The sequence below is a fragment of the Flavobacterium sp. AG291 genome (assembly GCF_003350375.1).
In the GTDB taxonomy this organism is placed as follows: Bacteria; Bacteroidota; Bacteroidia; order Flavobacteriales; family Flavobacteriaceae; genus Flavobacterium; species Flavobacterium suzhouense.
Genome location: NZ_QQAR01000016.1, coordinates 1 through 112,837 on the forward strand (window position 1 = coordinate 1; position 112,837 = coordinate 112,837).

Annotated in this window: 79 protein-coding genes; 41 read left to right on the forward strand and 38 right to left on the reverse strand. The window is 39.2% G+C overall.

Features of this window, described 5'->3' with window-relative positions:
- Together DEU42_RS17690 and DEU42_RS15205 are read left to right on the forward strand one after the other, a co-directional pair.
- Positions 1-314: hypothetical protein (locus DEU42_RS17690; protein ID WP_233506710.1), on the forward strand; the 314-nt coding region annotated here is incomplete at its 5' end.
- Between the two features lie 827 nt (positions 315-1,141).
- Positions 1,142-4,402, forward strand: a complete 3,261-nt coding sequence (locus DEU42_RS15205; RefSeq protein ID WP_158537891.1) for a T9SS type B sorting domain-containing protein — start codon at positions 1,142-1,144, stop codon at positions 4,400-4,402.
- Between the two features lie 43 nt (positions 4,403-4,445).
- Here the strand turns inward: DEU42_RS15205 and DEU42_RS15210 are convergent, their stop codons facing one another.
- Entirely contained in the window at positions 4,446-4,895 is a 450-nt protein-coding gene (locus tag DEU42_RS15210) for a DUF4268 domain-containing protein (protein WP_114759186.1), read from the reverse strand.
- Between the two features lie 39 nt (positions 4,896-4,934).
- Here DEU42_RS15210 and DEU42_RS15215 point away from each other — a divergent pair, with 39 nt between their 5' ends.
- Together DEU42_RS15215 and DEU42_RS15220 are read left to right on the forward strand one after the other, a co-directional pair.
- Positions 4,935-5,597, forward strand: coding sequence for an NUDIX hydrolase (locus tag DEU42_RS15215; RefSeq protein WP_317047654.1), 663 nt, complete (start codon positions 4,935-4,937; stop codon positions 5,595-5,597).
- A 43-nt stretch (positions 5,598-5,640) separates the two neighbouring features.
- Complete coding sequence (locus DEU42_RS15220) at positions 5,641-6,444, forward strand: lysophospholipid acyltransferase family protein (protein WP_114759187.1); 804 nt, start codon at positions 5,641-5,643, stop codon at positions 6,442-6,444.
- 41 nt (positions 6,445-6,485) lie between these two features.
- On the opposite strand, the gene DEU42_RS15225 is transcribed toward DEU42_RS15220, so the two are convergent.
- The 5 genes from DEU42_RS15225 to DEU42_RS15245 all read right to left on the reverse strand — a co-directional run bounded on the left by DEU42_RS15225 (position 6,486) and on the right by DEU42_RS15245 (position 11,871).
- Entirely contained in the window at positions 6,486-8,588 is a 2,103-nt protein-coding gene (locus tag DEU42_RS15225) for a TonB-dependent receptor domain-containing protein (protein ID WP_114759188.1), read from the reverse strand.
- 109 nt (positions 8,589-8,697) lie between these two features.
- Positions 8,698-9,549 carry a TraB/GumN family protein gene (locus tag DEU42_RS15230; protein WP_114759189.1) on the reverse strand — a complete coding sequence of 284 codons (852 nt, stop codon included), beginning with the start codon at positions 9,547-9,549 and terminating at the stop codon, positions 8,698-8,700.
- A 3-nt stretch (positions 9,550-9,552) separates the two neighbouring features.
- Positions 9,553-10,191, reverse strand: a complete 639-nt coding sequence (locus DEU42_RS15235; RefSeq protein WP_114759190.1) for a hypothetical protein — start codon at positions 10,189-10,191, stop codon at positions 9,553-9,555.
- Positions 10,192-10,199: 8 nt separating this feature from the next.
- Positions 10,200-10,694: an RNA polymerase sigma factor gene (locus DEU42_RS15240; protein WP_114759191.1), complete on the reverse strand. Its 495-nt coding sequence runs from the start codon at positions 10,692-10,694 to the stop codon at positions 10,200-10,202.
- Between the two features lie 40 nt (positions 10,695-10,734).
- Complete coding sequence (locus tag DEU42_RS15245) at positions 10,735-11,871, reverse strand: DUF3810 domain-containing protein (RefSeq protein WP_317047655.1); 1,137 nt, start codon at positions 11,869-11,871, stop codon at positions 10,735-10,737.
- Here DEU42_RS15245 and DEU42_RS15250 point away from each other — a divergent pair.
- The 4 genes from DEU42_RS15250 to DEU42_RS15265 all read left to right on the forward strand — a co-directional run bounded on the left by DEU42_RS15250 (position 11,870) and on the right by DEU42_RS15265 (position 17,044).
- Entirely contained in the window at positions 11,870-12,130 is a 261-nt protein-coding gene (locus tag DEU42_RS15250; protein WP_114759192.1) for a (2Fe-2S) ferredoxin domain-containing protein, read from the forward strand. The two genes, DEU42_RS15245 and DEU42_RS15250, sit on opposite strands and share 2 nt — an antisense overlap.
- A gap of 30 nt (positions 12,131-12,160) precedes the next feature.
- On the forward strand, positions 12,161-13,624 hold the full coding sequence (locus DEU42_RS15255; RefSeq protein WP_114759193.1) for an aminoacyl-histidine dipeptidase: 1,464 nt from the start codon (positions 12,161-12,163) through the stop codon (positions 13,622-13,624).
- 125 nt (positions 13,625-13,749) lie between these two features.
- Entirely contained in the window at positions 13,750-14,781 is a 1,032-nt protein-coding gene (locus DEU42_RS15260) for a hypothetical protein (protein WP_114759194.1), read from the forward strand.
- Positions 14,741-17,044, forward strand: a complete 2,304-nt coding sequence (locus DEU42_RS15265; protein WP_114759195.1) for a hypothetical protein — start codon at positions 14,741-14,743, stop codon at positions 17,042-17,044. Before DEU42_RS15260 ends, DEU42_RS15265 begins: the two co-directional genes overlap by 41 nt.
- Positions 17,045-17,081: 37 nt before the next feature.
- Here the strand turns inward: DEU42_RS15265 and DEU42_RS15270 are convergent, their stop codons facing one another.
- From DEU42_RS15270 to DEU42_RS15290, 5 genes are all read right to left on the reverse strand, one after another.
- Positions 17,082-18,110, reverse strand: coding sequence for a M28 family metallopeptidase (locus DEU42_RS15270; protein ID WP_114759196.1), 1,029 nt, complete (start codon positions 18,108-18,110; stop codon positions 17,082-17,084).
- A gap of 39 nt (positions 18,111-18,149) precedes the next feature.
- The gene (locus tag DEU42_RS15275; protein ID WP_114759197.1) at positions 18,150-19,148 is read right to left on the reverse strand and encodes a DUF3667 domain-containing protein; all 999 of its coding nucleotides are present in this window, start codon (positions 19,146-19,148) and stop codon (positions 18,150-18,152) included.
- A gap of 140 nt (positions 19,149-19,288) precedes the next feature.
- Positions 19,289-20,059 (reverse strand): dienelactone hydrolase family protein, encoded by a 771-nt coding sequence (locus tag DEU42_RS15280; protein WP_114759198.1) that lies wholly within the window; start codon positions 20,057-20,059, stop codon positions 19,289-19,291.
- 93 nt (positions 20,060-20,152) lie between these two features.
- Positions 20,153-20,701, reverse strand: coding sequence for a type 1 glutamine amidotransferase domain-containing protein (locus tag DEU42_RS15285; RefSeq protein WP_114759199.1), 549 nt, complete (start codon positions 20,699-20,701; stop codon positions 20,153-20,155).
- 170 nt (positions 20,702-20,871) lie between these two features.
- A complete protein-coding gene (locus DEU42_RS15290; protein ID WP_114759200.1) occupies positions 20,872-22,074 on the reverse strand; it encodes a hypothetical protein in 1,203 nt (400 codons plus the stop codon).
- A 137-nt stretch (positions 22,075-22,211) separates the two neighbouring features.
- Between DEU42_RS15290 and DEU42_RS15295 the strand changes: the two genes are divergently transcribed.
- Entirely contained in the window at positions 22,212-22,706 is a 495-nt protein-coding gene (locus DEU42_RS15295) for a GNAT family N-acetyltransferase (protein WP_114759201.1), read from the forward strand.
- Between the two features lie 95 nt (positions 22,707-22,801).
- Positions 22,802-23,173, forward strand: coding sequence for an STAS/SEC14 domain-containing protein (locus tag DEU42_RS15300; RefSeq protein ID WP_114759260.1), 372 nt, complete (start codon positions 22,802-22,804; stop codon positions 23,171-23,173).
- A gap of 59 nt (positions 23,174-23,232) precedes the next feature.
- Here the strand turns inward: DEU42_RS15300 and DEU42_RS15305 are convergent, their stop codons facing one another.
- Positions 23,233-24,183: a YihY/virulence factor BrkB family protein gene (locus DEU42_RS15305; RefSeq protein ID WP_114759202.1), complete on the reverse strand. Its 951-nt coding sequence runs from the start codon at positions 24,181-24,183 to the stop codon at positions 23,233-23,235.
- 248 nt (positions 24,184-24,431) lie between these two features.
- Here DEU42_RS15305 and DEU42_RS15310 point away from each other — a divergent pair, with 248 nt between their 5' ends.
- Positions 24,432-25,718: an NAD(P)/FAD-dependent oxidoreductase gene (locus tag DEU42_RS15310; RefSeq protein WP_114759203.1), complete on the forward strand. Its 1,287-nt coding sequence runs from the start codon at positions 24,432-24,434 to the stop codon at positions 25,716-25,718.
- 44 nt (positions 25,719-25,762) lie between these two features.
- Here DEU42_RS15310 and DEU42_RS15315 read toward each other — a convergent pair whose 3' ends face one another.
- Positions 25,763-28,078, reverse strand: a complete 2,316-nt coding sequence (locus DEU42_RS15315) for a BamA/TamA family outer membrane protein (RefSeq protein ID WP_114759204.1) — start codon at positions 28,076-28,078, stop codon at positions 25,763-25,765.
- A 2-nt stretch (positions 28,079-28,080) separates the two neighbouring features.
- A complete protein-coding gene (locus tag DEU42_RS15320; protein WP_114759205.1) occupies positions 28,081-33,171 on the reverse strand; it encodes a translocation/assembly module TamB in 5,091 nt (1,696 codons plus the stop codon).
- A gap of 183 nt (positions 33,172-33,354) precedes the next feature.
- Between DEU42_RS15320 and ppk1 the strand changes: the two genes are divergently transcribed.
- The gene (gene ppk1, locus DEU42_RS15325) at positions 33,355-35,367 is read left to right on the forward strand and encodes a polyphosphate kinase 1 (protein WP_199509104.1); all 2,013 of its coding nucleotides are present in this window, start codon (positions 33,355-33,357) and stop codon (positions 35,365-35,367) included.
- Here the strand turns inward: ppk1 and DEU42_RS15330 are convergent.
- Positions 35,364-35,708, reverse strand: coding sequence for a hypothetical protein (locus DEU42_RS15330; RefSeq protein WP_114759206.1), 345 nt, complete (start codon positions 35,706-35,708; stop codon positions 35,364-35,366). The two genes, ppk1 and DEU42_RS15330, sit on opposite strands and share 4 nt — an antisense overlap.
- Positions 35,709-35,730: 22 nt before the next feature.
- On the reverse strand, positions 35,731-36,297 hold the full coding sequence (locus DEU42_RS15335; RefSeq protein WP_114759207.1) for a pseudouridine synthase: 567 nt from the start codon (positions 36,295-36,297) through the stop codon (positions 35,731-35,733).
- Positions 36,298-36,374: 77 nt separating this feature from the next.
- Here DEU42_RS15335 and DEU42_RS15340 point away from each other — a divergent pair, with 77 nt between their 5' ends.
- Entirely contained in the window at positions 36,375-36,830 is a 456-nt protein-coding gene (locus DEU42_RS15340; protein WP_114759208.1) for an SRPBCC domain-containing protein, read from the forward strand.
- Positions 36,831-36,874: 44 nt separating this feature from the next.
- Here DEU42_RS15340 and DEU42_RS15345 read toward each other — a convergent pair whose 3' ends face one another.
- The gene (locus tag DEU42_RS15345; protein WP_114759209.1) at positions 36,875-38,152 is read right to left on the reverse strand and encodes an acetyl-CoA C-acetyltransferase; all 1,278 of its coding nucleotides are present in this window, start codon (positions 38,150-38,152) and stop codon (positions 36,875-36,877) included.
- Between the two features lie 129 nt (positions 38,153-38,281).
- Here DEU42_RS15345 and DEU42_RS15350 point away from each other — a divergent pair, with 129 nt between their 5' ends.
- Positions 38,282-38,611, forward strand: a complete 330-nt coding sequence (locus tag DEU42_RS15350) for a hypothetical protein (protein ID WP_114759210.1) — start codon at positions 38,282-38,284, stop codon at positions 38,609-38,611.
- Positions 38,612-38,666: 55 nt separating this feature from the next.
- Here the strand turns inward: DEU42_RS15350 and DEU42_RS15355 are convergent, their stop codons facing one another.
- From DEU42_RS15355 to DEU42_RS15365, 3 genes are all read right to left on the reverse strand, one after another.
- On the reverse strand, positions 38,667-46,460 hold the full coding sequence (locus tag DEU42_RS15355; protein WP_114759211.1) for a fibronectin type III domain-containing protein: 7,794 nt from the start codon (positions 46,458-46,460) through the stop codon (positions 38,667-38,669).
- Between the two features lie 401 nt (positions 46,461-46,861).
- On the reverse strand, positions 46,862-54,679 hold the full coding sequence (locus tag DEU42_RS15360) for a choice-of-anchor L domain-containing protein (protein ID WP_114759212.1): 7,818 nt from the start codon (positions 54,677-54,679) through the stop codon (positions 46,862-46,864).
- 271 nt (positions 54,680-54,950) lie between these two features.
- Positions 54,951-62,732 carry a choice-of-anchor L domain-containing protein gene (locus DEU42_RS15365; RefSeq protein WP_114759213.1) on the reverse strand — a complete coding sequence of 2,594 codons (7,782 nt, stop codon included), beginning with the start codon at positions 62,730-62,732 and terminating at the stop codon, positions 54,951-54,953.
- A 483-nt stretch (positions 62,733-63,215) separates the two neighbouring features.
- On the opposite strand from DEU42_RS15365, the gene DEU42_RS15370 reads away from it, so the two are divergent.
- The 4 genes from DEU42_RS15370 to DEU42_RS15390 all read left to right on the forward strand — a co-directional run bounded on the left by DEU42_RS15370 (position 63,216) and on the right by DEU42_RS15390 (position 69,429).
- A complete protein-coding gene (locus DEU42_RS15370; protein WP_114759214.1) occupies positions 63,216-65,048 on the forward strand; it encodes a cytochrome-c peroxidase in 1,833 nt (610 codons plus the stop codon).
- Between the two features lie 179 nt (positions 65,049-65,227).
- Positions 65,228-67,633: an alkaline phosphatase PhoX gene (locus tag DEU42_RS15375; protein WP_114759215.1), complete on the forward strand. Its 2,406-nt coding sequence runs from the start codon at positions 65,228-65,230 to the stop codon at positions 67,631-67,633.
- A gap of 64 nt (positions 67,634-67,697) precedes the next feature.
- Complete coding sequence (locus tag DEU42_RS15380; RefSeq protein ID WP_233506711.1) at positions 67,698-68,615, forward strand: leucine-rich repeat domain-containing protein; 918 nt, start codon at positions 67,698-67,700, stop codon at positions 68,613-68,615.
- Positions 68,616-68,868: 253 nt separating this feature from the next.
- A complete protein-coding gene (locus tag DEU42_RS15390) occupies positions 68,869-69,429 on the forward strand; it encodes a Smr/MutS family protein (protein WP_114759218.1) in 561 nt (186 codons plus the stop codon).
- Between the two features lie 24 nt (positions 69,430-69,453).
- Here the strand turns inward: DEU42_RS15390 and DEU42_RS15395 are convergent, their stop codons facing one another.
- The 4 genes from DEU42_RS15395 to DEU42_RS15410 all read right to left on the reverse strand — a co-directional run bounded on the left by DEU42_RS15395 (position 69,454) and on the right by DEU42_RS15410 (position 72,132).
- The gene (locus DEU42_RS15395; RefSeq protein WP_114759219.1) at positions 69,454-70,020 is read right to left on the reverse strand and encodes a pentapeptide repeat-containing protein; all 567 of its coding nucleotides are present in this window, start codon (positions 70,018-70,020) and stop codon (positions 69,454-69,456) included.
- A 75-nt stretch (positions 70,021-70,095) separates the two neighbouring features.
- Positions 70,096-70,614: a DUF6265 family protein gene (locus DEU42_RS15400; protein ID WP_114759220.1), complete on the reverse strand. Its 519-nt coding sequence runs from the start codon at positions 70,612-70,614 to the stop codon at positions 70,096-70,098.
- Between the two features lie 119 nt (positions 70,615-70,733).
- Positions 70,734-71,153, reverse strand: coding sequence for a hypothetical protein (locus tag DEU42_RS15405; protein ID WP_114759221.1), 420 nt, complete (start codon positions 71,151-71,153; stop codon positions 70,734-70,736).
- Between the two features lie 76 nt (positions 71,154-71,229).
- Positions 71,230-72,132 carry an NAD(P)/FAD-dependent oxidoreductase gene (locus tag DEU42_RS15410; RefSeq protein WP_114759222.1) on the reverse strand — a complete coding sequence of 301 codons (903 nt, stop codon included), beginning with the start codon at positions 72,130-72,132 and terminating at the stop codon, positions 71,230-71,232.
- A gap of 96 nt (positions 72,133-72,228) precedes the next feature.
- Between DEU42_RS15410 and DEU42_RS15415 the strand changes: the two genes are divergently transcribed.
- The 6 genes from DEU42_RS15415 (at position 72,229) to DEU42_RS15440 (ending at position 76,699) form a co-directional block, all read left to right on the forward strand.
- A complete protein-coding gene (locus tag DEU42_RS15415) occupies positions 72,229-72,603 on the forward strand; it encodes a Fur family transcriptional regulator (protein ID WP_114759223.1) in 375 nt (124 codons plus the stop codon).
- Between the two features lie 85 nt (positions 72,604-72,688).
- Entirely contained in the window at positions 72,689-73,759 is a 1,071-nt protein-coding gene (prfA, locus tag DEU42_RS15420; RefSeq protein ID WP_114759224.1) for a peptide chain release factor 1, read from the forward strand.
- Positions 73,760-73,808: 49 nt separating this feature from the next.
- Entirely contained in the window at positions 73,809-74,168 is a 360-nt protein-coding gene (locus DEU42_RS15425) for a four helix bundle protein (RefSeq protein ID WP_114759225.1), read from the forward strand.
- A gap of 4 nt (positions 74,169-74,172) precedes the next feature.
- Entirely contained in the window at positions 74,173-75,009 is an 837-nt protein-coding gene (pyrF, locus tag DEU42_RS15430) for an orotidine-5'-phosphate decarboxylase (protein WP_114759226.1), read from the forward strand.
- Between the two features lie 70 nt (positions 75,010-75,079).
- Positions 75,080-75,916: an ABC transporter substrate-binding protein gene (locus tag DEU42_RS15435; RefSeq protein WP_114759227.1), complete on the forward strand. Its 837-nt coding sequence runs from the start codon at positions 75,080-75,082 to the stop codon at positions 75,914-75,916.
- Between the two features lie 54 nt (positions 75,917-75,970).
- Entirely contained in the window at positions 75,971-76,699 is a 729-nt protein-coding gene (locus DEU42_RS15440; RefSeq protein WP_114759228.1) for a hypothetical protein, read from the forward strand.
- 5 nt (positions 76,700-76,704) lie between these two features.
- Here DEU42_RS15440 and DEU42_RS15445 read toward each other — a convergent pair whose 3' ends face one another.
- The 5 genes from DEU42_RS15445 to DEU42_RS15465 all read right to left on the reverse strand — a co-directional run bounded on the left by DEU42_RS15445 (position 76,705) and on the right by DEU42_RS15465 (position 80,575).
- A complete protein-coding gene (locus DEU42_RS15445) occupies positions 76,705-77,145 on the reverse strand; it encodes a thioredoxin family protein (RefSeq protein ID WP_233506712.1) in 441 nt (146 codons plus the stop codon).
- 114 nt (positions 77,146-77,259) lie between these two features.
- Positions 77,260-77,688, reverse strand: coding sequence for a hypothetical protein (locus tag DEU42_RS15450; RefSeq protein ID WP_147278138.1), 429 nt, complete (start codon positions 77,686-77,688; stop codon positions 77,260-77,262).
- Between the two features lie 264 nt (positions 77,689-77,952).
- Positions 77,953-78,669: a DUF4197 domain-containing protein gene (locus DEU42_RS15455; RefSeq protein ID WP_114759231.1), complete on the reverse strand. Its 717-nt coding sequence runs from the start codon at positions 78,667-78,669 to the stop codon at positions 77,953-77,955.
- 16 nt (positions 78,670-78,685) lie between these two features.
- Complete coding sequence (locus tag DEU42_RS15460) at positions 78,686-79,423, reverse strand: DUF4197 domain-containing protein (protein ID WP_114759232.1); 738 nt, start codon at positions 79,421-79,423, stop codon at positions 78,686-78,688.
- A gap of 252 nt (positions 79,424-79,675) precedes the next feature.
- Positions 79,676-80,575 carry an EamA family transporter gene (locus DEU42_RS15465; protein WP_114759233.1) on the reverse strand — a complete coding sequence of 300 codons (900 nt, stop codon included), beginning with the start codon at positions 80,573-80,575 and terminating at the stop codon, positions 79,676-79,678.
- A gap of 396 nt (positions 80,576-80,971) precedes the next feature.
- Here DEU42_RS15465 and DEU42_RS15470 point away from each other — a divergent pair, with 396 nt between their 5' ends.
- From DEU42_RS15470 to DEU42_RS15500, 7 genes are all read left to right on the forward strand, one after another.
- A complete protein-coding gene (locus DEU42_RS15470) occupies positions 80,972-81,619 on the forward strand; it encodes a VOC family protein (RefSeq protein WP_114759234.1) in 648 nt (215 codons plus the stop codon).
- A gap of 311 nt (positions 81,620-81,930) precedes the next feature.
- Positions 81,931-85,359 (forward strand): methylmalonyl-CoA mutase family protein, encoded by a 3,429-nt coding sequence (locus DEU42_RS15475; RefSeq protein ID WP_114759235.1) that lies wholly within the window; start codon positions 81,931-81,933, stop codon positions 85,357-85,359.
- Between the two features lie 151 nt (positions 85,360-85,510).
- On the forward strand, positions 85,511-85,996 hold the full coding sequence (locus DEU42_RS15480) for a hypothetical protein (protein ID WP_114759236.1): 486 nt from the start codon (positions 85,511-85,513) through the stop codon (positions 85,994-85,996).
- Positions 85,997-86,259: 263 nt separating this feature from the next.
- On the forward strand, positions 86,260-87,156 hold the full coding sequence (locus DEU42_RS15485; RefSeq protein ID WP_114759237.1) for a hypothetical protein: 897 nt from the start codon (positions 86,260-86,262) through the stop codon (positions 87,154-87,156).
- A gap of 81 nt (positions 87,157-87,237) precedes the next feature.
- Positions 87,238-88,098 (forward strand): hypothetical protein, encoded by an 861-nt coding sequence (locus DEU42_RS15490; protein WP_114759238.1) that lies wholly within the window; start codon positions 87,238-87,240, stop codon positions 88,096-88,098.
- A 275-nt stretch (positions 88,099-88,373) separates the two neighbouring features.
- Positions 88,374-89,612: a T9SS type A sorting domain-containing protein gene (locus tag DEU42_RS15495; RefSeq protein WP_233506713.1), complete on the forward strand. Its 1,239-nt coding sequence runs from the start codon at positions 88,374-88,376 to the stop codon at positions 89,610-89,612.
- Between the two features lie 319 nt (positions 89,613-89,931).
- Positions 89,932-91,689, forward strand: a complete 1,758-nt coding sequence (locus DEU42_RS15500) for a tetratricopeptide repeat protein (protein ID WP_114759240.1) — start codon at positions 89,932-89,934, stop codon at positions 91,687-91,689.
- Here the strand turns inward: DEU42_RS15500 and DEU42_RS15505 are convergent.
- Entirely contained in the window at positions 91,686-92,243 is a 558-nt protein-coding gene (locus tag DEU42_RS15505; protein ID WP_317047657.1) for a DUF1543 domain-containing protein, read from the reverse strand. The two genes, DEU42_RS15500 and DEU42_RS15505, sit on opposite strands and share 4 nt — an antisense overlap.
- Before the next feature lie 120 nt (positions 92,244-92,363).
- Here DEU42_RS15505 and DEU42_RS15510 point away from each other — a divergent pair, with 120 nt between their 5' ends.
- A complete protein-coding gene (locus DEU42_RS15510; protein ID WP_114759241.1) occupies positions 92,364-92,867 on the forward strand; it encodes a hypothetical protein in 504 nt (167 codons plus the stop codon).
- A 98-nt stretch (positions 92,868-92,965) separates the two neighbouring features.
- Here the strand turns inward: DEU42_RS15510 and DEU42_RS15515 are convergent, their stop codons facing one another.
- Together DEU42_RS15515 and DEU42_RS15520 are read right to left on the reverse strand one after the other, a co-directional pair.
- Positions 92,966-95,329 (reverse strand): glycosyltransferase, encoded by a 2,364-nt coding sequence (locus tag DEU42_RS15515; protein ID WP_114759242.1) that lies wholly within the window; start codon positions 95,327-95,329, stop codon positions 92,966-92,968.
- A gap of 146 nt (positions 95,330-95,475) precedes the next feature.
- Positions 95,476-95,736, reverse strand: a complete 261-nt coding sequence (locus tag DEU42_RS15520) for a hypothetical protein (protein ID WP_114759243.1) — start codon at positions 95,734-95,736, stop codon at positions 95,476-95,478.
- Between the two features lie 349 nt (positions 95,737-96,085).
- Here DEU42_RS15520 and DEU42_RS15525 point away from each other — a divergent pair, with 349 nt between their 5' ends.
- The 3 genes from DEU42_RS15525 to DEU42_RS15535 all read left to right on the forward strand — a co-directional run bounded on the left by DEU42_RS15525 (position 96,086) and on the right by DEU42_RS15535 (position 100,338).
- A complete protein-coding gene (locus DEU42_RS15525; protein WP_114759244.1) occupies positions 96,086-98,278 on the forward strand; it encodes a glutamine synthetase III in 2,193 nt (730 codons plus the stop codon).
- Positions 98,279-98,550: 272 nt separating this feature from the next.
- Positions 98,551-99,324: an OmpA family protein gene (locus DEU42_RS15530; protein WP_158537893.1), complete on the forward strand. Its 774-nt coding sequence runs from the start codon at positions 98,551-98,553 to the stop codon at positions 99,322-99,324.
- 117 nt (positions 99,325-99,441) lie between these two features.
- Positions 99,442-100,338 (forward strand): OmpA family protein, encoded by an 897-nt coding sequence (locus DEU42_RS15535; RefSeq protein WP_114759246.1) that lies wholly within the window; start codon positions 99,442-99,444, stop codon positions 100,336-100,338.
- Between the two features lie 485 nt (positions 100,339-100,823).
- On the opposite strand, the gene DEU42_RS15540 is transcribed toward DEU42_RS15535, so the two are convergent.
- The gene (locus DEU42_RS15540; protein ID WP_114759247.1) at positions 100,824-101,912 is read right to left on the reverse strand and encodes a DUF695 domain-containing protein; all 1,089 of its coding nucleotides are present in this window, start codon (positions 101,910-101,912) and stop codon (positions 100,824-100,826) included.
- A 142-nt stretch (positions 101,913-102,054) separates the two neighbouring features.
- On the opposite strand from DEU42_RS15540, the gene DEU42_RS15545 reads away from it, so the two are divergent.
- Both DEU42_RS15545 and DEU42_RS15550 read left to right on the forward strand, forming a co-directional pair.
- Positions 102,055-103,233, forward strand: a complete 1,179-nt coding sequence (locus DEU42_RS15545) for an AIR synthase related protein (RefSeq protein ID WP_114759248.1) — start codon at positions 102,055-102,057, stop codon at positions 103,231-103,233.
- A gap of 324 nt (positions 103,234-103,557) precedes the next feature.
- Entirely contained in the window at positions 103,558-104,313 is a 756-nt protein-coding gene (locus tag DEU42_RS15550) for a YqjF family protein (protein ID WP_114759249.1), read from the forward strand.
- 291 nt (positions 104,314-104,604) lie between these two features.
- On the opposite strand, the gene DEU42_RS15555 is transcribed toward DEU42_RS15550, so the two are convergent.
- Complete coding sequence (locus DEU42_RS15555) at positions 104,605-105,222, reverse strand: HAD family hydrolase (RefSeq protein ID WP_114759250.1); 618 nt, start codon at positions 105,220-105,222, stop codon at positions 104,605-104,607.
- The gene (ribD, locus tag DEU42_RS15560) at positions 105,200-106,318 is read right to left on the reverse strand and encodes a bifunctional diaminohydroxyphosphoribosylaminopyrimidine deaminase/5-amino-6-(5-phosphoribosylamino)uracil reductase RibD (RefSeq protein ID WP_233506715.1); all 1,119 of its coding nucleotides are present in this window, start codon (positions 106,316-106,318) and stop codon (positions 105,200-105,202) included. The genes DEU42_RS15555 and ribD overlap by 23 nt, the downstream gene beginning before the upstream one ends.
- Positions 106,319-106,790: 472 nt before the next feature.
- On the opposite strand from ribD, the gene DEU42_RS15565 reads away from it, so the two are divergent.
- Positions 106,791-107,273: a GNAT family N-acetyltransferase gene (locus tag DEU42_RS15565; RefSeq protein WP_114759252.1), complete on the forward strand. Its 483-nt coding sequence runs from the start codon at positions 106,791-106,793 to the stop codon at positions 107,271-107,273.
- A 66-nt stretch (positions 107,274-107,339) separates the two neighbouring features.
- Positions 107,340-108,185 (forward strand): peptide chain release factor N(5)-glutamine methyltransferase, encoded by an 846-nt coding sequence (gene prmC / locus DEU42_RS15570; RefSeq protein ID WP_114759253.1) that lies wholly within the window; start codon positions 107,340-107,342, stop codon positions 108,183-108,185.
- A gap of 307 nt (positions 108,186-108,492) precedes the next feature.
- Here the strand turns inward: prmC and DEU42_RS15575 are convergent, their stop codons facing one another.
- Together DEU42_RS15575 and DEU42_RS15580 are read right to left on the reverse strand one after the other, a co-directional pair.
- On the reverse strand, positions 108,493-108,771 hold the full coding sequence (locus tag DEU42_RS15575) for a GIY-YIG nuclease family protein (protein WP_114759254.1): 279 nt from the start codon (positions 108,769-108,771) through the stop codon (positions 108,493-108,495).
- A gap of 241 nt (positions 108,772-109,012) precedes the next feature.
- The gene (locus DEU42_RS15580) at positions 109,013-110,260 is read right to left on the reverse strand and encodes an ABC transporter permease (RefSeq protein ID WP_114759255.1); all 1,248 of its coding nucleotides are present in this window, start codon (positions 110,258-110,260) and stop codon (positions 109,013-109,015) included.
- Positions 110,261-110,422: 162 nt separating this feature from the next.
- On the opposite strand from DEU42_RS15580, the gene DEU42_RS15585 reads away from it, so the two are divergent.
- A complete protein-coding gene (locus tag DEU42_RS15585) occupies positions 110,423-111,196 on the forward strand; it encodes a hypothetical protein (protein ID WP_114759256.1) in 774 nt (257 codons plus the stop codon).
- A gap of 933 nt (positions 111,197-112,129) precedes the next feature.
- Positions 112,130-112,630 carry a hypothetical protein gene (locus DEU42_RS15590; protein ID WP_114759257.1) on the forward strand — a complete coding sequence of 167 codons (501 nt, stop codon included), beginning with the start codon at positions 112,130-112,132 and terminating at the stop codon, positions 112,628-112,630.
- Between the two features lie 9 nt (positions 112,631-112,639).
- Here the strand turns inward: DEU42_RS15590 and DEU42_RS17695 are convergent.
- The coding region (locus DEU42_RS17695) for a hypothetical protein (protein ID WP_233506717.1) at positions 112,640-112,837 on the reverse strand (198 nt) is incomplete at its 5' end.

Consider the following 112,837-nt stretch of genomic DNA (forward strand, 5'->3'; position numbering starts at 1 on the left):
AGCCCGACTGCGCAGATGGTACTGCAATTTGTGGGAGAGTATGTCGTCGCCTTTCTTTTGAAAACCCTTCATCATTTACGATGAAGGGTTTTTTGTTTTATAGCACTATTGGTACTGCAATTTGTGGTAGCCCGATAGCTATCGGGGGTAGTCGCCTTTGTTGCGCCAATTCGGCTGAAGGCCTCGTGCCTTTTGAAGATCGTCCATCATATACGATGAAGGTTTTTTTGCTTTATAGCACTATTGGTACTGCAATTTGTGGTAGCCCCGATAGCTATCGAGGGTCGTCGCCTTTGCTGCACCAATTCGGCTGAAGGCCTCGTGCCTTTTGAAAACCCTTCATCATTTACGATGAAGGTTTTTTTGTTTTATAGCACTATTGATGCTGCAATTTGTGGTAGCCCCGATAGCTATCGGGGGTAGTCGCCTTTGCTGCGCCAATTCGGCTGAAGGCCTCGTGCCTTTTGAAGACCGTTCATTATTTACGATGAGATCAGATCTTTTGAAATGCTATCCGGTGCGATAGGGTTTTATGTATGTTAACATCATGTTAAACAGGATTTATACCACATCCAGAATAGCATTATATACGTATTTATAGTTGTAATTTAAAATGAGGTTATATGTTGTTTTTGGATCGTTCATGCATTATATTTTTATTTACAAAAGGATTTTAGATAGAATAAGAATAAAAAAATTGTGCTTATAAATTTAATTTAAATAGTAAATAATATGCTTTATGATTTTTTTAATGTATAAAGAAAGAAAATTCCTTATTTAATGATTTTTTTATAATTATTTTAATTTTAATATCACTATTTTTTTAAGTTAATTTGTTTTTATATTTCAAAAAAAGATGTAAATTTAAACATGTACAATTAACATTTAAGATTATTTAATGTTAGTTGTTTTTTAAATGTTCAAAAATCCCCCCATTTTAATTTATTGGTAGTCAGTGTTTTAAATTCTAAATAGTTATTTAAAATACGAATATTGCAGTTTTTATCGATGAACTACATTGTTTATTTTTCTGTAAATCAATAAGTTATAGTTTTAATGATTATTATTGCCTAGGTAATGAAGGCGAAACCAAACTCATAATTAATTGAGTACTGGTTAAATGTTTTAAATGGGGGTTAGTATGAAAAGATTTTACTTGCTTGTTACATTGCTGATGTTCTCATCATCAGTATTTTCTCAATTGTCTGATTTTACATTTAGTGTTGTTAAAACCAACGAAACGTGTTTAGGAAACGGGTCACTTACGTTTATGGTTACTAATACTACACCAAATGCTTCGATATTATATAAGGTGTTTATTATGCCTGATGATGTAAACCCGTTTACTGTTACTACATCGGATTACTTAGGCAGCCTTTCTGCAGCAACCTACAAAATAGAAGCTATACAGTCTTTAGGTAATCAATCTAACAGGAAAGATATAACGATTACAATTGAAAATAAGATTGTACCCTTTGCTTTTGAAGTTACGACATCTTCACACCATTGTGAGGACGTTGGAAGTATAATTGTAAATGCCACATCCGGGGTTGGAGAATCATATGAAATTATTTATGGACCCGTTACCAGACCATTGCAGTCATCAAATGTTTTTGAAGGTCTTCCTCAGGGAACTTATAATATCAGAGCTTTTGATAACTGTGGTGTAGGTAAAGTAAAGACCTATACATTGGTTGTGGTTTCAGGGGCAATTAACATATCAGCGACTAGCTATCCCGAAACGGTAAGCACTGTTTGTGATTCGATAAAAGTAATGAATACACTTAATGCTACAACTGGTACATTAGGTTATCCTTTAACTGTAGAGAGTACACTTTCACCTTTAGATATAGGAGGTAATCCAATAGTAGTTAATCAAACATTTACTACCGGTGATCCGTATGTTTTAGATGTAGTAATGACAGTTCCCCGTTATCAAACGGAATCGTATACTTATAATATGAAAGTTACTGATGTATGTCAGTATGTTTATGAAAAGAATGATAATGTTGTAGACCCTAATATCTCACTTACATTGGGTACCGGTAAAGTACCTTGTGCTGAGAAGTACATTAAGCTTGATGCTTCAAAATATACAACTTCTTATACTGTAAATTTTTTGAGTGCTCCTGCAGAATTTGTTGTTGCTGATTATAATAGTACACCCAATGGTCCTTTTACACAGAATAATATAAACTATGGTAGTGAAACGAATTCTGTGCCTTTTGGTGATTACATTATTGAAATAACTGATGTCTGCGGTAGAAAAGCAATTGATACTCTTAAAATAGAGTTTATTAAACCAATACCTACCCAATATGGAGTGAATAACGGCTGTTTTTCTCTGTTTGGATACATCAGGGCAAGTGTGCCAGATTCTAAACTTGTATCGGCTATAATTACTGATGCTCCGTCATCATATCAGGCTACTTTACCTCAAAATGTATCATCAAGCATTACGCTTGACGGCATCCTGGCTCTGGACGATCTTCCTTTAGGTATTTATACTATCACTATAACCGACGATTGTGGCTTTGTTTATGAAATTATAGTTGAAGTACCGCCATATATAGAAAGGGCTTTTGCTAATGCTATGCTGCCTTCTTGTGATGTTGGGTATGGAACGCTCAGTGCCAGTAGCGGCAACGGGATTTTAACTGCTGCATCTGTAATTAGTGCTCCTTCGGCATTTAATCATGCGTTACCTTATAATGTTACTTCTAAAATAGCTGTAGATGGTATTCTTTATATGAATGCACTTCCGGCAGGAACTTATATTGTTAGGGCTACAGATATATGTGGTTTGGTTAGGGATCAGGAAATTGTTGTTGAGGGTTATGTTGCTCCTGTTGATCCATTTTTGTTTACACCTAACTGCGGGACTTTTATGGTAGAGCTAAATGATACCAGCAATGGAGAATCAGGTAGTGGGTATTGGTTACAGCTTTTTGATCCGGTTACACATACATGGATGCATCCTTTAACATTTGCTGCTTATGCAGAAGGAAGTGTACCTGATAATACGACTGGTTTATCACTTGAAAATAAAGCGGTACGCAATAACCTGAACTTTAGTGGTAAAATGAGAATTATTAAAAAGTTTGAGTGTTATGGTGATGGTACAAATGAAAAAACTAAATGTGTTAGCATTTTAGGCGAGTTTACTTATACAGAGCAATTGCAAATTATGGCAGCTTATACACTTGCCTGTGCCGGTCAGCCTAATGATGTTATTCTGGATATAATGGGTTATCCTGTTACTTATAAAATTAAGTCCAAAAATGGTCAACCGTTTTATGTTGATAATGGACCAAATAATATTTTTACAGATCTTGAACCTGCAGAATATCTTTTCCAGATTGAAGATGCGTGCGGTAATGTAGACGTGAAAGGTTTCAATGTGCAAAGTCTTCCTTCTATAACTGATGCCACAAAACCTGATGATATGATTGTTTGTGTGGAACAGGGAGAAACAGATAATTTTGAATTCCACCTTACAGATCAGAACGCACAGGTATTAGGCTCTTATTATCCGTCTATGTATACGATTACGTATCATGCTTCTCAGGCAGATGCCGATAATAATGTTAATCCGCTTCCTGAATTTTATCACAACATCGATAACGGGCAGATTATTTATGTTCGTCTGATACATAATGAAATCGGTGTTTGCTATGGCACAACTTCCTTTAGATTGTTTGTTGGCGAAAAACCGGTACCGGAAATTAACACCAAAGGAACTATATGTAATGAAGGAGTAGTTTCAATAACAGCTGAGGGTGGTTATAAAAGCTACCTTTGGTCTACAGGAGAGACTACCAGAACTATTGTTGTAAGTGAGCCTGGCACATATACCGTTACCGTCGAGAAAGCTTATGGTAATGAAAGAACTTGTTTTGGTGAAAATAGTGTTGAAATCAAAACGTCTGTTACTCCTAAAATTGTTAAGATCGACACATCGGACTGGACCAGAGAGCAAAACAGTATTACTGTTCAGGCAGAAGGTTCGGGTTATTATGAATATTCGTTAGATGGAATAAACTATCAGGAAGATAGTACCTTTACCAGTCTTGAGACAGGAGTTTATCAGGTATACGTTAAAGATGCTTTGGGTTGTGGTGAAGATGTTCAGGAAATAGTATTAATGACATATCAAAATTTCTTTACGCCTAATGGGGATGGAAGCAATGACTACTGGAAAATAGAGTATTCTGTAAAAGAACCACATTTAAAAGTGGATATCTTTGATCGCTATGGTAAACATGTAAGTTCGTTTGGTGCAATGAGCCAGGGATGGGATGGTAAGTTTAACGGGGTTGATTTGCCTTCGTCGGACTACTGGTTTGTTGTAACCAGAGAAGATGGCAAGATATTTAAAGGACACTTCTCAATGGTACGTTAAATTGATAATACATAAAAAAGTCCCTCTTTAAAGAGGGACTTTTTTATGTATTAATCTCAAGGTCTCTGATGTAATCTTCATATTCGTAAAAGAAGCGCTCAAAAGCATCCATACTTTCGTAAAAGAAATCAAAAATCTCATTCCATGTAGCTTTATTGTAAAGGCTGATACCTCCTGTCTTTTCTACCCAAATACGGCTAATTACTTTTCCGGTATCCGGCAGATGATAATTTCTTTCTAAAATAGCTTCGGATAAAAACTCTTCGTGCAGTATGTTTTTAAGCGATTCAATCTTTTCATAATAAATGATTCTTTTATCGTCTTCTTTGGGTTCTATGTCCAAAAGCACCTGGGCTTTTTTATTATCTACATAGAATTTGAATGATACATCCTTGATCTTGGTATCATACAACAACCATTTACGGGGATAGGCTTCGGCGAATGCCGTCCAGAATTCTTTTTTTATGATTTGGGCTTCTGCTTTGCTAAACATACACTGTGCTTTTGTGAGTACTTATAATTGAGTATCTTTATGGTAATTAAGATTGATGCCAAAATGCTCTTTACCGAATTCCTAAAATACATCCCAAAGATAGTAAATCAACAGCTACCTGCCTTAACCGCTCATGCAAAAATGGCTCCTGTATCAAGGCTCCCAACTTTAGATCCTGACTATTATAAAGATAATAATCCACGTCGTTCGGCTGTCATGATGCTTTTTTATCCAAAAGATGAAATGGCAAACCTCGTACTGATAAAACGTAATGCTTATGAAGGCGTGCACTCATCGCAGATTTCCTTTCCGGGAGGTAAGGCTGAGCCTGAGGACAAAGATCTTGCAGCTACAGCAGTTCGTGAAACTTTTGAAGAGGTAGGGGTAGTGCCTTCTGACATTGATGTGATAATGCCTTTTAGTGATATTTATATTCCGCCAAGTAACTTTCTTGTATCTCCTTACTTGGGTATATCACTCGCTGAGCCCAGTTTTATTCCTAACCCTGATGAAGTGGTGGAGATTATTGAACTTCCGCTCGATGTATTTTTGGATGACTCTATAGTTATTGAAACCGAATTACAAACATCTTATGCCCAAAGAATGAGTGTGCCAGCCTTTAAAGTAGGTCAGCATATTGTTTGGGGAGCTACTGCCATGATACTCAGTGAGCTTAAAGAAACAATAAAAAGCGTACTATAATGGCTTAGTTTTTGTAAGTTTGCAGGATATTTTAGTATAAATCATGGGTTTATTTAAAAGAAATCCCTTCGGACATATATTATTCCTTAAAAAATGGCTAATACGCGTTTTTGGGATACTTACACACAGACGATACAGAGGATTTAACGAATTGCAGATAGACGGCTCTGAAATAATCAGGGCGTTGCCGGATAGAAATGTCCTTTTCATATCAAATCACCAGACATACTTTGCCGATGTTGTGGCAATGTTCCATGTGTTTAATGCGGGTCTTAAAGGCCGTGAGGACAACATTAAGAACGTAGGGTATATATGGCATCCAAAACTTAATATTTATTACGTAGCGGCCAAGGAAACGATGAAAGAGGGGTTATTGCCGCGAATACTCTCTTATGCAGGTGCTATTACAGTAGAGCGAACATGGAGGGCTAAAGGGCAGGATGTGCAACGTGAAGTTAATCCTAATGACACTGAGAATATAAAAATTGCTTTAGAGGATGGCTGGGTAATAACATTCCCTCAGGGAACTACAAAGCCTTTTAAGCCTATCCGTAAAGGAACAGCTCATATTATTAAACAGCATAAGCCACTTGTGGTACCAATTGTGATAGATGGTTTCCGAAGGTCTTTTGATAAAAAAGGATTGAGGCTTAAAAAGAAAGGTATACTTCAATCATTCATCATTAAGGAACCACTTGATATTGATTACGACAACGAAACCGTTGATGAGATAGTTGAAAAAATTGAGTATGCCATAGAACAGCATCCGTCTTTCCTGAAAGTTATTCCGACAGAAGTTATGGAAGCCCAGGAGGAACTGAACAAGCAAAGACAATGGAATTATTAAAAAAACAAAAGAGCAACCCATCGGGTTGCTCTTTTGTTTTTCTAGTTGCCTAAAATATTTTGTTGTTCCTGTTTTTTGTCATTATTCAGAATGTCTGTTTCCTGAGAGTTTTTATTCTTAGAAGGTATTTTATACGTCAGGGAAAAACCTATTCTTCGGGTGTCATATTTGGTTTTGTAGTTCAGGTTAGTTCCTGCCATCGCAAACTCTTGCCTATTGGTATTCAGGGCATCATTCAAATATAATGACACAGATAAATTATCAGAAAAAAACTTTTTGGCAAAGGTCAGGTCGAGCTGATGATTCAGGGGCTTTTCTATGGAGTAATAGTAATAATTTCCTCCCGTATTAGATGTCATGTAATTAGCAGTAAACTTTACTTTTTTAGGAAGCAGTAGTTGTACCATGGCGTTCATGTTCCATATTCCTTTAGTGTCCAGCCCGTCGATAATTTGTTTCGAGTTTCCTGCATAGATATACATAAAGTTTATCTCATCAGGATTAAAATCCATTTTCAAAGTCTCTGTTAGTCCTTTCGTAATAAGCATAAAAGGAAGCGGGATTCCGAAGTTGAAATTACGGTAAGTTACTTTGGGTACATTCTGGGTTATACTCGCAGCCCCGTTAGGAGTTGATATTATACGATTAATGATTTGATTATCGGCATGGGTAAACGAATAACCTATAGTAAAATATTCAAAGGCGCTTAGTTCAACCTCATAATTGTTATAGATTGTTGGATCTAGATAAGGGTTACCATAAAAGCCAATGTTCGGATTTTGATAGCTGGTATTGTTTGGATTGAGTGCTGAAGTATTAGGCAGGCTGATTTTTTTATTATAATTGGCTTTAAAATATACCTGAGGTATTAAAGTATACTGAATGGTAGCATTTGGGAAAAATCTTGTTTGCCTGAATGGTATAAGATCATCGGTATCAGTAGTACCTTTTACATCATATGATTCCAGGCGGGCTCCTAATATAAAATCGAATTTTTTATAAGTAGCCTGACCTTCAGAATAGGCAGCAAGTATCGTTCTGCTATAATCCAGATTCTCGATGCCAAAATTTTTAGCTTCAAAGTCCAGTTGTTCAGCTAGTATGCCTGCACTGAATTTGGTTTTATCCAATAAATCAATTTCCTGAGAATAGTCCGTTTTGAACTGATAATATTTTTGGTGACTATTATTGTCTAATACAGGGTTGTTATCAGCTCTTGAATTAAGATCAAAGTTACTATTCCCATCATTATAGTTAAAACGGAAGTCGAGTTTAGTTTCCGGATTTTCAAAACGTTTTTGATATATAGCCATTACATCATTGTAATAGCGTTTAGATTTGCTTTTGTCGTCAGATGTAAAACCATTACCGTTAGCCTGTACAAAAGAGTTATTGTTATTTCCGTTAATATCATAATTAAGAAGTAACCTGTCCTTCTTAAAATCGAATTTCACACCTGTTTTTAAGTAGTAAAAACGGCTAATATTGTCGGAGTAATTTTGGGTTACAACAATGTCATTATCGGTAAGTCTGGTTTTGGTATAACTTTCACTATAGTTTTGCCCACCCTGTATCTGCCAGCTAAAAACTTTATTGGCAGCACTCAACATAAGGCTGTTATTAAAGCGGTTTCTTGATCTAGTATATTTTGTGTAGCTATAACCGTTAGAGTAGGTAGCGGTCAGATATCTTTTGGCATTTTTAGCGGTTACAATATTTATAATAGCTCCGCCCGATGTTGCCGGAAATTCCGCTCCTGGATTGGTTATGATTTCCACTTTTTCAATGGCGTTAGCCGGCATTCCCTCGAGATAGGCATTCAGCTCATTAGAATAGATGTTTAACGGACGTCCATCCATATATACCTGAAGCTGTTTTCCCTGATACATCATTCCTGCAACTTCTGAAATGATAAGTCCCGGAAGTTTTTTTAGGCCTTCCATTAATGAGCCTGAATTTAATTGCGACTGATCTGAAAAGTTATAAATAGTTCTGTCTGCCTTTCTCTCAACTGCTTTTTTCTTTTTCTCGATAACCACTTCATCAAGTTCCTTATCCATTTTTTTAATGGTATCAGTAGTATTTTCCTGAGAGAAAATACTAAATGATGTCGCTAATAAGATGATCGTAAAAAGATGTTTCATTGTCGGCTGATTGATGATTTTAATTACAATATCCTGTTGTTAAATTATATAACAAGGTTATAGAATACAATTGTAAGAAAATTAAATCAGAATAACTATGGAAATACAATTATTTTACAGCTTCAACTTTATAACCTTTTTTACGTAACAACATAATTACACCGTTCTCACCGCCTAAGTGACCGGCACCTACACCAAATAAAGTAGGTTTCTCTTTGGCAATTTTTTCAATACGCGGAATCCAGTTTTTGTTGCGGTTTATTAGTAGCACATCGTCGTGTGAAGCGGTTTTGTTTTTAGAAGACTTCATAAATGCCATAAGCTCATTAAGCTTTTGAGCATTATATAGTTCCATCATTTTGTTGTATTCTGCTCTGTCATTAGCCATATCGTCTTTTGCCGAAGCTAACAGGTCTTCCATTTGTTCTTTGTATGGAATCGCATCAAAGACATCCAGTTGTTCCTGTACCGTCTCTAAACCAAAAATTTCTTCGTTTTGTTTTTTGCTTGCATCTATAAGCGACTGCTCTATAGATTGCGCCTTGCAGTCCAACATTGCCGGCATAAGCATAGCACTTACCAAAAAAGGTTTATAACTGTCCAGCATTTTGAGCGGCATACCCGTTTTAGATTTAATAAAATCTTCTACCAGCTTATAATCTTCAGTGCTAAGCAGTGATGTCATGGTAGCACCATCTTTCATTGCCATGCCACCCATCATTTCTTTCATCATATTTGGGTCATCCATATCAAGCTCAAGGTATAGCTGCTTGGTAGCATCCAGGGCAGTATTAACTTTGGTACTCAAGGTAGCGTCGCAGGTAATGTGAACTGTGCCAAAAAGATATGAGGGCTGACTAAGTCCATTACCAGAAATCTTCCATAAAAGGCTATTTTCAAGATTTTGAGCATTAGTATAAAGAGAAATAAATCCAAAAGCGACAAGCAGTAATCTTTTCATTTTTTAGAAGTCTATTTTTTTAAGTTCGTCGTAATTTTTCTTGAGACGTTTAAGTAACAGTCCGTAAATAAGCTTGTAAAATAACAATACAACTCCGGCAAAGACAGCTACACTTATGGCTACAGCTGCAAAATAAACCAGGCATACTATAAATAGTTTTCCTTTTTCTTCAGCGATATGCAGCGTGTTAATCATCTCAGGCTCATTATAGAAGAATAAAACAAACATAATTATAAGCAGTATAACCATAAAGAATATCTTAACAAAGATATAGTTAGATACGGTTTTGCGTGTTTTTAAGATGTTTGACATAAGGTTCTTAACCTTGTCGGTAGTAGTGATTTTTTTATAATTGATATAAAACAGGCAGAAGAAGTAAACCATGATTGCATAATCAAGTATCGTAACAACAGTGGAAAAGCCATTCAGATAGCTCTCCATTTTTGTGGTGCCTGCATTATCATTGAATAATAGAGTAAGAGCAAGAAAGAAAGCAAATTCCAGTATACTTATCACAAAAATCCATTTTACTACCGAAGTAGAGTTCTTATGCAACATCGCATAGATTTCCTGTTCCGAAAGTTTCGGGAATTTATTTTCGTTCTTTTTCCAGTCCTTCTTTAATAGATCTAACTCTTCCATATGTCCACTTACGGATTTAATATCGTTTTTAGTTTGCCTTTTATCCTGTTCATTTTTACGCGGGCATTTACCTCGCTAATACCCAGGGTTTCGGCTATCTCACTGTAGTCTTTGTCTTCCAGGTACATAAATACCAATGCCTTTTCAATGTCGTTAAGCTGTTGTACAGCCTGATAAAGCAATTTTATATGCTCTTCTTCTTCATAGTTGTATTCATCCTGGTCAATTTTGTGCAATTTGCTGTCAAATTCAATAGTACTGACAGACTTTGTCTTTTTTCGGTAAAGTGTAATGGCGGTGTTCAGTCCCACGCGGTATGCCCAGGTGGTAAATTTAGAATCGCCTCTGAATTGAGGATACGCTTTCCAGAGCTGTATGGTAATTTCCTGAAACAGGTCTTTGTGAGCATCTTCACTATCGGTGTAGAGCCTGCATATTTTGTGTATCAGGTTTTGGTTTTCCTGAAGTTGTTGTACAAAAGACTTTTCAAGTTCTGAACTCATATTGCATAAGTAGCTAAAAGCTGTAATTTGTTACAACTAATTACAATTCTTTGTCTTTATAATAATTAACCAATAGGCCTACAAACTTGCTGTATGCTTCCAGTCCGTCTTTTTGTTTGTTAATCTTCAGGTAATTATCATAAAAATATTCAAATATAGTTTCTACAAACGATTCATATTTTTTATTGAATGCTTCGCTTTCTTTAAAATTGGCAAGCACACCGGGTAAAACAAGTTTAGCCATGCTTTTAGCTTTCTTTTCATCAATTTTATTAATGTTGCGGAGGCAGTATTTTAGCGCAAGTGTATAGCCTGAATACTGGAAATAAAGGTCCTTATTGTGTATCGAAGCCATATAGCCAATAAAATTGGCTTCGCTTTCGCTGGCATAGCCTATTTGGTGCGACATTTCATGACAGGTTGTAGCCGGATAACCATACAATGGAAGATTATAGTTTACCTGGGCTTCATTCGTAAACGGGTTTAAATAGCCTCCAAATCCCATATAAGATAAAGGTGTACTGATAAGCGAGGACTTTATACTTTCATGCTCAAAAGCAAAATAAGGGAACTGTTTTTCTATTTCTTTATAGCCATCCGTCGATTTGTTGTAAATCTCATCAATAGTATAAGGGATCACAATTTTTACGCTGTCATTTTTTTCTATTTGGCGATGTATTGCATTGGTTCTGTCAATCATCCTTTTGGTAAATGCAATCAGCTCGTCGGGAGTGTATTCCTTTTCGATGCCCATTTTCTCATTAAGAGGAACACGATGATAATTCATTGCCCAAAGTAAATGGAATAGGAAGTAAAATACCGAGAATGCTCCAAGCATCCTTAAGATGTTGTCTTTATAATTTTTACGCCATGTCTTTCTTGTTTTCCAAAACCAGCGCAGTGCTAAGATTATAACAACTCCATAAATCAGGTCGCCAATAGAAAAATTAAACAGGCCAAAGAAGATGCGTTCTGCTTTAGAAAGATAAGGAAAGAGTCCGTTGCTGTAATAACGTTCTACAAATTCAGGAAAGAACGAGAGTATGTTTATGATAATTATTTGCAGTAACAGTAGCAGCGGGAGTATATATTTTTTCTTCATCAGGAAGTAGTAATTCGATAGCGGATTGTAAATATAAGTAGTATTTTTGTATGGATAAATTAAAATTAACCCCATGAAAAAGTTAGATGCTCCGGAAAAGGTTATTTTTATTTGCGATGGCAAAAAATGCGGTCATTATTGTAAAGAACTCCGCAAAGGTTTCAGGATCGAGCTGAAAGAAAGCGGACTGAAAAAAGAAGTTGACGTAGTTCGTATGACCTGTACCGATAATTGCAAACATGCTCCTGTAATCTCAATACAGCCTAAAAATATATGGATAGGAGAGGTAGAGGAAAAGGAAATCCCTAGGATTGTAAAAGAATATTTTAAATAAGAATAAAACAACAAACACACATAAATATAAATGAGCCAGGAAATAAGAAATCTTGAGCCTAAAGCGCTCTGGAATAAATTTGCCGACCTGAATGCAGTACCACGTCCTTCTAAAAAAGAGGAGAGGGTAATTGCTTTCATGAAGGATTTCGGAAAACAATTAGGCCTTGAAACTATTGAGGACGAAGTTGGTAACGTTATCATTAAAAAGCCTGCTACCAAAGGAATGGAAAGCCGCAAAACAATTGTTATGCAGTCGCATCTTGATATGGTGCACCAGAAAAATGCGGGTACAGACTTTGATTTTGATACTCAGGGAATTGAAATGTATGTAGACGGTGACTGGGTTCGTGCTAAAGGAACGACTCTTGGAGCGGATAACGGACTTGGTGTTGCAACTATAATGGCAATACTTGAAAGTACTGATATTCAGCACCCAGCTATTGAGGCGTTATTCACAATAGATGAAGAAACCGGAATGACTGGTGCTATGGGGCTTAAAGGCGGACTGCTTCAGGGTGAGATACTTCTTAATCTTGACACTGAAGAGGATGATGAGATTGATATCGGTTGTGCCGGTGGGGTAGATGTTACCGCCACGCGTGAATACCATGAAGAGGAGGTTCCTGAAAACTCTGTTGGTTATACAATTACGGTTAATGGCCTTAGCGGAGGTCACTCAGGAATGGATATCGATAAAGGACTTGGTAATGCCAACAAGATAATGAATCGTCTTTTATTTGATGGTTTTGAGAATTTCGGGCTTCAAATTGCTGAGATCAATGGAGGTAGCCTTCGTAATGCCATCCCTAGGGAAAGCGTTGCTACGGTAATTATCTCTGAAATTTTTGATGAAGCTTTCGTTTTCGATATGCAGGAGGTAATTAATGATATCAAAACAGAATATAAAACTACTGAACCTAACTTAAAGATAACTATCGAGAAAGGTGAACTGCCTGCTAAGATTATGGAGCTTGGCGTTCAGGAAGGGCTTATACGCGCATTATATGCTGCCCACAATGGTGTGTACCGCATGAGTGCCGATATGGAAAACCTTGTAGAAACGTCTAACAATATTGCAAGGGTTATCGTAAAAGATGGTAACATTCACGTTGGCTGTTTAACACGTTCATCGGTAGAGAGCTCTAAGTTTGATCTTGCCAATGCGCTTCGTTCTACGTTTGAGCTTATAGGCTGCGAAGTTACCTTTGCAGGTTCATACCCAGGCTGGACACCAAATGTCAGCTCTCCGATACTTGAGGTATTAAAAGATATTTATGAAAAACAAAACGGAAACCAGCCACATGTGGTAGCATGTCATGCAGGATTAGAGTGTGGTATCCTTGGAACCAACTATCCTGATATGGATATGATCTCATTTGGTCCTACCATCAAAGGAGCGCATAGCCCGGACGAAAGAGCAAGTATTAAATCGGCTCAGAAGTACTGGAAATTTGTATTGGAAATTCTTCAGAACATTCCGGCTAAGAACTAAGTTTAGTCTTTAAAATACAGTAAATTAAATCCCACGATAAACGTGGGATTTTTTTATGAAAAATATGAAGGAAAACATATAATTTTAATACGATTTTACGTTACTGCTAAAAACCACCAAACACCATGAAACATATCTTTTTGCTGCTGGCACTTTCGGCAGTAGTTGCTTCCTGTTCCCACAAAGCTGAACATGTGGAGAAGGCTTTTTATTTTTGGAAAAATAATGAATACAGCTTCAGCGAATCCGAAAGGAACCTACTGGAAAGTACGGGGGTAAAAAAAATGTACGTCAAATTTTTTGAAGTTGAAAAGAATGAGGTCATGGGGAATATCCCGGTAGCAAAAACGGAACTCCATATGTATAATAATTTCGGGGATTTTAATCTCGTTCCTACGGTGTATATACGTAACGAAGTTTTTAAAGATTGTACTAAGCAAAGTCTTGATCTATTAGCAGACAATGTAAACTTTCTGATAAACAAATACCGAACGGACTATAAATTCAAGAATATTCAAAAAGTCGATGAATATCAGATGGATTGCGACTGGACAATAAGTACGAAAGACAATTATTTCTATTTCCTGAAAAGATTAAAAGAGTTATCTCAAAAGAAAATAAGCTGTACACTAAGATTGTATCCGTATAAATATCCCGATAAAATGGGAGTTCCCCCGGTAGATAGTGTAATGCTTATGTGTTATAATCTTATAAAGCCATTAGAAGATCACGAACGAAATTCTATTCTGGACAACAAAGAGTTTTCGGCTTATTTGGATACTGATGAAAAATATCCTTTACATATTGATATTGCACTACCGGTCTACTCATGGGTTCAGGTATATCAAAACAATCATTTTCAAAAGCTGCTATATACCGATACCAAAAGTATTAAAGCAATTTTAAAGCCTGAAAAGGATTTTTGGTATCAGGTGCAAAACGATACTGTCATTAACGATTTTTACCTAAGGGAAGGCGACAAGATTAAAATTGAAGCAATAGGAAGTGAACAATTGAAAGAAGCAATTGATATAATTAAAAAGAGAGTAAAATTGGATAAGTCCATTACAGTTAGTCTTTTCCATTTAGATGCAGAACAATTAAAAAGCTACAGCAATGAAGAAATTACAGGTTTTTATAGCCGTTTTACTGAGTAGCAGTATTACAGCCAATGCCTGCGGATATTATCCGTATGGTGAAGACATACGCTTTTGCTTTTTCAAACCGGAGTTTTATGGCTATAATGAGTTCTCTGAATTTGATTACACATCGGATTCTTTTGATGATAAAAATATTTTTGAAGGTAAGGCAAATCCTAATGAAAAGAACTGGTACAGCTACTGTAAAGGAAAAGTATCCATTGATGCTATAAGTGATGCTGTATATAATCTGCGCCCGGCTGATTTTACTGCTGCATCTAAAAATGAAATGGTAAAGTACTTGTTTAAATGCAAAGACAACGAAGCTATTGAATACCTTAAATATGCAAAGACCTGTGAGATCGCAAACGAATTTTACAGTGATCCCTGGGAAAGGACGGAATACGTTAAGTTGCCTCAACGCCAAAAACTTATTGATAATGCATTAAAAGCATCTGAAAAAGTAAATAATAAAACAATACAGTTAAGGTATATTTTCCTGGCAATACGCATGGCTTTCTATGACGGCAATTTTGATAAGATCAGTCAGCTATACAATACTTATTTTGCTAATTCAGAAGATAAGGATATAGTGTATTACTGGAGCTTGTATTTTCAGTCTTATGCAGAGAAAAATCAGTCATTGGTTAATTTTTACGCGGCTCAGGTTTTTGCAAAAGCACCCGATAAACGATTTGCCGTAATTGGCAATTTCAAAGATTCAATACCTGTTACCGAAACTCTTAAATATGCAACTAATAACAAAGAGAAAGCTAATGTTTATCTCCTTAAAGGAGTGAGAAAATCAGACAGGGCGCTTGACGAAATCAGAAAGATATATTCATACAGTAAAAGTAGTGATGGATTATCTTTTTTACTGTTGCGTGAAGTAAACAAGATAGAAGACTGGATTTATACACCGTACTATTCTTATTTTGAGCCCGCTCTTGGATTTGAATCGTATGGTGATGAAGAAGAGACAAGTGTAAAGTTAATTCTAAGAAGAGTAGAAAAAGACAGGCAATATGCCGGTCAGGTTTTGAATTTTGTCAACTCTGTAGATTTAAGAGAGGTTAATAATCCTATGTTTTGGCAAATGGCCAAAGCACAATTGCAATTTGCTGTAAAAGACTTTAACGGAAGTCTGGCGACCATTGAGCTACTTGAATCTAAGATCAATAAAAATGAAAAGACGTACAACGAGCTCCAACTTATTAAGGCACTTGCGCTAACCGCATCTCAGGAATATGGAAAGGCTGAGATTCCTGAAGAGGTAAAAGCAATATTGCTTAAAAATAGTGGGAATCAAAAATTTGTTTTCGCTATTGGCAGGGAGCTGGAATATAAAGGAAACACTACCGATGCGGCTTTGCTTTATTCATGCCTTAGCGATGGCTATTCAGAGGATTATTATGCTAACACGGCTTACTGGAAGAATAAAAAAAATGTAGGGTATGGCTATGAAGATTATTATACTGATTATTTCGGTTACATAAATTCTACATATAGTCCTGAGCAGGTTAAGGATTTGATTACCCATATAGAGCAAAACAGATCAAAAGATAAATTTTCAAGGTGGAAATATGATAAACTTGCGTCTCAATTACCGGTATTATATGATTTGTTAGGAACAAAGTATATAAGGAAAAATAAGCTCCAGCTGGCATTGGTAAACTTTAACAAAGTTGATAAAACATATCTGGATGGTAATCAGGCTGCATGGGAGCGTGTTGAAAATTACGGAGATGTGTTTGATAAAAATCCATTTTACCAAATAAAGTATACTCCTGATTTTATTCCGATAAAAGATAATATTAAACTCAATAAATATACAGTTACAAAACAGCTTATTAAGTATATTAAAAGAGCGGAGAATGTAAAGGAAAAAGACAGGGACTATTATTATTTTCTGGTTGCCAATTGTTACTATAACATGACGCAATATGGTAACTCATGGATGATGCGACGCTACTCCTGGAGCAGTAGCTATGCTACAAGTGTGGTTGAGGATGAAAAAGAGTTTAGAGAATGTAATTATGCACGACATTATTATGAACTGGCACTGAAGAATGCCAAAACTGATAAGTTTAAAGCTTTATGCATTAGGATGATAGCGTTATGCGATACTAACAGGGCAGAATATAGTGCAAGGGATGTATATCCTCAACCGGACTATTTAAGTCCGTATTATAATACCCTTAAGGTTAAGTATCCTCTGTATTATAATGACCTTACATCTAACTGTACCGCTTTTGCGGATTACTTTAAAGGCCGTAGATAAAAAAGAAACCCTTCGCAATCACGAAGGGTTTATATTTTTATTTCTTGTCTACAACAGGGCGGTTTTCTCTGTTTGCCAGTTCCCATGCAGTTACAAAAGCAAGCTGGGCTCTTTTTGCTAATAGATCGTACTCAATTTTTTCAGGTTTGTCACCAGGCTGGTGATAATCATCGTGCACCCCGTTAAAATAGAAAATGATCGGAATTCCCTTTTTCGCAAAGTTGTAATGGTCAGATCTGTAATAGAACTGATTTGGGTCGTTTACGTCATTAAACGTGTAGTCCAGATCCAGCTTGGTATATTTTTTATTAGCATCTTCATTGATGTTATGAAGATCAGTGCTTAATCGGTCAGAACCGATTACATATACATAATTACCGTTGTCTTTATGTGCATCATCACGACGACCAATCATATCGATATTAAGGTCGGCTATGGTATTGCTTATTGGGAACAAAGGATTCTCGGAATAATAGCGTGAGCCATGAAGTCCGTGTTCTTCACCGGTAACATGAAGGAAAAGTATAGAGCGTTTGGGTCCGTAACCGTCCTTTTTAGCCTGTGTAAATGCCTGTGCAATTTCAAGCAGGGCAACAGTACCCGAACCATCATCATCTGCACCATTGTAAACTTCACCGTTTTTCATGCCCACGTGGTCATAGTGTGCCGAAATAACAAGAACCTCATCGGGTTTTTCAGTACCTTCAATATAGGCCCATATATTTTCGGAATCACCAAGTTTTGGACTAAATGGGCGCATCATAAAAGATGATGGTACCGGCTGATAAAAACTTGTAGCACCTTTAGGGTAGGAGATGCCGTCTTTTTTATATTGTTCAATTAGATATTTACCGGCTTTCTTTTGGCCTTCTTCACCGGTATTACGTCCCTGCATTTCATCACCAGCAACAATATACAGGTGCTTTTTTAGGTCGCCCGGAGTAATGGACTTCATGTATTTTTCAACATCGGCCTTAGCATAGTCTTTTTGCTTAGGAGCCTGAGCAGTACTTGAGCACGATACTATAAAGCACGATACGGCAGCAAGCAATAGTGTGTTTTTCATTTAAATCAGGTTAGTGTAAAAGTAAATATAGCAATTATATTAATGAAGATTGTTAAATATATAAACAAAGGTTATTAGTATCATAACTATGATGCTCAACGAATTTATAATAAACAAGCAAAAACTTTTTAGTCTTGATATTGCTTTGCGTTCACAATAAAATCTACTGTGAGCCCTAAAGAAATAGAAGAAGGCATATATCAGAACAGCAAAAGTTAGTAACTGGGAAATAGTATCGGCAATATTTCGAGGTAGAATATGACTGTCAATCCATCTTACTATATAAAGGATTGTAATACTTAGTAATAAGAAGGAGAAATAATGAAGTGTAAAAATACCATGATCAAAGAAAAACCATCTTTTTTTACCATGGAAAAGCCATAACCAAAAAGCAAACAAAGGCATATATATAAACAATATTTTAGGAATTGTATGCGCTGCTGCGATTATTATGTCTCTGGTTGTAAAGTTACCTTCATAAGATTTTACAATTGATCTGAACAGGTAGTATTCAGCCTTACTCATTTTTTTATTTTCGGGTAACCGATGTTGTATAGAATCAAATTGATGAACCGATGTGTAGACATTTCCATAATCGTCTTTGATACCTTCTTTTTTCTTTTTATTTTCTACAGAAAGCAAATTACTTTCATAAAGTACTTGCTCTTGCTTTTTTTCCTGTTCTATATTTATTTCTTTCAGACTTTTTCCTTGCTCACCCTCCGGTGCCATGATAGCCATAAGGAAAAAGCACACAAAGCTTATAAAAATATAAAGCTTTACAGGAGGTACATAACGCATCCTGTGGCCTAAAAGGTATTCTGTTGTAAGTTTACCAGGCCTGAACAACAGGTACTTTATAGTTTTCCAAAAGTTACTGTCATAATGGGTTATATCTTCAATGGTATGCGTTATAAGGTGATGGAATGGCTGCCTGGTTTCAATGTTGTGTTGTCCGCATTTGGAGCAATAAGAAACCTCAACGGTATGTCCGCAGTTTTGGCATTCCCTGTCATGGCGAAGGTCGTGATGTCCCATTGTTTAGATAGTTTGATTGGAGGGTTAAAACTATTAAAAAAATGTGTAAATAGCAGTATATGTTTAAAACTTGATTTAAAAATAAAGAGTCTTAACAAAAAAGCCTCCCATAAGGAGGCTTTATAGAATAATTTGTTTAATTATTTTGAACCAAACAATTCGTTTAAGAACACCATAAAATCACTCCATGAACGTTTATCGGCTTTTTCGTTGTAGGCGGCACCTTTAGAGTTATCGTTTCCTGATTCTTTTTCAGTAAATGCATGTACGGCATTGCCATAATATACCATTTGCCAGTCGGCTTTTCCGTCTTTCATTTCCTTCTGGAAAGCATCAATATCTTTTTGAGGAACATAAGGGTCATCTGCACCATGAAGCACAAGTACTTTTGTTTTTACAGGTTCATTTGGTCTTGAAGCATCTTTACCAAGTCCACCGTGAAATGAAACCACTCCCTGAACCGGTAAACCGCCACGGGCAGCTTCAAGAGCGCCAGTACCACCAAAGCAATAACCAATGATAACTATATTGTCGGCATTTGCACCGCTTTTTACCAATTGCTCTAAAGCTAATGAGATGCGTTTTTGATAGAGTTTATAATCATTCTTATATTTTCCCGATTGTTTTCCGGCTTCTTCAACATTTGATGGGTAGTTACCTTCACCATATATATCGGCAATAAAAGCGTGGTAGCCAAGTCCTGCCAGTTTCTCAGCAGTTTCTTTAGAGTGGTTGCTTATGCCTTTCCAGGCAGGTAATATAAGTATCCCCGGTTTTTTACTTAAAGATTTTGAAGGTTGGGAAGCAAAGCCATTAAGCTTTTGATTTCCGTCATGGTAACTTACGGGTTTAAGTTGTGCATTAGCCTGTAAAGCTACAAGTGTAAGCACAATTAATAGTTTTGTTTTCATCAGTATAAATGTTTTTAGTAAATATAAAAAAGAAAGCTTTTATACACAATTGGTATAAAAGCTTTCGGGGAGAATCAAAGTTTCAACCTTGAATTAGCTTCTTTGCAATTCATGTTTACCTTCTTTAATTTCTTCTACCATCTTTTTATTAAAAGCAGGCAAATCATCGGGTGTACGGCTGGTTACAAGTCCGTTGTCAACCACAACTTCTTTGTCTGTCCAGTTAGCGCCGGCATTTTCCAGATCTTTTCGTACTGACATGAATGATGTAAGTTCCCTGCCATCAACTACTTCTGCATTGATAAGTATCTGCGGACCATGGCAAATGGCTGCTACAGGTTTTTTCTCGTCAAAAAAAGCTTTAACAAATGCAATAGCATTATCGTGTCTTCTCAGCAGATCGGGATTAATAACTCCACCCGGTAATACCAATGCGTCATAATCTGATGAGGTTACTTCGTCAAGGGTCTTGTCTACATTATATTCTTTACCCCAGTCCTTTTCCGCCCATGCCTTGATGGTTCCGCTTTTCAGGCTGACAATCTCTGCTGTCCAGCCCTGTTGCTCTAAATGTTCTTTAGGTGATTTTAGTTCACTTTCTTCAAAACCGTTAGTTGCCAGTATGGCGATTCTCTTGCTCATAATTGTAATTTTTTGATATTAGTAATTTCTATATCATAAAATTACTTTACTGATTTTCAGATGGCTTATAATGCTCTATTAAACTTGTGCTAATGTTTGTTAAGACTAAAAACAAGAAGAGCATCACAAATAGTTTGCAATGCTCTTCTCTAAATATAAATAGAATTAACTTAACCTCGTCTTCCTCCGCCACCGCCACGTTGGGCAGGGGCTGATGCAGGAGCACTTTGTCTTGCAGGAGCTGAAGAAGGTGTACTTCTCACGCTTGGCGCGCTGCTTCTGGACGGTGTACTCATGTTGTTTGCCGGTGCAGATCGTTGTACAGGAGCGCTGCGTTCAACACTTCTTGTTGGAGCAGGGGCGCTGCGTTCTACTCTTGTCGGCTGAACCGTTTGTGTTCTTGTATAAGAAGAATTGTCACGGCCATTATTATTTACTTTTCTCGAAGGAGAATCGGCGGTTCTTACATTTTGTGTGCCTCTCGCCGAGCTGTTTTCATAACCTCCTCTTACAGCATTTCCGTTTTTACGAACAGTATTAATGTTAGAAGTATTCACATTGTTCGATCTTGACGAGTTGCTGAAAGAATTTCTTGATGTAGTAGTAGTTCCACGAGATCCCTTAACTGTACCTCTGCTTTGCTCTAAGGCATAACGGTTACTTACATTAGTATTTCTGCTTGCGAAAGAAGTATTAGGGTGCTGTCTTTCATAGCTGTTCTGTCTTCTGCTACTGTACATGTTCTGAGCCCTCGAGCTATTTCTTACGGTAGTATAAGCGTAAGAATTTCTTGGGTTGATGTAAGTGCGCACATGGCTTCTGTATCGGTACACAGGACATGGAGCCCAATAGCTATAGTAAGTAGGATAGTAGCCCCAGTACCACGGTGAGTAATAAGGACGATAGCTACTTACCCAAAAAATATCGAATATAAAAGGATTGTAGGCATATACGGGCTCATATATATAGTTAGGGCCATACATGTACACATCTCCCACTACCTGAACCTGTACATTGTTACTTCTGTCTCTTTCAACCTCTACGGTTGCTATATCCTGAAATACATCGGGACCAAGTACAGCTTGGATGATGATAAGGTGCGTGTTGTTTTCTGTAGCCTCTATAACCCTAAGGTAATCTACTCTGTTGTCTCCGTTTAGGTCCAGGTTCGATATCTGAAGGTCTGGGTCATTCAGTCTTCTTTCAAAATCTTCAAGGTCGTTTGATTCACCAAATATAGATGCAACAGCCCTTAAATCTAGGTTATCGCTTATGTCGCTGTTGTTCGTTCTCACAGTAGTTACATCCTGTGCAAAAGCATCACCAGCAATAAAAAAAGTGAAAAGTGCTATATGTTTAAAAATCGTTTTCATGGTTTAGTAAAATTAGGACTTGCCCGGCAATTTTATAAGTTATTTGGTAATATCCAATTACTGTGCCAATATTTTTTTTATACCTTTATCACCTTCCAAAAAACCAATAAAACAAGGTTTTTTAATTTATACAAATAATGCAAATACGTAAAGCATCCCTTGAAGACTTTCAGATTATTAATGAATTAGCTATTAAAACATGGCATATAGCATACGATAAAATACTTTCGCCAGAGCAGTTGAACTATATGTTGGAAATGATGTATAGCCTCGGGGCAATAACAGAGCAGATTGCCGTTAAGGGGCATCATTTTCTTTTATTGTCAGAGAATAACAAATATCTGGGCTTTGCTTCTTATGAACTGAATTATAAACCGGGTGTTACCAAACTGCACAAATTATATGTGCTTCCCGAAACACAGGGTAAAGGTGCCGGAAGGTTGTTGATTCAGAAGATAGAGGAAGCAGCCAAAGCTAATACTAATGATAAGGTGAGCCTAAATGTAAACCGATACAATTCGGCAGTTAACTTTTATCTTAAGAATGATTATGCTAAGATTGCCGAAGAAGATATTAATATAGGGAATGGCTACCTGATGGAAGATTTTGTTATGGAAAAAAGCCTGTTGTAATACCGGCTATTTTTGAGTTTATATTATGATGCCTGTAACTTATGTTTAAGGCTTTGAGAGTTAACTTTATAGTTATAACTATAAAACCAAAAATCATGATAGTACAAATTCCGGATCTGCCAGCTAGTATGGTAGGTTTTCGTTCAGAAGGAGAAGTTACAAAAGAAGATTTTGAGATTGTAAAACTTCAGGTTGCCAATTTGGTTGAAAAAACCGGTCAGCTTAACTATCTTTTGTTTCTTGATAATTCTCCAACTGATTTTACAATTGGTGCCTGGATTCAGGATGCCTTATTAGGTATCAATCATATTACAAAGTGGAACCGTGCAGCTATAATTTCTGATTCAGAAACCGTTATAAATTTTACTTCAGTATTTAGTAAAGTAATGCCGGGCGAGTTTCGTGGTTATCATAAAGCCGATTATCAAAAAGCGGTCGACTGGGTATCGGGTAGAAGTGAAGATTAGCCATTTACAACATTTATAAATAAAAAAAGCTCCTTTACGGGAGCTTTTTTTGTGACAGTTTAATCCTCATGTCTGGGAGGAATGAACTTTACATTTTTCTCAGTTTCCTTTTGCTCCACGTATACGGCATAGTCGGCCGGTTCAATTTTCGAGCCTTTAAAGCAGGCGTACTCCCGGGTATATTCGGCACCAAAATATAGTATAGCTGCTGTATAATATACCCAAAGCATTATTACAATTATAGATCCCGCTGCGCCATAGGGAGATCCCGCCCCGGTAGTTTGTATATATAAGCCTATAACATAGCGACCCAATAAAAATAGCAGCGAGGTAAAAAATGCTCCGGCGCGAACATCTTTCCATCCAATTTTTGCATCCGGAAGTACTTTGAATATTACCCCAAATAAAACGGTAATAACCAAAAAGCTGATTACTATATTGGCAAGATTAAGTAATATAATGGTAAGATCAGGGAAATATGATTTTAAGATATCGTTCAGTGCCATAAGTGCCCCGTTAATTATTAAGGAAACTATTAGAAGAAAACCCAAACCAACAATGATAGAGCCCGATAAAAGCCTATCCTTTATCAGTTTAAGCCAACCTTTTTTAGGCTTTGCCTTTACCCTCCATATCATGTTGATAGAATCCTGAATTTCACCAAATACTGTGGTGGCACCTATTACAAGTGTAATACCCCCAATAATTGCAGATATAGTTGATTTGCCTGAAAGTTCGAGGTTCTGGATTATTTGCTGAACCTGCATGGCAGCCTGATTGCCTATCAGTCCATTTATTTCTTCAAAAACACGTCCTTCGCTTGCTTCCTGCCCAAATATGGCACCAGCCAATGATATTATTAGCAGTAGTAGTGGGGCTAATGAAAAAATGGTGTAATAGGATAGGGATGCACTTAATTTAAGGCCTTTGTCAGCCATGAAACCGATAAACGTATTTTTAAGTATGGTACCGGCGTTTATTAGCGATTTTTTTCTGAAATACTTTATCATAGAATACAAATTACTCTCATAAAAATACGCATCGCATAAGGTAAATACTATGATATTAACATAACTATAAAATTCTGTGATAAATTATGCATGCATATTTATTATGCGTGCAATATCTCTCAGCAAAACCCAATTATTTCATAAAAGTGATTTCTGAACTACTCTATATTATCCTCGTTAACACTAAAATACTTAACTTTATAGTGGTATTAAACGCAGTTTTTTAAGCGTTTTAAATAGAGAAATCCATGAGAATAGTGATAGTAGGAGGTGGCTTTGCAGGTATTAATCTTGCTAAAGGCCTCGCAGGTGACAAAAACTTTGATGTCACCCTTGTAGATAAGAACAATTACAATTTTTTCCCTCCGCTAATTTACCAGGTGGCAACTGCTTTTCTGGAACCTTCAAGTATAAGTTATCCGTTCAGGAAATTATTCCGTAAAAATGAAAATATTCACTTCAGATTGGGTGAAGTACTTTCAGTAAGGACTGAAGACAATGTTGTTGTACTAAATAACGGTGAGCTGGAATATGACCGCCTTGTTTTTGCTACGGGTGCAGAGTCAAACTATTTCGGGATGGAGAATGTTCGTAAGAACGCTATTCCTATGAAAACGCTAAATGATGCTATCGAGATGCGTAACAAGTTGCTTCAGCGTATGGAGAAGGCTGCTATATGTAAAAATAGCCGTGAACGCCGTAAGTACCTGAATATAGTTGTAGCCGGTGGCGGACCTACCGGTGTTGAGGTTTCAGGGATGTTTGCCGAAATGCGTAACGGTATCCTTAGAAAAGAATACCCTGAATTGTCTACCAGCGTGAGTAATATTTACCTCGTGGATGGGGGAGATGCTCTTTTGGCTCCTATGAGCAAAAAATCGCAGAAAGATACTTATGAAGCCCTTGAAAAGCTTGGGGTAATAATAAAACTAAATACCCGTGTTGTTGATTTTAAAGATGATACGGTATATTTCCATAATGGAGAAACCATCCAGTCTAAAAACCTGATATGGGCGGCAGGTGTTTCTGCAAAAACATTTGAAGGTATTCCTGAAACAAGCTATGGTCGCGGTAAAAGGTTTAGTGTAGATGGTTATAACAAAGTCGCCAACACAACTAATATTTACGCGCTTGGCGATACCTCAATTATGGAGGGTGTAGATAGCGCTTTTATGGGAGGTCATCCACAGTTGGCACAGGTTGCTATACAGCAGGGAACGCTATTGGCCAAAAACCTTAAGCGCGAGCTTAAGAATGAAGCACTAAAAACCTTTAAATATAACGACAAAGGATCGATGGCTATTATTGGGAAAAATAAAGCTGTTGCCGATTTACCCAAGCCAGAGATGCACTTTAAAGGTTTTATAGCATGGATTATGTGGTTATTTATTCACGTTATGTCACTTATAGGATACAGGAACAGGATTATTACAGCCTATAACTGGATGATTGCATATCTTTCTAAGGACCAGTCTTTAAGGATGATCATAAGGCCTGATAAAAGCAGAAAGAAGGGGGAAGTCGCTCCTGATTAATATAAAAAGGCATTCATCACGGTGAATGCCTTTTATAATTTATGTTAGAACGGATATCCTATTGCTAAGTTCAACACAAAATTTTCCTTTCGCCAGTATTTACTCCCTACATCTATATCATCTAATACCCATCGGTCGCCATCAGGCAACCAGGGCTTTCGTAATGGGAATGCACCATCAAGCCTCAGTATCAGGAAAGACAGGTCGAGTCTTAATCCGATACCCGTACCTACGGCAAATTCTTTGTAAAAGTCTTTAGAGATTTCGGCTCCTTCCATTCCGTCTTTTTTGTTCCATAGCCAGATGTTACCGGCATCTACAAATATGGCACCGTGTACAACGCTGTATAGTTTCATCCTGTATTCGGCATTAATTTCCATCTTTATATCTCCCGATTGATCCGGAAGGAAAGAATTGGCTGTAACTGTAGTATCTCTATAGGTTCCGGGACCAATAGATCTTGCCCTGAACGCCCGTATACTGTTTGTTCCCCCTACAAAGAACTGTCTTATATACGGAAGCTCTGAAGAGTTTCCGTATGGATATCCAAAACCTATGGTAGCTCTTGTTGCCAGTTGAGAGTTTTTACTGAATTTATGGTAAAATCTAAAGTCGTGTTCTGTTTTTGCATATTGGCTAAACGGCACTCCAAATACAGATATAGTGTCTCCTTTTTTAATATTGGCACCTGTGACTAATCCTGTAATATTTCCGGCAAGATCCAGGGAACCTTTGTAATAAATAGTATTCTTTTTAAATTGCCTCATTGTATTTGTATAGGTATACGAATAGGTTGGGCCAAAAATCAATTGTTTGTCTATGGCTCTTTGCAATGATCCGCTTTGGTCATCTTTAATACGGTTTCGGTATTCCTCAGTTACATGGCTAGGACTAACAAAAATTGCATCAAATACTTTCAGTTCGTGCTCCTTGGTAATGTCTTCTTTCCACAGGTAACCAAATGATGATTTGAAAGAACTCAGTGAATATAGTTTTTGCCTGTTTTGGTATTCATAACCTATAGAAACTTTGGTGCGTGGTACATAGGCACTTGGTGTCTCAACTTTAATAGGTGTAATAAATCTTGGCCATGTAAGGCTCACATCACTACCTATACGATATACATTATACCCCTTATTTTGCCCTGCCATTTGTACCTCAAGGCCCCCAAAAGCAGATATGCTCAAAAGTTCGGCAGCTTTAAAGGTATTACGGTTACTCCAGTTTACAGTTAGCTCACTACCATTATAGTTAGCAGAGTTTGTTTTGGCAGAAAGCTCCATCTGAATTGACTTTTTAGGCAGCGGAGTCAGAAAATAATAAGTATCAAGCGCAGTGTCCAGTGAATCAGAAATTTTAAACTGGTTTTTTACGAATCTGAATGTGCCCAGGTTAACCAGCCGGTTTAATGACAGGTTATGGTCTTTACGGTTATAAATGTCTCCTTTGTGAAAGTATAAGGTACGATCATAGATTATAGGACGAAAGTTATGTTCTTTATCTATTATGGTATAATCTTTATATCTGGTAACAGAATCATTTTCGGCAGGTTTGGTAAGAGTATCGCTTGCTGCACTTAATGAGTAGTTTGGATAGATAAAAATGTTATTAATGGTATATACCTTTTTAGCCCTTTCTGGTACATCATCTTTCAGGCGTATCCTTAAATCTACCTGATGATCGCCAACAGTACTGTCTACCCTTATAATCAGATAGTCGGGATTAAAAAAGAAATAGCCTTTCTCTTTTAGTCTTTCATCTATGCGGTTGCGCTCATCTTTAATCTTGTCCAAATCATAAGGCGAGCCTTGTTTTAAACGGGTTCTTCTTTTGGTTCGTGCTACTGCACTATCCAGTCGGGTACCTAATGAGTCAGGCCATATCACATTGCGGATGGTGTATTGTTTTCCTGGCTTTACGGTATATATGGCTTTAGCCTTCCTATTGGATGAGGTAGAGTCAGCACTGGTACGTGATTTAAAATAACCTCGGTTTTCTGCCCTGTTTTGTAATACATCAGCATTATAATCCATATCCACCTGACTGAAAGTAACCGGTGGTTCGCCAACTTTATTCCTTAACCAATACTGAAAGCCTTTATCTTTCTTAGGCTCTCCGGCAAAGTTGTACATACTCAGTTTAAAACGCCATCCTAATATTGTCCTGTTAGGTTTAGGGCGCAGCAATTCCTGCATTTCTGCCTTTAGTGCTTTTTTATCGCTTTTGCTCATCAGGCTGTCTTCAATTTTTACTTCAGCTCCGGTATAAAGCATTTCACCTTCAGGCAGGTATTTGGTATTACTGCAGCTGTATACAAGCAGTAAAAGAAAAGGGATATAATATATTGGCTTGATTCTCATGCTTAATTTTCTTTTGGCGTTTCTTTATCCTTTTCTTCTCTGGCTTTACGTTCTTCCTCTTCTTTTTCCTGTTGTTTTTTCTTTTCCCTTAATTCTTTCTCTTTTCTAATCATTTCTTTTTCTTCCTCGGTCCTGTGGAAAAGCTCTCTGAATTTATTGTAGTCAAGCGTAAATATCAACGATACTCCTGTTTCTATAACCTGTCCCTGTACAGCGGCATCATATTCGTCTTTGCTGTAACCTCTCACAGTATAGCGGCCATCTTTGGTTAACTGGTAATCCACTGCCACGTCTCCTGCTATATTACTGGTCTTTTCATTGGTTTGCTCCTGACCTTCAACACCAACAGTGCTGCCGACGGTAACTTTTAGCCTGTCGTCAAATAATCTTTTAGAGGCGCTTACACTAAGGTCGGTTCTGTTCTGTCTTTCGCCACTGGTATAATCTTCAGAAGATTCCAGATCAAAATTTAATTCTACACCGTTTATTAAATCGCTTGCCAGGTTATTAAGCTGCTGCGAAAGTATCTTGCTCACACTCTGTCTTGCCAGCATTCCTGTTGAAGTTCCTGCTTCGGTAGAGAATGGGTTTTCTCCCACAAAACGGTTTAGTAACAGTACTGCAAACACCTGCTTGTTAAGCTCAGATGGCTCCTGGCGCAATTGTTCCAGCTTGGCATTGGTAGTGTTTAGCACTTTGGTCGATACATTATTACTTCCTTCATCAAGTTCTATATCAAATGATAGTTCCGGTTTCAACAGTTCACCTTCCATTTTCAGGATGGTATTAAACGGAATCTTTTGTTTGAATGTGTTTTGTATCGACTGCTGTTCACCGGCTATCTGTGGGCCAACAAGATCAATAGGAGCAATGTCGGTTTTATAAACCGCGCTGATGTTTATATTGGCATCGGTAGGCTCGCCGGTCCATAATATGTAACTGCCGGATTGAATCTCAAATTTTCTTTTTATAAAGTTAAAGGTCATTTGGTAGGCACCCTCGCTAAATTCATAACGTCCTGTAAGTGTTGTCTTTCCTGATTTATCAATTCCGCCGGTAAGATGTGCTTCACCTTTAAGCTGAAGGTAATCTCCGTTTCCTTTATCAATAACCAAATTGAGTTCAGCTTCTTTAACCACTTCAATATTTACGAGTACATCCATGCCTTTTAATTCAGTAGAATTTACAGTCTGTTCAATTTTAAGGCGCTCTATCATTTCCTTATTGTCTTCATCAACAAATTCAACAATACCCTCCCTGTCAGCAATCGATGGATCCTGTTGCGGCAGCACAACGGTAAATTTAGTATTATCGTCTATTTTAAGATTACCATCTATTACTGGGCTTTCCGGTGTACCTTTTATGTTTAAGTGCGTATCAAAATACAGGGTGCCATAGTAAAAATCATTGTCTTTGGCAGTTGAATTCACAGCCCTGAAATCATCGGCATCTACCGTTAGGTTAAAAGCAAAATCCCTGTAATTGGTAGTATTTACGGTTCCATTAACATCAAGTGTATTGTTTTCCTCGTCATTTACCTGAAAATTGTTCAGTACAATACCAGTATCGGTAAAACGTATCTCATCATTCATGCCTTTAAAATATGCATTGAGCTGTTTTACTCGCAGGGCTACGTCATTAAAGTTCAGGTTACCGTTTATATCAGGATCGGTTGCTGTACCGGCAATTTTAAAATTACCGGATAAGTATCCCTTACCATCTTTAATTTCGCCCATGCTAAATGCCTGAAGGCTTTCAATATTCAGTTTGTTAATGTCAACATTCAGGTCAAAACTTTCTGCTTCAGCGTTATAATTACCGTCTATGGTTGCCTTGTTATCACTGCCGCTAATTTCAACATTGGCGGTATAAGTGTTAGCAATCTCGTTGTTTACTTTAATTTTAATGTTTCCAACAGTGTCTTTACTTATGGCAAGGTTTTCAATGTTAAGGTCTGATGTAAATACTGGTTTCGAAGTAAGATTTCGAAGCTCGGCCTTACCGTCAAGAGTTCCTGTTATTTTCATTTCCTGTTTATTGATGATATTAGTAAGCGTCTCGATCTTAAAATTATCAAGTTCAATATCCAGTGGGGCATTTGGAGTTTCCGAAGCCGATTGTAACTTCAGTTCACCACTATCGCTCTTAATGTCAAAGTTGTTGGCATAAATACCATCTTTACCAAATCTTATACTATTGTTTTCGTCTATTCTCCATTCCTCATAATTAAGCTTCAGCCCATCAGGGTTAAGTGAAAGTTCTGTATTCTTATCAGTAGCTTTAAGCTTACCGGCTATCCTGTATTGTTCTTCTTTTTTCTTGTCTTCTACCTGTAGTTTATAGTCAATAATGTTATCTTTTACACTACCGGTAAGTCTGGTGTGCTCCAACTGAAACTGTTCGCTTTGTACCTGGCCTATTTCTACATTGTAAGCCAGAGAATCCTGCTGGGTTTCTACTTTAATATCAACGCCCGATATGGTATAAGCGCCATAAACTATCCTCGGGATAGTCCCGTTTATTTTCAGGCTGTCAGTAGTACTGTCATAACGGCCTTCAATTTTAATAGGTTCTAATCGTGTTATCTGCGGAACCAGTTTATAAAGTATAGGATCATTATCCACAACCAGCCCAAAATCGAACTGTTGCGGAACATTAGATTTTTTAGGCGCTGTAGGATTTGTATTGTAGTATTTAGCAATAGTGGCCGAAAGGGCAGGACCAACCTGTGTGAGTTTATAGTTGCCTTTCATATAAGCCTTAAGGAATTGCGACTTGATCTGAATAGCGGTAGTATCAGGCTGGCTGATGGCCACTATGTTGATAGAATCCAGTGCGAACTGCTCTTTTTCGTTGGCAAACATAAAGCTATGCAGCTTAATCGTTCCGTTAAGGTGATCCGGATCGGCATCAGCTATGTCAGCATCTACATTACCACGTAATTTTAATGGCCCGGCATGCAGGTTGAGTTTGTTCAGGTCGGCAATGTCAACATTAAGCCTTATTTTTCCGTTGGGATATTTACCATTAAAGCCCCCATTGGCTAAAAGCTGAAACTCAAGATTAGGATCGGCCATATCTGCTTTGGCATCAAATTTTCCATTGCTGATGGATCCGTCTACATTCAGGTTTTTATAAATGTAACTATTGTATTCAGCACTAACTATATTTGCCACTACTTTGGCATTGGCAGTTTGAGGATCTAGTCCCTTACCTTTTACTTTAGCCTTTAGCGTTATTCTTCCTATAGAGTCATTAGTAATCAAAGTCCCTACATCAAAATTGTCTATGTCTATATCGGCATCATAAATCTCGCTGCCCTTTTTACGCTGGTCAAAAACAGCTTTTACTTTGGCATTACCAAAGCTGCTGGTAAGATTTACATCTGTGGCGAAGTTGTTTATTTTTCCCTTAAATTTGGCTTTCGCCGAAAGATTGCCCGGTAATTGTATGTTAGCAGGTAACGTACCTTTAGGGATGTAGGTATTGATGTCTTTAGACGTTGAGGTAAAAGCACGAACGTTCATGTCAAACCATGCTTTTTTTACATCCGGCAGGCCAATAATCCTTCCGCTGGCGGCAATTTTTGTTGCTCCTATACCGCTCATTTCCAAATTGGCAATCTTAATGTCGCTTACCTTACCTTCCACACGGCTGCTGATATTGAGTACACCATTAGCATTTCCTTTAAACGGTGCAGTGTCGGCAAGAGTAGGCACAAAAAGCAATACATCTTTAAAACCAATACGACTGTCTTTAATATCGGCATCTACAGTAAGGTTACCAATATCTTTTGTAATGGCATCCAATGAAGGATAAGAGACCGAAATATGGTCTTCAATCTGAGTGTAGGGTGTTTCAAGATATAAATCATTAAGCTCAGCACCTTTAGTTCCATACGAGAAGTGTGTACGAAATTCCTCTACATTCAGTCCGCTTTTTTCTTTTACGCTAAATGTTGCGATGTTTCCTGAAATGGCCTCAGTACTGTATGACAGATCTTCAGCTTCCAAGTTCAGGTCGGTAATGTCAAGGTGTTTGTAATCAATGCCTTTAGCGACAGAGGCAGAATTCTCATCATCAAATTTGAATGCTACATCCTTAATATCAGTATTGGCAAGCTTAAATTTCCACTGTGCCTGTTGCACGGCAGTAGTTTCTTCGGGCAGCGATTCTTTTACCTGCTTTTCAAATTTGCCTAAGGCCAATTGCCCTTTGAGTCCTTCTATCTCAAGATTATCAAGATCAATAAGCTGGTTTTTAAGGTCAATGTCGTTAACCTTAGCAAATAGTTTTTTTAGTTTTAATCCGGTATCAAGGCGGCTACCTTCGTTGTCATAACCTACATCAATATTAGCAATATTAATTTTACCAAGCTTAAGCTTCAGGTCGGGTTGTTTAGAGGCTTCTTCAGCGGCTTTCTGAGTACCTTGAGCAATTTCAGCAATCATTCCCTGTTTTAAGGTAAGCTTAAGACCATCTAAATTGATTTTTGGAACGCTAAACTCCATCTTATCCAAATCGAATTTGCGGATACGGGTATCAAAGTGGGTTAGATTTACTTTGAGATCATTTTTGGTAATCTTATCGTCATAGCTAATGCGAATCCTGTCGAGGTTTACTTTGTTGATTGAAAATTTCATTGGAGCCGAAGCGGTGTCCTTTGGTTTGTCAGATGCAAAAGCATTGATGATGTAATCAAAGTTAAACACGGAGTCTTCATTGCGCTTTACATTAGCAACAATACCCTGAAGATTGACAGAATTGATCTCAACCTCGTTGTCAAGCAACTTAAAAAGGCTTATATCAACGGCAAGTTTTTCGCCAGCTAATAGTGTATCACCCTGCTGGCTTTCAAAGTAAACACCTTCCAGAATTACCTTTTCGGGGAGTCCTATTTCTATCTTGTCAATATTAACATCAGTCCCAATTTTCTTCTCCAGATAACTGATAGCCTTTTCTTTAGCTATGTTTTGAAAATAGGGGATTTGAAGCAATAGGACAAGTAATAGAAACAATCCTATAATCGATCCTATTGTCCAAAGGATGATTTTTAATCCTTTACGCAGGTATTTCTTAATCTTAGCATTCATTTGTGATCTAAAAATAGCTATAAATTGACTATCACTCTTTTAAAATTTTGCTAAAAAATTACTTACAAAAATATTAGAGCTTATTCTTACTTTACAGATAGAGGTATTTTATTGATATAAAACCTAACATAATCTTAACCGGTGTAAGCCTATTTGTTCGTAATTTTATTCTTATTTATTGCTATGCCTTATACAGATACCATTTTGCCTGTTTCGTTTTACCGTAACAGGGATATCAGCTGGCTCGAATTTAACGGGCGCGTTCTTGCTGAAGCTGCATCGGAAAATACACCTTTGCTGGAAAAGGTAAAATTCCTGTCTATTTATTCTTCTAATCTCGATGAGTTTTACAGGGTTCGCATTCCGGCTCTAATGGCCCTTAAAAAGCTGACAGGAAAAAAAACAGAAGCCGACAGAAAAGCATATAAAAAGATACTCAAGGATATAAATGATAAGGTATACGAGCAGCAACAACAGTTCGGGAAGCTTTTAAAAGAAGAGGTTTTACCGGTTCTTGAAGCAAACAACATTCATCTTATTTATGATAAGCCGTTTCCTGATGCGGTAAGGCAAGAGGCCAGAGATTACTTCTTTACCCGTATACTTACGTATCTCAAACGCATGGAACTGAATGCTGAGACTGATTTCTTTTCCGAAAACAATAAACTGTATTATATGGTTTCGGTGACGGATATTGAAGGTACAGAATGTTTGCATATTATAAACATCCCTTCAGGAGAGATGCCAAGGTTTTTTAGTATCAATAATGAAAATGGTCAGTACATCTTGTTTATTGATGATATTATTAAGGAAAATCTAGATGCGGTTTTTCCGGATGCTGTAATCAACGGAGCATATACTTTTAAAATTACCCGCGATGCCGCATTAGAGTTTGATGATGATTATGAAGAAGGACTTGCGACTCAGATGGAGAAAAAAATCGCCAAGCGCGACTTTGGTATCGCTACACGTTTTCTTTACGATTATGCAATGCCCGAAGAATATTTAAAAGTACTTATAGAGTTACTACAGCTAAAAGGAGCGAATGTTATAAAAGGGCGATCACACCATAATCTGAAAGATCTTGCCGAACTGCCTGTAAAAAACAGCGTGCTTGAATATCCGAAATGGCCGGCACTTCCTTTTGTATTTGAAGAGAGATCGCTGTTTGAACATATTCAAAAGGAGGATGTAATGATTCATACGCCTTTTCGCTCTTACGATACCGTGCTGCGTTTTTTTAATGAAGCAGCTATACACAATGATGTAGAGGAGATTTATGTTACTGTGTATCGTATGGCTCAGGATTCGCGAATAGCCAATGCCCTTATCAGTGCTGCCGGCAACGGAAAAAAGGTTACGGTAATTGTTGAACTTAAAGCCCGTTTTGACGAATCAAACAACCTTAGATGGTCAAGAAAGCTTAGTGAAGCAGGAGTGACTATTATTCATAGTGTCCCATCACTTAAGATACATGCTAAGATTGCTTTGGTAAAATTCAGGAAAGGATATAATATAAAAGCGCTTGGATTATTAGCGACAGGCAACCTTAATGAAACCACGGCCCGCTTTTATACCGATCATATATTGCTGACTTCAAACGTAGACCTTACCCGAGAACTTAGGCATGTATTTAAGTTTCTCAGCCTGATGAAAAAAAGAGAAGCCAAAGATTTTTATGAATTCAGGCATCTTTTAGTAGCACAGTTTAATTTAAGGGACAGATTTCTTGCACTTATTGACAGGGAAATTGATAATGCTAAAAAAGGACTTCAGTCAGGTATTACCATAAAGCTCAACAATCTTGAAGAGCAGGTTTTGATAGATAAACTATATGAAGCTTCAAATGCAGGAGTAAAGATCAATTTGCTGGTAAGAGGTATTTGTTGTCTTGTGCCCGGAATGGAAGGACAGAGTGAAAACATTACGGTGAAACGTATTGTTGACCGTTATCTTGAACATGGTCGTATTTTTATTTTCAGCAATAGTGGAGATGTTGAGGTTTACCTCGGTTCAGCCGACTGGATGAGCCGTAATATTTACCGTAGGGTAGAGGTGTGTTTCCCGATATATGACACCGTAATTAAAGATGAGCTGATACACCTTGTCAACCTGCAATTGCGTGAGGAAATCTTTGATGAAAAACGTTCGCAGGAAAAGATATATGAGTTTTTAAAAGATGAGGTAACGCATTAATTTTCTTCGTCTTCAACCTGAAGTATATGTAATATGCGATGTATTACAGGAGCAAAGAACACTGCAGTAATACTAAGAAAAGCTACGCCACTATATAGTGCATAAATAGAAGAAAATATTTTAGCGGCATCATTTGGCATTTCAGATACAGGTCCCATACCCGTTAATATCATCGATGCCATATAAAAGCTATCTACCCAGTTGAGACTTGCAAAATGGCGATAGCCTAAAACCCCAATCCCTACCGAAAAGACTATAAGTGCTATGGCAACAAGGGTGTAACGCCCCATTCGAAGCGCAAAACGTTTAACAGGTAAAACTTGTTGTCGGCGGTGTTCCATTATACGAATGTACTAAAAATAGCTACACGTCAAATCCTTCAACTTCTTTAACTTCTCCGGGCTGCAGATTTCCTAAATATACGTTGCCAACACGTACCCTTACCAGCCGAAGCGTAGGATACCCAACCGCGGCAGTCATTTTGCGAACCTGCCTGAATTTGCCTTCGGTAACGGTAATTGATACCCATGAGGTTGGCCCGTGACGTTCATCCCTAATTTTACGTCCGCGTTCAGGGAAATCTGGTTTCTCGGTTATTATGTGTGCTTCGCACTCACGGGTTACATAACGTGTTCCTTTAAAGCCAATCTCTACACCTTTTTTTAACTCATCGACAGCTTGCTGAGTGATAACACCATCAACCTGGGCATAATATTCTTTCTCAACTTTTTTACTGCGTACAATCTCACTCATCATGCCGTCTGTTGAAAGCAATAGCAACCCTTCTGAATCCTCATCAAGCCTGCCTATAGCCATAGTACCCTCAGGAAAATCATGTAATTCTCCCAATAACTTTTTGTTGCGTTTCAGGTTGTAAATAAACTGGCTCAGGTAACCAAAAGGCTTATAAATGATAAAGTGATGATGCATGAGGCAAAGTTAAAGCTTTTCTCAGGATGGTGAAAACTGCTTATATTTGATATGCAAACAACAAACAATCTAAAAGTATGACACCGCAAACACTTGAAATTAAAACCGCTATACAAATACAAAAGCCGGTTCATGAAGTTTTTGAAGCAATAGTAGACCCTGCTAAAATGTCGAATTATTTTATTGCTTCGGGCTCAGGCCGGATGGAAACGGGAGCAAATCTTACCTGGCGTTTTCCTGAATTTGACATGGATGTTCCTGTTAGGGTGGGTGAGGTACGCAAAGATGAATACATTTCTTATTACTGGGATAACGGCGACAGGGAAATGTTTGTTGAGATGACACTAACGGCTAAAGATAACGATACCATAGTACGAGTAACGGAAAAAAGCGCACCCAATGATGAGGCCGGTATAAAATGGCTTATGGGGAATACTGAAGGTTGGGCAAACTTCTTAGCCTGCCTTAAAGCGTGGCTGGATCACGGCATCCATCTTAGAAAAGGTGCTTTCGATTTTATGTTTGAGAAATAGGGTATTTTATAATAAACGGAAAGGCTATCAGATGATAGCCTTTTCTATTTTTCAAGTATTACCGTCATTCCCTGTCCTCCGGCTGCACATACCGAGACAAATCCGCGTCCGCTGCCTTTTTCATGAAGCAGTTTTGCCATGGTTGCAAGTACACGGCCTCCGGTTGCTGCAAACGGATGTCCTGTTGCCAGGCTGCTTCCGTTTACGTTAAGTTTTGCAGGGTCGATGCTACCAAGTGCCTCAACTCCAAATTCTTTAGATAATTCAGGACTTTCCCAAATTTTCAAAATAGCCAATACCTGTGCCGCAAAGGCTTCGTGTATTTCATAATAATCAAAATCCTGAAGCGTAATCTCTGCTTTTTTAAGCATTCGCGATGCTGAATATACAGGAGCCAATAGTAAATTGTGTTTGTTCTCAATATATTCTATAGCCGCCATTTCGGCATGAGTAATATATGCAAGTATAGGCAGGTTATTTTGTTTAGCCCATTCTTCACTGGCAATGAGCAGGCATGAAGCTCCATCTGTTAGAGGAGAAGAATTTCCTGCTGTCAGTGAACCATTTTCTTTATCAAAAGCAGGTCTTAGCCTTGCCAGTTTTTCCATAGTGGTATCACGGCGCATATTATTGTCTTGTTCGAGTCCCATGTATGGAGAAAGCATATCTTTAAAAAATCCCCTGTCAGTAGCAGCTGCCATTTTAAGGTGGCTTTGCAGCGCATAAGCATCCTGTTCTTCGCGTGATATTTTATAGTACTTAGCTGTATATTCGGTATGTCCGCCCATAGATAATCCTGTTCCGGGCTCAAGGTTTTGAGGGGCTACAGGCGTAAAATCGCTAAAGCGTATTCCGGCAAGATGCTTAAGTCTTTCCAGGGTTCCTTTACTGCGACGGGCTGCTAAGAATATCTTTCGGATATGTTCGTTAAATTCTAAAGGAACATTACTTGTAGAATCAACTCCTCCGGCAATACCACATTCAATTTGGCCCATTGCAATTTTATTAGCGATATAAACAGCCGATTCGATTCCTGTATTACAAGCCTGCTGAATATCGCAAGCAGGGGTTTTTGGGTCGAGAGAGGTATGTAATACACATTCCCTCATTAGGTTTATTTCCCAACTATGTTTAATAACAGCTCCACCCGCAACCTCGCCCAATTCTTTTACATGGAGTTTATAGCGGTCAATAAGGCCATTGAGTGCAGCGGTCATCATGTCTCTGTTGTTGGCTTGGGTGTATGCGGTATTGTTTCGGGCAAAAGGGATACGGTTGTATCCCACAATGGCTGCCCTACGAAGAGGAGTATTTGTTGGCATAGCTAATGATTTATTACTACTAAGTTACTTAAATTCTGTCAGAGTCACTTAAAGTAATACAATCTTAATGTTAGAGTAATCACTTATTCTCTTTCAATTATAAGATTTGCACTACCAATAAAACACACTATGGGATTATTTGACAAACAGTTTCAAAAGCTAAAAAAAGAATTCAGTAAAAAAAATACACGCTATTATCGTGAGGGGGTAAAAGAACTGGAAGAACTATATGAAGAATTAAAAGGGGCATATGAAGCCTTAGATATGATAGCGTTAGAGTTTTCGGCATTTAAAGATTTAGTTGCCAGCAGTCTTACCGAAGAAGATAATTCAAAAATGGAATATTTCAATCAACATTTTAAAAAGCTGGACAAGGTTTCAAGAGATGCAGTTCGTGACGTGAGAGACCTTTTAAGAAATCAAAAGAAAAGGCTGAGAGAAGCGATTAACGAAGAGTAAAATGAAACAGCCCCGCATCTGCGGGGCTGTTCTTTTTATAAGGTGTTTTTAGGTATTATTCCTGTCTGTTAATGTAAATCCATCCGGTGTCAGTGCCTCCGGCTGTACGCTCAATAACATAATAGTAAGTACCTGTAGGCAATTCATCACCTTTATTGGTTTGTCCTACCCACTCGTTTTTGTAGTTATCTTTGGTATATACTTCCTGACCGTAACGGTTAAAGATAGCTAACCTCTTAACCCCAATGAACTCAAGGTCAAAGTAATCATTCAATCCATCATTGTTAGGTGAAATACCTTTCTGGATGCTACATCCAATACCATCTACTGTAAACATTTTTGTGGTTTCGCAACCATTTATGGTAACAGTTAAGAACAGATCCATTGGGAATGTATCGTTCTCAGGAGTGCTGTTGGCATATTCAGATACATTGATGATGTTCGAATCTGTACCTATGGTATTACCCGAAGCATTAGACCATCTGAATGAAATGGCAGCATCTTCGTTGCTAAAGTCTCCGTTAGCAGGAGAAGCAGTTATCACATAGTTTGTTCCTTCACACTGTCCGTTGAAGCTGAATTCATACTGGCTTACGATAGTGAAAGTAAATGTTGACGAACCATCATGAACACAGTTTGCAGCATCACCTATAATTGTATAGGTTACTGTGTGTATACCCGCACTACTTGCAGCAACGTCTACCACACCTGTTGTACCGTCAATTACAAGTCCGGGAGTACCGCTAAATGTACCGCCTGTTGTAAAGTTAGGATAAAGGTTTGGTGAAGCATCGGCAGCATCAAAACAGAAAATGTCGTTATAATCAAAAGCAGTTACCGGAGTAAACACCTGAGTGATGGTTATGCTCGCAGTACCTGTACCTGCTGCAACACAGTTTGGTACGTTTTGACCTATTGCATAAGTAACAGTATGTTCTCCAGATGTACTTGCAGCAATATTAATTTCACCTGTTACAGGGTCAACTACAAGTCCGTTATCACCTGTAAATGTACCACCTGTTGTAAAGTTGGTATCCAGAACAGGCAGTTGATTAGCCGAGTCAGAACATACAGGAGTCGTATAAGAGAAACCTGTTATCGCATCTGCTAAAGGAGTTATAGTAATTATTGTACTTGAAGTGTTTCCAGAGTTACATACAGAAGAATCAGGATTTACAGTATAGCTAACTGTATACGTTCCGGCTACACTAAGATCAAGCATTATTTCTCCTGTTGCAGGATTTAATATAAGTCCCGGTTGAGATGAATAATAACCTCCCGGTGTTTGTCCAGTAGCAGGAACAGCAACCGGATTAATATCTTCCTGACAGATGCTTGTTACAGCATAGGTAAAGTCAGTAACAGGAACGATTGAAGGATTCACTGTTACTACAATCTCGGTTCTTGCGCTTTCACAAGAGTAAGCAGAAACCTGGCTTACATAATAACTTGTAACTCCTGCAGTAGCAGTAGAAGGCGTTGGAGCAACTGTAGATGCAGTTCCACCTGTAGCCTGAGTATACCAGTTAAGGGTATTTCCTGTAAGTGCTGTCGCAGTAAGCGGAGCAGCAGTAGCATTTTGACAATACTCAAGAGCAGGCATAGCAGCCGGAGCAGCCGGTATTGGGTGAACATTAACCGTTATTGCAGCTCTTGGGCTTTCACACTGATCAGTTGCTTTTTGAGATACATAATATGTAACACTAGTTTCAGCATTTGTATCAGGGGTAGGTGCAGTAGTATCTGCAGTACCACCAGTTGCTGTAGTATACCAGTTAAGTATGTTGCCTGTTAGAGCAGTAGCTGTTAGTTGAGCAGGTGTTTCACCTACGCAGTAGTCAATTGTTGATACAACAACAGGCTCGGGTACGCTACCATTGTCGTAAGTAACTTTAATAGCACTACTACAGTATGCAGTTGTCCAGTTGAACCAATATTCGCCATTTGCAGCAAATCCGGTTATGGTTGTTGTATTACTGCTAGGATCTGCAATTTCTGTTGGTGAAGGGTTAGTAGGGTATGCACTCCACTCACCTGTTCCTGAACCCACAACAGTAACTACGTTGTCTATACATGTTGCCTGTGATGGCGTTACAGAAACTACACTGTTGTCAGCAGTAAACCTAATGCCGTCAAGGAAGTTACCGGTACTTAGAGCAGTAGGTCCGGTAGCAGAAGTTGAAATTGCAATGAACATAAATCGTGTTACGGTTTGTCCTGCAGGTACAGTATATGTTCCGGTATAAGTAACCCAGTTGTCTTTACCTGTTGAAGCTACAGTAACTGTTGATAGTGTTCCTCCAGGAGTACCGGCTCTTAATTCTAAAACATCAGGACCTCCGGCAGATCTTCCTTTGTGGCCAAATGAGTAAGTAAATACAGTACCGGCAGGGCTATCATAATCCTGATAAAGTCCTGAAGGTTCATAAGCATTTAGTTCTATAAACTGGTTTCCTTCATAACCAGGGTGTGACTCCATGTTTGGAACCGGCCAAAACTCCATTCTGTTATCAGATGCAGTTGTTCTCCATCCCTGTACAGTATTTTGGTAAACGTCCGTAGCAGGGTATATTCCGGTAACAAGCGGGAATTCAAAACTTGGATTAATTGTTGTGATAAGACAATCCTGCGGATTACCTTCAGATGGTGGCTCCGGAGTATTAACACAAATTTTAAATACAGTATTTAAGTTTGCGGTAGTTGCATTTAGATAACATCTTACTTTGTAAGTTGCTCCCACCACAAGGTTACGAGCCATCATTACATTCGTGGTAGCACACTGTAATTGTAACAGCGATCCACATGTTTCACCCTGATATAACTCTATAACTACGGCTTGAGAAGCGGTACTGTTAATTGCAAAATTATCAAGTACAATGTTAGCACGATCTGAAGTAGCTACAAATTCATACCATATATCGGCAGCATTCGATCCACCACAAGTAAAAGGTTGTGGAGAAGGAGTAGCGCCAGTATACATAGCAGTTGAAGATGACTGGCATTCTTGTCCGTAAGGGTTTTGTAAAAGGGTATAAGCACCTGTACATTCGTCATTACCAATTGCGGTTTGGAATGCAAACGGACCTGCCCATTTACTCTTGTCAGATGAACTACAAACAGCTCTTACATAATATACATAATTAGATGATGGCTGAATAGCCGGATCTGAATATGTGAAAGGATTAGAACCTGCACTTACTCCAGGAGTTGATGCTGTAGGAGTTTGAGAGCCTGGCGTAGTAACATATACTTCCCAAGCTGTTGCGGTACCTGCTTCAGTCCAGTTAAATGTAGCTCCTGTCTGTGTTGAAGCTGTTGCTCCAAGGGCAGTAGGCTTAGGACATGTAATAAGCGTTAAATTGATATTATCAATAGCTCCCGCCGGCTGGTCTCCCGTGAAGGTGTTGTTTGTCCATTCGAATATAATACGCATGTTAGTACCTGCATATCCTGTAGTATTCAGAATGTAACTCTGGTTAGTCCAGTTGGCGTTATTTGATACGGTACCTAACAGTTGGCGGTCAGTTCCGCTGGCAGTAATTGTTGTACCCGGTGTGGGAACAAAAGTATTTATCACACGCCACACCTTAATATAATCTACCGATGCTTGCCCTACTGATTTCCAGTCAAAACTAAGGTCTACAGCTGTTGTGCCTGTAGGAATAATGAAATCTTTATAAGCATGAACCGTCGAGCCGGCTGTAACTGTATACGTATTAGTAACACCACCATTATCACTTATGTAAAGTGAATTTGAAGGGCTGTTATAAGTAGCATCGCCAACAACCCATCTGTTTGTTTGCGTTCCATTTTTAATCACCCATCCATGAGATGTACCATCAAAGTTTTCGTCATAGTTAAGGCTTACAGGTTCTAATACAGTATTAAACTCATAAGGACCTAACCATAAACTCTTACCGCCTGATCCACAATCATTTCTTACCCAGAAGTAATAAGTAGTTGAAGGCGGAAGACCTGATAAGGTTACAGCAGCGGTAGGAGATGTTCCTAATGCTGTGGTTGATTCACCTGGAGGTGTTGGCTCCTGAGAATAGTAATACTCATAAGTAGGAGAGACTGTTGTTGGTGGTGTCCAGGTAAATGTAACTCCTCCTGAGTTGTTTACAGGCATTTGTAAATTAGAAGATGCCGGACAAGTAACCACTTTAAGGTTAATGTTATCTATAGCAGCAGGTGGTTGCTGACCTCCTGAAGCACTATTTCTCCATTCAAAAACCAAACGCATTGTTTGTCCCTGAAGCGCTGTTGCAGGGATAAGAATGTTGGATGTTTGCCATATAGAGTTCAACTGGAAGTTACCTCCAACCTGTACACGCCCTGTTCCCGCAACTATAGCAGTACCGGCAGCCGGTATGTAACTTGTAGGTACCAACCATATCTTGAAATAATCAATGTTAGATTCTCCCATACCTCTCCAGTCAAAAGTAAGCACTAGTTCCTCAGCAGGATTAGGTATAGTAATGTCTCTGTAGGCATGTACTAGTGTTGTTGCACTAAGGTTGTAATTATTAGTAGTACCATTAGTATCTGATATGTATAGTGAGTTAGGTGTACTGCTGCTAGCAGCGGTTCCAACTACCCATTTATTAGTTTGGGTCCCGTTTATCAAATCCCAGTTATGCGCTCCCATATCAAAATTCTGGCTGTAATCCATAGTCGCAGGAATTTGTGGTGTAAGGAAGCTTACAGGACCTATCCAGTAACTTTTTGAAGTTGAACAATCTGTTCTTACCCATATATAATGAGTAGTAGATGCCGGAAGGTTAGGAATAGACACCGTAGGTGCAGTAGTAGCTCCTGAAACAGTAGAGCTAGAAGTTGGAGGTGTCGGGTTAGTAGATAGATAGTATTCATAACCAGATGCCCCTAATGCAGGAGGTGTCCAGGTAAATGAAGCATCTGCAGCAGTTAGGTTAGACATGGCAAGAGCTGATGGCTGAGGACATTGTATAACTTTAAAGTTAATATTGTCAATTGCTGCCGGAGGCTGATTTCCTCCCGTTCCATCATTTCTCCACTCAAATATCAGTCTTCTTGTAGATCCGCCAAGGTTTAATGTTCCGGCCTGAATGATATTAGAAAGGGTAGTCCATGAGCTATTCAATGATAGTGAGGTGCCAATCTGTGTAGCATTAGCTGTTGTGATTTGGGTACCTGGTGTTGGATTGAATGTAGTTGGAGCGATCCATACTTTTATCCAGTCCAATGTTGCGGCTTCTGCAACGCTTTTCCAGTCATAAGTAAGTTCTATCTGGTCTACTCCGGCAGGAATAGTGATATCTCTGTAGGCATGTACAACAGATGCTGCACTTGTATTGTATGAATTTGTTGTACCGTTATCCTGAGAGATATATAACGAGTTTGCAGGGCTATTGCTTGTAGCAGGACCTACCACCCATTTATTGGTTTGGGTTCCGTTACTTAAAGCCCATCCGTGCGAGGCACCATCAAAATTCTGAGCATAATCCATAGTAGCAGGTATCTGCGGAGCTATAAATGATAATGGTCCTGCCCATGTACTTGTGTCTCCTGTACCACAATTTGCCCTTACCCAGAAATAATAAGTTGTAGAAGGCTGTAATGTTACATTTGTAGCAGTTGTAGTTGCAGAAGTACCTGTTTCAGGCGTAGTAGCCACAGGTGTGGTAGCTGAAGTACTTAAATAATACTGGTATCCTTGTGCCGGTACAGATGTAGGCGCTGTCCAGCTAATATTTACAGAACTGTTTGTAAGTGTTCCGGCAAGAACCTGAGGTGCTGAAGGAGCAGGACATGTAATTACTGTAAAGTTGATGTTATCAATAGCCGCTGGTGGTTGTGCGCCTGTAGCAGTAGTGTTTCTCCATTCTAATACCAGTCTCCTGGTTTGTCCCTGAATTGCTGAAACATCAACCACACCGTTAAATGTGCTCCAGTTTGCATTATTATATAGGTCGTTACCAATTTTAATATTGGTTGCCGATCCTACAAGCTGAGTTCCCGGGACAGGAGTAACAGTTACAGGTAGCAGGTAAGCTCTTATGTAGTCATTTGCTGCTGTTTCACCAATACTTCTCCAATCAAAAGCAAGATTAAGGCTGGTTACTCCATTAGGGATTATTACATCTCTGTAGGCATGTACTACAGAAGCAGATGTAATAGTATAAGTATTGCTTGCACCATTGTCATTACTGATGTAAAGTGATTGCGATCCACCATTGTTAACTGCACTTCCAACAACCCATTTGTTTACCTGAGTTCCGTTGTTTATTGTCCAGTTATAAGGTGTGGTTTCCCAATTTTGAGTATAAGGTATGGTAGCAGGAATTTGCGTTGTACTAAACGCAAAAGGTCCACTCCAAATACTAAATGTACCGTCGCCACAGTTTGATCTTACATAATACTCATAAGCTGTTGAAGGCTGTAATGTGGTACCATCAGTCATTGAAGTCGCTGTGATGGTATTCGAAGTTACGTTTATTCCTGCTCCTGTTGGTAGTCCTGTCCCCGCCGGCTGAACAGCAAGCTGCCATGAGGTAGCAGTACCTGCCGCCCATGTAAGGTCTCCACTTGTAGGAGTTGGGTTAGAAGCTGCAAGTCCGGTTGGTGCAGCACAATATACCTGTTGTATTGATAAAGTATATGGAGTTGTTTGCGCTGCTGTACTGGTAGATATAACAATATAAATACTGTTTCCGGCAGTTACCGGTAAAGCAGCAATGTTTACATTTCCAATGCCTCCACCTATACAAGCTACATTAATGTCTGAACAGTTGTCATATACGAACATAGCCGCTCCGGTTCCGGAGTTAGTCATGCTTATATTCAGGTTACCTGTTACAGTAGGGGTATAAGTGTATACTACATCATTACCCGAAAGATAGGTGCCTGTTGTACCACAGGTTGTACCCGGAGCTCCTTCATATACATCACTAAAGTTAGATGTATTGTTGGTAGTTGAATATGGTATTGTAGGGACAACTAAAGGATAATTACAACTTTCGCCAAGTGTTCCTGTTTTAAAGAAATAAGGCCCTAACCACGCACTTTGTCCGGTATCAGGGCATATTGCTTTTACAAAAGCCTTGTAGTTTGTACTGGCCGTAAGGCCGCCTTTTGTATACGGTGGCTGTCCTGCATAGGTTTCACCTACACCGGTAGATGGAAGATTAGCATCTAACACTTCGATTTCCCAAGATGTGGCTCCTCCGTTATTTACCCAGTTAAATGTAGCTGAGTTAAGACCAACACTTGTAGCGCTTAACGTAGTAGGATCGGCACATTGCGCTGTTACTCTTACGTCGTCAATAAGCCAACGGTCACAGTTGTCTCCTTCCATTACAAATGCAATGTGTGCATTTCCTGAAATTGCCGGCAGTGTAATTACTTTTTCATAGTAAGTTGTTTGCAGCGGATTAATTGTTGTTTCTGTCCAGGTTTGCAAATCGGTATAAGCTGCAAGATTTGTTGGATCTGAATCTGTGGAGATTTTTACTTTGTATACACCTCCCTGGTCACCGGCAAGTGTAAGCCTCGAGAAAAATCTAAGCTGTGCGTTAACCGGCATGTTAATGTAAGGAGTGATTAACCAGTCTTTCGGAATTGGCATTCCGGTGGCAACGTTTTCCCTGTCCAGATAGGCAGAGTAGTTACCGTTATTGGAGGGTTTTGTAGAACTGTTCGCTTCTCTAACCCATGTTACATTGGGTCCCAGTTCATTTACCACTGTCCATCCGGGTGGTGCGGCAGGTGTACCTGTCCAGGGATCTTCAAATCCCTCGTTGGGTAACTGTGCAAAACCACAAATTGACATTAGCAAAGCTAAAATCAAGAAAGTAATTTTTTTCATATCAATTAGTTAATATTAGGTTTAAGGCTCTAAAACTAACTAAAAAAGAAATGTCAGGATTTTATTTACAAAACAAAAAAGTGAATAATTAAGTTTACAAACAAAATCATTAAGGATTGTTATGTTTTTAACTTAATTTTATTTTATAATGTCGATGTATTCTTATATATTATGAGATTTTTTCTCTAAAACTCAATAATTAAGAAAAATTCTATAATTGTGTGAAGTTATGATTTTTTATAAAATGCGAGAAAAATTTTTGGTTTTATTTAACATTTTCCACATTTATTAAGAGTGGTTTTTAAGGCTTATGCCAATTGAAAAATATAACCTGCATTTAGTACTTATATAAAAAAAGAGCCGTTGTAAAACGGCTCTTTTAAATTAAAAATTTCTGGTTCTTATTGCTGTCTGTTAATATATATCCAGCCGGTATTGTTTTCGCCGGTAGCACGTTCAATAACATAAAAATAAGTTCCTGTAGGCAGTTCGTTTCCATTGTTGGTCTGGCCACCCCATTCTTTCTTATAATCGTTTTTACTGTATACTTCCTGACCGTAACGGTTAAAGATACTCAGCTTTTTCACGTTAAGCGCTGTAAGGTCAAATACATCATTCATACCATCCCCGTTTGGAGAGATACCTCTTTGTATTTCACAGCTTGTATCAGAAACAATGATTGAGTCTTCACCGGTGCAACCTTCGGCAGTTGTAACAGTCACAAAATACTCACCTGCTGATGGAGCAACAAACTCGCGGGCTGTAGATGTAAATCCATTAGGTCCTGTCCAAGAATATGAAGCTGTATCAATATTGAATGATCCGTCTGCGTCGGTAACTTCAATCATGTAATCGCCACCTTCACAGCCATCAATAATCAACAGGTCAATCTGCTCATTATTTTGAGTGATTTCCACACTTTCGCTGTGCGTGCAATTATTTACAGTTACCGTTAGTGTATAGATTCCAAATCCTGAAGCAACAATACTGCTACCACCATCTATAGCAGAACCATCAAGGGTCCATGCATAAGTAGCTTCACCCTCATTAAAGTTAGTTTCACTAACAGTTATAGTAATGTTAGAAGCTGCACAAGCTGCTTGTGGGGCACCCAGAGTGAATACAGGAGTAGGGGTGATGTTTACAGTAAATGCATTCTCATCTGTACAGTTGCCATTTTTAGCAAATACATATATAGTTTGTGTTGCAGATAATATCGTTCCGGCAGGGATAGGATTGCCCATACCACCTTGTTCTGCGTAGTATTCATTACCTGTAGTAAGCGCAGGTAGCTCATAGCTATCGCAAACATTTACATCAGCCGGAGCATCAGCAACCGGTGAAGTAGTTATAGTAACTTCAAAACTGATTTCTGCGGTACAGTTAGGTACAGTGCCTGTTTCGGCATATACATATATGGTTTGCGAAGCAGTAATAGTATCACCTTCATTTAGTAGTGTACCAGTACCTGTCGGTCCACCCGCTTCAGTGTAATAATTACCCATTGCAAGAGCAGGAAGAGTATAGCTGTCGCAAGCAGTAACATCATCTATGGCAGGAATAACAAGTGTATTGTTAATTGTTACCGTAAATGTGTTTTGAGCTGTACACTCAGGAGTAGTTCCGCTTGAAGCCACTATATTAAATGTTGTGGTTTCAGTAATAACAGTACCTGCAACAACAAGTGCATTAGTAGTTGCATTATAGTAATTGTTATTTGCACTAAGTACAGGAAGCTCGTAGCTGCCACAAGCAGTAACGTCAGCCGGAGCATCAGCAACCGGTGTAGGTATTACCGCTACATTAACTGTAGCAGTAGCAGTACATCCAGTTCTGTCAAGAACTACAGTATAGGCACCTGCCTCAGTAACTGTAATTGAAGCGGTAGTTTCGGCAAGCGGAGCTCCGTCTTTAGTCCAGGTATAAGTTACCGGGGTTGAATCAGTATCTGTAATTACAACCTCGATAGTTCCTGAAGTTCCTTCACAAATTGAGTAATCAGGCGTGATAGTATATACAGGAGTAAGATCCTGAACAATCAGGTCAAAAGGTTTAATGCCATAACAAGTTGTTGTTTTATATACCGTTCTGGTCCAAAGTGTCTGAAGGTTTTCAGTTGTATTGGCAAAAGCAGTATAGGTTGCAGAATCAATAGCATTTACTCCATTGTTGGCATCATCTTGAGTTAAGTGAATTGTAATGCTATAATCAGCAGGAGTTGTTAACGGTGCAAGCAGCGCATCTACATTTGAAGTCAGGTCAAAAGTACTCAAACCTGAAGCATCACATGCGGTAAGGTTTACAGGATTTCCTGTAAGTTCGTTAATAGATGTATAGTTTTCAATAACTACTTTACCTTCATAGGTACAAGATATATTATCCATGCTTACCTGAACACCATAGGTTCCCGGCTCAGTAACTATATAAGTAGACTCGGTCGCGTCTGGTATAACGATACCATCTTTAAACCAGGTATAATCATATTGATAGCCTGTCATTCCACTGTCAAGAGTATGTGTTTCGGTATCGCAAAGTGCAGTTCCGTTAGCAACCAATAAATCTCCACCAAGATCAAGGTCTCCAATATCAAAACTACCTCCGCCAAGGAATACGGCAGAAGCTCTGGCTCTGTCCCTGTAGTCTGCAATAACCAGTTTTATATGGTATATTTCTCCTGGAACAACATCTGCTTCAGCTTTCATAGGAATAGTTTGCCCATTAAAGTTAATTGCTGCGCCAAGAGGCTGCACAAAGTTATTCTGACCAAAATACTCTATGTTTTGAGAGCCGCAACTAGCATTATATTGACCATCTTTAATGTTTGTAACACTTACCGGAATATTTGTTCCCGGTATTACCGCAAGGTTTTTCTTGTTGCCGTTTGGTTCTGTCAATATAAAGGCAAATGAATCAGTAAAGTCACACTGATATGAACCATATTCAGTCGAAGCAAAAAGGAAATCGAAACTGAATTTATTTGTTAATGGTACAAAGTCAAATTCAAGAATTGATGCATCGTTAGTTCCTGCAGTCTGAGTAGGATCATTAGCAACAGTAATATTGTTTAGTTCTGCATCGCCAGGCCATGTCGTGCTTCCTGAAGCTATGTTTGTATTGTTTACAAACGGACCTTCTGCTAATAGTGCATTACCTGTAGACATAACCACTCCATAATTGAACGGGAAAGTAGCACCGTTAGCATCAAAATAAGCTATACTTGCCACACCATTTTGATCTGCCTGAGATTTAGATGTAATGTTGCTTACAAGCGCACATTCTGAATTTATGAGTACTTCACTAACAAGCTGCTCTATACTGTAAGTGTCAGTAATAACATCTATAGGACTGTTAGGAACTCTCACGCAGATATTGAACTGAGATGTCTGGTTAGGATCAGTAGTATTGCTGTATACCCTTATTTTGTAGGTGTTGCCTACAATAAGATTAGCCGCAGTACTTGCGTTTGCGTCGCTACAGTACAGTTGTGTTAATGAGCCGCACTGATCTCCCGAATATACCACGTGGTACAAATCTGAAGTAGTACCGGTAATGTAAGATAGCGAGATTAGGTGTGTAGTATGAGTCGCTGTAAATTCAAACCAAATATCATCATCATCATTTGTATTTCCACATGTGTTAGGTTCAGGAGATGCTGTAGCTCCATATACGTTAGCAACAGTACTTAAATTACAGTTTGCATCCTGGTTTACCTGTAGTATAGTAGCATTAGCACATTCATCATTAGGTGCCGGTGGTGGTGGGGTACTAACACAAAGCTGGAATTTAGAACTCTGGTTTGGAGTAGAAGTAGCACTCCATACTCTTATCTTATAAGTTTCGCCAACTGTAAGATTGGACGCAAGACTCTGGTTGATGTCGCTACAATAAAGTTGTGTAAGCGATCCACATGCGCTACCCTGGTAAACTGAATGGTAAAGATCATCTGTACCTGAGTTAACGTTTTTAAGGTCTATAATGTGGGCTGTGCTTGTTGCTACAAATTCAAACCATACATCATCGTCTGCTGTATTGCTGCAAGTGTTTGCCTGAGGTGAAGCTGTCGCAGAAGCGATAGTTCCATTTACGATATTGTCACAAACAGTTGTAGGGTTAGTAAGTACAACAATAGCATTAGCACATTCATCATTTACAGGTGCCGGTGGTGGTGTACCAACACAGACGCTGAATGTTGTGTTTTGTTTAATAGTTGCCGAATTAGCCACTTTTGTATAAACTCTTATGTAATATGTCTGACCAATAGTTAAGTTATTAGCAAAACTCTCATCTGCATCACTACAATATAAAGGCGTGGTAGCAGTACCTGCCGCAGCATGTAGTTCATGAAGCATATCGGTTGTAGATCCATTTATACCTGTAATCTTGATTTTGTGAGTAGTGTTTTGTGCTACAAACTTAAACCAAACGTCGTTTGAAGCAACTAATCCTGTTGCTGTACAAATAAGAGGTACAGAAGACTGTGAAGCCGAAATTACACTACCTGACAATGGATTTTCACAGTCATAATTAGGACTTACAGGAACCGTTAATGCACCTGCAAATTCATCATTTACCGGTGGAGCAGGCGGAGTGGTAAGACACAACTGGAATGTTGTTTTTTGCAGTGGTGTCGACGTAAATGTCCAGATTCTTAATTTATATGTCTGACCCACTACTAAATTAGTATGCGTAGTAGCATTTGCTGTTATTGTACCACAAGACGTAACTTGTGATAAAGCGGTACAGTTACCAGAGTATAGTGTATGGGTAAGCTGTGTTGAGTTGGTTATGTTACTAAAGTTTACATTTACAGAAGGGCTTGTAGCAACAAACTCATACCATATATCGTCATCCGGAGTTCCGGTACAAGTGGTAGTTATGCCTGTTGAAGCTGTTGCACCATAAACATTACCTGATGCAAAATTAGTACATGTTAAATCAGGACTAACTGTTATTGGTGTAGGTGTGCTACAATCATCATTAACAGGTCTTAATGTGAAATAGAATGGCCCTGCCCACTGGCTGTTTCCTACTGTGCTACCACACATGGTTCTTATGTAATATACATACTGTGTTCCGTAAGTAACAGCTCCCGGAGTAAGTGTATATTCGCTTATTCCTGCATAAGGAACTCCCGAAGTTGAAGCTGATGGAGGTGTGTGTCCCTCAGCCTCATAAAGAAGTATTTGCCAGTTCGATGCCGTACCTGTCTGATCCCAGTCTAAAGTCGCTGTTGTGTTAGTAACATTTTTTACCGCCAGGTTTATAGGCTTGTCACAAGTAACAACCTTTATATTAAGGTTGTCAAGAGCGGCTGCCGGAAGGCCAACGTTGTTAAAGTCGTTTCTCCATTCAAATACCAGTCTTCTGGTTGTTCCTGCATAAGCGGTTACCGGAGTGGCAAGATATTTTGTTGTCCATTCAGGTGAATTGTTAAGATCACCGCCTACTTTAATTCTGTCACCGGAGCCGGCTCCTGCTGCTATAATTTGTGTTCCTGGTGTTGGTGCAAAAGTAACCGGAACCATCCATACTCTCATGTAGTCTACAGGAAGAGATCCGGCTCCATTTTCACCCAGACATTTAAAATCAAATTCAATTGCAACTTCTGTTGCTCCTACAGGAATGTTAATATCTCTGTATGCATGAACAACACATGCCGGTGAACTGTTAGCATAACCATTAGTCAGGCCTTCATCATTTGTAATATATAATGATTTTGCAGCACTACTGCTTGTTGCCGAGCCTACCACCCATTTGTTTATCTGTGTTCCGTTTAGGAAAGAAAATTCATGGCTAGGTCCATCGAAGTTTTGTGTCAGGTCAAGATTCGCCGGTACCTGAGGTATAATTACTGATACAGGTCCTGTCCAGAAACTTTTTCCAGATGCACCACAGCTGCTTCTAACCCATACATAATAGGTTTGCGAAGATGAGAGCGATGGTATAGTAGCGCTAGTTGCAGGGGCTGATACGCTTCCTTGAGCCACAGTGGTTTCTGTAGGAGCAGTTGTGGTTGTTGAATAGTAATATTCATATTCTGATGGTGTAGTTCCTCCTGGTGCTACCCAGTTAAATGTAGCACTATTTGGTGTTGCCGAAGCAAGCGTAAGAGCTGTAGGCGAAGAACAACTGATAACTTTTACAGCAAGATTATCAATAGCTCCTGGTGTTTGTGTCCCTACAGCAGTGTTATTAGTCCATTCAAATACCAGTCTTCTGGTAGAGTTTGAAAGGGCGGCAGCTTCTACTACAAGGTTTTGTAGTGTCCAGTCCGGAGTAAGCTGTAAATTACCGCCAACCTGAATTCCACCGCTATTAGCAGTCGTTATCGCAGTACCGGCTGTAGGCACAAATGTTGTAGGTACAAGCCATGCTCTTACAAAGTCGGCATTACTTTGGCCATTTACTTTTAAATCAAAAGATACACTAAGCTGACCAACAGCTGGAGGGATTATCACGTCCCTGTATGCATGAACTATTGATGCAGAAGTTATGGTGTATACATTTGTTAAACCATTATCATTACTTATATATAAAGAGTTAGCAGGACTTTTAGCAGTAGCATTGCCTACATACCATTTATTAGCCTGATTTCCGTTTACAATAGAAAAGCCATGTGTAGTACCGTCAAAATTCTCAATATATGGTAAAGCAACAGGGACCTGAGTTGTAGAGAAAGCAAAAGGGCCCGACCAGATACTATAGGTGCCGTTATTACAGTTTGCCCTTACATAGTATTCGTAATTAGTAGCAGGACTAAAGCTTACACCTGCTGTTGTAGCAGTAATATTCAGGTTTGTATTTTGGGTTACATTTTGCCCGTTACCTGTAGGCAGTCCTAAACCTGCGTTTTGCACTACAATTTGCCATGCAGTAGCAGTACTGTTCCATGAAAGGTTTGCTGACGTTGACGTGTTTCCGTTAGCGGTAAGAGCTGTGGGTTCGTTACAGGCAACCTGCTGAACTGTTAATGTATAAGGTGTTGTTTGAGGAGTACCATTTGTACTTACTACAAAATAATATGTAGTATTAGCAGTTACTGCAAAAGAAGGTATGATTGCAGAAGCAGAAGCAGATGCAACTGCTCCGGCAAGACAGCTGGTTCCTATAGATGAACATGAATTGTAAACAAAAAGACCTGCAGCACCTCCTGTATTAGAGAGTGTGATGTTGATATTTCCGTTTGTAGTAGCAGTATATGCGTATATTACTTCATTACCATTAAGGTAGTTTCCGGTACCTACACAACTTGTGCCTGGTGTTCCGTCTACATGGTCGCCAAAGTTAGCTGTGTTATTTGTAGTGCTGTAAGGTAATACGGTAGGTATAACTATTGGGTCAGAACAGTATTCACCCAAAGCATTAGTTGAGTACGGGAATGGACCTATCCAGTCACTTTTTACTCCGCCTGTACAAACAGATCGTACATAGAATTTGTAATCAGTATTTTCTGTTAGCCCACCTTGTGTATATGGAAGTGTTCCTGAATAACTTACACCTGTGCCTGTTGGTATACCTAAAGCCGGTAAGTTCTCAATTTCCCATGATAGAGTACCGGCATTACCAGACCAATTTAGTACCGCACTATTGGTGGTAATGTTTGCCACACTAAGATTAGAAGGAGGATCGCATGGAGTAACAACTTCTACATTGTCAATGAGCCATCTGTCCATATTGTCACCTTCCATTATAAATGCTATACGGATTTGCTGACCTATGTAGGCAGCAGGAAGAGCAAATGATTTTTGATTGTAAACGGTTTGTGTAGGGTTAAGTACAAATTCCGACATAGGGGCTACAAGATCTACCCATGGAAGGTTTTGTACGGGTACTGATGAATCAGTAACAATCGCTATCTTAATTTTGTAAATACTTCCCTGATCTCCAAGAACTGTAAGTCGTGAAGAGAAGTTTAATTTAGCATTTAAGGGACCGTTAAACTGTGGTGTAATTAACCAGTTTGTGGGTATAGGTGCTCCCGGTGATACATTTTCTCTTTGCAGGTATGCTGCATAAGATCCTGTTTCAGCAGGGGTGTTAGTATCACCTAAAACGGTTTGTTTCCAGGTGATGTTTCCTATCTGATTGTATACAACCCAACCTCCCTGGGGAGCTGCCGGGGTACCTGTCCATGGAGATTCAAATCCTTCCATAGCAAGCTGCCCATAAGTACAAAAAGACAGTAATGATACTATGATCATCAATGTAAATTTCCTCATAATTATAACGTTAGCTTAATTTGAGGGCAAAGTTATCTAAAGATTAAATAGGAGGTTAATTAAAATTGAACTTTTCTGTCTTTTTTCTTTAACACTTTTGAGTTATTTGTTATATAATTATTGTTTTATAGATTAATTGTTATTTTTAACTTTTTTAAAAGTAGGAATTATTTATATATTAAATAGCTGATAATGTATAAAAATAAAGGGCTGCCTAATAGGCAGCCCTTTGTAATGTATATAACTTATTTGTGTTTAAAAGTTACAAAAATTAATTTTGACGATTAATATATATCCAACCGGTAGTAGATTCACCTGTAGAACGTTCTATCATATAGAAGTATGTTCCTGTTGGTAATTCATCACCTTTATTGGTTTGACCAACCCATTCATTCTTATAATCGTTTTTAGTATATACTTCCTGACCATAACGGTTGTAAATGCTCAGTTTTTTAACGTTAAGAGTAGAAAGGTCAAATGCATCGTTGTATCCATCACCGTTTGGTGATATACCTCTCTGAATATCACAGCTGGTGTCTGAAATCACAATAGAGTCTTCTCCAATACATCCATCAGGTGTAGTAATGGTTATAAAGTATTCACCTGATGAAGGAGCAGCAAACTTACGTGCGGCAGATGTAAATCCATTAGGGCCTGTCCATGAGTAAGTGGCTGTATCAATGTTGAATGAACCATCTATATCTGTCACTTCGATCATGAACTCTCCACCTTCACAACCATCAACAATCAGAAGATCTATCTGGGCAGTATTTTGACTTACCAGAACGCTTTCAGAATGAGTGCAGTTGTTTACAGTTACAGTTAGGGTATATGTTCCGAATCCTGAAGCAACTATACTGCTTCCTCCAGTTAGAGGAGCTCCTTCAAGAGACCACTCATAGGTAGCATCACCAAGATTAAAGTTGGCTCCGCTAACATTTATAGTGATGTTAGAAGCAACACAAGAAGACTGAGGTTCTCCAAGACTAAATACCGGAGTAGGAGTTACAGTTACAGTAAACATATGCTCATCAGAACAGTTTCCGTTTTGGGCAAATACATAAATCTGTTGAGAAGAAGAAATAAGATCTCCTGCTGCAAGCGGATTACCTGTACCACCAGGACCAGTATAATAGTTTCCTGTAGTAAGAGCCGGAAGCACATAGCTATCACAAACGCTTACATCACCAGGTGTGTCTACCACAGGAGTTGGGGTAATAGTTACTGTAAAGCTTTCTTCACCAAAACAGTTTGGAGTACCACCTGTTTCTTCATATATATAAATTAACTGAGTACTTGTAATTACATCACCTTCACTAAGCATAGTGCCTGTTCCGTTTGGACCAGTATAGTAGTTGTTGCTTGAATGAACAAGTGCAGGAAGCTCGTAGCTATCGCAAGCAATCTGGTCACCCGGAGATGCAACTACTGGGTTAGGCGTAATAGTAATAGTAAATGTGTTTTCAGAAGTACAGTTAGGAGTAGTACCACTTTCTGCACGAACAATCAATGTTTGTGAAGATGTAATAATCTCACCGGCATTAACAGGAACATTAGCTAAAGTAAAGTAACCATTTCCTGGGCTAAGTGCAGGTAAAGTATAGCCACCGCAAATTGCCACATTAGCAGGAGCGTCTGCAACAGGAATTGGAGTTACCACAACGTTAACTGTCGCGCTTGTTGAACATCCTGTTCTGTCAAGAACTACCGTATATGCTCCACCTTCTGTAACTGTTATTGATGGAGTAGTGTCAGGAAGTGGATTTCCGTCTTTAGTCCATGTATACGTTACAGGATTAGGGTCAGTGTCTGTAATCACCACATCAATAGTGTCAGATGTTCCGTCACATATTGAGAAATCACTATCAATGGTGTATTGAGGAGTAAGATCCTGAACTACCAGATCAAATGATTTAATACCAACACAAGTTGTTACATTATATACTGTTCTTGTCCAAAGAGTCTGAAGGTCTTCAGTAGTATTTGCAAAAGCAGTATATGTAGCAGGGTCGATAGCGTTTACAGCATTGTTAGCATCATCCTCAGTTAAATAGATAGAAACATCAAAGTTAGCTGGATCTGTAGGTAACGATAGTAGCGCATTTACATTTGGAGTCAGGTCAAAAGTGCTGAAACCAGAAGCGTCACATTGAACCAGATTTACAGGGTCTCCTGTAAGTTCGTTAACCGGAGTATAGAACTCAACAACTACGATACCTTCATATGAGCAAGAGATATTATCTATTGTAACCTCTACACCATAAGTACCAGATTCGGTAACTTCATAAGTAGGCTGGTCAGCATTAGGGATAAGATCACCGTCTTTGTACCATGCATAGTTGTACTGATCACCAACAAGGCCGGAATCAAGGGTTTTACTTTGAGTATCACAAAGTGCAGTTCCGTTATCTACAGTAAGGTTACCACCCATGTCGATTTCTCCAATATCAAATGTACCACCTCCTAAGAATACGGCAGAGTTAAATAATGAATCTGAGTAATCGGCAATAACAAGCTTAATATGATAACTTGTATTTGGTATAACATCGGCTTCTGCTGTCAGAGGTTTTGTTTGCCCCTGGAAGTTGATAGCTGCTGCCATCGGATCCGTTTGGTTCATTTGTCCAAAATACTGAACGTTCTGAGAACCACAACCTGTGTTGTACTGCGAGTCTCTAATATTGGTAACACTCACAGGAATGTTAGTGTTAGGAAGAACAGCAAGGTTTTGTTCATTACCATCTGAGTCGGTAAGGATAAATGCAAACGCATCAGAGAATGTACATTGGAATGTACCATATTCAGCAGATGCAAACAGGAAGTCGAATGTAAATTTATTCGTTAGCGGAATAAAGTCAAATTCAAGAAGCGTTGCATTTTGAGTACCATTTACCTGTGCCGGGTTGTTGGCAACGATAATATCATTCAGGTCGGCATCACCTACCCAGTTCAATGCACCACCACCGGTATTAGTACCTGTATAAGGTCCCTGAGCAAGTACAGCATCACTAGTTGCAAGTACAACCCCATAAGAGAATGGGAAAGTAGCACCATTAGCGTCAAAATAACTGATACTTGTTGCTCCACCAAAATTTGACTGTGATACAGACGTAATGTTACTCACAAGAGCACATTCTGAGTTGATTAAAACTTCATTTACTAACTGATCTACAGTGTATAAGTTAGGGTTAACAACTATAGGCGTATTAGGAATTCTTATACATACATCAAACTGTGTAGTTTGAGCTGTTGTTGCATTAGAGTATACTCTGATCTTATACTCGTTTCCAACAATAAGACCGCTTGCAACACTTGAGTTAGCGTCGCTACAATATACCTGAGTAAGAGTACTACAGTTAGTACCTGAATAAAGAACATGGTATAAATCGGTTGTACTACCTATAATATTAGTTAAAGATATCAGGTGAGTTGTATGAGTTGCTGTAAACTTAAACCAAACGTCGTCATCGTCATTAGTATTTCCACAAGTATTTGCTTCAGGTGATGCTGTTGCACCATATACGCTTGCAGTAGCTGTTAGCGTACAGTTAGAGTCCTGGTTAACCGGTACAGTGATAGCAGTCGCACACTCATCATTTGTTGGAGGAGGTGGAGGAGTGCTTACACATAGTTGGAAGGCACTTGTCTGGTTAAGTGTAGCTGTATTAGTCCAAACCCTTACTTTATATGTTTGTCCTGCAGTTAAACCTGTAGCAAGGCTATAGTTAGGATCGCTACAGTACAATTGTGTTAATGTACCGCATACATCACCAACATAAACAGCGTGGTAAAGATCTGTTGTAGAACCTGTAATATTTTTAAGTTCTATAATGTGCGCTGTGCCGGTAGCAACAAATTCAAACCAAACATCATCGTCATCATTAACGTTACCACATGTATTTGCTTCAGGAGATGCAGTTGCCGATTGAACAGTTCCGTCTACTACATCTTCGCATATCATAGTTGGGTTAACCGGAGCCGTTATCGCACCGGCACATTCATCATTTGCAGGAGGTGGAGGTGGAGTTCCTACACACACATTAAATGCTGATGTTTGTCCTGCTGTTGCAGTCCAGGAATATATACGTATATAATAGGTTTGTCCAACAGTTAGGTTGTTAGCCCAGCTATCGTTAGGGTCGCTACAGTATAATTGCGTTAGAGCTCCACAGTTTGTACCAGAGTAAAGCACGTGGAATAAATCTGTAGTACCCCCTGTAATGTTTAGAAGGCTGATTCTGTGAGTTGCATTAGTGGCTACGAATTTAAACCATACGTCATCATCATCAGTACCTCCACAAGTATTTGCTTCCGGTGAAGCTGTCGCAGAATAGATCGTTCCGGCTGCAGTATCAGAACATACTAAAGTAGGATTTACAGGTACAGTAACTGCTCCTGCACAGTCGTCGTTTGCCGGCGGTGGTGGCGGAGTAGTGATACATACCTGGAATGCTGATGTCTGTCCTGCGGTTGCAGTCCATGAATATACTCTTATGTAATAAGTTTGTCCTACAACAAGGTTATTAGCCACGCTGTTATTAGGATCACTACAGTAAAGCTGAGTTAATGCACCACAGTTGTTTCCTGAATATACAACGTGGAAAAGGTCGGTAGTACTTCCTGTTACATTGTTCAGGTTGATGTTGTGGGCTGTGTTAGTAGCTACGAATGTAAACCAAACATCGTCGTCTTTAGTACCGCCACACGTAGTAGTTTCAGTAGACGCAGTGGCACCTAAAATACTTCCGTTTACAAAATTCGTACAGTTTAAGTCCGGATTTGTAAGCACAGGTGTAGCATTAGCACAGTCGTCATTTGCCGGTTTAAGTGCAAAGGTAAACGGTCCTGCCCATTTACTGTTTCCGTCAGTGCCACCACAAATGGATCTTACGTAGAATACATATTGTGTACCAGGCATAAACGTACCTACAGCTGGTGTAAGTTCGCTTGTTCCTGTAACTGGAGTTCCTGTTGTTGTTGCAGTAGGAGCTACTGCGCCGGTTGCAGGCATGTAAACAACTTCCCAGTTGGTTGCCGATCCCGGTTCTGTCCAGTCTAGTGTTGCATTAGTGCTTGTAACGTTAGTTGCAGTAAGGTTAGCCGGTTTAGGACAGGTAACTACAGATACATTGATATTATCAACTGCACCTGCAGGCTGCGCACCTAAAATACCGTCATTTCTCCATTCAAATACTAAACGTCTTGTCTGGTTCTGGTAAGTAGCAACCGGAGTGTCAAATGAAATATTTGTCCAGTCAGGAGTGGTTTGCAGGTTGCCTCCCAGTTGTACCCTGTCTCCCGAACCTACAGCAGCTGCTGTAATTTGTGTTCCTGTAGTTGGTACAAAAGTAGTTGGTACCATCCATACCCTGATGTAGTCCCATCCTGCTTCTCCCACAGTTTTGTAATCAAAGGTTACTGATATTTCACCAGCAGTTGCAGGGATAGTAATATCTCTGTAGGCATGAACTACAGATGCAAGGTTAACATTATATCCGTTAGTAGCGCCGTTGTCATTAGTTACATACAAAGAGTTTGATGGGCTTAAACTTGTTGCCGATCCAACAACCCAAATATTAGGCTGAGTTCCATTGCTAAGTGAGAAGTTGTGGGCTCCTGAATCAAAATTCTGAACAAGATTTAAAGTTGCCGGAATTTGAGGAACTACAACAGCTACCGGGCCTATCCAGAAACTCTTGTCTGTTGTTCCACAGCTGCTTCTTACCCACATATAATATGTTTCTGAAGGGTTTAAAGGCGATATGGTTGCTGTAGTTGTTGTACCACCTACTACACTTCCCGACGGAGTTGTAGTAGCAGTAGGTCCTGCAGCAGAGTTTTGAGAATAGTAATAGTCATAACCTGCAGGTGGAGTTCCGGCAGGAGCTGTCCATGTATATGTCGCACTCGATTGTGTTGCTGAAGCCATAGTAAGTCCTGTTGGGGCAGGACATGTTACAACCTTAATATTAAGATTGTCTATAGCTCCGGCAGGTTGTGCACCTGTAAAGGCATCATTTCTCCATTCAAATACAAGTCTTCTTGTACCTGTTATCGCAGAAACGTTTACCGTATTATTTACAGTTGTCCATGTTGGGTAAAGATGGAAGTTTCCACCTACCTGAACCCCACCACTGTTTGCTGCTGTAATTTGAGTGCCCGGCGTAGGTGTAAAGCTAACCGGTACCAGCCATGCTCTAATGTAGTCAGTATTATTTTGTCCACCTGCTTTAACATCAAAAGATACACTGATTTGACCTGTACCTGCAGGAATAGTAATATCTCTAAATGCATGTACAACAGACGCTGTAGTTATGGTGTAAGCATTAGTAATACCATTGTCGTTACTTATATATAAAGAGTTTGTAGGGCTATTGAAAGTAGCTCCTCCTACATACCATTTATTTGCCTGTGTACCATTGTTGATCGAGAATCCATGAGCCGCCGGCCCATCAAAATTCTGATTGTACTCTAGGGCTACCGGAACCTGAGTAGTTGAAAAAGCAAAAGGTCCGGTCCAGATACTATAAGTTCCGTTTCCACAATCTGCTCTTACATAGTATTCATAGTTCGTGGCTTCAGTGAAGTTTTGGATGTTGCTGCTCCCTATAGTTGAAGAAACAGGAAGGTTAGTATTTTGCGTTACAGTTTGCCCTGCTCCGGTTGGTAATCCGCTGCCTGGTGTTTGCACTACAATTTGCCATGAAGTAGCTGTGCCTGCAGCCCATGAAAGTTGAGCTGATGTTGGTGTCTGCCCACTTGCCGTAAGACCTGTAGGAGCGGCACAGTTTACCTGTTGTAATATTAATGTATAAGGAGTAGTTTGTGGGGTTCCGTTTGTACTTACCACTATGTAGTATGTAGTATTAGCAGTAACTGCAAATGTAGGTATCACACCGGCAGCAGTAGCCGAAGCTGTTACACCGGCAAGACAGCTAACACCTATTGAAGTACAGTTTGCATAAACAAACAATCCTGCATTTCCGCCTGTACCCGATAGGCTTATATAAATGTTTCCACTGGTAGTAGGTGTATATGAATATATTACATCATTACCGGCAAGGTAGTTCCCTGTAGCATTACACCCTGTACCAGGAATACCTTCATAGGTATCGGCAAAGTTTACAGTGTTATTGGTTGTAGTGTATGGTAATGTACTTGGAATTACCAATGGATTGCTACAAATTGCACCTGTAGCGGCTGTGTTGTAAAAGAAAGGACCTATCCAGTCGCTTTGCCCTCCATCACTACATATTGAGCGTATATAAAATTTGTAAGGTGTGTTTTCTGTAAGTCCACCCTGTGCATACGGCGGTAATCCGTTATAAGTAATACCAGTACCTGTAGGAGCATTAGCGGCAGGAAGATTTTCAATTTCAAATGTCGTTACACCATTAGGACTTACCCAGTTTAAGTTAGCACCTGAAGTGGTTACGTTACTTACTGATTGTGTTGATGGCAGGCTACATTGAGAGACCACTCTTACATTATCAATCAGCCAACGGTCCATGTTATCACCCTGCATAATAAAGGCGATACGGATTTGTTGTCCAACATAAGTAGCAGGAACAGGGAATACCTTGTTTACATACTCCGTTTGTGTTGGATTCATAGCAAGTTCTCCCATAGGAGCTACAAGATCTACCCATGTTAAGCTTTGTACAGGTAGTGCAGGATTGTCTACTGCAATCATAATCTTGTAAGTACCTCCCTGGTCGCCCAATACTGTTAAACGAGAATAAAATTCAAGCTGACCATTGGCAGGGCCATTAAAGGCTTTTGTAATAAGCCAGTTAGAAGGTATTGGGGCAGACGGTGCTACGTTTTCCCGGTTAAGGTAAGCAGCATGGCTCCCCAAATAAGCAGGTGTGGTAGTGTTTCCTGCTGTAGTTTGAACCCATGTGATGGTTCCTATCTCACTGTATACTGCCCAGCCGCCAGGTGGTGCTGCAGGAGTTCCTGTCCATGCGGACTCAAACTCTTCCAGGGCGAGCTGCCCATAGCTACAGAAAGATAGCAAAGACGCAATAAGCATCAAAGTAATTTTCCTCATAGTATTTAAGTTTAGCTAAGTTAATTCTCAAAATTAACAAAAAAATAAAATAAATTCACGTAAAGTGTTAATTAGTTTTATCACTCGTTGTTAATGTTGTTTTTTTTTGAATTATGTTTATTTTTTGAGTGAAAATACTGACTTTCTATGCATGAGAATTGTTGAGTGTAAGACTTGGATTTTATTCCATTTATACTTATAAATAAAGGGTTTTTGAGTAATTTGTTAAATAATTGTGAATGAAATAAGTTTTTAAATCTAACAACTCTTAATTATATTGTTAAATTTATATTGCAGCTATTTTTTGTAAGGGTATTTTTATTTTTAAATTTTTTACTTGAATTTTTTTGAAAGATTTATTCGACAAAGAATATTTAGGATCTTCAAGAGTGTTGAAGAAGAAGTTAATTATTATTTAATCGTTCATTAACATCATCATTTTATTAAGGGGGTAAGTTTGGCGTTTTAAAGAAAACGTTTAGTATGTTTAGTAAACTTAAATATTATTTCATCGCGTGGATAATGGCTGGTTCGGTGGCTTTATCTTTATCATTTACCTCTGAATCAGAATATAAAGAGTATCCGTTAGCTATTGCTCAGTTTACTGCTGATTTTAAAGAAGCGGCTATGCTTTTAGATAAAACTGCTGCCGATTTTCGTGCTGGAAAAGTTAGTGTTGACTCTCTAAGAAATGCATTGGCCAGCACCCGTATCAGTTACAAGAAGATTGAATTTTATCTGGCATATAATTATCCTGAATACGTAAATGAACATTTTAACGGAGCTCCCTTATTGCATATCGAAAAATCAGGCACCAGTCCGGTAGTATTGGCTCCGGAAGGATTGCAGGTGTTGGATGAGTTGGTTTTTTCTGATGAGGTAACAAATGAAAAAGCGCAAGTGTCGGCATTGGCTAAAAAGTTAAACAATAGTTATATTCTGCTTTTTGACAGTATGAATACCAAAACAGCAGGTAAGGAAAATATTTTTGCACTCAGGTTGCAGTTAGTGAGATTATATGCATTGGGACTTACCGGATTTGATACGCCAGGCTCATTGAATGTTATTCCGGAAGCAAAATCTTCGCTTGAAGGCATGAAGGCCTTTGTTGCCGAAAGTTATAGTCAGGAGCAGGTTAAAGCTATACTTAATTTATTTGATGGGGCTATAAGTTACCTTGATAAGAACGATTCTTTTGAAACGCTTGATCGTCTTGAGATTTTCAGGAAGTATATCGATCCTTTATATAGACGTTTGGGTGAAATTGAATCAGGTAATCCGTCTCAGTTTCTAAAACAGACGGCTGCCTGGAATCCGGAGAGTAAATCAATTTTTGGTAACGATTTTCTGAATCCTTACTTTTTTACAGATTTAAAAGCGGGTGAAGATAGTGCTGAGCTGCGTAAACTTGGTGAGGCTCTGTTTTATGATACTGCAATTAGCGGAGACGGAAAAATGAATTGCGCCAGCTGCCACCAGCCGGAAAAAGGATTTGCTGATGGTATGCCTAAATCATTAAGCAATGTTCAAGGTAAAACGGTTCTTCGTAATGCACCTACTTTAATAAATGCGGTTTATGCCGATCGTTATTTTTATGACCTGCGTGCTTTTACATTGGAACAGCAGGCTGAACACGTAATATTTAATGCTGATGAGTTTAATACTGCTTATTCGGCAATCCTTAAAAAACTTGCTGAAAGCCCTAAATATAAAACACAGTTTAAAGAAGTGTACGGAAAAGGTGAGATTACAAGAGAGAAGTTTTCTAAGGCTTTGGCTTCTTACGTACTATCCTTACGTTCCTTTAATAGTGATTTTGATAAATATATCAGAGGAGAATCGGATGTCCTGAGTCAGGAGGTTAAAAACGGATTCAATTTGTTTATGGGTAAGGCAAATTGTGCAACCTGTCATTTTGTGCCAACTTTTGCTGGTCTTGTTCCTCCTTTATATAGTGAGAATGAAAGTGAGATATTAGGAGTATTGGCAGATCCTAAAGCTAAACAGCCTAGACTTGATTCGGATGAGGGAAGATGGTCAAATGCATTACTTATTGAGTATGCGTGGATTTATGAAAAATCATTTAAAACAAATACGGTTAGGAATGCCGGGCTCACTGCGCCATATTTTCATAACGGGGCTTATGGTACGCTGGACGAGGTAATTGATTTTTATAACAATGGTGGCGGAGGTGGTCTTGGATTGAATGTTAGTAATCAGACACTTTCTCCGGACTCTTTAAATCTAACGGCTAAAGAGAAAAAAGAACTAATTGCTTTTATAAACTCTTTAAATGATGTTCCTGTAAAAAGATAGTTTTTTAAATGTTAAGAAAACCGGGCTTAAGCCCGGTTTTTCGTTTAATATACACGTGATTAATTAAAGTTTAGTTTAAAAACCAAACCATTAGATAATCAATTCTTAAGAGACTCTTCAGGCTAAGGAAATATAGCGAATATAATTTTGTCTTTATAAAACAAAAACTAATTGACATCATGAAAAAACGTTTACTTAGTGTAAGTGCTCTATTGCTTTCAGCTGCAATTTATGCTCAGATTGGAAGTTACCCTGTAAGCAAGGGGTCACAATGGAAGTACCTTGATAATGGTACAAGCCAGGATGCTACAGACTGGAATATGCCAACTGCTGCAAATGCAGGATGGTTGTCAGGAAATGCTCCACTTGGATATGGAGATCCTACAGCTACGGTAATATCTTATGGTCCTGATTCAGGAAATAAATTCATTACTTCTTATTTTTATAGAGATATAGAAGTTAACGCTTCTACTCTTACTGAAATGGTAGAGTTTGGTGTTAGAAGAGACGATGGTGTTATTGTTTATGTAAACGGAGTTGAGGTTTTTAGAGACAATATGCCGGCAGAGCCAACAAATTACATGACTTTCTCATCTTCTACAATTGATGGTGCAAACGAAAAAAGATACTATATTTTTCAGGTGCCTAAATCAGCTTTTACTACAGGACTTAACAGAATCTCAGCTGAGGTTCACAATCGTGACGGTTCAAGCTCTGATATAGGATTTGATATGTTTATCAGAAACACTAATGCAGATCTTGCTATTAGCTGTGATGAACCACATATCGGATGTTTTAGCTCAATCGCTCCAACAGCTCAGCTTGATCACCTAATCATAGCTCCTGAATTCCGTTACCAGCTTCTTTTTAAAGAAGGTGAAAACTATATGACAGGTACAGGTACTGTTCCCGGTAACCACGATTTTACTGCTTATGTTCCAACCGGAGGAAGCAGCACTGTAGGACACCTTTCTGTTAATCAGGAAAATACTCCGGGCGGTGTTTCAATGCTAAACATACACTTAGATGAAGAAACTAAACTTTGGGTAGTTGACGATTCTAAAGCTGTTGATATGTATGATGCAAATCTTGTTACTACTTCAAGAAACTGTTCAGGAGGTCTTACTCCATGGGGAACTGTTATAACTACTGAAGAAGATACAGCTGCAGGTGATGCTAACGGTGATGGTTATGAAGATTTAGGATGGTTTGTAGAAATCGATCCTGTAACAGCTTCTGTTAAAGATTACGGAAACAACAAAAAAGAGAAACTTTGGGCTCTTGGCAGAATGAACCACGAGAACATTGTAATCACTCCGGATGGTACAACAGCTTATTATGGTGAAGATGGTGGTACACACTGTGTATACAAATTTGTTGCAGATACTCCTAATAACTTCACTTCAGGTAAGGTATATGTTCTTAAATTAGATTTGGCGCTTTCTAACGATGAGCCAAGTTCTGCTACTGCTACATGGGTATTAGTACCTAACACAACTCAGGCAGACCGTAACAACCTTAGAACTGTTGCCGGTACTCTTGGTGGTACTAACTTTAACGGTGTTGAAGATTGTGAGATTAGCCCAATCGACGGGAAAATCTACTTTACAAGTAAAGGTAAAAACCGTATCTACAGCTTTAGAGATAATGGTCTTACTATATCAGAATTTGAAACTTTTGCAGGAGGTATGGATTATACTATTGCCGGACCAAACGGAGCTGTAACTGAGCCATGGGCTGATGGTAATGATAACCTTACTTTTGACGATAAAGGTAACCTTTGGGTTCTTCAGGATGGTGGTCTTAACTACATTTGGGTAATCCGTCCTAACCATACACAAAGCAACCCTAAAATTGAGCTTTTTGCTTCAATGCCGGCTGGTGCTGAGCCAACAGGACTTACATTTACGCCAGACTTTAAATACGGATTCTTCTCTGTACAACACCCTAACGGTAACAATGCTGCTCAACAGGATGCTACTTTCGGAGATGTTACCTTTAACGCTTCTGCTGCAATAGTATTCGCTCTTGATGCTAATCTTGGTGCTCATACTCCGGCTGCTGATTTTACAGCTGACGTAACTACGGTTAACGAAGGTGAAACTGTAACATTTACAGACCTTAGTACAAACAACCCTACAAGCTGGTCTTGGACTTTTGAAGGCGGTGATCCGGCGACTTCTACTGAAGAAAACCCTGTTGTAACTTATGCTACTCCTGGTACTTATAATGTAACGCTTACAACATCTAACGTTGCAGGTACAAGCCCTGAGGTTGTTAAAGTTGAGTATATCGTTGTTGAAGAGATTCTTGGTACTGAAAACCCTCTTAAAGGAATGGTTAGCCTATATCCAAACCCAACTGAAGGTAGAGTTACTGTAGACATCAACGGTGAGGCTGGTAGCGATGTTCTTGTTGAAGTATATGATATGCTTGGAAGAAAAGTTTCTGAAACTAAAGGACAATCTATAGGTGGAAACCAAAAACTTGATATAAACCTTTCTGCATCTGGTGAGCAAATCTATATCGTGAATGTTCACATTGGAGACAAAACAGGTACTTATAAACTTATTAAGAAAAACTAAGTAGTTGATTAATTTTTTCAGGGTCGGTATGCCATTATACCGGCCCTTTTTTGATTTTATGAAAATGAATAAAAAAACCGTTTCGGTATTGCTTTTGGCTATTTCTGCATTTTGGGGAATTACCACATTTGCTCAGGCTGTTAACCCTATAAAAGCACCGGTTTATTATAGTGTTGCCGATGCTTTAAAAGCAACAGGTGTTACCCAGCTTAACCTTAGGGACAGGCATTATTTTTCGGTACCCAATGAAGTAGGGCAGCTAAAAGAGCTTCGCTTTATCAATTTAATGGGGAACAACCTGGAACACTGGGATGAGCCATTGTTTGAACTAACCCATCTTGAAATATTAAATCTTCAGGGTAATACGCTTAAATATATACCGTCGGAAATTGGTGTTTTTAAATCGTTACAGGCACTTAACCTTTCTGATAATGATATTGCTACAATACCCGACGAAATTGAAAAATTAAAGAAACTGAAGTCGCTTCACCTGTCGGAGAATTTAATTACATCTTTGCCTACAGACATTGGCAAATGCAGTAACCTCGAAGTACTTACTGTAGATAATAATCAGTTAAGTTATTTGCCACAGAGCATTTCACAACTTAAAAAATTAAGAACACTACATATTGGACGCAATCAGTTTAATGAGTTTGATAACGAATGGCTGAAACTGAAATCGCTTACAGACTTAAATATAGAATACAATCAGTTGCGCAATTTTCCTAAAACTTTAGGCTCATTAAAACAGCTGAAAACCATAATGGCCGATCATAATAAGCTTACCGCTTTGCCTGATGATATCACTAAGCTTGAGGTGCTTGAAATGTTATCGCTGGCTCATAATTCACTTACTCAGCTTCCGAAAGAGATAGCTAATATGAAAGGGCTAAGAACACTTATTCTTACCGGTAATCCTATTGGCGAAGCTGAAAAAAACAGGATTAAATTAGCATTGCCGGATTGCGCCGTATATTTTTAAAATAAGCTATTTGGTCAGGAAAGTTTATATTTGCGGTAAATAAGGATACCCATTTACAGAAACTTACTTATGAAAACCATTTATATTATCTTGTTTTTTGCGGCTGCTTTTATGGCACTCTTCGAACAGTCTAAAGCGAAGCCAAATATGTTTATCATGATAGCATGCATAGTGATTTTCATGATGGGGATGATGAAGCTTATGTCTAAGGTTCCTTCTAAAAACCAAAGGAACGAAAAAGAATCAGGAGAAGATGAAGTTTAATGTTGGTGATGAGGTAATAGTGCTTGATGACTCTTTTAGTGGGCGGGTAAAAGCTTTTAAAAAGGGTAAAGTTGTTGTGGAGACCAGCGACGGGTTTGAACTTATGTTTGAAGAAAGCGAGCTTGTAAAGAACCATAATGATGGTGAGATGAAATCTTTTTTTTCTAAGCAGAGCCTGGGTTCTGTGATAAGGGAAAAAGAAGAGCCTAAGAAACGAAGCTTTGTAAAAGAAAAGAAATCCAGGAAAGATGAGTTTGTTCTTGAAGTAGATCTTCATATTGAAAAGCTTGTTCCAAGCAAAAGAGGAATGTCAAACTACGATATTCTTACCCTGCAGTCTGAAACGGCGAAAAGGCAGCTTGACTTTGCCATAAAAAACCGAATGCAGAAAATTGTGTTCATACACGGTGTAGGTGAAGGGGTGCTAAAAGCAGAACTTGACTTTTTATTGGGACGTTATGAAGGTATCGACTTTCGTGATGCCGATTATCAAAAGTACGGGCTTGGGGCCACCGAAGTATTTATAAGACAAAACGTAGACAGAAGATAAAAAAATCCGCCACGGCGGATTTTTTTATTCTATATCAAGATTGTATTTGTTTAGTAAGCCGGGCAATCCATTTAAAGAGAATTTAGCGCCTTCTATAAGGTTGTTTTCTGGGTCAAGGCTAAAGTTGACAGCACTTCTCAGGTCGGCTTTTTCTAAGTTGGTGTTTTCAAAAACAGCATTACGCAAATTGCACTCGTCAAATGAAGCACCCCTAAAATCTGCCTTAACAAGGTCAGTTTCTTCAAGGTTACATTTTTTAAAGCGTATGTTTTTAAGTTTTAAGCCGTAAAATGAAGCTAGGTTAAGCTGGCAATCCGAAAACTGCATCGCAAGCAAAAATGGTTCGCATATGCTAAAGTTTAATCCGGTCATTTTACATCCGTTAAATTCAACCTCCTTAAAAGCAGTACCTTTCAGGTTTGCCATTGTAAAATTGCAATCGTTGAAAACACACTCTGTAAATACCATGCCTGTAAGATCTACAGATGAAAAATTGCAATTGTAAAATGTACAGTTGTCATATTCGCCTTTTTTCAGGACCTGTGTTGTGTAGTCTAGCTTTTCGTATATTTTTTCCTGTAATAACAGCATGAGTTTTAAATTTTGGCTAAAATAGCAAAACCCCGCTTACGGCAGGATTTTGTTATTTAATTTAAAGTTAAGAATTTATCGTTTTTTCATGGCAAATTTCTCCGATGCCGGCTTGCCTTTCTGAATTCCGGATATTTCAGCAACTAACGAATCGTTGCCTACTTTGTTGTATATTATTTTATTTGGGAAGTCGTGTTTAGGGTTTTCAAAAACAATCTGATTAGTTGTCGATGATGTCATTTCAAAATCAACAGCTTCGCCGTTATTTTGGTTGGGTACGGTTACAGTATAAGTAAGCTTGCCGTTTGTCTCCCATAATTTTACATGTTCTGCAAAAACGGTGTCTTTGGTCGCTTTCACAAAATAAGACTCACCATGAAAAACAGAATCATTCTCTTTTTTCCAGCGTTCGGTAAGTTCACCCTCGTTAGATGTGTTAGCCCACTCACCAAGAAACCAGTTTGCCTTTTCAATATTGCTGTAGGTTTTCTCATGAGTGCCTTCTGTAGTGGATATCTCTGTAGAAGTTTGCTTTTTACAGGCCGTTAGCATCAAAAGGGTTGTAGTTATAGCTAATGTAATTTGTTTTTTCATAATTGATTTTTTTAGAAGGATTAACAAAGATGCAAAATATTAATGTAGATACACAGTAAGAATAATACTAAACAAAAATGCAGGCCGAAGCCTGCACTAAAATAACCAATTTTAAACCATTATTGTTTCGTAAATCTTTCTTTTGTTGTGCCGCCATCCCAACTGACATCAGCTTGGGTATTGCTTGTAAACGTTACATTTATAAGATCAATATTCTCATTTGAGAAAGTGATTTTGTAGGCATTGTTGCCCATGTTTTTCCATGAATGGTTGTTAGTGGTATTACCATTCTGGCAATCTTTTTCAAATTCATTTCCGCTTCCATCACTCTTAAATGTTATGTTGTAAGCCCAGCACTCATTAGTGTCATCAGCTACAAAAGTGCCTTGCTCATCATAGTAACCATTATAGACCCATGTGCCTATAATTTTATCGTTTGGGTTAGAATTGCCGGTGTTTTTACTATCATCGTCTCCGCAAGCTACAAAGACAAGTAGAAGCATTACTGTTGCCAGTTTTGAAAATAAAGTTTTTTTCATGATTTTGGTTGTTAGGGTTAAGCTGCAAATTTCTGCCAAAATCAATTACTATAAAATCCCTATTTTTTGGTATTTTTTATTGAAAATCAGCTGCACACAAATCATTATTGATGGTAACACCTGCTCTTGTTCCCGCTTCTGCAGCCATAATAACGGCTCGTCCCATACTTGTGCAATCGCCCGAGGCAAATATGCCCGGTATGTTTGTGCGTTTAAATTCGTCTACTTCAATTAATCCTGATTCGTCTAGTTTTATACCCAGGTCTTCGGGGATAAAAGTGTGCTGTACTGCGGGTATTTTGGCATACATGGCTTTGAAATGATGAATGTTTCCATCTTTCAGGGTAATGCTTTCCATATAACCATTTGTGTGCTGTACGCTTTCTATTTCAGTTTCAATAATTTCTATATTGTGCTTCCTGAATTTGGCAGCGACTTCTTCACTTACTGTCGATTTTCCATTGGTAAATAAAGTAAGATCTTTGGTCCATTGTAGCAGCAAAGGCAGAAAGTGCTCAGCAATGGGTCCATTCGCCATAAGAGCCGTTTTTTCTCCCTTCACCTCATAGCCGTGGCAATACGGACAATGGATAACTGATATTCCCCAACATTCGGCGAATCCGTCAATGTCCGGCATAATATCTTTAACCCCTGTGGCTAACAATAGCTTTTTAGAACTGAAAGTTTTTCCGCTTTCGGTAGTAATGTCAAATCCCGTTTCGGTCTTAATACCTTTTACTGCTCTGTCTTCTATAAACGTAACTGTAGGGTAGGCAAGAACCTGTTCTTTTGCTTTTGCCGAAATTACGGAGGGGACTTCGCCGTCATGGGTAATAAAATTATGCGAGTGTGGCGTTTGCCAGTTGCAGGGCTCTCCTGCATCTATTACCAGTGTTTTTCGCGATGCCCTTCCCAAAGCCATAGCGGCAGATAGCCCGGAATAGCTTCCGCCAATGATGATTATTTCGTAACTGTTCATGATTTGAAGTGATTAATGATTTGGCAAAGCTAACTATTTTTTGTATTATTGCAATGTGATTGCATTAATTTATTGCAACAAATTTGCATTAACGAAATGAAAAGAAGAAACACACCTGCAAAAGCAGCTATTTTAAGTCTGCTGAAGGATGCTAATGCGGCATTGAGCCAGGAAATGATCGAGAACGAAATTAAGGGCGAAATGGATCGCGTTACCATTTACCGTGTGCTGAACAGCTTTTGCGAAGATGGCATTACACATAAGATTCTGGCTGATGATGGTAAGTATTATTTTGCTTTGTGCCATAGCTGTAATGAGCATACGCACGACCATGATCATTTTCATTTTAAGTGCATTAGTTGCCAGAAGGTAGAATGCCTCGAAGAAAAAGTTATCGTTAATTTACCGGAGGGTTATGTGCAAAAAAGCGTTACCAGCTGGGTAACGGGGCATTGTAAAAACTGTTCTTAACCGGAATGGTTTTAGTATTGAACATACCGCATTGAGAATCAAAAAAAATGCGTAATTTTGCACCTCCAAATAAGGAATTAAAGATATGTTAGACAGGTTACAGATAATAAAGCAGAAGTTTGACGAGATTTCGGATCTTATCATCCAGCCGGATGTAATTGCCGACCAAAAGCGTTACGTTCAGCTTAACAAAGAATACAAAGACCTTAAAGGGCTTGTAGAAAAGCGTGAAGAGTACATTAAGGTTACGGGTAACATGGCCGAGGCTCAGGAGATTATTGCTGATGGCAGCGATGCTGAAATGGTAGAGATGGCTAAGATGGAACTTGATGCTGCGAAGGAAAGACTTCCGCAGCTTGAAGAAGAGATCAAATTCATGCTTATCCCAAAAGACCCTGAAGATGCTAAGAACGTAATGGTTGAGATCCGTGCAGGTACGGGTGGTGATGAGGCGAGTATCTTTGCAGGCGACCTTTACAGGATGTATACCAAATACTGCGAAAACATGGGCTGGAGAACCAGCGTTGTAGATATCAGTGAAGGTACTTCGGGCGGTTTCAAAGAGGTTATCTTTGAAGTTACCGGAGAAGATGTTTATGGTACCCTTAAGTTTGAAGCAGGTGTACACCGTGTACAGCGTGTGCCTCAGACAGAAACTCAGGGACGTATCCATACTTCGGCAGCTACAGTAATGGTACTTCCGGAAGCAGAGGAGTTTGACGTACAAATTGACATGAATGATGTACGTATCGACTTCTTCTGTTCATCAGGTCCGGGTGGTCAGTCGGTAAACACTACTAAATCGGCTGTTCGTATGACACACATTCCTACAGGACTTGTAGCACAGTGTCAGGATGAGAAATCACAGCACAAAAATAAAGATAAAGCATTAGTAGTATTACGTTCACGTCTTTATGAGATGGAGCTTGCTAAAAAACAGGAAGAAGATGCGGCAAAACGTAACTCACAGGTAAGTAGTGGTGACCGTTCGGCTAAGATTCGTACATACAACTACCCACAAGGGCGTGTAACTGACCACAGAATTGGTCTTACACTTTATGACCTTGATGGTGTAATGAATGGTAACGTTCAGAAGCTTATTGACGAGCTTCAGTTGGTAAACAATACAGAAAAGCTTAAAGAAAGCGAATATTAATACTGGTTTTAGCTCTTAGGTTTTAGGTATTAGCAATATCCGGTATGTAATGAGAAATTTCAGGGATTTAGATGTTTGGAAAAGTTCTGTTCTATTTGTAAAGAAGATTTATCAAATAACAGATACTTTTCCAGCAACTGAAAAATATGGGCTTTCCTCTCAAATTTCTAGATGCGCCGTTTCAATACCTTCAAATATTGCTGAAGGGTGTTCCCGGAATTCTCAAAGGGATTTTTCAAGATTCCTTCAAATAAGTTTAGGTTCGTCTTTTGAGTTAGAAACACAAATAGAAATCGCAAAAGAACTTAATTTTATAAAAGACGAGCAGTATTTTAATTTAATTTCTGAACTTCATACTATTCAGAAAAGGATACAGGCTTTGAAAAAATATGTAGAAAATAATCTATAACTTAATGGCTAACGACAAACACCCAATACCCAATACCCAACACCTATTTGAACAGATTCAGAAGAAGAAATCATTCTTATGCATTGGATTAGATGTAGATTTGAATAAAATCCCTAAGTATCTTTTAGCAACAGAAGACCCGATTTTTGAATTTAATAAAGCTATTATCGATGCTACGCACGACCTTGCCGTATCCTATAAGCCTAATACGGCTTTTTATGAAGCCTACGGACTTAAAGGCTGGATGTCGCTTGAAAAAACGATTAAATACCTGAACGAAAAACACCCTGATATCTTTACCATTGCCGATGCAAAACGTGGCGATATCGGTAATACTTCAAGCATGTATGCTAAAGCATTTCTTGAGGACCTGAATTTTGATTCGGTTACGGTGGCGCCTTATATGGGTAAAGATAGTGTTGAGCCATTTTTGGCTTTCGAGAATAAGTTTACCATTCTTCTTGCACTTACGTCTAACGAAGGTGCTTTTGATTTCCAGACAAAGACTGCCGAAGGCGAAGAACTTTACAAGATGGTGCTGAAAACGTCGAAGGAATGGAAAAACAGCCAGAACCTGATGTATGTGGTTGGTGCTACCAAAGCTGAATATTTTACTGGTATTCGCCAAATCGTGCCGGACAGTTTCCTTTTAGTTCCCGGAGTAGGAGCACAGGGAGGCAGCCTCCAGGAGGTATGTAAATATGGAATGAACAATAAGGTTGGTTTGCTTATCAACTCATCCCGAGGAATCATCTATGCATCGAATGGCGAAGACTTTGCGGAAAAAGCAAGAGAGGAAGCACTAAAGATGCAACAGGAAATGGAAGCTCTTTTAGGTTAAAATTTGTTTAGAGTCCTGAGTTCAGCGTTCTGAGTAAGAACCCTAAACTCCAAACCCAGAACATTCATTGATGAAAACTTTTACTGACCAAATAGGTAACACCCATACTTTTACAGAAACGCCTAAGCGTATCGTATCACTTGTGCCATCACAAACCGAATTGTTGTTTGATTTGGGACTGGAGGATAAGATTGTTGGGATAACTAAATTCTGCGTACATCCATACCACTTAAAATCGACCAAAAAGATAATTGGTGGTACTAAAAAGGTGCATATAGAAAAGATAAGGTTGCTTCAGCCGGATATTATCATTGCTAATAAAGAAGAGAATACCCTCGAGATTGTTGAGTCTTTAAAAGACATAGCGCCTGTATGGGTTAGTGATATCATTACAATTGACGATAATATTGAAATGATTGAGCAATTGGGGCAAATATTCTCTGTACGCATTCAGGCGCGCCAGTGGATTGATAAGATAAACTTTGGCCTTGCTGATTTTAAAGAGTACATAAAGGATAAACCTGAGAAAAGGGCGGCTTATTTTATATGGAAAAACCCTTATATGGTTGCCGGTAAGGATACATTTATCAACGAGTTACTTAAGTTGAATAAGATTACTAATATTTACGAAAAGAATGAAGGCCGCTATCCTGAAGTGATTGTGCAAAAAATGCGAATTCAGGGAGATCCACATATTATATTCCTTTCGTCTGAGCCTTATCCGTTCAAGGATGAAGATGCTTTTGAGCTGGGGCGACATACGCATCATGCCCAAACCATTTTTGTAGATGGCGAAATGTTCTCATGGTATGGTAGTAGGCTTGTAAAGGCTTTTCCTTATTTTAAGCAACTAAGAGAGCGTATGGTTGATCACGACCATGACCATGACCACGGTCATCATCATTAAGTTTCTATAGTCGGTTAAAATATTTATATTTGGCTGTTAAACTAAACTACTGCCATGAAAAAGATATTTGCCACTATACTGCTTTTTACGTTTACATCGCTTTTTGCGCAACATGCTGTTATTCCCGGAGACACCATATTTGAAACCAAATATATTCAGCCGGAACGTTACCAAATGAAATGGTATATCGTTCAGGATGGGCAAAAGCACGAAGTAGCGCGTATTAATACCTCTATCCAACCGGGGAAATATAAGATTGCTATTGTTAATGATATTGATGTAAACAATGCTAAAACTACCTGGATAGATTCAACAATTACGCTAAAGTCTAATTTATCGCCTATACGACATTATTCTGATAATCTCGAACGTGCTGTTAAGCTTAGGTTTGGAACATCTGTAACAGGCAGCTATAATGATAAGATTCAGAAGAAAGAGGTTAAGGTAAATGAGGAAGTTGCTGCTGGCAAATATTTTGACAGTAACTTTTTCCCTTATTTAGTGCGTCTGCTTCCGTACAAAGAAGGTTATACTAAGGAGATAACTACCTATGACTATCATCCGGCTAAAAAGGGGATTGTTATCCAAAAAATAATGGATGTGAAATCGGGAACTTACAGGAACAAGAACGGACTGAATTTAGTGTGGATAGTAACCACCATGGAAACAATTAAAGGTATTACCTCTCAGGTAAAATATTATATTGATAAATCAGACAGGAAAATTTTTAAGCAGGAAATTTTTGATGGTCAGCTAAACACGCTTATTGAGCGTTCGGAATAGTTGGATTATCGGGACATTTTTTTAAACATCACAATATATTCTTTTACGGTTTCTTTGTCTTCATAACCTGATTTGGCAAGTACTTTACCGTTTTTATCCAGCATTACGAAGTAAGGAAAAAAGCCGTCACGATTGTACTTTTCGGTCAGGATCATTTTCATGTCGTTTACGTTTACAGGTTCGGGGTTACCTTTTTTCTGTAAAAAATCGGCACGGAGCAGTATCCAGTTCTTTTCGGCAGCCGCTATGAACTCTTCGCTTGGCCATACTTCTTTTTCAAGATACATGCATGGCATACACCAGTCAGATCCCGAAAAAACCAATAGTATGTTCTTGTTTGCTGCAGTAGCTTTCTTTTTAGCAACTGCAAGGTCGGTATTCCATTCCTGTGCCGTAGCTAAGGTGCTTATCATCATAAGGCATAAAACGAGTACGCTCTTTTTCACTTCTCCTGTTTTTTAGCAAAAATAGGAAACTATAGCAACTATAAGGCAGCACGGTTGAAAATTTAAGATTTGGTTATAAAAAAAACCGCTGTTGGGGATGCAGCGGCTTTATCATTATGAAAAAGAGTATTGCTTACTCTTTCCATGAATCATGAATCGCCATTCTTTGTAATGGTATAACAGCATTAGAAAAACACCGGCGAGAGGTATTCCGGTTTCTATAAGTTCATCCGGCCTGTTGTCCAAAAGCAGGTGTAAAAGAAAAATAGAAGAAATAACCGGTAGTAAAACAATTGTGCCCAGTAACCTTGTCCTTGGAAACACGAGCAAAATGCCTGCAAACACCTCTAATGAGCCCACCACTTTTGTAAAGCCTGAGCTACAAAGTGCAGTCATCAGGTTAATATAATCCTGAGGTAGTGTGCTCTCAGGGCCATAAATATTACAGGGGGAGATAAAGTGTTTGTCTACGCCGTTGTAAACAAAAAAGACACCCAATGACGCGCCGATGAGCGCGATGAGTATCGGGTAAAGTGGTTTCATAAGTTCTTTAGTTTTGGTAATTAAAAAGTTATAAATGTAAAAATATGTTAAATTTAACATTTATTTATCAAAAGAATATCATTTTTGTGTAAATATTTTTCTTACAAAAAATAAAAATGCCGGTAGTTGTATACCGGCATTTTTTTAACTAACCCTAACCAAATGTGAGAAAACCATTTATTTGCACCTGCAAATTACTTAAATAATTTCCGCAACAATGTTAAGGATATGTTATATCTATTTGTTTGATAATAAAAACTTTAGCTACTTGTTGTCCTGTGCAGCGAACACTTTTTTAAGAAGCGCCGAAGTACGGGCGTTTACATTGTTTCGAATATCTTTTTCTTCAACGGCAATCATTTTAAATACTCCGTCAAGTGCTTCGTTAGTAACATAGTCTGTTAAATCTGGGTTAACTTTTTTAACCAAAGGCACAGCATTGTACTTGGTTATTATGTTTTTCCACACTTTATCGGCCCCTACTTTACTGAAAGACGACTTTATAACCGGATTGAATTTGGCATACAAGGGCGATGTGGTTTTTGTTCTTAGATAAGAAGTTGCAGCCTCGTCATTGCCCATTAAAATGTTTTTAGCGTCTGTAAACGTAATTTCCTTAACGGCGGTTACAAATATCGGTGTAGCTTCTTTTACGGCATCCTCCGCAGCGCGGTTCATTAGTTTAAGACCTTCGTCGGCAAGGCTGCTAAGGCCAATATCGCGAAGCGTTTTATCTACCTGTTGCAGTTCAGAAGGTAAAAGTATCTTGACCATCTGGTTTTTATAAAAACCATCTACTGCGGTAAGTTTGGTAACCTGCTTGTCGATACCGTTATCCAAAGCCTCGCGAAGTCCTGCTGCTATATCAGCATTAGAAAGTATTCCGGTAGTTTGCGGTAACTGGCTGGCTACCTGTTGCAGCTCGGCGCAGCCTGAAAGGGTTAAACTGATTGCGATAAGTGGGATAAAAAGTCGTTTCATGGTATATGCTTAGGTGTTATTTCTTATCCTGTAAAGCAAATACTTTTTTCAGTAAATCTGATGTTCGTGATGATAAATTTGTCCTAATATTTTTTTCTTCTACCGTAATCATTTTAAACACACCATCCATCGCTTTATCGGTAACATAATCGGTAAGATCAGGATTAACTTTGGCTACAAGCGGAAAGCTGTTGTATTTTTCGATAATGCTTTTCCAGATCACATCGGCTCCTACATTACTTAATGATGTCTGCACAACAGGACTGAATTTAGAATACAAAGGTGTTGAGGTTGTTTTTTGCAGATAGGCAGTCGCCGAATTATCTGCACCCATAAGGATGTTCTTGGCATCGGTAAAGCTCATGCTTGTTATCGCGTTAACGAATATTGGAGTAGCTTCTTTCACGGCATCCTCGGCAGCACGGTTTAGCAGTAGTAAGCCTTCGTCGGCCATTTTGCTCATTCCCATCTGGCGCATTTTTTTATCCACTTTCTGTAGTTCTTCAGGCAGAAGGATCTTTACGGCTTCGTTTTTATAGAATCCGTCAACAGCGGTAAGTTTACTAACCTGTTTGGTTACACCTTCCTGCAGGGCAGCTTTAAGTCCGTTGCCTATTTCGGTATTGCTCAGTGTCGATTTTCCGGTAGCGCTGCTAACTGTGTTTTTAGCTTTGTCAAGAAGTCCGCCTAATTGTGCATTTGCAGCAGCCGGCACCATTGCCGCTACCATAAGGGAAAGAAGTAGTTTTTTCATGTGTGAATTTTTTTCAAAGCTAAAACAAATACCATTCCTTTTTATTGTGGATTTGTTGATATGGTTATTTGATGATTTGAAAAGGGGTAATGATTTATTCCCTACGGGAAATTTTTTCGATACTAAATTTCAATTGCTACCAATATTATTTCCCTAACGGGAAAATCAATCGGTGGTAAGTAGGGATTATCGCGTAGCGATTTAATTTAGGTAGAAATAAATTGTACGATTGAAGTTATTTCCCGTAGGGAATTAAGCTTTCTCCATCGCCTTCATCTTCAAATAACTTCCAATATTAAATACCACAATAGATACTAATATGAGCGAGTAAGAAAGGATCTGCTCAAAAGAGATGTCTTCTTTGTAATACAGTATTGCCAATGCAAATGCTATAAGCGGATTCAGGTATATCAATATCCCGATAGTTGATGAGTTGATACCTTTCATGGCAAACAGGTTCAGGAACATAGGGATGATGGTGAACAGCACCGCAATAAGCAGTATGAACAAATAGAATGTAACTTCTACCGGAGGTGTACTGCTGTAAACAGGGTAGAAAGGTAGCAGTATCAGTGCTACAATCCCTATTTGGAGTGTAAGCAATATGAACCTGTCCGGCATGGTGATGCGTTTTTGCAATACCAGATATAGGGCATAGGTAGCTGCAACCACAATACTAAACATGGCATCACGCAGGTCGTTATAGGATAGTATGGCGCAACTAACAAAACTCATAAATACTGCCAGCCATTGTATTTTGTGCAGTCTTTCTTTCAGGATAATAAATGCAAAAAACGTAGTAAGGATAGGGCATACGAGGTAGGCAAATGATGCTGCCTTAACGCTGATCTGGTTCATGACATAAATGAATAATCCCCAGTTTGCAGTAAGTAATACCGAACTTCCTGCTATTAAAAGCCACTGGTTTCGTCTTTCTGTTTTGGTAAGTGCTTTCAGGTAGGTTCGCGTTTCCTTTATCTTATCCCTTCTTACGGTGAAATTGATAATTACCATCAGGGTAATACAGGTAAATACACGGTAAAAAAGAATGTCTTGTGATGGATAATCGTGGATGGGTTTTAGCCCGAAACTGAAGAACCCCCAAATAACAAAGGCGGTTACTGCAGCGAGGTAGTATTTAGGGAATTTCATTATCTCTTTTATAGTTAGCGGCTTTATGTTCTCTTAACCACAAGGAACACTATGAAGCCACTAAGAACACAAAGCTTTGTGAACGTAGTGAATCACTTTGTGACCCTTGTGGTTGAATTCATCTCTGAATAATGAGTTCACCAGGCTGGATGCAAAAATAACAAATATATAGGCTGTATGGCTCGGGTTTTGATATTAATATAACTGCTGCAATTTATGTGTTACTATTTTAGTAATTAACAGATTAAAAGAAGCTAGTAATTTCATTTTTTTAGTGATACAGTAAGAATTTTACGAATATCGGAAAAGTGAAAGATTTAGCATTTAATTACCTTTTGTTTTACATTTTGCCTTTGCAATTATCATTAAATTAGTGGTTTGCACCACACACAGAAGATGAATATTATTGAACTCGAAATTCTTAGTGACGATCTCGCCGCTACGGAAAAATTTTATAAAAAGACTTTAGGGCTTACTCCGTTTTTTACCGAAAAGGATGCCCTGTTCTTTCAGGTAGGTTTTACCAAGCTGATTTTTAAAAAATCTGAAGGGCTGAAACCGGTATATCATTTTGCTATTGAAATACCCAACAACCGCTTTTTTGATGCCCATCATCATATACGGCAGCATGTAGAGCTTATTACAGTTGAAGGGGAAGATATTGCCAATTTTGTAAACTGGGATGCAAAGGCGTTTTACTTTTATGATAATAATGGTAATGTTGTAGAATTCATTACCCGATACCCTAATCGGGCTTATGATGATGAACCCTACAGCAGCAGGTCATACATTTCGATAAGTGAGATTGGCCTGGTGACAAATAATGTAAAAGAACTTGCTGATACTTTGGCCAAGGAAGAAGGGGTTCCCATATTTAAACGTCAGCCACGTACTGATACTTTTACGGCATCAGGTGATGATGAGGGTTTATTTATTATTGCTGCCAAAGGACGTGACTGGTATCCTACCAATGTAAAATCGCAATCGTTTCGTACCCGTGTGCTCTTTATGCAAAATGGAGAACTGGAGCATATTGTAAGGTAAATTTGGAAGTTATTACGCAGAGATGCACAAAGAAAACACAGAGATTCGCTAAGTTTTGTTTTTTTTGAGCGCTCAAAGCTATTCCTGCCTCTGGCTGAGATTTCTCTGTGAGCTTGTTAGATATTTTCTTTGTGTGACTCTGTGTTTTCTTTGCGAATCTCTGTGATATAGCTAACACCTTTAGTTGTAAAATTTAAATGTTTAATCTAATTCGGGTTAAATATTACTACAACGATTTTTCTAGGGGCATTTTGCTTTGAAAAATTTAATAATTCCGTAACTTGCGCCATTAAAATTGAATATAATTCAGAATGGAACAAGCACAACCTTATATTCCTAATAATAAAGTAAGAATTGTTACTGCTGCATCCCTGTTTGACGGGCACGATGCTGCTATTAATATCATGCGCCGAATCATTCAGGCTACCGGTGTTGAGGTAATTCACCTTGGGCACGACCGTAGCGTGGAAGAAGTGGTTAATACTGCTATTCAGGAAGATGCAAACGCTATTGCCATGACCTCTTACCAAGGGGGGCATAACGAATATTTTAAATACATGTATGACCTGCTTAAAGAAAAAGGGGCAGGACACATTAAGATCTTCGGTGGCGGAGGAGGAGTAATCCTTCCTGAGGAAATTAAGGAACTTCATGAGTACGGAATCACCCGTATCTATTCTCCGGACGACGGGCGTGAGCTTGGTCTTCAGGGGATGATCAATGACCTTGTGCAAAGAGCCGATTTTCCTGTAGGAGATAAGCTTAATGGTGAGTTGAACCACCTGGCTGAAAAGAATCCAACGGCTATTGCAAGGGTAATCTCTTCGGCAGAAAATTTCCCTGAAGTTGCTAAGGATACGCTTGATGCTATCCATAAACAAAACGAAACAACCAATATTCCGGTACTGGGTATTACCGGTACAGGGGGTGCGGGTAAATCATCACTTGTAGATGAGCTTGTACGCCGTTTCCTTATCGATTTCCCTGAGAAAACCATCGGTCTTATTTCGGTTGACCCTTCAAAACGTAAAACAGGCGGTGCGCTTTTAGGTGACCGTATCCGTATGAATGCCATCAACAACCCAAGGGTATATATGCGTTCATTGGCTACACGTCAGTCTAACCTTGCACTTTCTAAATATGTTGCCGAGGCCATTCAGGTACTTAAGGCAGCTAAATATGACCTTATCATCCTTGAGACATCTGGTATCGGACAATCGGATACAGAGATCCTTGAGCACTCTGATGTTTCACTATATGTAATGACACCTGAGTTTGGTGCTGCTACCCAGTTGGAGAAAATCGACATGCTTGATTTTGCCGATCTTGTAGCGATCAATAAATTTGACAAACGCGGTTCGCTTGATGCACTTCGTGACGTTAAGAAACAATACCAGCGTAACCACAACCTGTGGGATGCTAACCCGGATGACCTTCCTGTATTTGGCACCATTGCTTCGCAGTTTAACGACCCGGGCATGAATACCCTTTACAAAAAGATCATGGACAGGGTAGAAGAGAAAACAGGTGCAGGACTTAAGTCAACTTTCGAGATTACGCGCGAAATGAGCGAGAAGATATTTGTTATCCCTCCGCACAGAACACGTTACCTTTCTGAAATCGCTGAAAACAACCGCAAGTATGATGAGGTTGCCCTAAGCCAGCAGGATGTTGCCCAAAAACTATACGGTATCTTCAAAACAATAGAGACTGTTGCAGGTGTAACGCCTACAATTGATAAGTCGGGAATTGTTGAATCGACTGTTGAAGTTAAGGAAGAAGACAAAAAACAATTCATGTCGCTGCTTCTTAAGGAGTTTGACAGAGTGAAAATGAACCTTGATCCCTACAACTGGGAAATCATCCTTACATGGGATGACAAGGTAAACAAATACAAAAATCCTGTTTATTCTTTCAAAGTAAGGGACAAAGAGATTAAGATACAAACACATACCGAATCGCTTTCGCATTCGCAGATACCAAAGGTTGCACTGCCTAAATACCAGGCTTGGGGTGATATCCTTAGATGGTGCCTGCAGGAAAATGTACCGGGAGAATTCCCATTCACGTCAGGACTATATCCGTTCAAACGTGAGGGAGAAGATCCAACGCGTATGTTTGCCGGAGAGGGCGGACCGGAACGTACTAACCGCCGTTTCCACTATGTAAGTTTAGGTATGCCGGCAAAACGTCTTTCTACAGCGTTTGACTCTGTAACCCTTTATGGTAATGACCCTGACCACCGTCCGGATATTTACGGTAAGATTGGTAATGCAGGGGTTTCTATCTGTTGTCTTGACGATGCTAAAAAACTATACTCAGGCTTTAACCTTGCCCACCCAATGACATCGGTGAGTATGACCATCAACGGTCCTGCACCAATGCTGTTAGGTTTCTTTATGAATGCCGCTATCGACCAGCAATGTGAGATCTACATTAAAGAGAACGGCCTTGAGAAAGAAGTTGAGAAAAAAATAAACGATATATACAAAGCTAAAGGTGTTGAGCGTCCGCGCTACAATGGTGACCTTCCACAGGGTAACGATGGTCTTGGGTTAATGCTTCTTGGTGTTACCGGAGATCAGGTGCTGCCTGCTGATGTATATAACGAAATAAAAGTGCGTACCCTTACACAGGTGCGTGGTACCGTTCAGGCGGATATCCTTAAAGAAGACCAGGCACAAAATACCTGTATCTTCTCTACAGAGTTTGCCTTGAGATTGATGGGAGACGTTCAGGAGTATTTCATTACGAAAAACGTGAGGAACTTCTATTCGGTTTCGATTTCAGGATACCACATTGCCGAGGCGGGTGCAAATCCAATCACACAGTTGGCGTTTACGCTGGCTAACGGATTCACTTACGTAGAGTACTACCTGAGCCGTGGTATGAACATCAACGACTTTGGTCCGAACCTGTCGTTCTTCTTCAGTAATGGTATCGATCCTGAGTATGCGGTTATTGGTCGTGTAGCACGTAAAATATGGGCTAAAGCACTTAAGAACAAATATGGCGCTAACGAGCGTGCTCAGATGCTGAAATACCACATCCAGACATCAGGTCGTTCGCTTCACGCACAGGAAATTGATTTTAACGATATCCGTACAACGCTTCAGGCGCTGTATGCTATATATGATAACTGTAACTCACTGCACACAAATGCTTACGATGAGGCAATCACTACGCCAACGGAAGAAAGCGTGCGCCGTGCGATGGCTATTCAGCTTATCATCAATAAAGAGCTTGGTCTTGCTAAGAATGAAAACCCTATTCAGGGATCGTTCATCATTGAAGAGCTTACCGACCTTGTTGAAGAAGCTGTATTGGCAGAGTTTGACCGTATCACAGAGCGTGGCGGTGTACTTGGTGCTATGGAAACCATGTACCAGCGTTCTAAGATACAGGAAGAGTCGCTGTATTACGAAACCCTTAAGCATACAGGCGAGTTCCCTATTATTGGGGTAAATACGTTCCTGAGTTCTAAAGGTTCGCCAACAGTGGTTCCTGCTGAGGTTATCCGTGCTACGGAAGAAGAGAAAATGTTCCAAATCAAAACGCTTGAAACGCTTCATGCTGCCAATGCGAAACAGGTAGAAGAGCGCCTTGCGATTATTCAGGATGCTGCTATAAATAACAAAAATATCTTTGATGAGCTAATGGAAGCTGCTAAAGTGTGCTCCCTTGGCCAGATTACTGCTGCCCTGTTTGAAGTGGGTGGACAGTATAGAAGGAATATGTAATCTTTTAGATTTAAAGATTTAACAATTGAAATATTTAAAGATTAGCCTCCCAAATTGGGAGGCTTTTTTTGTAACAACCCTGCCAACATCTGTATCATGTTTTTTGGTTTTTGGTAATAGTATTACTTCCTTTACGTAACAAATCATTGTTATGAAAACAATTACTGTAAAATCCGAAAAGAGAAAGTACACCGCCCGTTTTAACGATGAGGTAATAGGTGTAATGGAATATCCTAAATGGTATTCGCAAATGGCGGCCATTACTATTGGTGAGAGTGTTTACAGGATATGCCCCACAGGCTTTTGGAATTTCAGGTATGAGGTGATAAAAGACGGTAAGGTAGTGTTTACGGTTAAGAACACCTGGAAGGGCTATGTGATTACTAAAGCTATGGACGAAGAACGTCCGTTAACGCTAACGCCCAAAGGTTTCTTTAAAGGGGGATATGTAATAAAGAACCACAGAAATGAAATATTACTGGAAGTGCATTCCGATTTTAAGTGGAATAAATTTTCTCAGGATTACAGGTTAATGCTCAGTGATGCTTTTGGCGATGAAGAGCAGGATAAAATGCTTTGGCTTTTATCGGTTTACTTTTATATCGAAGCACAAGCTGCCGCAGCCGGAGCTGCATAGGGCTGTCTAAAAAACGTGCCCCAGCAGCCAGTATAGTATTATAAATACAATAATGGTTCCTATACAGCCGAAGCCCGCTTTCTTGGCGCCCCAGCCTGCTAATAATGCTCTTAATAAATCTCTCATAGCGGTTTGTTTTTAATGTTTACTTAAAGGTAAAAACATTACTATAGTGGCAGAAATCATTTAACTTTTACTAAGGAAATTTTATATTGGTTTTAATTGTAAGAATTTTTTGTATATTAGTAGAAAAAATCAATCCTATGAAAACTAAATTATTACTCGCATTTTTTGCGCTGTCAGTCATTTCGTGTAGTGATGATGATTCATCGTGGCCATCGCCGCCGGAAAAAAAACTCGACCAGATGGTTGTGAAAAGATACCAGAACAATGGTAGCATCTATAAAGATGTATATGATTTTGATGATGATAATAAACTAACCATCATTAACCGTTATGATAGTCAGGATGAGAGTTTTTCAAAGACAACTTATGAGTATAATGAAAGTGGACTTTTGTCTGTAACAAAAACGTACGGCTTTGGTATGGGAGACCCCAGTCAGCCTTCATCAATAACATCTTTTAGTTACGATGCATCATCAAGAATAACAGGCATTGATGATATGGATGCTAGCGGGATAGAAGGAACTCATACTATTACCTCTTTTGTTTACAATGCAGATAATACCATTTCGGCGGTAGAAACAGTGTCAGGACCACCGTCGGAAGACGTGACTACGAATTATACCTTTTATATAAATGATTATGGGCATATTGAAAAAAAAGTAGATGCTGATAATACAATATGGACACAGGCGGTTTATTGGTCAGGTAATGTTGAGAGTTATACTCAATTAGGTGCTTCTTCAATGAGCTTTGAATTTGTTGAAAATGAATTTGTAAAAGGTAGTTATGTTAAGATTAACCAGAACAAGTTTGGCGGAAATTTTAATAATGCTATACTGGCCGGAGGATTTGCTTCAGTAAGTAATGGTGTTGTTAAATATGTATCGCAGCAAACATCAACGAATGCTTCTACTAGTCAGGTTTTAACCTATAACTATGAATTTGATGATGACGGTTATCCTGTAAGAGTGACCCTGTTCGTTCTGGGAAGTTCTACTCCTTATGAGGTCAGGGAGATAACATATCAAGAGTAACAGGACATCCGCTTCGGCGGATGTTTTTTTGATATATAATTTTTTTACTGTTACTTAGCAGTATAAAATAGTCCCCCCACTATGAAAACCAGATTACTGCTTGCATGTTTTGCCATGGTAATGGCATCGTGCTCTAACGACGACAATTCCGGTAAAGACACTTCCGGAGAGAATAGCGAAAAAATACTTCGTGAAATTGTACAAACCGAATTCAACCCAGATGGTTCGGTAAAACTTACTTCCAAAACCTATTTTGACGAAGACAAAGCCGTACTTGAAGAGCAATACAATAACCTCAATGAGCTTTCGGCGAAAAGCGAGTTTGCTTATAATGCCTCAGGGACATTAGAGAGTATTACGCATTATTCGGCTGCAGACGGCCTGCAAACACCTGATTATGGTTATGTGCTTACCTATGACAACTTAGGTAGGGTAGTGTCTAAAAATGAAACGGGTACTACAACAGCTTCTACTACCTTTGTTTATACCGAAAACAGTACTAATACCATTACTGCTACCACAACAGGTTCAGGAGAACCGGTTTATGCTGTGTATTACATCAATAATGCAGGTCAATTGTATAAAAAGACAGTAGGTTCTGCCACCGAGGAACTTACATATACCGATGATAATATTTTAAAGTATAAAAACGGATCCTTTATTTCGGATTTTGAATATATCAACGAGCCAGCTCCTTTAGGGCATCAGCATAAAATAGTACTTAACCAGTTTAAGGGTAATGCAATCAATGCGCTCCTGATAAATGGTTTTTTAACCCAAAGCCTGGGCAATACAAAATATGTTGCAAAGCGCACCGATAGCAATGGAGATACTTTTAGCTATGAATACCAATTTAACGCCGGTAATTATCCTGTAAAAGTGAGATGTTTTAAAAATAATGCCTCAATACCGTACTCGATAAGAGAGGTGTATTATGAGTAAGAAATCCTAACACTCAATCTGTTTTTTGTCGGTTAACTTTTGGTTTATGTCGAATTATTCTTAATTTTTAAGTTGATGTATTTTGGTTTCTTATACTTTTGGAGTGTTAGTAAAGACCAACGACAAATGAAGCCGTAGCTACTCATATTAAATGAAGCAACCGAAATTCACTATCAATAAAAACTAAAAACTGAAATTTGAAACCATTTGCTAATGTGAATGGTTTTTTTATTTGTTTTCGTAATCACTACCTTTATCATATAAAACTATAAGTAGTGAAAAATTGGGTTTTAATAGTGGTTTTATTAGTAACGGGCAATTGTGCTTCAGCCCAGGTATTTGGCTGTACCGACCCAATGAGTACTAACTATAACCCTTTGGCTACTCATAATGACGGAAGTTGCCAGTATGCGTCGGCGTCAGTACAGGCTTTGTCAACGGTTACGCTTCCCGCTGAAGTTGTAGAAACATCAGGACTAATTTTTAGCAATGATACATTATATACCCATAATGATAATACCGATTTTAACCTATACGCTCTGGATAGCATTACGGGAGCTATTATTAAAACACTTCCTGTTGCCGGTACTACAAATCAGGATTGGGAAGAAATAGCACAGGATAGTGACAATTTTTACATTGGTGATTTTGGAAATAACGTAAGTGGAAACAGGCAAAACCTTGAGATCCTTAAAGTGAGTAAAACCTCGGTTATGGCAGGAAATCCAATAATTGAATCCATCAAATTTAGTTATGCTGACCAAACTGATTTTTCTCCGACAAACAACAATAGTACTGATTTTGACTGTGAGGCAATGGTAGTTTCGCAGGATAGCATTTATCTTTTTACAAAGCAGTGGATTAGCAAAAAGACAAGCGTATATGCGTTGCCTAAAACTCCGGGTACTTATATTGCTCAGTTTAAAGGGACTTTAGATGTAAAAGGACTGATAACCGGTGCAACTTTTATAGAAGATAAAAAACTCGTTGTTTTGTGCGGATACAGTGGTATTGTTACTCCTTTTTTGTATCTGTTGTATGATTTTAAGGGATATGATTTCCTTTCAGGAAATAAAAGGAAAGTTGGCGTAACAGGTATCGGTTTTCATCAGACGGAAGGTATTGCAACACAAAACGGACGCTCTTATTTTGTCTCCAATGAGCATCTTGAAAAACAGCCTTTCGTGAATGTTGTACAAAAATTGCATCGCTTTGATTTATCTCCTTTTTTGGCAAATTACCTGGAGAATTTTGAGTTGAGTATACCTCAGAATGAGGTGAGGAATCTTGTACGGATTTATCCGAATCCTACCCGTGAAATCGTCTATATCGATGTTGATAATTCGATAAAAGATCAGGCTTATTTTTTTTATGATAGTAGCGGGAAAGAAGTGTTGAGAGGAACCATAGTCTCGGAGCATAACCGTATCGATATAACAAAGTTAGCTGGGGGAATTTATAGTATCAAACTCGATAAATACCCAGAATATTCTTACCGTTTATTTAAAAAATAAATCTTTTTTCCGGATTTATTTAAGCCGAAAACTCTTATCAAAAAAATATGCATTTCATCGGTAAAATGCGTACTTAATCTATGTATTTAATGCTTTTGAAAGGGGTTTCTCAATAAAAAATAATTTTTCTTACAATTTTAGTTTTTTAAATAGTGTGAAAAATGTGAGATTTTTTCAATAAAAAACTTTTAAATAAGTTAAGTATCGAATATTTTAGCACTTTCGTCGAATAAATTCAAAAATATTTATAAATTAACAATAAGTTTATTTTATGATTGGTTTTTACTATTTTTGTTAAAGCCCCCTAAAACGATGTTTAATGAAAAAAATCTTATTTTTTTTCGCCCTATTGGTTGGTTTAACCTGCTCTGCTCAGGACAATTCGCCAAAACATTTGCTCGAGCAAGGAATTGAAGAAATTTCGAAAAATAATTTCAGTAGCGGTATATCGTTGCTGAAGGAAAGTGCGACGCTTGCCCGAGAGAACAAAGATGAAAGGACAATGGGTAAAGCCTACACTGCTTTAGCTACTGCCTACCTTAAAAACGACAACACTGCCGAAGCCCTGAAAAACTACATATTGGCTTTACCGGCATTTAAAAACACAAGAGACAATCTTGGAGTAGCTAATACTTCCAAAGAAATAGGCCTTTTGTATGTTAAACAAAACAGAGACGATTTAGCCGTTCAGTATTTCACTGAAGCGATAAAGCTTGGTAAGCAACTGAATAACGAGATGCTTACTGCCGATGCGCTTACAGGGATTGGACCTGCCTATGAAAATCTTCATAAAATAGATAAGTCACTTGAGGCCTATAGCCAGGCGCTGGCTATATACAGGGCGCGTGGTATGGAAATTCAGGCGGGGCAAACATTGAGTCATATGGGGAATGCCTACAAAAAGCTTGGCGATTTTCCTCAGTCCATCCTAAATTATAAAGAGGCATTAGGATATTTTAACAGTGCTAATGACCGCTTTAAGGTTGCAGATGTTTTGTGTAGCCTTGGTGGAGTGCTTGCCATGATGGAGGACTATAACGAATCACTTCGCCTTTATGAGCAGGCTTATCTTGATGCTACTTCTATAAAATATGACGAAGTAATAATGAACGCCAGCCTAGGTATGGCTAATGCTTATGAGAACCTGAGGCAGTATCCTGAATCGGTGCGTTACCACAAAATCCACGAGCAAAAGAAAGAGGCTTTTATCAATGCTAAGCATTCTAAAGAAATTGCTGAGCTTAAGGCTAGAGCAGGAAAAACCAAGATTGTAACTGCTCAAAGCGAAGATACTAACAGTAGTAGTACAAGTACTGCCGGCTACGATTTTTACTTCTACACTTTTATTGGGGTTGTGGTGCTTATTGTTTTGGTAATTGTGGGCTTTGTGCTAAGAAGAAATGCACTTAAAAAGAATAAAGAAGACAATATGTTTAGCGAAGCCGAAGGGCAGGAGCGTTTAAGAATGGTGCAAAACCTGCACAATGATCTTGACTCTAAGCTTGAGGAAATCAACTCGCTGAGCGAATCTATCGTGGAAAGGGCTAACGGACTTCCTTCTATAAAAAGCCAGGGTGAGGCTATGCAGGAAACCACACGTAAAATCGAAGAGAATATTCGTGATATCGTTTGGTTGCTTACGCCAAAAACTACAACGCTTACTAACTATTCAGGAAGTATTAAAGAATATGTTCTTGATTACTTTAAGGACAGTCCGGTTGAGGTTCTTATCTCTGAACCGGACAGTATCTCTAATACGGTAATTACAAAAGAAAGTCAGGTAGGGTTACTTTCGGTTATTAAGGATAGTCTTGTGTTTGTTAAGGAAGATCCGCAGGTTTCAAAAGTATTCTTTGGAATTACCTATACAGGTACCCGTTTGATGGTTTCAATTAAAGACAACGGTCAGGGTATTGAAAAATCGGAAGCTGATAAAAAACGTCTTGACAGCCACCTGAATTCAACCGGTGGTATCATGAGGATTGACTGCGATCCGGGATGGGGTAGTGTAGTTAAGATCATTATTCCTGTAGAGAAAAAACCAAGGGGTAAAAAAACAGTAATGCTGAATTTCTAAACCTTTAGTTTTAGATAACCTATATGAAGTTCATCATCAGTGCCCTCATTTTTTGAGATGCTGATGGTGAACTTTTCTTTTAATGCAGGGTCAAGTATATCTTCCACATTATGCATATCATCTACGTCAAGGGCATATTTGTCGTCAATATGCGAAGCGCCACCTTTAGGCAGGTTATAATGTTTAAAGAAAGTAGACTTCTTGGCTTCTTTCACCGCTTCGGCCATAGATTTGGCAACAATCAGGGTTTTATAATGGTACTCTTCAAATTCACCGGCTTTGTAACCGCCCAGATTCAGGAAAAACAACTTTTCTTCTGTGATGGTAGCTTCGCTTTTAGGAACAATAGAAATGGTATAGCCATTTATATAAGTAACTTCGCGCCAGGAGTCTACATGCAGGCGTCCGCCATCAGGCCAAAAACGGTACATATCGCTTACAAGCCCTTCAACAGAAGTGCCTATCCCAAAAAAAATATCGTGCTGTTCGGTTAGCCTCCCTTTGGGCGTGCAGCCCAGTAAAACCATGTATAATTTTAAATTACTGTCCATCATATACAAAGGTATCCAAAACTTTTTTTAGTAAATTTTTATTGAATTAAATTTTTGGTTCGGTTTTTGGAATTGTATCTTTAAACTGTAAAATTAAATCAACAACTAAACGCATTTTAAATCATGAAAAAGATATTTTTACTATTAAGCATTGTGAGTGTATTTGGGCTGACGAGCTGTAGCAGCGACGACGATAATGTAGATTATGATACTATTGCTGCTGTAACGGAGCATACCGTGAACATGACGTATAATAATACTACGGGCAAGTATAACGGACTTGTAACATTCACTACGCCTATGTACGATTCTGACGTTGTACTAGTGTATAGGCTTACTGATGATGGGGAAGGTTTTACTGTGTGGCAACAAATACCGCGTACTATTTATATGGGAGCTGACGAGGTTGATTATGATTTCAACTTTACTGCAGATGATGTTTTGCTTACTGTAGATGCTAACTTTGATCTTGCAACAGCGCCTCAATTCACTCAGGGGCAAACATTCAGAATCGTTCAGGTTCCGGGTTATTTTGCTTCAACTGTAGATACAAATGATTTCGAAGCTGTAATGAGTGCACTTTCTGAAAAACAAGGTAAAACAGTACAAATTGAAAAATTAAATTAAGAGCCTTTTTCTCAATCGCTCTGCTATATAACTCAAGAGGCCCCTGCATTGCAGGGGCCTCTCTATTTGGGGACACATCAAGGTGTGGTTTACGAAGTTTAGAATTCAAGTGAGCGTAATGCAGAAATTTTTGCGGCTCTTTGTTTTCTCCTGAAGTATACCATATCGGCATTACCAAAATATTTAGTGATGGTTAGTCTTGCCATAAGGTAGCTCACAGTGCTTTCTGCTCCCTGATTCAGATTAACGTTGTATTCTTCCAGTCCGTCAAAACAGCCTCCTGTGCATGGATTGTAAATAATCTGTTGCAGGTGGTTGTTACCTAAGAACCAGTTAAAGGCCATCTCCATTTTATTAAGGTATTCTTCTGATTTGAATATATCGTGGAACTTGCGAAGTGCAAGTATGGTGTAGGCTACATCAATAGGCTGTTCACCATAGCGTTCTCTTTTTCCGCCCCTGTATAACCAGCTTCGGTTAGAAATTATCCTGATGGCATTTTCGTCAAAGGTATGCGATATCAAAAAGTCAAATGATTCTTTTGCAATTTCCTTATAAGTTTCATCTCCGGTAATAGTATGGCAAAGCAGTAATGCTTCCGGTAATAAACTGTTGGCATAAGTCAGGTAGCCTTCAAACCATTTCCATTCATCATCAGATTCATGTAGGTACATTTGTACCAAGCGGTCAGCAAAAAGCTTGATATATATAAGAGTATCAGCGTCTTTAATTTTTCGGTTGTAGTAGTACAATCCTTTGATTACAAAAGCCATTGCTCTTGTAGAGTAGATGTTTTTTGTTAATGACAGAGATCTTTGGAACATTCTGGCTGCTTTGGCAGTTATTTCCAAAGGCAGAATGTTGCTTAACGAAACTACATAACCCAGAGCCCACATGGCACGCCCTGCACTGTCTTCAAGGTTTTCGTTTTTGTTCTGTGCAGTAAATTGTTTGTTGACATCTACATAGTTCATAAATCTACCATCTTCAAACTGGCAGAACTCTATAAAATCCAGATATATTTTTATGTAGCGAAGTGCCTCGGGGTCTTTATACTGTTTGTAGTATTGCGACATGGCTATCATTGCACGCGCATTATCATCAAGTGTATGACCGGAATTAAGGTCAGGCCTGTTAAGCTGACTGAACTGAAGCATACCAAAATCGGTTGTCATTGCTTTAATGTGGTTCAGGTTTACAGCAGGGTTGCGATATTCCAGCTTTATGTTACCCATTTGCGAAAGCAGTTTTGCGTGGTCTACAGCAGAATTTTCCCATGCGGTGTGGATAATCTTATGAAGTCCGTTTAATACCATTGTTCTCCTTAATTCAGAATCAGACAATAAGGTGTTAATACGGTCAGCAAGTTGCCCGGAATTTCCAAAGTCGAATGTAAATCCTGTTTCACCTGCCAGTACTTCTTTAGCATGAGGAATAGGGGTTGAGATAATAGGGCATCCGCAGCTAAGGGCATAAGAGAAAGTTCCGCTTACTGCCTGGTTAGGGTCTTTTGATGTAAACAGATAAACATCGGTAAGCTGAAGGTATTCAAGTAACTCGTTCAGGTCAACATATTTATTGATGAATTTTACGTTTTCTTCAATACCCAGTTCCGTAATTTTTGCAATCAACGAATCGCGATATGCTTCGCCTTCGTTAAGTGCTACGGTAGGGTGCGTTTTGCCTATGATAAGGAAAAGTACATCGGGTGTGTTCTTAATTACTGCAGGAAGCGCATCGAGAGTAGTCTCAATACTTTTTCCTGCACTAAGTAGCCCAAAGGTAGAGAGTATGGTTCTGCCTTCAAATCCATACTTGCGTTTTAGCTCATTTTCGTCAGTGTGGGCAACAAGGTGTGTACCGTGTGGAATCACGGTAATCTTATCACGGTTCACGATATAGTCGCGAACCAGTATATCGGATGCATTATTGGTCATTACTATTAAGGAGTCGGCGCGGTCAAGAATGTGCTGAACGTTTGCCCTTAACTCGTCATTTGGACCCGGCAATACAGTATGAAAAACCACTGCTAATGGTTTTTTAACATCGTTGATGAAGAAGTTAAAGTTAGAAACGCTTTCGTGAACCAATCCAAACTCATGCTGCATAAGCACTACCTTAATATTGTCATCTTCATTTATGGCTTGCGCAAGCTGATTGTATGATTCAGGGTCAGATACATCAAGAATGTATTTAACAGCAGGATCAGTATAAGAGTGTTTTTCATTATTATTTTCTAAGGCACATATTTTAATAGCGAAAGAATCTACATAATGATCGTTAAGCGCCTTGATAAGATCCTGAGAATAGGTAGCGATGCCGCATTGCCTTGGCGGAAAAGTGGTTATGACTAAAATTTCAGGCAATATTTTATTATCGGCTTCGGCTGCCTGGGCTGCGAGCTGTTCTATCAGGTTATTGTAAGGTTGAAATTTTTTTCCTGCATTCTTTCTTGTTTTCATGGCGCATTACGGGTATTAGTATTTTTTTTAGTTCTTCATTACATCAGTTTCATTGTCTGCATTGAAAAAAACCGGCCATTATACTTTAATGTAGAAATATAAAGAACCGGTTTTATCGTGTGTTGGGTTACAGTAAAAGGCTTAGTTTAGCTGTTTACGCTGTTTACCCATTCGTTAGCTCTGTCTTTTGCGGCATTTACTACCTCTTTAACATCGCTCCCTGTGTCCTTAAACTCTTTTTGTGCTTTGCGCTGCAATTCGTTTAGTTTCCCTCTAAAATGCGCTTTGGCATTTTCAATATCCAGCTGATGGTTTCTTTTAGCTCTTTTGCGTGCAATTACTACTGCTGCTCCTGCAAGTAAAGCTGCTCCTGCAGCAATACCTAGTATAAGTTTCTTGTTTTTCATGGCAGATTATATTTTAGTGTTATCAGATTATCTTTCACTAAATTATATAATCCTCATCCTGAAGGCAATATGCTTAGGATATATTTAACTCAATTAACAAAGCTTTGGGGATTTTAAATTTTTGTTAACTGATTATGGTTGTTTTTTGAAAATAATGCAAAAAACGAAATCCGGCTTATGTAAATTTAATGAAAAATTCCTTTCGTTTGTAAATTGGGGGTGTAATTGTGTATTTGATAAAATAATTATTTTTTGACCCCTAAAAAAATGGGGGTGTGTAAAATTTGAAACATTTTTTTGTACATTTGCACAGAATTTAATTCTTCATTAACATTAAAAAATTAGTTTCATGTCAACATTTCGTTTTCAGGCACTTCAGCAAACAGCTAACCGCAAGCCGGTTAAAGTTGAAGAACTAGACAGAAAATCAATCATTTTTGGTAGTAATGTGTTCAATGACAAAGCGATGCGTCAATTCTTAACTCCTGATGCTTACCAGGCAGTTAAAAACGCAATGCAGCATGGAACTAAAATCGACAGAAAGATTGCTGATTATGTAGCAATGGGTATGAAAGAGTGGGCTCTTTCTAAAGGTGTAACACACTACACTCACTGGTTTCAGCCACTAACAGGTACTACTGCAGAAAAGCACGATGCTTTCTTCGAAACATCTTATGATGGCAGCGACCCGGTAGAGAAATTCGGTGGTAGCCAGCTTGTACAACAAGAGCCGGATGCATCATCTTTCCCTAACGGTGGTATCCGTAACACTTTTGAGGCTCGCGGATATACTGCATGGGATCCTACATCGCCTGCATTCATTTATGGAACTACATTATGTATCCCTACTGTGTTTATTTCATACACAGGAGAGGCACTTGATTATAAAACTCCACTTCTAAGAGCACTTCACGCAGTTGACGAGGCTGCAACTGAAGTATGCCGTTACTTCGACAAAAATGTTAAGAAAGTAACTGCTACCCTGGGATGGGAGCAGGAGTATTTCCTTGTTGATGCTGCACTTGCTAACTCAAGACCTGACATCACACTTACAGGACGTACTCTACTTGGACATACATCTGCTAAAGGACAACAGTTAGAAGACCACTATTTTGGTTCTATCCCAACACGTGTTCTTAACTATATGCGTGACCTTGAAAACGAGTGTATGCTACTTGGTATACCGGTTAAAACACGTCACAACGAGGTAGCTCCAAATCAGTTTGAGCTTGCTCCGATATTTGAAGAGACTAACCTTGCAGTTGACCACAACTCACTACTTATGGACGTAATGCAGAAAGTTGCAGAGCGCCATGACTTTAAAGTGCTTTTCCACGAAAAACCATTTAAAGGTGTAAACGGTTCTGGTAAACACAACAACTGGTCGCTTGCGACTGATACAGGTGTTAACCTTCTTGGACCTGGTAAAACGCCAATGAGCAACCTGCAGTTCCTTACGTTCTTCATCAACACTATCAAAGCGGTGTACACTCATGAAGAACTAATGAGAGCTTCTATTGCTACTGCTACTAACGACCACAGGTTGGGTGCTAACGAGGCTCCTCCTGCAATCATATCTGTATTCATCGGTCAGCAACTGACTAAAGTTCTTGAAGAACTTGAAGGTGTATCTAACGGTAAACTTTCTCCTGAAGAGAAAACTGACCTTAAACTTAACGTTGTAGGTAAACTTCCGGACGTACTTCTTGACAACACTGACAGAAACAGAACTTCTCCGTTTGCCTTTACAGGTAACAAATTTGAGTTCCGTGCTGTAGGTTCAAGCGCTAACTGTGCTAACGCAATGACTATCGTTAACTCTATCGTAGCTAAACAACTTAAAGAATTTAAAGTAGCTGTTGATGCGCTTATCGAAGAGAAAGGTATGAAGAAAGATGATGCTATCTTTAACGTACTGAGAGAATACATCAAAGAAACTAAAGCTATCCTTTTTGAAGGTGACGGTTACAGCGAAGCTTGGGAGAAAGAAGCTGCTAAACGTGGACTAAGTAACTTTAAAACTACGCCATCTGCGCTTAAAGCTAAAGTTTCTAAACAATCACTAGAGCTATTTGAAGGTCTTGGTGTAATGAACCACGTTGAGGCTGAAGCACGTTACGAAATCGAACTTGAAGAGTACACTAAGAAAATCCAGATTGAAGGACGTGTTCTTGGTGATATCGCAAGAAACCACGTAATCCCTACAGCTATCCGTTACCAAAATATTCTTATCGAGAACGTAAAAGGTCTTAAAGAGATCTTTGGAGCGAAAGACTTTGAAGCAGTTGCTAAAGAGCAAATTACGCTTATCAAAGAAATCTCAGGCCACATCTCTGAGATCAACGCAAAAGTTGAGGATATGACTGAAGCTCGTAAGAAAGCTAACGCTCTTACTTCTGCTGAAGAAATGGCTCACGCTTACTGCGATAACGTAAAACCTTATTTTGACGTAATCAGAGAGCACGCTGATAAGCTTGAGCTTCTTGTTGACGACGAGATCTGGACACTTACTAAATACAGAGAATTATTGTTTACACGATAATATTTCATATATCTTATTTGAGTCAGAATCCCCCGTGCTAAAGTGCGGGGGATTTTTTGTTTGTTGTACATCGTCATTGCGAGCGAAATGCAATGCAGCGTGGCAATCTAAAAGCAATCGTGGTTGCTCCTCTCTTCTTCGGAGCTCCCCGATAGCTCAGGAGAGGTGATTACATAAGGATGAGGAATTGCTACATTTTCACATTGAACGATTGCTACATTAAAATAATTGTATATTACTATCGTTATACTAAAATCCCTACAGCCAACTATATGAAACCAATATTACTACTATTTTATTTGTTCTGCCTTTCGGCGAATGCCCAGCAAAAATTCACGGTCTATTTTGATACCGGTGCTGCCGAAGCTACAACATCTTCGTTGGGTAAATTTCAGGAGTGGGTTATGGCTAATCCTGATATCGATATTGAAACGGTAAACGGTTACACTGATAAAACGGGAAAGTCGGAGTATAATCAGCAGCTTTCGGAAAAAAGAACAGCTTATGTATATGCTTTACTGAAAGCGAGTGACGTAAATTTAGATTACGCGATTAAAAATGCGTATGGCGAAGAACAGTCAACGGCTTATGATCATTCACCCGATCGTAAGGTAGAAATAAACTATGTAAAGGCGGAGTACTCCAAGCCACAACAGTCTGCCGATACGACTCTTAAAAAAGAAATTGTAAATGCAAAAGTGGGTGATATCATCATTCTCAGGAATATGCTTTTTTATGGTGGTACAACCTATGTGCTACCGGAATCCAGACCCATACTCAAAGAACTTCTTGCCATAATGCTGAGCCATCCCAAACTTAAGATTGACATACAGGGACATATATGCTGCGATGTAGATGATTCAGGCAATCTTTCGGGGCGAAGGGCACAGGAGGTGGAAAGCTATCTTATAAACAATGGTGTAGATAAAAAAAGAGTCACAACTAAAGGCTTTGGCGGACGCAGACCCATTTATGATATTCCCGAATGGTCAGACGAGCAACGCTACGCCAACCGCAGGGTAGAGATTGAGATTTTGTCTAATTAGTTTTAAGTTTACAGTTAACGGTTTACTGTTGCACAAAAGAACTGTTAACTGTCAGCTGTAAACTGTAAACAATAATAAATAAATCCCTATTTTCGTTATACAAACAAATCAACTCTCATGAAAAAGCTGTTTACAGTACTGGCCTTTACTTTGTTTATTTCGATTGCTGCCAAAGCACAGGAGCAATTCTCGTTGTATTTTGACACCAACAAATATGAACTTAAAAAAGGGGAGGATAAAAGGCTGAACGACTGGCTTGCTGCCAATAAAACCTCTAAGATACTTGCCATAAACGGCTATACCGATGAAGACGGAAGTGTAGGTATGAATGATACTCTTGCGCAACGCAGGGTTAGCCACGTATTCGGACTGATTCAGGGAAAAGTGAAAATCCGTGAAGACTTCAAGACCAGAAGTTTCGGGAAGCTGCATAAAATGTCGGCTGTCAAAGCAGAGAATCGTAAGGTTACCATTTATTACCTGTTGGAGAAAGACCTTGCCCGTGAGAACGAGATATTGGGTATTACCGAAACAGCACCTAAACCGGCGGTTAAAAAAGGTCCGGTAGTATATCCGTCGACTGTAATGGCAATGGGGCCGGGAGGTAAAGAAGAAGAACTGAAACTTGATGTTGAGTTCATGAAGAAACTTGGCGAGGCCAAAGCAGGTGAAAAACTTCGCATAGACAACCTGAACTTTCAGGAAAACACCTATATTGTTATGCCTGACTCGCGCCATAGATTATTCGAGCTTCTCGAAACTATGAAGCGTAATCCCGGACTGAAAATAAAACTTGAAGGTCATGTATGCTGTATGAAAGCCGACCGTCAAAACCTCTCTTACGAAAGAGCAAAAGCGGTAATGAGGTTCCTTAATCTTAACGGTATCGAGAAAAGCCGACTTTCGTTTGAAGGTTTCGGCGTTACCCAGCCAATATACCCAATCCCTGAAAAAACTCCTGAGGAACGCGAAGCCAACCGTAGGGTAGAGGTGCTTGTTGTGGAGAATAATTAGTTTTAGTTGTCGGTTGATGGTTGTCAGTTGTTGGTAAGCTTCACTCTGTTCCAGTCGCAGTATTCAGACTCAGTTGGCAGGAGCTTCACTCATGCTCTATAATAACGTTCTGTCATTGCGAGCGCAATGCAATGAAGCGCGGCACCCGAGGCTGTAAGCCGAACGGACGAAGTAATCTCTATTTAACGTTCTGTCATTGCGAGCGCAATGTAATAAAGCGCGGCAATCTCTTTGCGGGCATGGATTGCAAATCTGCACTATCAAGAGATTGCCGCATACCGCTACGCTCCATTCGCAATGACGGAGCCTTTAGATTTGCGTAGTGATTGTCATTGCGAGCGCAACGCAGTGGAGCGCGGCACCCGAGGCTGTAAGCCGAACGGACGAAGTAATCTCTATTTAACGTTCTGTCATTCTGAGCGAAGCGCAGCGAAGTCAGCAGCATCTCTTTGTGGGCAGGGATTACAAATCCTTGCTATTGAATATTACTCTAAGTTCTGAAAACTACTGAAAGTCATCCAGTATTTATCTTTGTAAATAGAATAATTAATATCAAACCTTGTCTGCTGATTTATTAAGGCGTCAAGAATTAAAGATGGTTTTCTAAAACCTTTACAGGCGAAGAAAATATTTCTTGTATCACAACCTGTTTCTCTTCCAATGTATAAATAATCATTTGGGTTTTCCAGTTGTTCTGTGATTTTGTCTCCGGCTGAGTCTATCAAACCGGATATCATTTGGTTAGGCATTCCATTATTGTAAGAACCATCATAAGCTATACTGATTTTCATTATCCATGGATATGAAGATTTTTCATTCCACTCTAATAAATCTGTATTCATAACTGCGACAATTGGCCGACTATTGTATGAGTATTCGAATATTGAATGTGTATTGTCTTCTAAATTGGGCGTAATAGCTTCATATTTCTCTACAAATTCTTTTTCACGCCAAATAAGATAGGCTTTGAGTTTTTCGATGGGAATAAGTTCTTGTGTAACATCCTCTTTACCAACTACAGTAAGATTGTCTATTGATGTAGCAAAGTTTATTTCTCCAAGAAAATTATCAAGGAAAATCTGCGTCCCCACTGTTATGTCTTCACTATTTTCTTTAGTAAAGTCAGAGTTTACTATAACAATATCAATCTCATCAGGATGGTTTTGATCTTCTTTAGCATAAAATGAAAGGTTTTGATCGGAAAAAGTATAACCATTCATTGAAATACTTACATTTTCAATGTCTAATGCTGGTTTATGCGCGGTAAATTTCCAACCCTGAATTGAGGGAGCTTCAGCGATTAATGTTTCTACAAATACCAGGTTTTTAATATTTCCATCGGCCGTGATTATCAATTCTGCAGTATCATTATTCATCATTCCGGAAACAAAAAAGTAACCCTCTCTCAGTTGGTTAAGCTTTTCGCTTAGCGGTTCATGGAATTTATTAATGTATTCACCCGACTTGGTAATCTTATAAAATGCTCTTTCGTTATTTTGGAACCAGTTCCAAAAATCAGCATTAGTATTTATCTCTTCTTCCTTTTTATTGAACAGATTGCTAAGAAATCCCATGTTCGTTGATTGGTTTAGTTTATAACAAATATACAATCCTAAAGTAATTATCACATTGCCACATTAAATAATTGATACATCGTTACATTGTATAATTACTACATTAACCCTATCTTTGCCGCTTAATTACAAACCCATATCCATGAGTTCTGATAACAGCAAACGTTACAGCCAGAGAGGTGTTTCGGCTTCTAAAGAGGATGTTCACAACGCCATAAAAAATATTGATAAAGGTCTGTTTCCAAAGGCTTTCTGTAAAATCGTTCCTGATTACCTAACCGGTGACAACGATTACTGCCTTATAATGCATGCCGACGGTGCAGGGACAAAATCTTCCCTTGCCTATATGTACTGGAAAGAAACAGGCGATATCTCTGTATGGAAAGGTATTGCTCAGGATGCGCTTATCATGAATATTGACGACCTGCTTTGTGTAGGTGCGGTAGATAACATCATGCTGTCATCAACTATTGGGCGTAACAAAAACCTTGTTCCGGGCGAAGTTATCTCTGCCATCATCAACGGTACTGAAGAACTTATCGAAGAACTGAAATCGTTTGGTGTTACCATCCATTCTACTGGTGGTGAAACGGCTGATGTGGGCGACCTTGTTCGTACCATCATCGTAGACTCTACCGTAACAGCACGCATGAAACGCAGCGACGTTATCGACAATGCCAACATTCAGGCGGGTGACGTTATCGTAGGGCTTGAGTCATACGGTCAGGCTTCTTACGAGAAGGGTTACAACGGCGGTATGGGCAGTAACGGACTTACATCTGCACGCCACGATGTGTTTGATAATTACCTTGCAAAAGCATACCCTGAAAGCTACGACGCGGCTGTTCCTGCCGAGCTTGTATATTCAGGAAAAACCAAACTTACCGATGCGGTTGAGGGTAGCCCTATCGATGCCGGTAAACTGGTACTTTCGCCAACGCGTACGTATGCGCCTATCATCAAAAAGATACTCGAGAAATACACTCCGAATGAAATACACGGAATGGTACACTGCTCGGGTGGTGCACAAACAAAAGTGCTTCACTTTGTAGACAACGTTCACGTGATAAAAGACAACCTGTTCCCTGTGCCACCACTGTTTAAGCTTATTCAGGAGAACTCAGGTACCGACTGGAAAGAAATGTACCAGGTATTTAACTGTGGTCACCGTATGGAGCTTTACGTTCCGCAGGAAATCGCAGAGGATATTATCGCTATCTCTAAGTCTTTCAACGTAGATGCACAGATAGTAGGAAGGGTAGAAGCTTCAGATAAAAAAGAGCTTACTATTACCAGCGAGTACGGTACTTTTAACTACTAAGATATATTTATCTCAATATAGAATCCACCTTCGGGTGGATTTTTTTATTTAACCTCACTTATCGGTATTATTTGTAATTGCGAGCGACTAGAGGGCTTGCCCTACTGGCGAAGTAAATGCAATGAAGCGTGGCAATCTCTTATTAATTCCAAAAGATTGCCACATTACGCTGCGCTTCATTCGCAATGACAAGCGTACAGGTAAGAAGGTTTGAGTGAAGCTAGCTCCCGCCGCGGCGGAAGGGGTTGGGGGTGTGTCAAATAGAATGTTTATAAATTATAAAGCTGAGATATAGTGAATTAACTTTTTCATTATCTTAGGCTTATGCAACAAACTATACCAATCAAAAAAAGGACATTTCTTGATGCCCAGTGGCGCAAGCTTGTCATGATGAACTTTAAGGTAGATCCGGAAGTACTCAAGCCGTACCTGCCTTTTGAAACCGAACTCGACCTGTGGAATGACACCTGTTATATCAGTCTTGTAGGCTTTATGTTTCAGGAGACCAGGATGCTGAAAATGAAGATTCCTTTTCATGTAAATTTTGAAGAAATCAATCTGCGCTTTTACGTAAAGTATAAAGATACCGAAGGCTACAGGCGTGGCGTTGTCTTTATCAAAGAAATAGTACCGATGCCATCGCTGACTCTGGTCGCTAATGCATTTTACAGTGAAAACTACGAAACCCTTACCACAAGCCATGCATGGCTGGAAGATGCCGATTCGCTTACGGTAAAATATGGCTGGAAGAAAGACGGCAGGTGGAACGTTATGAGAACAACCTCAGAAAAAGAACCTGTAGATATCGTTGAAGGCAGCGAAGAAGAATTCATTACGGAGCATTTTTGGGGTTATACCAAAATAAAAGACAATGTATCTGCCGAGTATGAGGTGCAACACCCACGCTGGCAGGTGTATCCGGTAAAAGATTACGGATTGCGCGTAAACTTTGAAAAGACCTACGGACCCGATTTTGCCTTTATGCAAAACCTTAAGCCGGTATCGGTTTTCCTTGCTGAAGGTTCTGAGATTGTGGTAAAACAAGGCAGAAAGATAAAAGCCGAGGCTTTAGAGGTGTAACTTTGATTTGTTCCCTGTGGATTCTATCTGTGGGGAATAATTGTATATAATCGAACCTAAAGGCTCACATGTAATAGCCAATGGCATCGCCTTCGGGGGATGAGTGGGAAAAATCCGCGGCATCCGCTCGATCCGTGTTGTCCGCGTTACATTGAGATTACTTCGTCCGTTCGGCTTACAGCCTCGGGTGCCACGTCGTCCCTCCTCGCAATGACATGCGTAGCGTGATATAGTGTTATGTATTATGAGCATGAGTGAAGCTACCTGCAAACTGCGACTGAATACTGAATACTAAATCTCATCCAGATTGATTACCTTTTTCTCAAACAGATCTACCACATCCTCTTCGCCTTTTTGCAGGTTCCAAACCTGAAAGCCAAGGGCCGACGCTGCATCGGTGTTGAATTTCTTATCGTCTACAAACAGGGTGCGTTTCGGCTGAATGTCGTGTTTATTGAGTATATAGTTAAAGGCTTCGGTATCGGGTTTGCGATGCCCTATTTCGTGAGAGAAATATACCTTTTCAAAGCACTGGTAAAAGTCCATGTAAAATGATGCCTCTACATCGCGTTCAAATTTCTCTATATGAATAGGATCGGTATTGCTCAAAAGGAACAGTCGGTAGTTGTTCGACAGGTTTTGCAGGAACTCCAGTCGGTACAACGGAAAATCATCCATTCCGGCATTCCAGGCGGCTTTAATTTCTTTCAGGGTAGCATCGGGCATCGATTTTTGAAGTCCTTTTAAAAAGCCTTCAGCATCAATCTTGCCGGTTTCCAGTTTCAGTTCCAGTTTTTCGTGCTCATCGGTCCACGCTTTCAGGCCAAGGTCGGCCAGCGCTTTATCTTTAGCAGCACTGTTTTTGTTAATGAAAATATCCCCGAAATCAAATATTATTGCCTTCACCATAATTCCTGTAAATTATAAGTTCGTCATCCAGTATCCTTTCGCTGTGTATGGGCTGGGCGGCAAACTGCGGGGCTGGGGTTCCGTCATGAAAAATAACAGACCCTTTAAAAACGCGGGCTTCGTCCCACAGGTTGGCATCAATAAAGGTTTGGAGCGTCTGACGCCCTCCTTCGATGATAACCGACTGCAGGTTGTGCTTATACAGCACCTTGGAGATGTTTTTTGGCAGTTTGTCGTCAAAAGCTATGCTTTCATACAACAGGGTATCTAAGTTAGGCAAATTGTGCGTTTCTGTCAAAAAAATTGATTTAATTTTATGATTTTTAACCGAATACCCTTCAGGAATACGATTCGTACGGTCTAATACAATACGTACCGGATTTGGTCCCGCCCATGAACGAACATCAAGACTCGGATTATCGTCAAGAACCGTTTGCGTACCCACTAATATTGCCATTTCCTCACTGCGCCATTTGTGAACGAGCTGACGGGAATATTTGTTGGTAATCCATACCGGAGCTGGATTGTTCGATTGTTCGATATTTCGATTGGACGGATCTGTCGAACTATCCAACAATCTATCTGAAGGACTCAAAAAACCATCGGCACTTTCAGCCCATTTTAATATGATGTACGGACGCTGTTTTTCGTGAAAGGTAAAAAAACGGCGGTTGAACTCACGGCATTCCTTTTCGAGTACACCTACAGTAACATTCTTTCCGGCTTCCTGCAATTTCCGGATGCCATTGCCTGCCACTTTTTCATTAGGGTCTACACAGCCTATAATGATATTTTGGATCTCATTTTTGATGATGAGGTCACAACACGGAGGGGTTTTGCCGTAATGGCTGCACGGCTCAAGGCTAACATATAAGGTTGACTGCGGAATAAGGTGTCTGTCGGCTTCAGCAACCGAATTCAGGCAGTTTACCTCACCATGCGGACCGCCAAAAGGGGAGGTATGACCTTCGCCAATGATCCTGCCTTCATAAACCAGCACCGCACCAACTGAAGGGTTAGGCATGGCTTCGCGAAGTCCGTTGGCAGCCAGTTCCAGGCAGCGTTGCATATAGTGTTCGTGGGGTGTTTGTGACATAGGAGTTGCAAAGTATCAAAGTTACGAAGTTTTTAGATACAATGCATTTTACCACAAAGGACACCACGGTAGCACTAAGTGACACAAAGCGTTGTGTGCATTGTGATAAGCTTTGTGTTCCTTGTGGTTAATAATTATTCATTCCCTACGGGAAATAATTACCTAAAACCTTATTTTCTACGAACATTATTTCCCTAACGGGAAACTATTTCCTCTGGGTATCGCGTAGCAATTTAATGGTGGTAGCAAAGATGTTGCCTATGGGATTATTTCCCGTAGGGAATAAATAATAGTTGTAACACAGAGTAGCGCTAAGAAACTCAGAGACTCACAAAGATTTATTTTGAGAGTTCTCAGAGTTTTATCCTGCCTACGGCAGGATTCTCTGTGTACTCAGCTTAAAATAAAACTCAGCGAATCTCTGTGTGACAACCCGGCTAAGATAATTCCCAAATTCCGTAGCTTTGCGGTAATGAATACCATTATCCGAAAAATAGAACAAAAAGACAATGCCGAAGTTGCAGCGCTCATCCGCAGTGTACTGATAGAACATAATGTGCCAAAGGTGGGTACGGCCTACGCCGATGCCTCACTCGACTGTATGTTTGAGACCTATTCGGCAAACAATGCACAGTATTTTGTAGTAGAGAAAGACGGCAAGCTGATAGGCGGAGCGGGAATCGCACCCCTCGAGAACGGACCCGCAGGCGTATGCGAACTCCAAAAGATGTACTTCCTGCCCGAAGCCCGTGGCACAGGAATGGGGAGTGCCATGATGGACACCTGTCTTGCTTTTGCTACAGAAGCTGGCTTTGCCCAATGCTACCTCGAAACCATGCCGTATATGGAAGCCGCCCAGAAGCTATACCGCAAAAGCGGATTTGAATACCTCGACGCTCCGCTGGGTAATACCGGACATAGTTCGTGCCCAGTGTGGATGCTTAAAGGTTTATAATGTTTAAGGTTTAAAGTTTAAGGTTGGTAACGTTGAACTTTAAACTTTAAACTTTAAACAAAATATATGAAACTAAAACAATACAGAAAATATTTCCTTGAAAAACTCACTCCACTATTCGACAGCATGGAGGCAGAGCAGTTTTTTGCCATAACCCTTGAAGAACTCAAAGGATGGAAACGCACCGACCTTGCCCTGAATCCCGATGCGGAACTTTCTGGAGCCGAAATCGAGAAGTGGAATGCCGTGCTTGGCGAACTCGAAACGCAAAAGCCTATTCAGTACATTTTTGGAAAGGCTCACTTTTACGGACTGGAGTTTGAGGTCAATCCCAATACGCTTATTCCGCGTCCTGAGACGGAGGAACTGGTAGAGTGGATCATTACTGAAAATAAGTATAAGGGGCAACTAAGTCTGCTGGATATAGGTACAGGAACGGGATGTATTGCTATTTCACTGGCTAAGAATTTACCTGATGCTTCGGTGTCGGCAATAGATGTTTCGGAAGGTGCTTTGGCTACTGCCAAAAGGAATGCGAAGCATAATTCCGTTGAGGTAAACTTTATATTAAAGGATATATTAGCTGCTGAAACGCTTCCACAGGTGTATGATGTGATCGTTTCTAATCCGCCTTATGTGCGTAACCTTGAAAAAGAAGAGATAAAAGAAAATGTATTGCAGTACGAACCCCATCTGGCATTGTTTGTAGACGATAACGACCCATTACTCTTTTACCGTAAAATAGCCCAATTAGCGAAAACCCAACTTTCGCCCAATGGCAGACTGTATTTCGAAATCAACCAGTACCTCGGTCCCGAAACCGTACAAATGCTCGAAGACATGGGCTTTGTAAATGTTTTCCTTAAAAAGGATATTTACGGAAATGACAGGATGGTTAGTTGTCATTTGTAGTTTAGGGTTGCATACTCATGCTCTAAACACAACGTTTTGTCATTTCGAGGAGGTACGACGAAGCAATCTAAGTTTTTTTATATTTTATTTAGATTGCCGCATTCCGCTGCGCTTCATTCGCAATGACGATGTGGTATGAAGGTTTCCGTCATTGCGAGGAGGTACGACGAAGCAATCTAAGTTTTTTTATATTTTATTTAGATTGCCGCATTCCGCTGCGCTTCATTCGCAATGACGATGTCGTATGAAGAGTTCCGTCATTGCGAGCCTGCCTGCCGGCAAAGGCAGGGAGGTACGACGAAGCAATCTAAAAAATGTCTAAGTTTTCAAAATACAAATCCTTCCATTCAGGATTCATCATTTCAATCAATTCAATTTTCTTTTTTCTTGAACCTGCTTTTAATTGTTTTTCTCGTCCTATAGCATCCCCAATCATTTGATGTTGTTCAAAATATACGAGCTTATGAAGATTGTATTTTGCGGTAAAACATTTTGGATAAAACTTTTGCTTATGCTGTTTTACTCTTTCAAACAGTTCAGATGTGTTAGTGTTGTTGGTGAGTATGTAGACAAATCCGGGTTTCAATAGTAATAACTTTTTTATAGATTGCCACGCTCCATTGCATTACGCTCGCAATGACGATGTAGTATGAATGTTTTGTCATTGCGAGCCTGCCTCCCGGCAAAGGCAGGGAGGTACGACAAAGCAATCTCTTCAGATTACTTCTTCCGTTCGGCTTTCAGCCTCGGGTGTCGGGCTTCACTACGCTGCGCTTCCGTCGAAATGACAGAACGCTGCCTATTGAGACTGAATACTGCCCACTAAACTACTCATACCTAAGCGCCTCCACAGGGTCGAGGGCTGCAGCTTTGATGGCCGGGAACAGTCCCGATACAACCGTTACGATAAGAGTAGTTACCAATGCGGCAAACATGGCTGTCCACGGAATGGTAAAAGCTGTTTTAAACAGGAAGGTGGTAAGTGCACCACCTATGGCCATACCCAGGATAAGTCCTATGGCACCACCTATAAAACTGATAACAAGGGTTTCGGTAAAGAACTGCATGGCAATAGTGCTCTTTTTGGCGCCGAGCGATTTGCGAACGCCAATCTCTCGAGTACGCTCACTTACCGATACGAGCATGATATTCATAAGGGCTATGGATGAACCAAAAACGGTTATGATACCTATTACCCATGCAGAATAGCCAAGGGCTTCGGTTTCAGACATTAGCTGTTTTAAAAGTTCGTCGCTGCGCTCTACGCCAAAGTTAGTTTCCTGAACCGGATTAAGCTTTCGGACACGGCGCATGGTGAGTACAGCTTCATCTACAGCGGCATTTAGCATATCGTGCTTGCCTATCATAACTTTTACCTCATAATCAATATTAGGCATGGTAAACAGCGAACGCGCAATTTGTATAGGTATAATAAGGCGTAAGTCCTGACGGTTGCCAAAAGTAGACCCCATTTCTTTCAGTACCCCGATAACCTTAAAGCGGGCACCGCGTACCGAAATAACCTTATCTATAGGATTCACGTCTTTCAGGAGTCCGCTTTTTACAAAATCAGACCCAACAATGCATACATAGTTGTTATTGGCAATATCAAAATTGGTAAAGTTTCGTCCCTGTACAGCTTCAAGTCCTGAGTTAGGCAGGAAATACTCATCAGCCCCTACAATGTTTACTTCGGGGTCGGTTTTTTTGTCTTCGTGTTTTACTTCGATGTTGCTTGCCGCGGTAAACGACAGCGATGTTGTAGCCGACGGGAAATGGTATTTATCCTGAAATTCCCTTGCCTGCGGGTAGCTGATGATGGGGTTTACCTTTACATCGCCGCTGTTGCGACGTAGTTGCCTTGAAAAGTCGTAACGGCTGATGGAAAAGGTATTGGTACCCATAGAGGCAAAGTTGCCGGTAATGGTGTTTTCAAAACCGTTCACAAAAGTTAGTACGCCCACGAGCGCTAAAATACCAAGACCGATGATAAATACGGTCAAAGTGGTTCGTAGCATCTGGCTTCGTATCGAATCAATTGCTATCTTTGTATTTTCCCTGAACAGGTTAAACATAGTTCGTTTTTTGATGCCACTAAAATAATGAATTTGTTTAAGTTTCAGAGTTGCAAAGGCGCAAAGTTTCAAAGTTTTTGGACTGTCCGAATTCCGACATAAGTAAGATTTTACGACTTTATGACTTAGCGACTACATCAATATTTCCACATATACATTTACATGAGCGGTACCCGCTATTTCAATTTTCCTGTTGCATTGCTTCAGGATTTTATGGACAATTCCCAAAAATGCCTAAACGACATTATGTATTACTCGGTTTATGCGCATTCGGCAAGGCTTAATTATGGAAATGAAGTTCTTCGGATAAGGCAAAGCGTAGTTCATTATGCATTGCCTGTAAATTCGTCAGAGCTGATAGCCCTAAACGGGAAATTGCTGTATGACAATATTCCGAAAGCCAGTCCGATGTCGGGCATAAGCACCAAAATGTTTTATGAATTTCGCACCAACGAAAAGAAAGAGTTCGAGAAGATTTGCCTTTTGGGTTTTTTGGCCTTGAAGAGTATCATTGGCAAAAAGCCATATTGCAAAGTAGACAATAAGTTTTGGCTTTCTCGTATGGCAGGTAATAGTAAATCAGTTGATTTAGAGCAATTGCCGGATATCATCAAAAAGTATTCGAGCGAATATATGACGAAAAAGATTAAGAGCGAGCTTAAAAAGCATTGGGGACTCAAGTCTTATAGCCGTTATACAAGAGGTTTTTATGTAAGTTTTGACATGAAGTTCGAAGCTCTTGTAAACGAAGTTGAGATGAAGCGTAAAGGACTGAAGGAAAAGCAGCTTCGCGAAGCTGAAAATGCGATTGTAGCTAAGGTTCTCGAAAAGCTGCATACTCCTAAAATAGCTTCACAGGAAAGTGCGCCCACGGCATCTATTCGTAAAATTGGAGCGTTTTCATTAAAGCAGGCACGGAATCTGCATACTAAATAATACCAATTACCCCGACTCAGGTTGGGGTATTTTTTTGGCATCCGCCAAAGTGGGTTAGGTTTGGGTTCTTGTTGGTTTTTCTGTTAACAGTAAGCTGGCCTCAAGGTTAGCTTAAGGGTGGCTTACGCTATGCGATACGGGTAGCGTTCGCTATGCGTAAACATATGATAATCATATGAAAAAGACATGTTTTAACCTATTGAAATTCAGTACTTGTTGCTTGACCATTTGCTTAAGCATAAATAGTAATATGCAGCATATCAGTTATGTAAGGTTTTAGGGTTACGAATCATTTGCTAACCCTTACGCCAATTGCCGCCGATTGCCTTTTACCTGTTTAGCTGTTGTCTTACAACTGTTTTCGGTTTGTATTACGACCTATATAAAGATATTATAACTAATATCTACTAATTAGATTTCCCACAAAGAAAATTAAATAAGTCCCCAAGAAAAAATTACCCAAAAAAGTACTTCATAAGTGGGGAGACATTTTTGGTTTGTTTTTTCTTTTTCTCTCTTTTCTTTTTTTTAGAGGTTTAGCGGGAATGCTGAAAAGGGAAAACGGCTCACTCCTGCACAGGCACACCCGGGGGGGCGAGCTGCAAGTTTGCAGTGTTCAGTTTGCAGTGTTCAGTTTGCAGTGTTCAGTTTACAGTGTTCAGTTATTAGCCTACAGCAACAGTGGTTTCCCCTCCCTTGGAGGGGTGGCTGAAAGCCGGGGGGGGGTTCTTTGTATTAAAAGCCATCCATTCGCCACGGCGTAACACCCCTCTGAAAGAGAGGAAACCTACTCGTACTCAATAAGTGGAAAAATACCCATTAATCCGCATAAATTAGCCTTAACTGCGTTCTAAAATCTGCGAGGCAGGCAACTTTAAATGCTAACCCCAAAACTTTAAACTGCGAAGCAGTATCTTCGCTAAAAATATTCTCATGAAAAAGCTATTAGCCATTATAGTGCTGCTGTTGGTACAATTTACATTCGCGCAGCAGCGCACCAACGAAAATGACGTTCCGTTAACTTATAAAAATCCGCTGTCTAAAGGCGAGGTATTCCTGAGCCTTAATCCTGAATGGTTTATTAAAGACACTAATGATAAGGTAATTGCTTTTACATCTACCGACAGGAAAGTGAAGATAATGGTTGCTGCTTCAGCCGAACTGAGCTACAAGAAAATTGTAGAGAACCTGAAAAAGAAAAATGATGCCCTTTGGGAAATACTTCCGGCCAAAAAGATACTGAAGGTAAAAGAGGTGCAAAAAGACAAAACCGAACAGGAAGTAATTGCTTTGGCGTATGCCGTACCTGTTGCCCCCAACGACGACAAAATAGTAAGCATGATGGTATTGCTGCAAACGAATGATCTTCCGCAATGGGAACGTTATTTTGATACCGTAGCCGGAACGCTTGGGGTTATTGCCATAAAGCAATAGTTTTCAGTCTCAGTTACAGTTTTCAGTACGCTCTGTCATTTCGAACGAAGCGTAGCGTAGTGGAGAAATCTCAGAGTTTGAATGGAGATTTCTCCACTCCATTTCATTCCGGTCCTTTAGATTTGTTTTTAGATAAATCTTAAATTTATGAATGAGAAGGAAGCAAAAGTAAACTATGCTGCGGTCTGGGTTTTTATGCCCATATTT

Bases quoted from the DNA above. Each gene is read 5' to 3' on its own strand.
- DEU42_RS15375 (WP_114759215.1), top strand. From the start codon at position 65,228: ATGAAAAAACGTTTACTTAGTGTAAGTGCTCTATTGCTTTCAGCTGCA.
- DEU42_RS15260 (WP_114759194.1), top strand. From the start codon at position 13,750: ATGAAACATATCTTTTTGCTGCTGGCACTTTCGGCAGTAGTTGCTTCC.
- DEU42_RS15285 (WP_114759199.1), bottom strand. From the start codon at position 20,701: ATGAGCAAGAGAATCGCCATACTGGCAACTAACGGTTTTGAAGAAAGT.
- DEU42_RS15265 (WP_114759195.1), top strand. From the start codon at position 14,741: ATGAAGAAATTACAGGTTTTTATAGCCGTTTTACTGAGTAGCAGTATT.
- DEU42_RS15590 (WP_114759257.1), top strand. From the start codon at position 112,130: ATGAAAAAGCTATTAGCCATTATAGTGCTGCTGTTGGTACAATTTACA.
- DEU42_RS15520 (WP_114759243.1), bottom strand. From the start codon at position 95,736: ATGAAAAACAAGAAACTTATACTAGGTATTGCTGCAGGAGCAGCTTTA.
- DEU42_RS15530 (WP_158537893.1), top strand. From the start codon at position 98,551: ATGAAACCAATATTACTACTATTTTATTTGTTCTGCCTTTCGGCGAAT.
- DEU42_RS15250 (WP_114759192.1), top strand. From the start codon at position 11,870: ATGAAAAAGTTAGATGCTCCGGAAAAGGTTATTTTTATTTGCGATGGC.
- DEU42_RS15535 (WP_114759246.1), top strand. From the start codon at position 99,442: ATGAAAAAGCTGTTTACAGTACTGGCCTTTACTTTGTTTATTTCGATT.
- DEU42_RS15440 (WP_114759228.1), top strand. From the start codon at position 75,971: ATGAAAAAGATATTTGCCACTATACTGCTTTTTACGTTTACATCGCTT.
- DEU42_RS15465 (WP_114759233.1), bottom strand. From the start codon at position 80,575: ATGAAATTCCCTAAATACTACCTCGCTGCAGTAACCGCCTTTGTTATT.
- DEU42_RS15310 (WP_114759203.1), top strand. From the start codon at position 24,432: ATGAGAATAGTGATAGTAGGAGGTGGCTTTGCAGGTATTAATCTTGCT.
- DEU42_RS15320 (WP_114759205.1), bottom strand. From the start codon at position 33,171: ATGAATGCTAAGATTAAGAAATACCTGCGTAAAGGATTAAAAATCATC.
- DEU42_RS15405 (WP_114759221.1), bottom strand. From the start codon at position 71,153: ATGAAAAAAACTTTATTTTCAAAACTGGCAACAGTAATGCTTCTACTT.
- DEU42_RS15400 (WP_114759220.1), bottom strand. From the start codon at position 70,614: ATGAAAAAACAAATTACATTAGCTATAACTACAACCCTTTTGATGCTA.
- DEU42_RS15390 (WP_114759218.1), top strand. From the start codon at position 68,869: ATGAAGTTTAATGTTGGTGATGAGGTAATAGTGCTTGATGACTCTTTT.
- prfA (WP_114759224.1), top strand. From the start codon at position 72,689: ATGTTAGACAGGTTACAGATAATAAAGCAGAAGTTTGACGAGATTTCG.
- DEU42_RS15315 (WP_114759204.1), bottom strand. From the start codon at position 28,078: ATGAGAATCAAGCCAATATATTATATCCCTTTTCTTTTACTGCTTGTA.
- DEU42_RS15410 (WP_114759222.1), bottom strand. From the start codon at position 72,132: ATGAACAGTTACGAAATAATCATCATTGGCGGAAGCTATTCCGGGCTA.
- DEU42_RS15335 (WP_114759207.1), bottom strand. From the start codon at position 36,297: ATGCATCATCACTTTATCATTTATAAGCCTTTTGGTTACCTGAGCCAG.
- DEU42_RS15290 (WP_114759200.1), bottom strand. From the start codon at position 22,074: ATGAAAACGATTTTTAAACATATAGCACTTTTCACTTTTTTTATTGCT.
- ribD (WP_233506715.1), bottom strand. From the start codon at position 106,318: ATGTCACAAACACCCCACGAACACTATATGCAACGCTGCCTGGAACTG.
- DEU42_RS15435 (WP_114759227.1), top strand. From the start codon at position 75,080: ATGAAAACTTTTACTGACCAAATAGGTAACACCCATACTTTTACAGAA.
- DEU42_RS15240 (WP_114759191.1), bottom strand. From the start codon at position 10,694: ATGAGTTCAGAACTTGAAAAGTCTTTTGTACAACAACTTCAGGAAAAC.
- DEU42_RS15585 (WP_114759256.1), top strand. From the start codon at position 110,423: ATGAGCGGTACCCGCTATTTCAATTTTCCTGTTGCATTGCTTCAGGAT.
- DEU42_RS15455 (WP_114759231.1), bottom strand. From the start codon at position 78,669: ATGAAACGACTTTTTATCCCACTTATCGCAATCAGTTTAACCCTTTCA.
- pyrF (WP_114759226.1), top strand. From the start codon at position 74,173: ATGGCTAACGACAAACACCCAATACCCAATACCCAACACCTATTTGAA.
- DEU42_RS15505 (WP_317047657.1), bottom strand. From the start codon at position 92,243: ATGATGGACAGTAATTTAAAATTATACATGGTTTTACTGGGCTGCACG.
- DEU42_RS15490 (WP_114759238.1), top strand. From the start codon at position 87,238: ATGAAAACCAGATTACTGCTTGCATGTTTTGCCATGGTAATGGCATCG.
- DEU42_RS15460 (WP_114759232.1), bottom strand. From the start codon at position 79,423: ATGAAAAAACTACTTCTTTCCCTTATGGTAGCGGCAATGGTGCCGGCT.
- DEU42_RS15550 (WP_114759249.1), top strand. From the start codon at position 103,558: ATGCAACAAACTATACCAATCAAAAAAAGGACATTTCTTGATGCCCAG.
- DEU42_RS15245 (WP_317047655.1), bottom strand. From the start codon at position 11,871: ATGGGGTTAATTTTAATTTATCCATACAAAAATACTACTTATATTTAC.
- DEU42_RS15415 (WP_114759223.1), top strand. From the start codon at position 72,229: ATGAAAAGAAGAAACACACCTGCAAAAGCAGCTATTTTAAGTCTGCTG.
- DEU42_RS15545 (WP_114759248.1), top strand. From the start codon at position 102,055: ATGAGTTCTGATAACAGCAAACGTTACAGCCAGAGAGGTGTTTCGGCT.
- DEU42_RS15470 (WP_114759234.1), top strand. From the start codon at position 80,972: ATGAATATTATTGAACTCGAAATTCTTAGTGACGATCTCGCCGCTACG.
- DEU42_RS15380 (WP_233506711.1), top strand. From the start codon at position 67,698: ATGAATAAAAAAACCGTTTCGGTATTGCTTTTGGCTATTTCTGCATTT.
- DEU42_RS15230 (WP_114759189.1), bottom strand. From the start codon at position 9,549: ATGAAAAGATTACTGCTTGTCGCTTTTGGATTTATTTCTCTTTATACT.
- DEU42_RS15485 (WP_114759237.1), top strand. From the start codon at position 86,260: ATGAAAACTAAATTATTACTCGCATTTTTTGCGCTGTCAGTCATTTCG.
- DEU42_RS15360 (WP_114759212.1), bottom strand. From the start codon at position 54,679: ATGAGGAAATTTACATTGATGATCATAGTATCATTACTGTCTTTTTGT.
- DEU42_RS15210 (WP_114759186.1), bottom strand. From the start codon at position 4,895: ATGTTTAGCAAAGCAGAAGCCCAAATCATAAAAAAAGAATTCTGGACG.
- DEU42_RS15425 (WP_114759225.1), top strand. From the start codon at position 73,809: ATGAGAAATTTCAGGGATTTAGATGTTTGGAAAAGTTCTGTTCTATTT.
- DEU42_RS15270 (WP_114759196.1), bottom strand. From the start codon at position 18,110: ATGAAAAACACACTATTGCTTGCTGCCGTATCGTGCTTTATAGTATCG.
- DEU42_RS15370 (WP_114759214.1), top strand. From the start codon at position 63,216: ATGTTTAGTAAACTTAAATATTATTTCATCGCGTGGATAATGGCTGGT.
- DEU42_RS15350 (WP_114759210.1), top strand. From the start codon at position 38,282: ATGGGATTATTTGACAAACAGTTTCAAAAGCTAAAAAAAGAATTCAGT.
- DEU42_RS15475 (WP_114759235.1), top strand. From the start codon at position 81,931: ATGGAACAAGCACAACCTTATATTCCTAATAATAAAGTAAGAATTGTT.
- DEU42_RS15555 (WP_114759250.1), bottom strand. From the start codon at position 105,222: ATGGTGAAGGCAATAATATTTGATTTCGGGGATATTTTCATTAACAAA.
- DEU42_RS15525 (WP_114759244.1), top strand. From the start codon at position 96,086: ATGTCAACATTTCGTTTTCAGGCACTTCAGCAAACAGCTAACCGCAAG.
- DEU42_RS15500 (WP_114759240.1), top strand. From the start codon at position 89,932: ATGAAAAAAATCTTATTTTTTTTCGCCCTATTGGTTGGTTTAACCTGC.
- DEU42_RS15580 (WP_114759255.1), bottom strand. From the start codon at position 110,260: ATGTTTAACCTGTTCAGGGAAAATACAAAGATAGCAATTGATTCGATA.
- DEU42_RS15510 (WP_114759241.1), top strand. From the start codon at position 92,364: ATGAAAAAGATATTTTTACTATTAAGCATTGTGAGTGTATTTGGGCTG.
- DEU42_RS15355 (WP_114759211.1), bottom strand. From the start codon at position 46,460: ATGAAAAAAATTACTTTCTTGATTTTAGCTTTGCTAATGTCAATTTGT.
- DEU42_RS15540 (WP_114759247.1), bottom strand. From the start codon at position 101,912: ATGGGATTTCTTAGCAATCTGTTCAATAAAAAGGAAGAAGAGATAAAT.
- DEU42_RS15395 (WP_114759219.1), bottom strand. From the start codon at position 70,020: ATGCTGTTATTACAGGAAAAAATATACGAAAAGCTAGACTACACAACA.
- DEU42_RS15450 (WP_147278138.1), bottom strand. From the start codon at position 77,688: ATGAAACCACTTTACCCGATACTCATCGCGCTCATCGGCGCGTCATTG.
- DEU42_RS15365 (WP_114759213.1), bottom strand. From the start codon at position 62,732: ATGAGGAAAATTACTTTGATGCTTATTGCGTCTTTGCTATCTTTCTGT.
- DEU42_RS15275 (WP_114759197.1), bottom strand. From the start codon at position 19,148: ATGGGACATCACGACCTTCGCCATGACAGGGAATGCCAAAACTGCGGA.
- DEU42_RS15330 (WP_114759206.1), bottom strand. From the start codon at position 35,708: ATGGAACACCGCCGACAACAAGTTTTACCTGTTAAACGTTTTGCGCTT.
- DEU42_RS15235 (WP_114759190.1), bottom strand. From the start codon at position 10,191: ATGGAAGAGTTAGATCTATTAAAGAAGGACTGGAAAAAGAACGAAAAT.
- DEU42_RS15305 (WP_114759202.1), bottom strand. From the start codon at position 24,183: ATGATAAAGTATTTCAGAAAAAAATCGCTAATAAACGCCGGTACCATA.
- DEU42_RS15215 (WP_317047654.1), top strand. From the start codon at position 4,935: ATGGTAATTAAGATTGATGCCAAAATGCTCTTTACCGAATTCCTAAAA.
- DEU42_RS15255 (WP_114759193.1), top strand. From the start codon at position 12,161: ATGAGCCAGGAAATAAGAAATCTTGAGCCTAAAGCGCTCTGGAATAAA.
- DEU42_RS15300 (WP_114759260.1), top strand. From the start codon at position 22,802: ATGATAGTACAAATTCCGGATCTGCCAGCTAGTATGGTAGGTTTTCGT.
- DEU42_RS15565 (WP_114759252.1), top strand. From the start codon at position 106,791: ATGAATACCATTATCCGAAAAATAGAACAAAAAGACAATGCCGAAGTT.
- DEU42_RS15205 (WP_158537891.1), top strand. From the start codon at position 1,142: ATGAAAAGATTTTACTTGCTTGTTACATTGCTGATGTTCTCATCATCA.
- DEU42_RS15220 (WP_114759187.1), top strand. From the start codon at position 5,641: ATGGGTTTATTTAAAAGAAATCCCTTCGGACATATATTATTCCTTAAA.
- ppk1 (WP_199509104.1), top strand. From the start codon at position 33,355: ATGCCTTATACAGATACCATTTTGCCTGTTTCGTTTTACCGTAACAGG.
- DEU42_RS15295 (WP_114759201.1), top strand. From the start codon at position 22,212: ATGCAAATACGTAAAGCATCCCTTGAAGACTTTCAGATTATTAATGAA.
- DEU42_RS15345 (WP_114759209.1), bottom strand. From the start codon at position 38,152: ATGCCAACAAATACTCCTCTTCGTAGGGCAGCCATTGTGGGATACAAC.
- DEU42_RS15340 (WP_114759208.1), top strand. From the start codon at position 36,375: ATGACACCGCAAACACTTGAAATTAAAACCGCTATACAAATACAAAAG.
- DEU42_RS15225 (WP_114759188.1), bottom strand. From the start codon at position 8,588: ATGAAACATCTTTTTACGATCATCTTATTAGCGACATCATTTAGTATT.
- DEU42_RS15515 (WP_114759242.1), bottom strand. From the start codon at position 95,329: ATGAAAACAAGAAAGAATGCAGGAAAAAAATTTCAACCTTACAATAAC.
- DEU42_RS15280 (WP_114759198.1), bottom strand. From the start codon at position 20,059: ATGAAAACAAAACTATTAATTGTGCTTACACTTGTAGCTTTACAGGCT.
- prmC (WP_114759253.1), top strand. From the start codon at position 107,340: ATGAAACTAAAACAATACAGAAAATATTTCCTTGAAAAACTCACTCCA.
- DEU42_RS15480 (WP_114759236.1), top strand. From the start codon at position 85,511: ATGAAAACAATTACTGTAAAATCCGAAAAGAGAAAGTACACCGCCCGT.